The organism is Oerskovia merdavium (assembly GCF_014836755.1).
In the GTDB taxonomy this organism is placed as follows: Bacteria; Actinomycetota; Actinomycetes; order Actinomycetales; family Cellulomonadaceae; genus Oerskovia; species Oerskovia merdavium.
The window spans coordinates 51059-155584 of the sequence record NZ_JACSQF010000013.1; the positions used below are offsets into that span (position 1 = coordinate 51059).

A 104526-nucleotide genomic window follows, 5' to 3' on the forward strand; every position below is an offset into this window, starting at 1 on the left:
CCCCCCCCCCCCCCCCCACCGCCGGCCGGGCTCGTCCGCGCGGCCTGCACGGACACCGCGGTGGTACGCAATAGGCTGACGCGAGCAGAGGTCGGATCGAGGGGAGCGCCATGAGCCAGCAGACGGGTCGGCCGCGCCCGACGTCGCGGGACGCCTCCGGGCTGCGTGACAGCAGGCACGGTCGTGCGCCCTCGTCGGCCGTGTACGCCCGACGCCGCCTGGTCGCCCTGGTCGTGCTCCTCGCGCTGCTCGCGGGCGTGGTGGGCTTCGCGGCGCTCGTGTGGCCAGGGTTCGCCCGGGCGGGCGAGGCCGAGGTGCCCGCGGAGGTCACGGTCACCGAGGCGCCACCGACGCCCACGATCGAACCGGTCGAGCGGTCCGCCTCGACCGAGTTCGCCCAGGCGCTCCCGGACACCGTGCTCCAGTTCGCGCTCCGGTCGGAGGCGCCGACCGACGCGTACGGCGACGCAGGGGCGATCGAGGGGCACGAGCTGGCCTACGCGGACGGCGAGGGCGACGCGGCGAGCACCGTGGCCGTGCTCGCGGGACAATGGGGGAGCGACGACGAGGCAGAGGTGGCCTATTCCGAGCTGCTCGAGGCCGCGGTGGCCGCGGGGGGAGAACCCACGACCACGGGCGACGTCGAGGTCGACGGCAAGCCCGTGGGAACCTATGCCGTCACACCGGTCGCCGCGGCCGCCGGGACGGCGACCGTCACCTGGCGCAACGGCACGGCCGTGCTGCAGGCGACGGGACCCGTCGACCAGATCGAGAAGTTCTACACAGCGTTCCCGCTGTAGCCGCCGAGAGGCCGCCGCGCCGGACGGTCCGACCGACGGTCAGGCGCGGCGCGCGTCGCTCGCCGGGGCCGCAGCAGGGCAGGCCCGACGGGCCGGGACGCACGACGAGGAAGCAGGAACAACGATGTCCACGACGACCCACCAGGTCGACAGCCCCAGCAGCCACACCCGGCTCGCCGTCCTCGGGACCGGTGTGATGGGCGAGACCGTGCTCGCGGGGGCCCTCCGCGCGGGGTGGCTGCCCACCGACGCGGTCGCGACCGTGCGTCGCGCCGAGCGGGGGCGGGAGCTCGAGGAGCGCCACGGCGTCACCACGACGACGGACAACACCACCGCGGTGCGCGACGCGGGTCTGGTCGTGGTCGCCGTCAAGCCCAAGGACGTCGCGGGGCTGCTCGCGGAGGTGTCGCCCCACCTGGGTGAGGGGACCGTGGTGGTGAGCGTCGTCGTCGGGCTCTCGACGCGCTTCTACGAGGACCGCCTCCCGGCCGGGACGGCCGTGGTGCGCGTCATGCCGAACACGCCCTCGGTCATCGGCTCGGGTGTCAGCGCTGTCAGCGGCGGAGCCGCGGCGAGCGACGACGACGTGACCCTCGTCGAGCGACTCCTGAGCCGGACCGGGCTCGTGGTCCGGGTCGCGGAGAAGGACCAGAACGCGGTGGCCGCGCTCTCGGGCTCCGGGCCCGCCTACGTCTTCTACGTCGTCGACGCGCTCGCCGAGGCCGGGGTCCTGCTGGGCCTGACCCGCGCCGTGGCGCTCGAGCTCGCGACCGCTACCGTGCTGGGCTCGGCCCGCATGCTCGACGAGACGGGCGAGCACCCGGTCATCCTGCGCGAGAAGGTCTCCTCGCCCGGCGGCACCACGGTCGCGGCGCTGCGAGCGCTCGACGACGGCGGCGTCAGGGCAGCGTTCCTCACGGCGCTCGAGGCCGCACGTGACCGCTCGGAGGAGCTCGCCGCAGCCTTGGAGGCGCAGGCATGAGCGCCGACGTCGGGCGCACCCGACCTCCCGCGATGTCGGACGTCGCGGAGCTCGCGGGCGTCTCGCACCAGACCGTCTCGCGGGTCCTCAACGATCACCCGAGCGTGCGCCCGCAGACGCGGGAGCGGGTGCTCGACGCGATCGCGACGCTCGGGTACCGGCGCAACAGCGCGGCGCGCGCGCTCGTGACGGCGCGGTCGGGGACCATCGGCGTGGTCACGACGGGCTCGGCGCTGTACGGGCCGACGAGCACCCTCATCGCGGTCGAGGGGGCAGCACGCGAGGAGGGGTACTTCGTCTCGGTCGCGACGATCCGCCGCTACGACGCCGAGACCATGCACACGGTCCTCGAGCACTTCATGGCCCAGGCGGTCGAGGGCATCGTGGTCATCGCGCCCCAGACGGACGTCGCGGCCGCGGTCGACTCGTTCCGGGCGCCCGTCCCGATCATCCTCATCGCGGCCCGGGAGCCGGACGAGGTGCACGCGGGGGCGCCGGGGACGGGGGCCGCGAGCATCCTGCCCATCGCGGTCGACCAGCGGCTCGGCGCGCGCGTCGCGACCGAGCACCTGCTCGACCTGGGGCACCGCTCGGTGATCCACCTCGCGGGCCCGCTCGACTGGTTCGACGCGCGCGAGCGGGCCAAGGGCTGGAACGACGCGCTCGCCGCCAGGGGGGTGCCGGAGATCGACCGCGAGATGATCCGTTGCTCGTGGTCGTCCGACGCGGGCTACGAGGTCGGTCGTGACCTCGCACGCCGGGTGTCGGCGGGGAACGGGCCGACCGCGGTCTTCGCGGGCAACGACCACCTCGCGCTCGGCGTGCTCCAGGCGTTCTGGGAGGCCGGCGTCGTGGTCCCGCGCGACGTGTCCGTCGTCGGGTTCGACGACGTCGAGGGCTCGGCCCACTTCATCCCGCCGCTCACGACGGTCCGCCAGCCCTTCGCCGAGCTGGGTCGGCGGTGCATGGCGCTGCTGCTCGACGCGTTCGCCGGTTCAACGCGCGAGTCCACGCAGATCCCGCCGGACCTGGTGGTCCGGGCGAGCTCGGGACCGCCGAGCGCCTGAGGCAGGCGCGGGGCCCACCGGCAGGTGGTTCCGTCCTGCGCCGCCACGCGGACCCCGTCCGCCCCACGAGGTTGCACCGAGGGGTTGGCCACCACTCCGTGTGAGCGCTAACATTCAGAAGCAGGGCGTAGCCAGGCGCGACGACGCGACGAGGAGAAGACAGCAATGGTGCAGCAGGACAGGGTGGACGACCTCCGCGAGGCGGTCGCCACCGGGAACACCGCGCTCGGGATCGAGCTCGGCTCGACCCGGATCAAGGCGTGCCTCGTCGGCCCGGACGGGACGCCCCTCGCGAGCGGCAGCCACGAGTGGGAGAACGAGTACGTCGACCGCACGTGGACCTACTCGCTCGAGGCCGTGCGCGAGGGCATGCAGCACTGCTACGCCGAGCTGGTCGCCGACGTCGAGCGCCGCTACGGGGTGCGCCCCACGACGTTCGGAGCGATCGGCGTCTCGGCCATGATGCACGGCTACCTCGCGTTCGACGCGCAGGGCGAGCTGCTCGTCCCGTTCCGCACCTGGCGGAACACGACCACGGGCAAGGCGGCCACGGAGCTCTCCGAGCTCTTCGACCACAACATCCCGCTGCGCTGGTCGGTCGCCCACCTGTACCAGGCGATCCTCGACGACGAGCCGCACGTCGCGCAGGTGGCCTCGCTCACGACCCTCGCAGGCTACGTCCACCAGGTCCTGACCGGGCGCTCGGTGCTCGGCGTGGGCGACGCGTCGGGCATGTTCCCCGTCGACCCGACGACGCGGACCTACGACCGTCGCATGCTCGCACAGCTCGACGAGCTCGTCGGGGTGCGACGCCCCGGGCTCGTGGTCGAGTCCCTGCTGCCCGAGGTCCTCGTCGCGGGGCAGGACGCCGGGAGCCTGACGGCAGCGGGCGCGGCCTGGCTCGACCCCAGCGGCGCGCTGCTGCCGGGCGTGCCGCTGTGCCCGCCCGAGGGGGACGCCGGCACGGGCATGGTCGCGACGAGCTCGGTCGCGCCGCGCACCGGAAACGTCAGCGCCGGCACGAGCATCTTCGCGATGGTCGTGCTCGAGCATGCGCTCGCGAACCGCCACCACGAGCTCGACCTGGTCACGACCCCCGCGGGCGACCTCGTCGCGATGGTCCACTGCAACAACGGGGCCAGCGAGCTCGCGGCCTGGGCCGACCTCTTCGGCGAGCTCACGGCCGCGCTCGGGACGCCGGCCGCGGCCGACGACGTGTTCGGTGCGCTGTTCCGCGCAGCGCTCGACGGCGAGGCCGACGGCGGCGGGCTCCTCGCGTACAACTACCTCTCGGGCGAGCCCATCACGGGCCTCGAGGAGGGGCGGCCCCTGTTCGTCCGCACGCCCGGCAGCCGGCTGACCCTCGCCAACTTCATGCGGGCGCAGGTCTACAGCGCGTTCGGCACCCTCGCCCTGGGCATGCGCGTGCTCGCCGGCGAGGGGGTCGCGCTCGACGCCATGTTCGCGCACGGCGGGATCTTCCGGACCGAGGGCGTGGCCCAGCGTCTCCTCGCCGCGGCGATCGGCGCCCCCGTGACCGTGGGGCGGACCGCGGGGGAGGGCGGGGCCTGGGGCATCGCGCTGCTCGCGGCCTATGCCCGCGCCGTGGCCGACGGTGACGAGAAGGACCTCGACACCTACCTCCGCGAGCACGTGTTCGCCACGGCCGAGCTCGACACCGTCGCGCCCGACCCGGACGACACCGCGGGCTTCGCGGCCTACCTCGACCGCTACGACGCCGGGCTCGCGGTCGAGCGCGCAGCCGTCGACGCGCTCTGACCCCGACGAAGGAGAACCCCATGAGCACCCTTCCTGTGACGACCGAGACCGCCGCGACGACCGGTGGTCCCGGCCGCTCGGTCCCCGCCCACCTGCGCGCCGCGGTCGACGCCGCCAAGGAACGCGTCGCCGCGCTGCACGCCGAGCTCCCGCGCTGGGAGCTCGTGGTGTGGACCGCGGGCAACGTCTCCGAGCGCGTGCGCGCGGGCACCGAGAGCGCGGACGGCGCCGAGGACCTGCTCGTCATCAAGCCGTCCGGTCTGTCGTACGACGACATCACGCCCGAGTCGATGGTCGTGTGCGACCTCGACGGGAACCTCGTGGAGGGGGACCGGGCGCCGTCGTCGGACACCGCGGCCCACGCCTACGTCTACCGCCACATGCCCGAGGTCGGCGGGGTCGTGCACACGCACTCGACGTACGCCACGGCCTGGGCCGCGCGCGCCGAGCCCGTGCCGTGCGTCCTGACGATGATGGCCGACGAGTTCGGCGGCGACATCCCGGTCGGCCCGTTCGCGCTCATCGGGGACGACTCGATCGGGCGCGGCATCGTCGAGACGCTGCGCGACTCGCGCAGCCCCGCGGTGCTCATGCGCAACCACGGCCCGTTCACGATCGGCAAGGACGCCCGCGCGGCCGTCAAGGCGGCCGTCATGTGCGAGGAGGTCGCCCGGACCGTGCACGTCAGCCGACAGCTCGGCGAGCCGACCCGTATCGGCCAGCCCGACGTCGACTCGCTGTACGCGCGCTACCAGCACGTCTACGGGCAGCAGCCGGCGCACTGACGAGCACCGGCGCACCCTGCACGACCAGCAGCACGGCGGCTCCGCACCGACGCGGAGTCCGCTCCCACCGACACGAAAGATGTGGACCTATGAGCAAGCCCTACGCGGACCGCGAGATCTGGTTCCTGACCGGTAGCCAGGACCTGTACGGCGACGAGACCCTGCGTCAGGTCGCCGAGCAGTCGCAGGAGGTCGCGCGTGCCCTCGACGCGTCGTCCGACGTCCCCGCGAACGTCGTCTGGAAGCCCGTCCTCAAGGACTCGGCCTCGATCCGGCGCGCGATGCTCGACGCCAACGCGGACGACCGCGTGCTCGGCGTCGTGACGTGGATGCACACGTTCAGCCCCGCCAAGATGTGGATCGGCGGTCTCGACGCGCTGCGCAAGCCGCTGCTGCACCTGCACACGCAGGCGAACGTCGAGCTCCCCTGGGACTCGATCGACATGGACTTCATGAACCTCAACCAGGCCGCGCACGGCGACCGCGAGTACGCGTACATGGCGACGCGGCTCGGGGTGGCGCGCACGACCGTCGTGGGGCACGTCTCCAACCCGGCCGTCACGGCACGCGTGGGCTCCTGGGTGCGCGGCGCCGCGGGCTGGGCCGCGACGCACGAGCTGCGCCTGGTCCGTTTCGGCGACAACATGCGCAACGTCGCGGTGACCGAGGGGGACAAGACCGAGGCCGAGCTGCGCTTCGGTGTGAGCGTGAACACGTGGGGCGTCAACGACCTCGTCGAGGCCGTCGACGCGGTGTCCGACGCCGACGTCGACGCCGTCGTGGCCGAGTACGAGAACCTCTACGACGTGGCCCCCGAGCTGCGCAAGGACGGCGACCGGCACGAGTCGCTGCGCTACGCGGCCCGCCAGGAGATCGCGCTCGAGACGTTCCTCGAGTCGGTCGGTGCCAAGGCGTTCACGACCAACTTCGAGGACCTGGGCGACCTGCGCCAGCTCCCCGGCATCGCGGTCCAGCGGCTCATGTCGAAGGGCTACGGGTTCGGCGCCGAGGGCGACTGGAAGACGGCCGTGCTCGTCCGGGCCGCCAAGGTCATGGGCGAGGGGCTGCCCGGCGGGGCCTCGCTCATGGAGGACTACACGTACGACCTCACGCCCGGCAGCGAGAAGATCCTGGGCGCGCACATGCTCGAGGTCTGCCCCTCCCTGACGGCGTCGACCCCGCGCGTGGAGATCCACCCGCTCGGGATCGGCGGCAAGGAGGACCCGGTCCGCATGGTGTTCGACGCCGACCCCGGCGTGGGCGTCGTCGTCTCGCTCGCCGACATGCGCGACCGCTTCCGCCTCACGGCCAACGTGGTCGACGTCGTCCCGGCGAGCGAGCCGCTGCCGAACCTTCCCGTCGCGCGCGCCGTGTGGGAGCCGCGCCCCGACTTCGCGACGTCCGCCGAGGCGTGGCTCACCGCGGGCGGTGCGCACCACACGGTGCTCTCGACCGCAGCGGGCCTCGACGCGTTCGAGGTCTTCGCCGAGATCGCCCGCACCGAGCTGCTCGTGATCGACGAGAGCACGACGCGACGCGGCTTCCGCGACCAGGTGCGCTGGAACCAGGTCTACTTCCGGGTCGCCCAGGGGCTCTGAGCGCCCCCACGGCCCGGCCGTCGGGCCTGCGTGGCCCGACGGTCGCGAGGGGGCCCGGGGCGAGCGCGACGGCTCGCTCCGGGCCGCCGCCGCGAGCTCCGCGGCCGGCGTGCCGTCCTGCCCCTGGGGGGTGCGGGTCGGCGCGCCGGCCGACGGTGGGCCTCCGCGCGGACGGCTCTCCCGGCCGTCCACGCTCGCGCGCTCACGAGGACGCCGTCGGCACCCTGCGGCACCTGCGGGGGCTCCCGTGGTGCTGGGTGTCCGCGGCGCACGACGGCGGAGGGGATCAGACGGCGGAGCAAAGGTCCAGGTCTCGGCGCCCTTTCGAGACCGGCGTCACCTCTCGTGACTGAAACGTGACCCGCAGGGCTTCCAACTTCCGCGTGTGAGCGCTAACATCTCTTCCCAGGGGGTGTGAGCGATCACATCTGAACGTGAGCGGAGCAGCTCGACAACTCAAGACGCACGACCACGAACCAACAGCCCAACGACGGGCCGACGTGGTCCCGGCACGGCGCCGAGGACCGCATCTCAAGGAGGAGAACCATGTTCAACAAGTCCACGGCACGCGTCCGTCTCACGGGCATCCTGGCCGGTGCAGCAGTCCTCGCCCTCGCAGCGTGCAGCGGCGGCGGGACCGACTCGGCCGACAGCACGGACGGCGCAGGCGGCGGCAGCGAGAACATCCGTGTCGGGTTCTCCCAGCTCGGGGCCGAGAGCGGCTGGCGCACGGCCAACACCGAGTCGGTCAAGGCCAACCTGACGGCCGAGAACGGCATCGACCTCACGTTCGTCGACGCGCAGCAGAAGCAGGAGAACCAGATCAAGGCCCTGCGCGACTTCATCGACCAGGACGTCGACGTCATCGCGTTCTCGCCGGTCATCGAGACCGGCTGGGACGAGGTCCTCCAGGAGATCAAGGACGCCGAGATCCCCGTCGTCCTCGTCGACCGCACGGTCGACACCACGGTCGAGGACCCCTTCGTGACCTGGATCGGCGCGGACTTCACCGCCGAGGGCGTCACGGCCGGCGAGTGGGTCGCCGAGAACGCTCCCGACGCCAAGATCTTCGAGCTCCAGGGCACCATGGGCTCGGGCGCGCAGACGAACCGCCAGGAGGGCTTCCGCTCGGTCGTCGAGGACCAGATCGTCGGCCAGGCGACCGGTAACTTCACGCGCGCCGAGGGCAAGGCGGCCACCGAGGCAGCCCTGCAGGCCTACCCCGACCTGAACCTCATCTTCGCCCACAACGACGACATGGGTCTCGGTGCCATCGAGGCCATCGAGGCCGCGGGCAAGGTCCCGGGCAAGGACATCCAGATCGTCACGGTCGACGGCGTGCACGACGGCCTGACCGCTCTCCTCGAGGGCAAGTTCAACTTCGTGGTCGAGTGCAACCCGGCCTTCGGCGACCAGCTCCTCGAGCTCATCAAGCAGGTTGCAGCGGGTGAGGACGTCGAGAAGGAGACCATCGTGGTCGACCAGGCGTTCGACCAGACCATCACGCAGGAGATCATCGACGCCCGCTCGTTCTGACGAGCAGCACCTGACGGCCCGCCCGGTCGCCGCCCCCACGCGGCGCGGTGACCGGGCGGGCCGCACACACCGCGCGCGGGGACCTGCACCACGTCCCTGCCGGCCGGTGCCTGAGCTCCAGCACCTTCCCCAGGACGGAAGAACAACCATGTCAACGACGACCGCCGCCACCGCGGCGCCCGTGGTGGAGATGACCGGGATCACCATCGAGTTCCCAGGCGTCAAGGCCCTCGACGGCGTCGATCTCACCCTCCGCCCCGGTGAGGTCCATGCCCTGATGGGCGAGAACGGCGCCGGCAAGTCCACCCTCATCAAGGCCCTCACGGGGGTCTACCAGATCGACGCGGGTCGCATCGTGGTCTCCGGTGCCGAGCACCGGTTCACGCGGACCCGCGACTCCCAGGACGCGGGCATCAGCACCGTGTACCAGGAGGTCAACCTCTGCTCGAACCTGTCGGTCGCCGAGAACATCATGCTCGGGCACGAGATCCGGTTCGGCCCCTTCATCAACTGGCCCGCGACGCGCCGCAAGGCCCGCGAGTACCTCGCCCTCCTCAACCTGGACATCGACCCCTCGTCGGCCCTGTCCTCCCACTCGATCGCCGTGCAGCAGCTCTGCGCGATCGCCCGGGCCATGGTCGTCGACGCGAAGGTCCTGATCCTCGACGAGCCCACCTCGAGCCTCGACAAGGCCGAGGTCGCAGAGCTCTTCGACGTGATCCGCTCGCTGCGGGACAAGGGCGTCGCGATCCTCTTCGTGTCGCACTTCCTCGACCAGATCTACGAGATCACCGACCGCCTGACGATCCTGCGCAACGGCCGCCTCATCTCCGAGCACCTGACCAAGGAGCTCGGCCGGATGGAGCTCATCTCCGCGATGATCGGCCGGTCGAGCGAAGCCCTCGCCGACGTCGAGGCGCGTGCGCACCGCGTCGCGTCCGAGCACGACGAGGCCCCCCTGCTCCAGGCAGTGGGCCTGGGCCGCGACGGGTCGGTCGAGCCGTTCGACCTCGACGTGTACGCGGGCGAGATCGTCGGTGTGGCGGGCCTGCTCGGCTCGGGCCGCACCGAGGTCGCCCGCCTCCTCTACGGCGCCGACAAGGCGGGCAGCGGGAAGCTGACGTTCGACGGCACGACGCGCGGCGCGGCCCCCCTGACCTCGATCAAGCGAGGCGTCGCGTTCTCCTCGGAGGACCGCAAGAAGGAGGGCATCATCGGGGACCTCACGGTCCGCGAGAACATCGCCCTCGCGATGCAGGCGAGCCGCGGCCCGTGGCGTCCCATCCCGGCCAAGGAGCTGGACGCGGTCGTCGACCGCTACATGAAGGCGCTCAACGTCTACCCGGCGAACCCGAACATGCTCATCAAGAACCTGTCGGGCGGCAACCAGCAGAAGGTCCTCCTGGCCCGCTGGCTCGCGACCGCGCCGCGCCTGATCATCCTCGACGAGCCCACGCGCGGCATCGACGTGGGTGCCAAGGCCGAGATCCAGCGGCTCGTCGCCGAGCTGGCCTCGGACGGGATGGGCGTCGTCTTCATCTCGTCGGAGCTCGACGAGGTGCTGCGCCTGAGCCAGCGCGTCGTCGTGATGCGTGACCGCCAGAAGATCGGCGAGATCACCAACGGGCCCGACGTCACGTCCACCACGATCCTCGAGACGATCGCAGCGAGCGGGAGCGCATCATGAGCACGACCACCACGACTCCGACGACACCGCCGGCGACGCCGCCGGTGTCCGGCAGCCCCGCACCGCGGGGTGCCCAGGGCGTGCTGCGCCGCATCACGCACCACCACCTGTTCTGGCCCGTGGTCGCCCTCGTCGTCATGCTCCTCGCGTGCGGGCTGCGCAGCCCCGGCTTCCTCGACGTGACGATCATGGACGGCCACCTGTTCGGCCAGATCATCGACATCATGCGGGCGAGCGCGACCCCGCTCCTGCTCGGCATCGGCATGTGCCTCGTGATCGCGACGGGCGGGATCGACCTCTCGGTCGGTGCGGTCATGGCGATCTCGCTCGCGGTGTCGCTGACGTACATCGACGCGAGCGGCACGGGGGGCACGCTCAGCACGGCGCTCGCCGCGGTCGCGATCGGCCTCCTGGTCGCCGCGGTGATCGGAGCCTTCAACGGCTTCCTCGTCACGGTCCTGGGCATCCAGCCGTTCATCGCGACCATGATCCTCATGGTCGCGGGGCGCGGCATCGCGATGCTCATCACCAAGGGCCAGATCACCACGACCACGAGCCCGCCCTTCAAGTCGATCGGCTCGGGCTTCATCCTGGGCATCCCGACCCCCGTGGTCATCGCCGCGGTCGTGTTCGCCCTGGTCGCGCTGCTGGTGCGGCGCACCGCGCTCGGCATGCTGGTCGAGTCGATCGGCATCAACCGCGAGGCCAGCCGTCTCGCGGGCGTCCAGTCGCGCAACATCACGTGGTTCGTCTACCTGCTCTGCGGCCTGCTCGCCGGGCTCGCGGGCATCGTCTACGGAGCCCCGACCATGGCGGCCGACGCGAACAACATCGGCCTCATGAAGGAGCTCGACGCGATCATGGTCGTCGTCCTGGGCGGCACCAAGCTCGACGGCGGCAAGTTCAGCCTCGCGGGCGTCGTCGTCGGCGCCCTGCTGCTCTCGACGCTCGAGCGGGCCGTGGTCATCTTCCACATCAGCTCGCAGATCACGCCGCTGTTCAAGGCGCTCGTGCTGATCGTCGTGTGCATCGCGGCCTCCGAGCGCCTGCGCTCGCTCCTGGCGTCGCGACTACCGAGGAAGCGACCCACCCTGGGTGCGGGCACGGCAGCGACGAGCGCGAAGGGGGCAGCAGCGTGAGCACCGTCCAGACGACGCCCCGTGCGTCGAAGAGCTCGCAGCAGGGCAAGACGCCGCGCGGCGGTCACGACACGGGCTTCGTCGCGCGCCTCATGACCAACCCCGTGGTCCGCAAGCTCTCGGACCGCCGGCTCCTGCCGGTCACGGGCACGCTCGTGGCCCTCGCGGTCATCCTGATCGTGGGCCAGGCGCGCTACAGCACCGACCGCCGCGACTTCCTGAGCATGCGGCTGTTCTCCAACCTGCTGGTCGACAACTCGTACCTGATCGTCCTCGCGATCGGCATGACCTTCGTGATCATCACGGGCGGGATCGACCTGTCGGTCGGCGCCGTGGTGGCGCTCGTGGGCCTGGTCGTGGCCAAGCTCCTGATCGCCGGGGCACCGCTGCCGGTGGTCCTGATCCTGGGCGTGCTGATCGGCACGACGTTCGGCCTGCTGATCGGCGTGATGGTCCAGTACTTCGACATACAACCCTTCATCGCGTCGCTCGCCGCGATGTTCCTCGCGCGCGGCCTGGCCAACGTCGTGAGCGTCCAGTCGCTCGCGATCAAGGACGAGGGCTTCGCGGCCCTGGCCTCGTGGAAGATCAAGTTCGGCGAGGGCCGTGAGGCCTGGAGCATCAACCTCAGCATGGTCATCGCGTTCGTGGTCCTGCTGATCGCGATCTACCTGCTCCACTACACGCGCTTCGGCCGCACGGTCTACGGGCTGGGCACGGGCGACAACGGCGCGGCCGTGAACCTCATGGGCCTCAAGGGCAGCTCGACCAAGGTGTGGGTCTACGTGATCAGCGGCACGTGCGCCGGGATCGCGGGCATCCTGTTCGCCTTCTACACCAAGTCGGGCTTCAACCTCACGGGCATCGGCATGGAGCTCGACGCGATCGCGGCGGTCGTGATCGGCGGCGCGCTCCTGACCGGCGGCGGCGGGTTCGTCCTGGGCTCGGTCGCGGGCGTGCTCGTCTACGGCCTGATCCAGGTGCTCATCGCCCGCGAGGGCCTGGACTCCTGGTGGACCAAGGTCTTCATCGGCGTGGTCCTGCTCGCGTTCGTCCTGCTGCAGCGGGCCATGACGTTCCGCCAGGGGCGCGGAAGCGCCACCTAGCGCCCGTCCAGCACCACTGCCTCGCGCGGGTCGGCCCTGGAGCCGGTCCCGTGCGAGGCACCACAGCCCGGTCCGTCGAGGCAGACGGACCGAGAACGGCCCGGAGGTGGCACCCTCCCGGGTACCAGCCGGGACCGGCTCGACCGGGAGGGTGCACCCGCCGGGTTGACCCGTACAGCAATGGAACGCACGGGCTGCACCCGGCATCGCTCCTTTCCTCGTTGCAGCAAGGTTGGAGCACTGTGATCATCTCTGATTCCCCTGCCCGCGGTACATCCCGCGGCAGGACGGCACGACCGTGGGCGGCCTCCGTCGCGGTCCTCGCGCTGGCGGCGACGACCGCCCTCGCGGTCACCCCGGCGGCCTTCGCGGCCACCGAGCCGGTCCTTCCGGAGGGCGCCTGGGTCGACCAGTTCGACTCGGGCCGGCTCGGCTCCGCGTGGGACGTCGTCAACCCCGTCCCGTCGGCGTGGTCGCTCGCGACGACGCCCGGGTCGTTGACCCTGACGTCCCAGACGGGCGACACCTACCAGGAGGCGAACACCGCGAAGAACGTCTTCATGGTGGACGTCCCCGTGGGCGACTTCACGGTCGTGACCAAGGTGTCGGCCCCGGTCGGCAAGGTCTACCAGGGCGCGGGCCTCATCGCGTGGAAGGACATGGACAACTACGTCCGCGCCGGTCTGACGTACGTGGGCAGCCTGTCGCCCTCGGCGCGCGCGATCGAGCTCGACAACGAGACGGGCGGGAAGTTCACGGCCGCGTCGTTCACCGACCGTGCGGGCTCGACGGGCGAGACGCTGCGCATGCAGCGCACGGGTGACACGCTCGCTGTGTCCTACTGGGACGCGGCTGCGGGCGACTGGAAGCCCGCGGGCTCGACGACGGTCACGTTCGACGTCACGCAGGTCGGCCTGTACGCCCTCGCGGCCCAGGACGGCTCGACGCACACCGCGACGTTCGACTACGTCGCGGTCGACGCGGCCGAGGGCCAGGACTTCGTCCCGACGGGTACGTTCTCGCTCGTCGGCCCGGCGGAGAGCAAGCACCTGGTCCTGACGGACACGGGTCTGTCGTTCGTCGCGCAGCGTCCGGCGTCGCCGCTGGGCCTGGTGGCCACGGCGGTGGCAGGCGGGCCCGACGGCGCTGCGACCCTCGCGCAGGCGGGCACCGGTCTGCCGGTGGTCGTCGCGGGCGACGGTCGCCTCACGCTCGGAGCCGCGGACGCGACCCCGGCCCAGGTCCGGCTGACCGACGTGGGCGGCGGCAAGCTCGCGCTGCGCGTGCCGGGTGCCGCTGCTGGGGAGTTCGCGGGAGTGCGTGCCGCGGACGGAGCCCTGGTGCTCGGTGCCGAGGACGCAGCCGTCAAGCTCACGCTCACCGCGCTGTCGTCGGCCGAGCACACGCTCGCGATCGACGCGGCGGGCGAGACCGTCGAGATGAGCGACGACCTGTACGGGATCTTCTACGAGGACATCAACTACGCCGCGGACGGCGGGCTGTACGCCGAGCTCGTGCGCAACCGCTCGTTCGAGTTCAACTCGTCGGACAACTCCTCGTTCACGGGGCTCACGGCCTGGGAGCGGGTCAACCGCAACGGCGGTACCGCGACCACGACGGTCGTGACCGACGCGCAGCGCCTCAACGACAGCAACCGCTACTACCTCAAGCTCGACGCGACGGCGGCCGGCGCGGGTCTGCGCAACGCGGGCTTCAACACGGGTCTCTTCCTCGAGAAGGGCCAGAAGTACGACTTCTCGGTGTGGGCGCGCTCCGCCGTCGGGCAGGACCTGACCGTGCAGGTCGAGAACGCCGCGGCGGGCACCACCTACGCGACCGGGAAGGTGAGCGTCGCCGGCACCGACACCTGGAAGAAGTACTCGGTGACCCTCACCGCGACCGAGACGACCTCGGCCGGGCGCCTCGCCGTCCTCGCGGGCGCCGCGGGCACCGTGCGCCTCGACATGGTCTCGCTCATGCCGCAGGACACGTGGGTCGGGCCGGTCAACGGCAAGACCCACCTGCGCAAGGACCTCGCCGAGAAGATCGACGCCATGAACCCGCAGTTCCTGCGGTTCCCGGGCGGCTGCGTGACCAACGCGGGCACGTTCGACACCTACCTCGAGAGCAACGGCACCGACCGCCGGCGCACGTACCAGTGGAAGGAGACCATCGGGCCGGTCGAGGAGCGGGCCACGAACTGGAACTTCTGGGGCTACAACCAGTCGTACGGGATCGGGTACTACGAGTACTTCACGTTCGCCGAGGACCTCGGCGCGACGCCTCTGCCCGTCCTGTCCGTCGGGGCCAACGGCTGCGGCAGCACCATCCCCGAGATGAAGGACGACGTCCGGATCCAGCGCTGGGTCCAGGACACGCTCGACCTCATCGAGTTCGCCAACGGTGACGTCACGACCGAGTGGGGCGCGGTGCGCGCCGAGCTCGGCCACCCCGAGCCGTTCGGCCTGAAGTACCTGGGCCTCGGCAACGAGGAGAACACCAAGACGTTCGAGGCGAACTTCCCGAAGTTCAAGGATGCCGTGCGCGCCGCGTACCCGGACGTCCAGATCATCTCGAACTCGGGTCCGGACGACACGGGCCAGCGGTTCGACGAGCTCTGGGAGTTCAACCGTGCGCAGGAGGTCGACCTGGTCGACGAGCACTACTACAACGACCCGAGCTGGTTCCTCGAGAACGCCGACCGCTACGACGACTACGACCGCGAGGGCCCGCACGTCTTCCTCGGCGAGTACGCGTCGCGCGGCAACACGTTCTTCAACGCGCTGTCCGAGGCCGCCTTCATGACGGGCCTCGAGCGCAACTCCGACGTCGTCGAGCTCGCGTCCTACGCGCCGCTGCTCTCCAACGAGTCGTACGTGCAGTGGTCGCCCGACGCGATCTGGTTCGACAACGACGAGTCGTGGGGCACGCCCAACTACTACGTCCAGGAGCTGTTCGCGAACAACGTGGGCGACGAGGTCGTCCCGTCCGTGCACGGTGCCGACGCCTCCGCAGAGCCCGCGTTGGACGGAGGCGTCTTCCTGTCCACGTGGTCGACCAGCGCGTCGTACGACAACGTCAAGGTCACCGACAACGCGAGCGGCGACGTCCTGTTCCAGGACGGGTTCGACGACGCCACGCAGTGGTCGCCCGTGACCGGGACGTGGGCCGCGCAGGACGGCGTGTACACGCAGTCCTCGACGTCCGTGACCGACGCGCGCTCGATCGTCACGGGTGCGTACGCCAAGGACTGGAAGAACTACACGCTCGAGCTCGACGCCCGCAAGATCGCCGGGTCCGAGGGCTTCCTCGTGGGCTTCGCCGCGGGCGGACCGAACGACTACTACTGGTGGAACATCGGCGGCTGGAACAACACCCGCTCGGTCCTCCAGCGGGCCGACGGCGGCAGTGCCGCCGAGGTCGCCGCGGTCGAGAACAAGCGCGTCGAGACAGGCCAGGGCTACAAGGTCAAGGTCGTCGTCCAGGGCAGCACGATCCAGCTCTACCTGGACGGCCAGCTCCAGATCTCGTACGAGCAGCCCTCCGCGAAGTCGCTCTACCAGGTCGTCACGCGCGACGAGGAGTCGGGCGACCTCGTGGTCAAGGTCGTCAACCCGACCGCGACCGCGGCCGACACGGCCGTGACGGTCGCAGGCCAGGAGATCGCGGCCCAGGCCACGATCACCGAGATGGTCGGCGCGCCCACGGACACCAACACCAAGGCGAACCCGCGGGCGATCGTGCCCGTCGAGCGGACCTGGGACGGGGCGTCCAACGCGTTCGACTACACGTTCCCGGCCTACTCGGTCACGTTCCTGCGCCTGCAGACGGCCGGCGCCGAGGTCGAGCCCGTGGACCTCGCGGTCACGGCCAGGGCGCAGTGCGTCGCGGGCCGGGCGAACCTCACGGTGCGTGCGGTCAACGGTGAGGACGAGGCCGTGAGCGTGGCGCTCACGACGCCGTTCGGCACCAAGACGTTCGCGTCGGTGGCGCCGGGCAAGAGCGCGTCGCAGTCGTTCAACAGCCGTGCGGCTGCGGTCCCCGCGGGGACCGCGACGGTCGTGGGCACGATCGGCACGGGGGCCGGGGCCCGCTCGACGACGTTCGACGTCGAGTACCCGGCCACGACCTGCGGCTGACGACCGCACCAGCTCCGCCGGGGTCGCGAGGTCCTCTCGCGGCCCCGGCGTGAGCCCTCCGGTCCAGACGGGCCGGTGACAGGACCAGCACGACCAGTACGACCAGTACGACCAGCACGACCAGCACGACCAGCACCACAAGGACGCGGGGGACCGGCGGGCCGGCACGACCAGCCCGACGGTCCCCAGCAGGGGGCGCTCAACGACGAGACGGCGGAGGCCACGAACCACATGACCACCCGACACGACCCGGCGCAGACCGCGCCCACGGCCCGACGGAGGGCCCCACGCGGGGCTCGCGCCGCCCTCGGGGGAGCGCTGAGCGTCGCTCTGCTCGCCCCGATGGCGCTGGCGGGCCCGGCAGCGGCCCTGACCTCGGCGCCCGCACGCCCGACGGCGCTCGCCCCGGCGGCGTCGGCCGCCACGCAGACGACTGCCGCAGCGATCCCCACCCCCACGACCGACGGCCTGAAGCTCTGGTACAAGCTCGACGAGCTGAGCGGCACGGTCGCCCACGACGCCTCGGGCTCGGGCCACGACGGCACGCTCGTCGGCGGCGGCGACTGGACCGACGGGCAGGGCCTGACGTTCGGCGGCTCGAGCTACGTCGACCTGCCCGACGACCTCCTCGCGGGGTACTCGGCCGTGACGGTCAGCGCCGACGTGTGGGTCGACACGACCCTGAGCGGCAACTACTTCTTCTACAACCTGGGCAACACCGCGGTCGGCTCGCCCCAGAGCGGCAACGGCTACCTGTTCTCCTCGGGCAACGCGAGCTACCGGGCGTCGGTCTCGAACGCCGCGTGGAGCGCCGAGCAGAACACGGCCAAGTCGCCCTCCGCGGCCCTCGCGCGCGGTGTCTGGAAGACCGTGACGTACACGCAGGGTGCCGGCACCGGTCGCCTCTACGAGGACGGCGCGCAGGTCGGGGTCAACACGGCCGTGACCCACACGCCGGGCTCGATCGGCAACGGGAAGACGACCGCCAACTACCTCGGCAAGTCCGCCTACGCGGCCGACAACCTCTTCAAGGGGCGCATCAAGGACTTCCGGCTCTACGACCGTGCGCTCACGGCCGCCGAGGTCGCGGACGTCAGCACCGCGAACGCGGCGGCGTCGGTCTCCGCCGACGCCGGAGCCCTGTCGCTCGGCGACACGAGCGCCGTGGCCAAGAACCTCACGCTGCCCGGGAAGGGCACGGGCGGCTCGACCGTCACCTGGGCGACGTCGGACGCGAGCGTCGTGACGTCGTCGGGCGTCATCACCCAGCCCGTCGGCCAGGCGCGCACCGCGACCCTGACCGCGACGCTCTCGCTGCGCGGCCAGAGCGCGACCAAGACGTTCGACGTCACCGTGGTCCCCGGCACCGGCGACCAGGGCGTCGTGGACGCCGCTGCCGCCGCGCTCGAGGTCAAGAACCTCGACGACGTGCGCGGCAACCTCACGCTGCCGACCACGGGAGCTGAGGGCACCACGGTCACGTGGGCCACCACGGCACCCACGGTCGTCACGCCGTCGGGCGAGGTCACGCGACCCGCGCACGGCCAGGCCGACCAGACCGTCACGCTGACCGCGACCGTGAGCAAGGGGCAGTCCACGGCCACGCGCGCGTTCGACGCGAAGGTCCCCGCGCTCCCCGAGCAGCAGGACTACGCGGGCTACCTGTTCTCCTACTTCATCGGTGAGGGCTACGCGACCGGCGAGCAGGTCTACTTCGGCCTGAGCAAGGGCAACGACCCGCTCAGGTACCGGAACCTCAACGACAACCAGCCCGTGCTGACGTCGAGCCTGGGGGAGACGGGCCTGCGCGACCCGTTCGTCATCCGTTCTCCCGAGGGCGACAAGTTCTACCAGATCGCGACCGACCTCAAGATCCACGGCAACGGCAACTGGGATGCGTCCCAGCGCACGGGCTCCAAGTCGATCATGGTGTGGGAGTCGACCGACCTCGTGAACTGGACCGACCAGCGCCTCGTCCAGGTCTCCCCGGAGACCGCGGGCAACACCTGGGCACCCGAGGCCTACTACGACGCGACGATCGGTGCGTACGTCGTGTTCTGGGCCTCCAAGCTCTACGAGGAGGACGACCCGGGCCACACGGCCAACACGTACAACCGCATGATGTACACCACGACCCGCGACTTCTACACGTTCACCGAGCCGCAGGTGTGGGTCGACCCGGGCTACTCGGTCATCGACTCGACCGTGATCGAGCACGACGGCGAGTTCTACCGCTTCACCAAGGACGAGCGGAACAACACGTCCACGACGCCGTGCTCCAAGTTCGTTCTGGGCGAGAAGGCGAGCGAGCTGCGCTCGCTGAGCTACGACTTCATCACCGACTGCATCGGCAAGGCCAACTCGCTCGGCGGCGGCATCAACCAGGGCGAGGGCCCGACCATCTTCAAGTCGAACACCGAGGAGAAGTGGTACCTGTTCATCGACGAGTTCGGCGGCCGCGGCTACGTGCCCTTCGAGACGACCGACCTGAACGCCGACGAGTGGAAGATGTCGACGGGCTACGAGATGCCCTCGCGCCCGCGCCACGGCACGGTCCTGCCCGTGACGCAGACCGAGTACGACGCGCTGCTCAAGGGCTACCAGCCGGACGCGTTCGTCCAGTCGGCCGAGGACGTCACGGCCGTCGTGAGCGTCGGTGACGCACCGGTCCTGCCGGCCACGGTCGCCACGCGCACAGCAGCCGGCACGACCACGCAGACCGCGGTCACGTGGGACGCGATCGACCCCGCGAGCTACGCGCAGGCCGGGACCTTCGAGGTCACGGGCTCGCTCGGCGCCGGCGTGAGCGTGCGCGCCAAGGCCGTCGTGACCGTGGTCGAGGGCGACGTCCCCGTCACGGGCCTGGTGGTCTCGCCCACCTCGACGCAGGTCACCGTCGGATCGGCACGCTCGCTCACCGCGACCGTGACTCCCGCCAACGCCACGGCCCGCACCATCACCTGGACGAGCGCCGACCCGTCGGTCGCGACCGTCGTCTCCAACGGGCCCTCCGCAGGCACCGTGCGCGGCGTCGCGGCGGGCAGCACGACCGTGACCGCCACGACCGCGGACGGGTCGCGCACCGCGACCGTCGCGATCGACGTGACGAAGGAGATCCCGGGCCTGGTGGTCCAGTACCGCCTGGACGAGACGAGCGGCACGCAGGCCGTGAACTCGGCGCCGAGCAGCGCCGTCGGTCCCGCGACCGTCGTGGGCGGGGCCGCCCGCAACGGCACGGACGGCGTGCGCCTCGACGGGGTCGACGACCACGTCAAGCTGCCCGACGACGTGCTCAAGGGCCTGACGGAGATCACCGTCTCGCTCGACGTGCGCATCGACACCGCCCAGTCCACGCCCTACTTCATCTACGGCCTGGGCAACACGAGCGGGTCGAGCGGCAACGGCTACCTCTTCTCGACGGGGGACGCGTACCGCACGGCCATCGCCTCGGGGAACTACACGACCGAGCAGAACACGACCAAGGGCTCGAACCTCGCTCGCGGCGTGTGGAAGCACCTGACGTACACGCAGTCGGGCACCACCGGCACCCTCTACGAGGACGGGATCCAGGTCGCGCGGAACACCAACGTGACCACGACCCCCGGATCGATCGGTAAGGGCACCACGGTCGCGAACTACATCGGCCGGTCGCTCTACTCGGGCGACAAGTACCTCAAGGGCGACGTCCGCGACTTCCGCGTCTACGACCACGCCCTGAGCGCCGAGGAGGTCAAGGACCTCGGTCAGGACCACTCGGCCGTCACGGGGGCCGAGCTCGCCGAGCTCAAGGTCGCCGCGATCGTCGACGGCGGGTCCAGCACGGTCACGCTCCCGGTGGTGCCCGGCACGGACCGCTCCGCGCTCGCGCCTCGCCTGGTCGTGTCCGACCGTGCGACGGTGACGCCCGCCAACGGCTCGGTGCAGGACCTCACGCAGCCCGTGACCTACACCGTGACGGGCCCCGACGGGGTCGCGCGCACGTGGACCGTCCAGGCCAAGGAGATGCGCAGCCCGGTCCTGCCGGGCCTGTACGCGGACCCGAACATCGCGGTCTTCGACGGGGTCTACTACATCTACGCGACCACGGACGGCACCCTCGGCTGGGGCGGCAAGGACTTCTACGTGTGGAAGTCGACCGACCTGGCGAGCTGGGAGCGCTCGGCCGAGCCGTTCCTCACGCTCGACGGCGCAGCGGGCGACGTCCCGTGGGCCACGGGCAACGCGTGGGCGCCGACCATCATCGAGCGCGACGGGAAGTACTACTTCTACTTCTCGGGTCACAACCCGACCTACAACCGCAAGACGATCGGTGTCGCGGTCGCGGACAGCCCCGAGGGTCCCTTCATCGCGCAGCCGACGGCCATGATCACGAACGGGGAGGCCGTCACGACGGGACAGGCGATCGACCCGGCGGCGTTCGAGGACCCGCAGACCGGCAAGTTCTACCTGTTCTGGGGCAACGGCAGCAACGCGCCGCTGTACGCCGAGCTGAACGACGACATGGTCTCGGTCAAGCAGGACACCATCACCAGGTTCGGTGGCCTGACGAACTTCCGTGAGGGACTGTTCCTCAACTACCGCGAGGGGATCTACCACCTGACCTACTCGATCGACGACACGGGCTCGGAGAACTACCGGGTCGGGTACGCGACGTCGACGAGCATCGACGGGCCCTGGACCTACCGCGGCGTGATCCTCGAGAAGGACGTGTCCCAGGGCATCCTCGGGACCGGGCACAGCTCGATCGTCCAGGTCCCCGGGACCGACGAGTGGTACATCGCCTACCACCGCTTCGCGATCCCCGGCGGTGACGGGAACCACCGAGAGACGACCATCGACCGCCTCACGTTCGGCGAGGACGGGCTCATCCAGAAGGTCGTCCCGACCCTCGAGAGCGTCCCGGCGCTCGACGTGACCGAGCCCGCGCAGGTCGAGGTCGACGTCACGGTCGCGCCCAAGTGCGTGGCCGGCAAGGCCGCGCTCACGGTGCTCGTCAAGAACACCGAGGAGGTGCCCGTCGACGTGGTCGTGACCACGCCGCTCGGGACCAAGACCTTCCTCCAGGTCGCGCCGGGCAAGCTCGCGTCGCAGACGTTCTCGGCCCGCGCGGTGACGCTCGCGGCCGGGAAGGTCACTGTCACGGCTCAGGCCGTGCTCGACGGCGCACTGGTCACCACGGCCTACGACGTCACCTACGCAGCGACCAGCTGCGGCTGACCTGCTGGCCGCCGCCGGGAGCTGACCTGCTGGCCGCCACCGAGAAGTGAGTAGATGCCCCAGTTCTGGGCGCAGGAGGGGCATCTACTCACTTCTCGGCGAGGGCGCCGACGGCGACCGTCCTCCCCGCACCACCCCTGCACCACCCGCACCACGAACCGAAGGAGCACATCGTGAGAAGAACCAGGGGACGTCTCGTTGCAGCGAGCGTCGCCGTCGCCCTGAGCACCGGGCTGACGACCACCGCCGTGGCGGCCGCTGATCCGGTCCTGCCCGAGGCCGGGCTCGTCGCCTGGTACAAGCTCGACGAGGCGAGCGGCACGTCGGCCGCGAACTCGGCGCCGGGCTCGACGTTCGGGGCAGCCACGGTCAACGGGGCCGCGCGCAGCGCGAGCGGCATCACGCTCGACGGGACCGACGACTACGTCCGGCTCCCCGACAGCCTGCTCAAGAACCTGACCTCGGTCACGGTCGACCTCGACGTCCTGGTCGACACCGCCCAGGGCACGCCCTACTTCATCTGGGGCATGGGCAACACGAGCGGCTCGGCCGGCAACGGCTACCTGTTCACCACGGGCAACGCCTACCGGACCGGCATCGCGTCGGGCAACTGGTCGACCGAGCAGAACACGACCAAGGGCTCGAACCTCGCGCGCGGGGTGTGGAAGCACCTGACCTACACGCAGACCGGCACGACCGGGACCCTCTACGAGGACGGCGTTCAGGTCGCGCAGAACACCGCGGTCACCACGACGCCGGCCTCGATCGGCGCCGGGACGACGACCGCCAACTACATCGGTCGCTCGCTCTACTCGGGCGACAAGTACCTCAAGGGTCAGGTCCGCGACTTCCGCGTCTACGACCGGGCACTGCCCGCGAACGACGTCGCGACCCTCGCGCAGAAGACCTCGGCCGCGGCCGCAGGAGCCGACGCCGCAGCCCTCGACCTCGGCGACACGAGCGCCGTCACGAGCAACCTCACGCTCCCGGTCACCGGCGCGCAGGGCTCGACCATCACGTGGGCGACCTCGCACGCGGACGTCGTGACGTCGTCGGGCAGGGTCACCCAGCCCGCCGCCGGTCAGCCCGCCGCGACCGTCACGCTGACCGCGTCGGTCACGCGCGGCGCCGTGACGCTCCCGCGGACCTTCACCGTGGTCGTGCCCGCGGCGTTCGACGACGCCCAGGCCGCCGCGTGGGACGCGCAGCACGCCGCAGTGACCAACATCGCCGACGTCCGCGGCAACCTCACCCTCCCGACGAAGGGCGCGCAGGGCTCGACCCTGACCTGGACGTCCTCGGCGCCCGGGACCGTGAGCGACACGGGCGTGGTGCACCGCCCGGCGCACGGCACGGCCGACACGGAGGTGATCCTCACGGTGACCGCGACCAAGGGCACCGCGACCTCGACCCAGCCCCGCACCGCGACGGTCCGCCAGGCCCCCGAGGCCCAGGAGCCCGCGGCGTACTTCTTCCCCTACTTCAAGGGCGAGAGCACGGCCGACGGCGAGGAGATCTACTTCGCCGCGAGCCAGGGCAACGACCCGCTCAAGTGGCAGGAGCTCAACGACGACAAGACGGTCCTGCGCTCGGGCCTGGGAGAGAAGGGCCTGCGCGACCCGTTCGTCATCCGTTCTCCCGAGGGCGACAAGTTCTTCCTCGTCGCGACCGACCTCAAGATCTACGGCGGCAACAACTTCGGCAACGCGCAGGAGCGCGGCTCGCTGAGCCTCATGATCTGGGAGTCGACCGACCTCGTGAGCTGGTCCGACCAGCGCATGGTCAAGGTCTCGAGCGACTACGCGGGCAACACCTGGGCTCCCGAGGCGTTCTACGACGAGGCCGCGGGCGAGTACGTCGTGTACTGGGCGTCCGCGCTCTACCCGACGACCGACAGCAGCGACCGCAAGATCGCCACGAGCTACCAGCGCATGATGTACGCCACGACGCGTGACTTCGTGACGTTCAGCGAGCCGCGGATCTGGGTCGACAACAAGCGCGGCACGGGCCTCGGCATCATCGACGCGTCGGTGACCAAGGTCGGTGACACGTACTACCGCTTCATCAAGGACGAGAAGTACATGACCGTCCGGAGCGAGAAGTCCACGGACCTGCGCGCCACGAGCTGGGACCTCATCACCGAGAACATCGGTGTGGGCCAGCCCAACGGCTACGGCGGCACGTTCACGGCGGGCGAGGGACCGACGGTCTTCAAGTCCAACACCGAGGAGAAGTGGTACGTCTTCATGGACCAGCCCAGCTACCACGGTGGCAAGGGCTACGTCCCGTTCGAGTCGACCGACCTCGACTCGGGGGTCTGGACCAAGTCCGAGCCCGCGACCCTGCCCGTGAGCCCGCGCCACGGCACGGTGCTCCCGGTCACCCAGGCCGAGTACGACCGTCTCCTCGCGCACTACCAGGCCGACGCGTTCGTGGCCTCGGCCGCCCCCGTCACGGTCACGACGGCCGCGGGCACCGCGCCCGTGCTGCCCGCGACGGTCACCGCGACCTACGGCGACGGCGCGACCAAGGAGCTCGCGGTCACGTGGGACGCGGTCGACCCCGCCTCCTGGGCGCAGGCCGGGACCTTCACGGTCAGCGGGTCGTTCGGCCCGTCGATCACGACGCGGGCGACCGCCACGGTCACCGTGACCCCCGTCGACCCCGAGCCCGAGCCCGACCTCGTGGTCGAGGTGTCGGCGACGGCGAAGTGTGTCGCGGGCAAGGTCACGGTGTCGGTGCGTGCGGTGAACGGTGAGGACGTGCCGGTCGACGTGAAGGTCGCCTCGGTGTTCGGGTCCAAGTCGTTCACGGGGGTGGCGCCGGGCAAGTCGGCGTCGCAGTCGTTCGCGACGCGTGCGGGCTCGGTCGACGCCGGCGTCGTCATGATCACCGCGAGCACGGGCGGCGCCGACGGCACCACCGCCACGTTCGAGGCGCCGTACCCGGCCCTCGACTGCGGGTGATCGCCTGACCCCCTGACCGCCGCGGGGCGAGGCGGTGCTGTCTCGTCCCGCGGCTGCCCCGCGCCGTGCCGGTGCGCCGGGGCCCACGCCCGGCCTGCCGCGACGTCTCCTTGCGTCGCGGTGGGCCGGGCGTCGTCGTCCCTGCTGCCCGACGGCGCAGCGCACCCGTGAGCGCGGGACACCTGATGTGTACTGCTCACGCCCCGGCGTCGGGCTGCGGTATCCGCCACAGGTCGAGCGACGACCAACCTGCAGGTATCCCGAGCGAGGCGATCGTCAGGTCCGGTGACGAGGGGAAGGTGTCGATCAAGGTGACGAGACGGCGACTCCAACCTGCGTCCGTGTCGATCGATCTGAGGAGGTAGGCGATCACCGCCAGAGCGTTGTACACGGAGAAGGAGCCTTTGGACGTCTCGTCAGCGCGTAGATGGTCGAGGAGTGGAACGACCCCGACCTTCGGCCGACTCGGGGCGTGCTGCAGCTTTCGGTTGTAGAGGCGCGCGTGATGTGCCGCAACGTTGCGCACGTAGTTCACGCTTGCGAGCCAGCTCGCCATCAACCTCTTCGTCGGAACTCCGAACTCTCGGGCGATCTCCTCCGCGTCCTCGTCCCTGAGCCCCTGGTACAAGCGGGAAAGGTGGCCGAGCTCGAGGATCTCGGTGAGCGCCCAGATCGGCATCCGGCCGCCGTAGTTCTCCCGGAAGTGCGCGACGAAGGTCTCGTCCGACCGGTCGCGTCGATCGGCGACGCGCTGGAGCCACTCTGCGTGCTTGCCGGGTCGCGTCCTCCAACCGGTCGTCCGGTCCAGCTGATGCTCCACGAACGTCGGGAGGAACGTCTCCGGATCGAGGTGTGCGAATGCGGATCGGCGCCCGAGGACGTAGCCGATACGCATGCGGAACGCGACCTCGATCCGCTCGACACCGTCCATCACGAGCAGACGCAGCGAACGATCCAGGTCGATCACCTCGGCGATGTGGTCGATCGACGCGCCAGGCTTGTAGCCCTGCAGAACCCGAGTTCGAACCTTGCCATTCTCGTCGATGTACTGTTCCGAGCTGCGCAGCGGGTAGAGGTACCCCGTGATGCGGTAGTAGCCGATGGCGCAGAGGAGGGCCGCGGTGCGGTCACGCGGATCGACGTCGACCCCGCGCCCGTCGAGTTTTTCGATCTGCTGATCGAGCGACAGCCACGGCTTGGTGTACTCGTTGGTGTACTCGCCCATCGCGCCCCCCAGCGGCAAGAAAATCAGCCCGCCGCCATTCGGCGACGGGCTGATCGTGATGCTGCGAGACTACCTGCTGCTCGTGTCACCGTCCAGGAGGCGCGGAGCGCACCCGTGAGCGCCGGTGCGCTCCGTCGTCGGGCAGAATCGAGGCATGAGTGCTGGTGCGGTACGGCGGGGCCGACGGCCCGCGGGCGAGGACACCCGGGCGTCGATCGTGGCCGCGGCGCGCGAGGAGTTCGCCGCCAAGGGGTACGACGCCGTGAGCATGCGCGGCGTGGCGCGCGCGGCCGGGGTGGACCCCGGACTGATCCGGCACTACTTCGACGGCAAGGGCGAGCTCTTCGCGGCCTCGCTCGTCCCCGCGGGGGCAGACCCGCAGGCGCTCGCAGGCCGGTTCGCCGAGGGCGGTCTCGACGGCCTGGGGGAGCGCCTCGCGCGCACGGTGCTCGCGGTCTGGGACGCACCCGACGGGCAGGTCCAGCTCCGGCTCGTGCTGTCCGGGCTGCTGTCCGCCGACGGGCACGTGCAGGAGCTGCCGCGCTACCTCCAACGGACGGTGTTCGACCAGGTCGCCGCGCTCCTGCCGCGCGAGGTCGCGGGGAGGCGTGTGGGCCTGGTCGCGAGCCAGGTGCTCGGGGTGCTGGTCACGCGTCATCTGCTGCACCTCGAGCCGGTGGCGTCGATGTCGCCCGAGGAGCTCGTGCGATCGATCGCCCCGACGATCCAGCGCTATCTCGAGGGTGCGGACGAGGGTCTTGCGCCGGGCACCCACGAGGAGCACAATTCCTCACATGGGGAATATTGACCCGGTCATCAACGTCCGCAGCCTCCGCGTCGACCGCGGCGGGACCACCGTCCTGCACGGGCTCGACCTCACGGTGCCGGACCGCCAGGTCGTCGGGCTGCTCGGACCGAGCGGCAGCGGCAAGACCACGCTCATGCGTGCGCTCGTCGGGGTCCAGCAGATCACGGACGGGGAGGTCGAGGTCCTGGGCCGGGCGGCCGGAGACCCCGTGCTGCGGCGCCGCGTCGGGTACGTGACCCAGTCGCCCAGCGTCTACGCGGACCTCAGCGTGACCGAGAACCTGCGCTACTTCGCGACGATCCTGGGCGCGGGGCCGCGTGACGTCGCGCGCGTGACCGACGCCGTGGACCTCGCGCGGCACGCCCGGCGCCGGGTCGGCACGCTGTCGGGCGGCGAGCGGTCGCGCGTCTCGCTGGCCGCCGCGCTGCTGGGGGACCCGCAGCTGCTCGTGCTCGACGAGCCGACCGTCGGGCTCGACCCCGTCCTGCGCCGCGACCTGTGGGACCTGTTCGCGCGCCTGCGCGACGCCGGGACCTCGCTGCTCGTGTCCTCGCACGTCATGGACGAGGCGACGCGCTGCGACCGGCTCCTGCTCCTGCGTGACGGTCGCCTGCTCGCGGACGACACCCTGCCGGGCCTGCTCGAGCGCACGGGCGCCCACGACGTCGAGCACGCGTTCCTGCGGCTCGTGGAGGAGCCCGCCGGCCCCGACGGCGCAGCGGCCGTCAGGAGTCCACGTCACCTCGGAGGGGAGGCGTCATGAGCATGCACGACGCACGGGAGGCGAGCACGCTCGCGGCGGGAACCGCGGTCGACCACGAGCACGCGGCGGCGGCCAGCCGCGCACCACGCGCCCTGAGCCCCGGCCTGACCTTCGCGACCGCGGGCCGGGTCCTGCGGCAGATCCGCAACGACCCGCGCACCATCGCGCTGCTCGTCGTGCTGCCGTGCGTGCTGCTGGGACTCATCGCCTGGATGTTCGACGGGACGCCCGTCCTGGACCAGTTCGGCCCCATCCTCGTGGGGCTGTTCCCCATGATCATCATGTTCCTCGTCACGAGCGTCACGACGCTGCGCGAACGGCAGTCCGGGACGCTCGAACGGCTCATGACCATGCCGCTCGGCAAGGGCGACTTCGTGGGCGGCTACGCGCTCGCGTTCGCGCTCCTCGCGACCGTGCAGGCCCTGGTCGTGGTGGCGTTCGCGGTGTGGGTGTGCGGCATGGACGTTGCCGGGCCCGTGGGCCTCGTGGTGCTCGTCGCGGTGCTCGACGCGATCCTCGGGTCGTGCCTGGGGCTCGCGGCCTCGGCCCTGGCCCGCTCGGAGTTCCAGGCCGTGCAGCTCATGCCCGTGGTCCTGTTCCCGCAGCTCATCACGTGCGGCCTGCTCATGCCGCGCGACGAGATGCCCGCGGTGCTCGAGGCGATCAGCCGGGTGCTGCCCCTGACGTACGGCGTCTCGGCGCTCCAGGACGTGGCCGCGGGCGGTGGGTTCGCGGACGTCCGCGGTGCCGTCGCGGTCATCGTCGGGTTCATCCTGGGGGCGATCGTGCTGGGGACGCTCACCCTGCGGCGCCGGACGGCCTAGCGTCGCCCCACGTGCGGGGCGCCTCACGTCGAGCTCAGAACCGCCCGCCTCGTCTTCCGCGCTGGCCGAACTGTGTAGTCTCAGCCCACACACGGTCACGATGGGGGAGCGTTCATGCGAGGAAGCAAGGCGGCCGGGGCTTCGGCTCTGGTACTGGTGGCTCTGACGATGGCGGGCTGCAGCGGGGAGGGCAGTGCCGCCCTTCCCGAGCCCACGGGAGAGGTTGCTCAGGTCGACGCACCCGAGGACGGGGCGCAGGATGCTGCCGCGTGCGCGGCGGTCTCCGACGTGATGACGATCGTGGAGAACGCAGACATCGCTCTGAGCGAGGGCCGCATGGCCGCCCAGGAGCAGCAGGGCTGGTACGAGGTCGCGACCGATGTGCTGCACCGCATCCCCTCGGGCGGCGACAGTGCCGTGAGCCTGGGGGTCGCCGACCTGCAGGCCACCGTCCCTGCGGTCGAGACCTGGCCCAGGACCGAACCCACCGTCATCAGGTCGGACGCCTGGAACGATGCGCTCACCACGCTCGACGCGCCGTGCCTCGAGGTGGACTCCGAGCTGACCATCGGCGTCTTCACCGGCGGCTGAGGCTTGCTGTCCGCTCCGGGAGTCCTCGTCGACGGCCGGCTCCCTTCGAGGACCTGGGGCTGACACAGCCTGAGGTGTACCCGGCCAGGTGGTGGTCCACGTCGGGCTGTCGGCACGAGGACCTCCTGGGCCCGCCCGCGCCCTGAGAGCCCTCTGCCCCTGCCGTCTTCCACGGCTCGTCGACCGGGTACCACGGTTCACCGAATCTCACCCGCTGAGGCGCCCGCACGGGGCCCGAGACGTGGGAGGATGGGCGCGCTCGGGGGCGCGAGGCGACAAGGGAGTGCGCAAGTGCGGATCGTGAACCCGCGGGCTGGAGCCCGCACGTTCGCAGGGGCTGTGGCAGGACTCGTGATGGTCGGCGGGATCGTCCTCGGTGGGCTTCCCGCGGTCGCGGCCCCACCCGTCCCGGTCGGGGACCACGGACCGGAGGGCGTGAGCCTCCAGGTCGGCATCACGGGGATCACCCCGCTCTCGGTGGTCGACACGGTCGCGGAGAACCCCGTGCCGGGCGGGACGCTCGTCGTCCGCGGCCAGGGATTCGTGCCTTTCGTGACGTACGACGTGCACCTCCACTCGACGCCCACGTTCCTCGGGACCGTGACCGCGCGCGCGGACGGGACCATCGAGCTCGTCACGACCATCCCGCTCTCGACGCTCCCCGGCCCCCACTACGTCGTGGTCACCGACCCCCTGAGCGGTGCGTCGGTCCGGTCGGCGTCGTTCGACGTCCGCAGTGCTCCCGGCGGCGGCACCGACGGCAGCGGAGGCACGGGCGGCGGGACGACCACGGGCAACGGCACGACGGCCGAGGGGACCTCGCCCGGCAAGGTCCCAGGCCCGTTGGCCTCGACCGGCATCACGGTCGCCGGCACCCTGGCCGTCGCAGGAGCCCTCGTCGCGGGAGGCGCAGCGCTCAGACGTCGCCGGACGCGCGCGAGCTGAGCGGCGCCGTCGGGCGTCGTCCTGAACGGTGGACCGGGCGTGGCCCCGTGACTACGGCCGCGCCGCGAACCGCTCGAGCAGCTCGGCGTGCCCCGAGACGATGAGCAGGTCGTTCGCGGAGATGCGCGTGGTCGGCTCGGCGTACACGAAGTCCTGACCCGGCGACTTCACGCCGATGATGGTCACGCCGTAGCGGTCGCGGACCTTGGTCTGCTCGATCGTGAAGCCCTGCGTCTCCTTCGGGGGACGCATCTTGACGATCGTGAAGCCGTCCTCGACCTCGATGTAGTCGAGCAGCTTGCCCGAGACCAGGTGCGCGACGCGGCTGCCCGCGTCGGCCTCGGGGAACACCACGTGGTGCGCGCCGATGCGCTGCAGGATGCGGCCATGCTCGGCAGAGATGGCCTTGGCCCAGATCTGGGGGGTGCCCAGGTCCACCAGGTTGCCCGTGATGAGCACGCTCGCCTCGAGCGAGGTGCCCACGCCCACGACCGCGACCGGGAAGTCGCGCGCGCCGAGCTGTTCCAGGGCGGTCGGGTTGGAGGCGTCGGCCTCGACGAGCGGGATGCGGCCCGACCACTGCGCGATGAGCTCGGGCGACCGCTCGACCGCGAGCACGTCCTGGCCGAGCCGGTCGAGGGTCGCGGCGATCGCGGACCCGAACCGGCCGAGACCGATCACGAGCACGCCGGCATTCTTCTCGGGGGCCTTCTTGTCGGGCACCTGGGGGACCTTTCGTCAGGAGGCGCGGTCCGGCAGCGAGCCGGGACCGCACCAGGGAGCAGGGAGGCGGGGTCAGCCGATGATGGGGCGTTCCTCGGGGTAGCGGATGACGCGGCGCCGGTCGCGCAGCGCGAGCGCGGCCGCGAGCGTCATGGTCCCGGTGCGCCCGATGAACATGAGCACGACCAGGACGTACTTGCCGGCGGTCGGGAGGTCGGCCGTCACGCCCGTCGAGAGTCCCACGGTCGCGAACGCCGAGATGGTCTCGAAGAGGATCACGTCGAGCGTCCAGCCCGTGATCTCGAGCAGCAGCAGGCTCGCCACGAGCACGGCCGTCGCGCCGATGAACGACACGGCCACGGCCAGGCGCAGGGTCTCGCGCGGGATGCGCCGACCGAAGGCCTCGAGGTCGCGGTCGCCGCGCGCCTCGGACACGATCGCGAGCAGCATGACCGCGAGCGTCGTGACCTTGATGCCGCCCGCCGTCGAGGCGCTGCCGCCGCCGACGAACATGAGCGCGTCGGTGATGAGCCAGCTCGACTCGTGCATGCCGTTGATGTCGATCGTCGAGAAGCCCGCGGACCGGGGCATGACCCCGGCGAACAACGAGGCGAGGATCTTCTCGTTGAGGCTCAGCGGGCCCAACGTCTTGGCGTTGGTCCACTCGAAGGCCGCGAACAGGACCACGGCCACCACGACCAGGACCGCGCTCGTGGTGAGCGTCAGCTTGGTGTGCAGGTTCCACTTCGAGGCGCGGCGCCGGTTGCGCATGATGTTGAGGATCACGGGGAAGCCCAGCGAGCCGATGAACACGCCGATGATGATCGGCATGAGCAGCATCCAGTCGCCCACGTAGGGCGTCAGACCCTCGGCCGTGGGGATGAAGCCCGCGTTGTTGAACGCCGAGATCCCGTAGAACAGGCCGTGCCAGGCGGCCTCGCCGAACGTCTCCTCGAGCACGATGAAGCGCGGCAGGAGCAGCAGCGCGATGAGCAGCTCGATGCTGGTCGAGGTGATGATGACGACGCGCACGAGCGAACCGACCTCGCCGAGCCGGGTCGTCTTGGTCTCCGAGGCCGTGAGCAGCTTCTGCGTCAGGCCGATGCGCCGCGAGACGGCCATGCCGAGGATCGAGGCGAGCGTCATGACGCCCAGACCACCGATCTTGATGCCCACGAGGATCACGACCTGCCCGTACGTGGACCAGTAGGTTCCCGTCGGGACCACCACGAGGCCCGTGACGCACACGGCCGACGTCGCGGTGAACAGCGCGTCGATCAGGGGCGCGGACCTCCCGGACGTCGTGGCCCACGGCGCCATGAGGAGCAGCGTGAACAGCGAGATCACCGCGGCGAAGACCGTGACCGCGAGACGGGCCGGTGAGTGGCGGGCGAGGCGATCGACCAGCTCGCGCCCTGCGAAGAAGCGCCCGGAGACCCCCTGGGGCATCGGTCCTCCGTCTCGCTGTCCGTGCGTCCTCGTCCGGGTGGACGAGCGGCGGGGCGTGCCCTGCGGGCCGTCCGGTCGCCGTGCGTGCCGATGTGTCGCCCAACTCTGCCACAGGACGGGCCCTGCCCACCGGCTGAACCGCGTGGCGCCGTCGGGCCGCCCGGGCGATACCGTGTTTCCTGCCGGCTGCCGAACGCCTTCACGCGTCGCGGTACGGGCCGTGCGACGGAGCACCCGCCGTCCGGACGAGGACCACCGACCGAGGAGCGCACGTGACCGGAACCGACACCGTGCCGTTCGTCGCGCAGGTCGTGTGGAGCCCGGACCTGCTGGGCTACGACTTCGGGCACGGGCACCCCATGTCCCCGACGCGCCTGGACCTGACCATGCGCCTGGTGCGCGCGCTGGGCCTGCTCGACGCCCCGGGCGTCGAGGTCGTCGGGACGGCGCCCGCCACCGACGAGGTGCTCGACCTGGTGCACGACCCGGCATACGTCGCCGCGGTGCACGCGGCCTCGGAGCAAGGGGTGGAGAACGCCGCGCTGGGGCTGGGCACCGAGGACGACCCGGTCTTCGCCGGGATGCACGAGGCCGCGGCACGCATCCTGTCGGGCTCGTACGAGGCCGCGGGCGCGGTCTGGTCGGGGCACGCGCTGCACGCCGTGAACATCGCGGGCGGCATGCACCACGCCCAGCGCGGGGCCGCGTCGGGCTTCTGCATCTACAACGACGCCGCGGCCGCTGTCCGTCGTCTCCTCGACGACGGCGCCGAGCGTGTCGCGTACGTCGACCTCGACGCGCACCACGGCGACGGCGTCGAGTCGATCTTCTGGGACGACCCGCGCGTCCTGACGGTCTCGGTCCACCAGAGCGGCGCGACGCTGTTCCCCGGCACGGGGCACGCGACGGACACGGGTGGCGCCTCGGCGTCGGGCACCGCGGTCAACCTCGGCCTGCCCCGACGGACCGACGGCTCGCGCTGGCTGCGGGCTGTCGACGCGGTCGTCCCGCCCGTCCTGCGCGCGTTCCGGCCGCAGGTGATCGTGTCCCAGCACGGCTGCGACGCCCACGGACACGACCCTCTGAGCGACCTCGACGTGAGCATCGACGCCCAGCGTGCGGCCGTACGGTGGATCCACGAGCTGGCGCACGAGCTCGCCGAGGGGCGCTGGGTCGCCCTGGGCGGCGGGGGCTACTCGGTCACGTCGGTCGTCCCGTTCGCGTGGTCGAACGTCGTCGCGGAGGTCGTCCACGCGCCCGTGGCGCCGTCCACGCCCGTGCCGGCCGTCTGGCGCGACCACATCACCGCGGTCGCGCACCGCGAGACCGCCGAGCTCATGGGGGACGGCGAGGTCGCGTTCACGTCCTGGGGGCGCGGGTACGACCCCGAGGACGAGGTCGACCGCGCCGTCGTCGCGACGCGCAAGGCCGTGTTCCCCCTGCTGGGGCTCGACGCGCAGTTCGACTGAGACGGTTCGAGGACACCTCCCTGGCCGGCGCAGGGCGCGCGCCGAGCACGCGTCCGTCCGGGGGCCGCGGCACGTGCCCGACGACGTCACCCGCGCTCGATTTCTGGCGACCGGCAGGGAGCAGGTAGTCTAAGGGACGGACTTTTTCTCGTGTTGGTCGGTTCCCGATCAGCCGTGGACCACCATGATCGGGGCGATCCCGATCGCACACCGATCCAGCATTGTGAGGACCCATGGGCTCCGTCATCAAGAAGCGCCGCAAGCGTATGGCCAAGAAGAAGCACCGCAAGCTGCTTCGCAAGACGCGCCACCAGCGTCGTAACAAGAAGTAGCAGCGCGGCGCGGTCACGCGCCTGCTGCCGCAGGAGCCCGGAACCCTCAGGGGTGCCGGGCTCTTCGCATGTCCGGGTGTGGGCGTGCCCGACCAGGCTGCGGAGGTCCGGCGTCGCGGCCTGCTCCTGGACCGCGGGGGGTCAGAGGCCGGTGCGGCCCTTGAGCGAGCGCCGGATCGAGCGCATGACGAGCCCGAGGACCCAGGCCGCCCCCGCCCAGCTCGCGGTCTTGAGCCCGCGGTTCGCGACGCGTCGGCGCCTGCCGCGGAACTCGCGGATGGGCCATCCGACGTCCTTGGCGTGGCGGCGCAGGCGCGTGTCGGGGTTGATCGCGCACGGGTGGCCGACGGCCTGCATCATGGTCACGTCGTTGAGCGAGTCGCCGTAGGCGTAGGAGGCCGAGAGGTCGATCCCATGACGCTCGGCGAGCTCGCGGACGCCTGCCGCCTTGGCCCGGCCGTGCATCATGTCGCCCACGAGGCGGCCCGTGTAGAGGCCGTCCTCGTGCTCGGCGACCGTGCCGAGCGCCCCGGTCGCGCCGAGCCGCCGGGCGATGAGCTGACCGATCTCCAGAGGGGTCGCGGACACGAGCCACACCTGGTGGCCGGCCGCGATGTGCTCGTCGAGAAGCTTCTGGGTGCCGGGGAAGATCCGCAGCGAGAGGACCTGGTCGTAGACCTCCTCGCCGATCGCGACGACCTCGGCGACCGAGCGGCCCGCGATGAGGTCGAGGGCGCGCGAGCGGACCTGGTCGATCTGGCGCTTGTTCTCACCGAGCAGGAGGTAGCGGGCCTGGTGGAACGCGAACGTCACGAGGTCCGGGGTGGAGAAGAAGCCGCGCTGGTACAGCGCACGGGCAAGGTGGAACGAGCTGGCGCCCCGGATGATGGTGTTGTCGACGTCGAAGAAGGCCGCCGTCGGATGGGTGGACCCAGGTGCAGACGTCGGCATGCCGTCCACTCTATCGGCGCCCGCCGACGCCCGCCGACGACCTGTGCTCCTCAAGACGCCGACGACCGGGACGGCCCTTCTGTCCGGGATGCGTAGGCTGGGGGAGTGAGCACCGCAGAACCTGCCGCCGGACATGCCGCAGGACGAGACGCTCGACCCGACGCCGGGCCCGAGGGACTCGCCCCGGCCGAGACCTCTGGCGCCGCGCCACCGCGCGTCGTGCTCTACGGGCGCGAAGGGTGCCACCTGTGCGACGCGGCCCGCGAGACGGTCGAGGCCGTGTGCGCCGAGCAGCAGGTCGCGTGGGCCGAGGTCGACGTGGACGCGGACCCGACCGGCGCGCTCGCGTCCGAGTACGGCGACTACGTCCCGGTCGTGACGGTCGACGGGGTCCAGCAGGGGTTCTGGCAGGTGGACGGCGCACGGCTCGCCAGGGCGCTCGCGCGGCGGCGCGTCAGCGGCTGACGCTACGCGTTCGGGCCCAGAGCCTGAGATGATCCGAGACAGCAGCACAGCGAGGTCGTCAACGACGACGACATGACGAGGTATGGGTGGTACGAGTGGCAGAGACCCTGGGGGACACCGGTATTCCGGGCGCGACGGTGGCACGCCTGCCCGCCTATCTGCGGGCCTTGCGCGACCTGGAGGGGCGCGGCGTGGAGACCACGTCGTCGACCGAGCTCGCCGAGCTGGCGGGGGTCGGGTCCGCGCAGCTCCGCAAGGACCTGTCCTTCCTGGGGTCCTACGGGACGCGCGGTGTGGGGTACGTGGTCGACTCGCTCGCGACCTACATCACGTCGGCGCTGGGCGTGACCGACGAGCACCGGATCGCGATCATCGGTATCGGTAGCCTCGGTCATGCGCTCGCGAACTACTCGGGCTACGGGACCAGGGGCTTCGAGGTCGCGGCCCTGCTCGACGCGTCGCCGTCGGTCGTGGGCACCGAGGCGGCCGGCCTCGTGGTCGAGCACGTCGACGCGCTCGAGGAGGTCATCGTGCGCGAGAACGTCACGATCGTCGTCCTGGCCACGCCCGCGCACGTCGCGCAGGACGTCGCCGAGCGCGTGGTCGAGGCCGGGGTCCGCGAGATCCTCAACTTCGCGCCGCGCGCCCTCCAGCTGCCCGACGACGTGATCGTGCGCTCGGTCGACGTGGGCAGCGAGCTGCAGATCCTGGCCTTCCACGCGCAGGCCCGGGCGCTCGCGAACCGGCCTCCCGCCGAGGCGGGCCCGGATCTCGACGAGGACGAGGGCGCCGGAGCCTAGGGCGCGACCGCAGGTGGTGGGCCGCCCGTCGGGGGCGGGCCCCGCCGTCGGGCCCGCGAGCCCCCGGACAGCACAGGAGCCGGCGACTCGTCACGGGTCGCCGGCTCCTGGCGTACCGGGCCGCGTCAGGACGCGGGGGCCGGGCGGGGGAGAGAGGCTCAGGCCTGCTTGATCGCCGAGAGGTCGAGCGCGATCTTGATCTTGTCGCCGACGAGCACGCCACCGGCCTCGAGGGCCACGTTCCAGGTCAGGCCGAACTCCTTGCGGGAGACCTCGGTCTTGGCCTCGAACCCGGCGCGCGAGTTGCCGTAGGCGTCGACGGCCGTGCCCGTGAACTCGGTCTCGAGCTTGACCGGCTTGGTGACGCCGTTGATGGTCAGGTCGCCCTCGATGACGAAGTCGTCGTCGTCGGCCTCGACGGCGGTCGAGACGAAGTTCCAGGTCGGGTTCTTCTCGGCGTCCCAGAAGTCGGCCGACTGGAGGTGGCCGTCGCGGCCCGCGTCACCGGTGTTGACCGACTTGGCGTCGATCGCCGCGACCACGTTGGAGGACTCGACGTCGTCGCCGATCGTGATGTTGCCGTCGGCGATCGCGAGCGAGCCGCGGACCTTGGAGATGCCTGCGTGGCGGACCGTGAAGGTCGCCTGCGAGTGCGAGGGGTCGATCGCGTAGGTGCCCGCGGTGAGTCCGGTGGGGAGGTTCGTGGCCATGGGTGTCTCCTGAATGGTCGTGTTGCGTTGCGTCAGGCGCGCCGTCGACGTGCCATTAGTTGAAGATTCAACTTCATACGAACGCATCAACGCAAGCCCACCGCCCTCTATTCCACGAGGAGGGCACGAGTTCTCCCCGGAGCGGCCACCACCCCCGACGATGGGAGAATGGTGCCGTTGTCCACCCGGAGGGGCGTGACGGATGAAGGAAGAGATGACGGCTCAGCAGGACCAGCACGCCACGACGGTGCACGACGCCCCCTGGCTCGACGACGACCAGCAGCGCTACTGGCGCTCGTTCCTCGACGGCTCGGCGCGGTTCGTCGAGGCCCTCAGCAAGGAGCACGAGGAGCGCTCGAGCCTGACCCTCGGCGAGTACGAGCTCCTGGTCCGGCTGTCCGAGGCCGTCGACCACACCATGCGCATGTCGGCGCTGGCCGACGGTCTCGCCCGCTCCCGCAGCCGGGTCACGCACACGGTCCACCGCATGGAGCAGCGCGGGCTCGTGCGCCGCGCCGCGAGCGTGGGCGACGGCCGAGGTGTGAACTGCGTCATGACCGAGGCGGGCTACGCCGAGCTCGAGGCGTCGGCCCCGGGTCACGTGACCGCCGTCCGTCGCTACCTGGTGGACGTCCTGACCCCGGCACAGCTCCGCAACCTCGGCGAGGCCATGGACGCCATCGCCGAGGCGTGCCGGGTCGTGGAGCCGCGCGAGCAGTAGGCAGCGCCGGGAGACTCGCGCGTCGCGAGGTGTGGTCCGGAGCACCCCGGGCACGTGCACCGCGCGGGCCAGATCTTTGGGAGACTGGTCGGCATGGTTGCAACCACGGTCCACCTCATGCGTCACGGTGAAGTCTTCAACCCGGACGGCATCCTCTACGGGCGAATCCCCGGCTACCACCTCTCGGAGCTCGGGCACACCATGGCGCGCCGCGTCGCGGGGCACCTGTCGGGCAAGCCCGCGGAGGGCGCGCCCGCGCTGCCCGACGACGGCGCGCACGAGCCCTTCGACGTCGCCCTGGTCATCGCGTCCCCGCTCCAGCGCGCGCAGGAGACCGCGACGCCCGTCGCCGAGGCCTTCGGTCTGCCGCTCGGCACCGACGAGCGGCTCATCGAGGCGGGCAACCACTTCGAGGGCATGAAGTTCGGAGTGGGCGACGGCTCGCTGCGCCACCCCGGGCACTGGCCCTACCTGTGGAACCCGCTGCGCCCGTCGTGGGGCGAGCCCTACAAGGAGCAGGTCGCGCGCATGCACGCCGCGGTCCACGACGCGCGCGAGCAGGCCGAGGGCCGCGAGGTCGTGCTCGTGAGCCACCAGCTCCCCATCTGGATCTCGCGCCTGGCGTTCGAGGGCAAGCGCCTGTGGCACGACCCCCGCAACCGCCAGTGCTCGCTCGCGTCCCTCACGTCCCTGCGCTTCGACGGGGACCGCCTCGTCGGGATCCACTACACCGAGCCGGTCGCCGACCTGCTGCCGGGGGCCGCGAAGGTCTCCGGAGCGTGACCCACCAGGGGTTTCTCAGGTTGTGCCCAGGCAGGTGGGAGACAGTGCTGCCATGATCCACCCCTTCCGTGCCCGGCACGGTCGCGCGCCCGCACCCGGGCGTCGTGCCGCCGGTCGTCCTGCTCTCGTCCCCGTCGCCATCGTCTCGCTCGGTCTGGTCCTCACCGGCTGCGCCCAGGAGTCGGGGGCCACGAGCCCCGACGACGTCGTGGGTCAGGGCTTCGTCTCGGGCGACGGCTCGGTCAAGACGTGGGACGTGTCGGACCGTGACGACCCCGTCGTCCTGACCGGTACGGACTTCGAGGGCAACGCGATCGACACGAGCGCCTGGGTCGGCGACGTCGTCGTGCTCAACACCTGGTACGCCTCGTGCGCGCCGTGCCGGGCCGAGGCGCCGGACCTGGTCGCGCTCGCGACCGACCGCGCCGACGAGGGGGTGCGCCTGCTCGGGATCAACAGCACCGACGACGCGGGCGCCGCGCTCGCGTTCGAGCGGACGTTCGAGGTGCCCTACCCCTCGATCGAGGACACGCGCGGCGAGGCGATCGCGACGCTCGAGGGCTCGGTGCCCATCCAGGCGGTGCCCACGACGGTCGTCCTCGACCGCGAGGGCCGCGTCGCCGCACGCATCATCGGTCGGGCCGAGGGCTCGACCCTCACCGGGCTCGTCGACGACGTCCTCGCAGAGGACGCCTGACCGTGACCCCTCTCTCCTTCGCCGGTGACGTCGGCTCCACGTTCGCCATCACGGCGTTCAGCGGTTCCATGCTGCTGGCGGTGCCCGTCGCGCTCCTCGCGGGGCTCGTGTCCTTCGCGTCCCCCTGCGTGCTGCCCCTCGTCCCCGGCTACGTCGGGTACGTGAGCGGTCTCGCGGCGGCCAACGCCGGGGCCACGTCCCGGCAGGGCGGCAGCAGCGCCGGTGGCGGTACGGCCGTCCGGACAGTGAGCGCCCCCGGCCGGTGGCGCGTCGCGACCGGCGTGGGGCTCTTCGTGGCCGGCTTCACGCTCGTCTTCGTCCTGCTCATGGTCGCCGCCGGGGCCGTCGGCGTGCACGTCAAGCAGTGGGAGGACGTCATCACGCGGGTCATCGGGGTCTTCGTGATCCTCATGGGCTTCGCGTTCATGGGCGCGATGCCCTTCCTCCAGCGGGATCGTCGCCTGCACCTGAGCCCCACCGCGGGAATCTGGGGTGCACCGCTCCTGGGCATCGTGTTCGGCCTGGGCTGGGCGCCCTGCATCGGCCCGACGCTCACGGCGGTCATGGCTCTGTCCCTCGACGAGGCCACCGCAGGTCGCGGGGCGATCCTGGGCATCGCCTACAGCCTGGGCCTCGGCATCCCGTTCCTGCTCATCGGGATCGGTCTCGAGCGGTCCAAGAAGGCCGTGGCCTTCCTGCGTCGCCACCGTCTCGCGATCATGCGCATCGGGGGCGGCATGCTCATCCTCATCGGGCTGGCGCTCGTGACCGGGGTCTGGGGCACCTGGACCTCACGCCTCGGCGGGCTCATCACGGGCTTCGAGACGGTGATCTGATGAGCGACAAGGACCTCTACCGCCCCGAGGGCATCGACGACGCGTTCAGCCACCCCGAGCCCGAGGCGCGCACCGCCGAGGGCGAGGCGGCCGCCGAGACGCGAGCGACGCCGTCGGGCAGCTCGGAGCGCGCCCCGCGCGCGACCGGACCCGGCACCGCGACCCCGGACTCGCACAGCTCCCCGAGCGCAGGGGAGGCCGGCGCTCCGCAGCTGCCCTCGCTCGGGCTCAAGGGCACCCTGCGGTGGACCTGGCGCCAGGTCACGAGCATGCGCGTCGCGCTCATGCTCCTCATGCTGCTCGCGGTCGCGGCCGTCCCGGGCTCGGTGCTGCCGCAGCGCCCGCAGGACCCGGCCGCGGTCCTGACCTACCTCCAGGACAACCCGCGCACGGGCGAGTGGCTCGACCGGCTGGGCTTCTTCGACGTGTACGCGTCGGTGTGGTTCTCCGCGATCTACATCCTGCTGTTCGTCTCGCTCGTGGGCTGCATCCTCCCGCGCACCAAGGCGCACCTGCAGGCCGTGCGCAACCGCCCGCCTCGCACCCCGCGCCGCTTCGACCGCTTCCCGGCCAAGGCCGAGACCACGAGCACCGCGACGCCCGACGAGGTCGTCGAAGCGGCAGCAGCGCACCTGCGTGGCCGGTTCCGCTGGTTGCCCACGTTCCGCGTGGACGTCTCGACCGAACCCGCCGACGTGGCCCGCGGCCTGCCCGAGCGACGGACCGTCGCCGCCGAGCGCGGTTACCTGCGAGAGACCGGCAACCTGGTGTTCCACCTCTCGCTCCTGGGCCTGCTCGTCTCGGTCGCCACCGGACAGCTCCTGCACTTCCGCGGGCAGGCGATCATCACCGAGGGGCGCGGTTTCGCGAACGCGGTCGTCGACTACGACACGTTCGAGAGCGGCTCGCTGTTCAGCCCGAGCTCGCTCGTCCCGTTCTCGATGACGCTCGACTCGTTCGACGCCGAGTTCGCGATGGACCAGGTCGCGTTCGCGCAGTCGCGCGACTTCACGGCCAACGTCACGGTGCGCAACCCCGACGGGTCCTCGCAGGAGGAGCAGATCAAGGTCAACCACCCGATCGTCGCCGGCGGGGCCAAGATCTACCTCCAGGGCAACGGCTACGCCCCCGAGATCACCGTCCACGACGCCGAGGGACAGGTCGCGTTCGCAGGCCGCGTCCCGTTCCTGCCCGAGGACACCATGTACACCTCGCGCGGGGTCGTGAAGGTGCCGGACACGTCGCCGGGCCTCGATCAGATCGGCCTCGTCGGCTACTTCCTGCCCACCGCAGAGGTGACCGAGGACGGGGCGCGCTCGATCTTCCCGCAGCCGGCCAACCCGCTGCTCGTCCTCGAGGTCTACCGGGGAGACCTGGGCCTCGACGACGGGCTGCCGCAGAACGTCTACCGGCTCAACACCGACACGCTCACGGCGTCGGTCGACGAGGCGGGGGACCGCGTCCAGCTCCTCGTCGCCCCGGGCGAGACGGTCGATCTGCCGGACGGTCTGGGCACCCTCACGTTCGCCGACGGGCCCGTCGCACGCTACGTGGCGCTCGACATGCGGCACGACCCGGCGCTCGTCTGGATCCTCGTGTTCGCGCTCGGCGCGCTCGGCGGCCTGGCCGTCTCGCTCTTCACCCCGCGCCGCCGCGTGTGGCTGCGTGCGTGGAGCGAGGAAGGGCCCGACGGCGAGGCGTCCGCGCCGCGTACCGTCGTCACCCTGGCGGGACTCGCCCGCGGCGACGACGCTGGACTGCAGGGAGAGGTCGACCGCGTGGTCGAGTCGCTCCCCGGGACCGAGCAGGCCACCGACCTGCCTGCCCCACCCGAACGTCCCACCAGGACGCCTCGCGCGTCCGCTTCCCGTCCCACCGGGCCGGCTCGCGCCGACCGACCACGAAAGGCTGACCGATGACCGTTGCCGAGCTGAGCTCCGACCTGGTGTGGGCGGCGGCGACCGCGCTCACGGTCGCGTTCGTCGCCTTCGCGATCGACCTGTCCAGGCTGGGGGCCAAGGAGCCGGTCGCCGAACCGGTGGCCGCCAAGGGGGATGCCGACGCTCCGGTCGCGGTCGCGGTCGCGACCCCCGCCAAGCCCGTCTCGCGCAAGGCCGCGGGCATCGGCATCTCGACCGGATGGCTGGGCACCATCCTGCTGCTCGGGGCGATCGTGACCCGCGGTATCGCCGCGGGCCGTGCACCCTGGGCCAACATGTACGAGTTCACCCTCGTCGGTGCGTTCGTCGCGATGGCGGTGTTCCTCGGGGTGAGCCTCAAGCGGGACGTGCGCTTCATCGGCGCGTTCGTCACGGGACTCGCCGTGCTGTTCCTCGTCGTGGCCCAGAACTCGTTCTTCCTCGACGCCACGGGCGTCCAGCCCGCGCTGCAGTCCTACTGGCTCGTGATCCACGTGGGCGTCGCGATCATCGCCACGGGCATCTTCACGGTCGCGTTCGTCATGTCCGTGATCCAGCTCCTGCGCGACTCGCGCGAGAACGGCAACGGTTTCCTGGGGCACCCGGCATGGCGCTGGCTCGACACGACCCCCAGGCCCGCACAGCTCGAGGCACTGAGCTTCCGCCTCAACGCCGTCGCGTTCGTGCTGTGGACCTTCACGATCATCGGTGGTGCGATCTGGGCCGAGCACGCCTGGGGGCGCTACTGGGGCTGGGACCCCAAGGAGGTCTGGAGCTTCGTCGTGTGGGTCGTCTACGCGGCCTACCTGCACGCCCGCACCACGCGCGGCTGGTCCGGTCGGCGCGCGGCCTACTTCGTGATCGTGGGCTACGCGTGCGTGCTGTTCAACTTCACGGGCGTCAACCTGATCTTCAACGGCAAGCACTCGTACTCGGGCATCACGACCCAGGAGTAGTCGGCCGGCCCCGGATCCCGGGGCGAGGGCGAGGGCCGTCCCGCGGTGCGGGGCGGCCCTCGTCGTACTCTTCACGGGATCTCGACACGGCTCACGTGCCCCGCCCGGCACCCCCACAGGTAGCGTCGCTAGTGTCGGTGCTCGTGACCGAAGAACCCAGCAGGCGCAAGGCGCACGTGCCGTCGGGCGCCCGGGCGCGCAGCACGGACGGCGGAGGCCCGGACGGCGGAGGCCCGGACGGCGAGGCGCGCCCGGCCCCGCACCACGAGGCGGTCGCGACCGTGCGCCATGCGAGAGCTCGACGTGACCGGAGGGTGGTGCGGGTCGTCGGGCTCGTGATGACGGCAGTGCTCGCCCTCGGCGTGTCGGGTGCCGCGGCGCTCGTCGTGAAGTCGCTGTCGAACGTCGACCAGGTGGACAACCAGGCCCTCGTCGCCCCTGAGGCGTCACGGCCGGCCGCCGCGACCCCGGACCCCGCGGACCCCCTCGCGGGGCTCCCTGTGAACCTCGTCCTCATCGGCTCGGACGACCGGTCCGGGGTGAACGAGGCGATCGGTGGGGCCGAGGACGGCATGCGCTCGGACACGACCATGCTGCTGCACATCTCGGCCGACCGGACGCGCGTCGAGCTCGTCTCGATCCCGCGCGACCTGATGATCCCGGTTCCCGAGTGCACGGTCACGGGAGGCGGGACGACCAAGGCGTCGTCGAGCGCGATGTTCAACTCGGCGTTCTCGCGAGGCTGGGACGCGGGGCAGGACCTCGCGTCGGCAGCCACCTGCACGCAGATGACGGTCGAGCAGATCAGCGGGGTGCGCACCGACGGGTTCATGGTCGTCGACTTCGCGGGGTTCCAGACCATGGTCGACGCGCTCGACGGCGTCCCCATGTGCATCCCCGAGGACATGGACGACGAGGACGCGAACCTGCACCTCACGGCGGGCAACCATGTGTTGTCGGGCACCGAGGCCCTCGCGCTCGCCCGTGCCCGGCACGGGCTGAGCGACGGTTCGGACACCTACCGGATGGGGCGCCAGCAGGCGTTGCTCGCCGCGCTCACGCAGTCCGTGCTGAGCAAGAACATCCTCACGGACCTCCCGAGCCTGATCCGCTTCCTGGACGCCGCGACGAGCTCGCTGTCGATCAGCGGTGGCGTCGACCTCAAGGGGCTCGCGTTCTCGTTGCGCTCGGTGCGCCCGGAGGCGGTCACGTTCCTGACGATCCCGTCGGGGCCCATGCCGTCGAACCCCGCCCGTGTCGTGCTGGCGGACGAGGCCCAGGACGTGTGGGCGCGCCTGGCGGCCGACCAGCCCGTGGTCGAGGACGAGGCCACCGGGACGCCGACGACGCCGGCCACCCCGGACACTGCCACGATCCCGCCCGGCGACACGACGACGGGTGCGCCGACCGACACCGAGACCGTGGCCCCCGTCGACCCGCTCGCCGACCGTCTGCCGGGCGAGGCGATCACCTCGGCCGATGCGAAGGAGACCTGCTGAGGCGGGCCCGACGGGCCTCCTGGTGACGAGCCCGGTGCGGGCCCGGGCTCGCTAGCTCGGGTCGTTGTTGCCCGACGACGGAGCGTCCGGAGCGCTGTCCGTCTCGCCCTTCGAGCCCTTGCCCGGGGACCGCGGCCCCTGCTCGCGCTCGTCCTGGTGGTCCGGGGTCCCCGGGGTGTGACCGGGAGCCGCCCCTGATGCGGTCCCCGAACCGGGCGTGGAACCCTCGTCGCGCGCCTCACGACGTCGCTGCTGCTCGAGCTTCCAGAGGAAGTCCGGGTCGTCGTCGGGGGCGATCGGTCCGCTGCTGCGACGCCGCCCTCCTCCGCCCGACGGGCGGCGGGGCGTGCCAGCCCCGCCCGCTGCGGCGTGACGCGAGCGCTGCGTGCGGGACACCAGGATCCATGCGAGCGGCCCGACGAACGGCAGGAAGATGATCATCACGATCCACAGTCCCTTGGGGATCCCGCTCCGGTCGTTCTCGTCGCTCGTGGCGCAGTCGGAGAGGGCGTAGACCGCGAGGCCTACGGCGAGCAAGGTCAGCAGGACGCGGGACATGCCCCCAGCCTATGCGTCTCGGGTCAGGACGTGTCCAGCCTGCGACCTTCTGGGGGCGGGGGCCGGGGCGGTGCTCGTACATACCGGGGCGTGTCGCCCCCAGGTCTGCGGGGCGCCTACCCTGGAGGAGTGCCCATGGTCATCTATTCCGTCCTGCGCCTCGCGATCTTCGGGGTGCTCTTCGCCGTGCTCTACGCCCTCGACCTCGGCCACTGGGTCGTGTGCGCCGTCATCGCGGCCGTGCTCGCCCTGCTGGTCTCCTACCTGACGCTGCGAGGCCCGCGCGAGCGCGCGGCGCAGTACCTCGCGGACCGCGCTGCGCACCGCCGGGCGACGGGTGAGCAGTTCTCGCGGGCGGTCGAGGACGACGCCGCGTTCGAGGACGCCGCGGTCGACGCGGCCTCCGCCGACGAGTCGCCCGTGCGCCGCACCGACGGCTAGAGCGCGAGCCCCAGCCCCAGCAGCACGCCGTACCCGAGCTCGAACATGCCCGTCCCGGCGAGGACGGGGACCAGCAGGGGCCCGCGCGCCCCGGCGAGCACCGGGAGCGTCAGCAGCACCGCCGGCAGCAGCAGGAGCAGCACCAGCAGGGACCACGGGGCGGCGAACGCGCACACCACGGCCAGCAGGATCGGCACCCAGATCATCGCGACGTAGGCGCGTCTGGCCCGGAAGTCCCCGAGGCGCACGGCCACGGTCCGCTTGCCTGCGAGCACGTCGGTGGGGATGTCCCGCACGTTGTTGATCATGAGCAGCGCGCACGCGAGCAGGCCCACGGCCACGGCTCCCACGCCCGCGACCCAGGTGATGCGACCCGCCTGCGTGTACGTGGTGCCGAGGACCGCGACGAGCCCGAAGAACACGAAGACCCCGACCTCGCCGAGGCCGCGGTAGCCGTACGGGTTCTTGCCGCCCGTGTAGAACCAGGCCGCGACGATCGCGAGGGCCCCCACGGCCAGGAGCCACCAGTGCCCCGTGAGCGCCACGAGCCCGAGCCCGAGGACCGCGGCGACCCCGAAGCACGCGAAGGCCGCGTTGCGGACCTGCGAGGCGAGCGCGGCCCCCGACGCGGTCAGCCGCATGGGGCCTACGCGGTCGACGTCGGTGCCACGCACGCCGTCCGAGTAGTCGTTGGCGTAGTTCACGCCGACCTGCAGCGCGAGCGCGACCCCGAGCGCGAGCAGCGCGGGCCAGAGCGCGAACGCGTCGATCTGCGCCGCGGCTCCCGAGCCGACGAGGACGGGTGCGGCTGCCGCGGGGAGGGTGCGCAGGCGCGCGCCAGCGACCCATTCGGCAGAGGTGGCCATGGTGCTCCGATCAGTGGGTGGTGCGAGGTGCGGTGCGGGCGGCGAGCGCGGTCACGGCCGCCCGGTCGATCTTGCCTGGTCCTCGTCGCGGCAGGTCGTCCACGACGAGCAGGTACCGCGGTGCGGCGGGCGGTCCCAGCGTAGTCGCGACCGCGTGCCGGGCACGGGACAGCAGCCCGGCGTCGGGCTCGCCCTCGGGGGCGACGACCCTGGTGAGGGCGCCGCCGCGGGTCACGACCGCGACCACGGCCTGCCCCCACTCGGGGTCGGGGACGCCGACGACGCACACCTCGCCGATGCCGTCCTCGCCCGTGAGCGCGTCGGCCAGCACGGCCTCGACCGCGGCCGGGGCGACGTTGACGCCGCCCGTGACCACGACGTCGTCGGCCCGTCCGTGGACCGTCAGCGTGCCGTCCAGGGAGAGCGAGCCCAGGTCGTTGGTGCGCAGCCAGCGCGAGCCGTCCGGGTCGTGCCGCAACACCTCGGCCGTGAGCGCCTCGTCGCCGAGGTATCCCGTCGCGAGGACGGGTCCGCCGATCTCGACGACCCCCGCGTCCCCCGGGGGCAGGACATGTCCGGACGAGCGCTCGATGACCCGCACCCGCACGCCCGCGAGCGGGACGCCGTCGTACACGCAGCCTCCGCACGTCTCCGTCATCCCGTAGGTCGTCACGACCCTGGCCCCTGCCGCGCGCGCCGCGGCCAGCAGCGCGGGCGGGGCCGCGGCCCCGCCGAGCAGGATCGCGTCGAACGAGCGCAGCGCGGCGAGCGCGGCCTCGCCGTCCGCGGTGCCCTGGGCGTGCACGAGGCGGTGGAGCTGCGTCGGGACGAGCGAGACGTAGCGGCGGTCGCCGTCCATGCGCGCGGCGTCCGCGGCGAAGCCCGCGGGCGAGAACGGGGCGTCGAGGTCCGCGGTCACGAGACGGGTCCCGGCGACGACCGAGCGCAGGATCACCTGGAGCCCCGCGACGTGCGACGGCGGCAGCGCGAGCAGCCACTGCGCGTCCCCGCCGAGACGTTCGTGCGTGGCCCGTGCCGAGGCGACGAGCGCGCTCGCGCTCAGGGCGACCTCGCGAGGCAGGCCCGTCGAACCCGAGGTCTGCAGCACCAGGGCGGTGCCCTCGGGCAGCGGCCCGGAGAAGGCGAGCGGAGCCGGGGCGACCGCGGGGCCGCGGCCGGCGAGGGCGTCGGCGACCGCCGCACGCAGTGCGAGGGCGTCGGAGGGACCATCGGCGCGTGACATCCGTCCAGCGTAGATCGGGTCGTAGGGTGACGGGGAACCGTGGACCGCAGCAGGGCGAAGGGCAGGGAGACGTGACGGCAGCGACGCCAGGACACCTCGGACGAGACCTCTGGCGCGTCGGGGGGCTGGTCGCGGTCGCGCTCGTGCTCGCGGCATGCAGCGGGGGGCCGGCGGACGTCCCGACGAGCACGGTCCCGGCGACCGTCGAGTCGGACAAGGCAGGCCCCCCGGACCCCGCGATCCCGCTCGCCTGGCCGCTCACCGGTGTCCCGGTCGACGAGGTCGACGACCGCCCGGCGCTCGCGGTCAAGATCGAGAACCTGCCGCAGGCACGCCCCCAGACGGGTCTCGAGCAGGCCGACATGGTGTGGGAGGAGGTCGTCGAGGGCGGCATCACGCGGTTCGTCGCGGTCTACCACTCGCAGTCGCCGGAGACCGTCGGTCCCGTCCGCTCGGTGCGTCCGATGGACCCCGCCATCGTCGGGCCGACGCACGGTGTGCTCGCCTTCAGCGGTGGGCAGCCCCCGTTCGTCGAGGCGGTCCGCGCGGCCGGCATCCAGACGGTGGTCCACGACGAGGGCGACGACGGCTTCTTCCTCAAGAAGGGCAAGCGCGCCCCGCACAACCTCTACGGGACGCCGGCCGACTTCTGGGCCCAGGCCGACGACGACCGCACGGCGCCGCCGACCCAGCTCCGCCACGTCCGGATCCCGGGCCAGGGCACCGCGACCACGACGGGCGCACCCCTGAGCCTGCTCGACGTGAAGCTGACGTTCGCGAGCCGGGCGCAGTGGATCTGGGACGCCGAGCAGGCGGCCTTCCTCCGCAACGAGGGGACCACGCCGGCCGTGTCGTCCGACGGCACGAGGCTCTCGGCGCAGAACGTCGTGGTGCTGAGCGTCGAGGTCCGCGACACGCAGTTCAAGGACCCGGCGGGGACGCCCGTGCCGGAGACGCTGCTCGTGGGCTCCGGGGACGGGCTCGTGGCCAGCGGTGGGAAGCACGTGGCCGTGACGTGGTCGCAGGAGTCGGTCGACGAGCCGCTCGTCCTCACGGGGCCCGACGGCGAGCCCGTCCTGCTCGAGCAGGGCGTCACGTGGGTCGAGCTCGTCCCGCGCAAGGGCGGGAGCTGGACGGTCAGCTGATCCGGGGCCGGACGGTCGGCGGGTCCGTGAGCGTCCACCCGTCGAGCACCGACTCGAGCACCTCGAGCCGGTCGAAGCCCCCTCGTGCGAGGAAGTGCCCTGCGCCGTCGACCACGGTCAGGTCGGCGTCGAGGACCCGGGCGAGGTCCTCGGTCAGCCGCCGGGGGACCACCGGGTCGTCGTCGGCCGTGACGACGAGGCGACGTGCCGTGCGTGCGGCGATCCCCGCCGGGTCGGTGTCGTGCGCGACGAAGTGGTCGACCTCGGGGATGCCGGGGACCTGCTCCACGAAGCCGGCCACGAGCGCGAGACCGCCGAGCCGCCAGTCGTCGTCACGGGCGGCGAGGTGCTGGAGGATGCTGACGCAGCCGAGGCTGTGACCCACCAGGACGGTCCGCCCGTCGATCGCCCCGACCACCGCGGCGAGCGTCGAGAGCCAGGTGTCGAGGTCCGGGGCCTGCGAGTCCGGCAGGTCCGGGACCAGGACGTCGATCCCGCGCGGCGCGTACCGGTCCTGGAGCGCACCGAACCAGTGGCTGGCGGCGGTGGCGCCCAGGCCGTGCACCACCACGATCCTGGTCGCGGGGGGAGCGGGGGCCGGGCTCGGGGCCGGCTCCTGGACGGTCTGGTGCGCGACGACCGTGGCGTCGGTGCGAGAGGTCATGCCCTGAGCAACGCCGCAGGTCGGAGCAATGTTCCGGAGGGACCGGGAACGGCTGCGCGAGGCACGTCCTCCCCGAGGAGGAGGAGCCGCTCACCCCTGAGGTGGACCGGTGGGCGCGCAGGTCGAGCCGCTGGACCGATGTGCCGCCACCGGCGCCCGCGGGAACGTAGGGGCATGGCAACGATCAACCCCACCCAGAGCCCGTTCGAGCCCACGTCCACGGTCACGCCGTTCCCGCCCTCGATCACCCCCGCCCGGCCCGTCCTGCGCGCCGAGGAGGACGACGACGAGGACGGCGCCCGGCCGGCCGGGTCGATCGGCCCCGTCGTCGCGTCGATCGTGCTGCTGTTCGGCCTGGCCGTCACCGCGGCGTTCGCCGGCCGCGGGATCGTCGGGCTGCTCAGCGGCTTCATCACGGGCTGACGCGGCGCTCGCGGCGCCGCGTCGGCACCGGTACCCGTCGGAACGCCTGCGCCCGTCGGGAACGCCGATGCCCTTCAGAAGTAGTACGGGAAGGCGTCCCACTGCGGGTCGCGGCGCTCGAGGAACGCGTCGCGTCCCTCGACGGCCTCGTCGGTCATGTACGCCAGCCGCGTGGCCTCGCCGGCGAAGACCTGCTGGCCCGCCAGCCCGTCGTCGGCCAGGTTGAACGCGAACTTGAGCATGCGGATCGCCTGGGGCGACTTGGTCGCGATGATCCGCGCGTGCTCGAGCGCGAGCCTCTCGAGGTCGGCGTGGTCCGCGACCTCGTTCACGGCGCCCCACTCGTAGGCGTCCTGGGCCGAGTACTCACGGGCGAGGAAGAAGACCTCGCGGGCTCGCTTCTGCCCCACCTGCCGGGCGAAGAGCGCCGAGCCGTAGCCGGCGTCGAACGAGCCCACGTTGGCGTCGGTCTGCTTGAAGCGCGCGTGCTCGCGGCTCGCGATCGACAGGTCCGCGACCACGTGCAGCGAGTGCCCGCCGCCGGCGGCCCACCCGTTGACCACGGCGATGACGACCTTGGGCATGGTCCGGATGAGGCGCTGGACCTCGAGGATGTGGAGCCGCCCGGCCTTGGCGGGGTCGATCGCGTCGGCCGTCTGGGCGTCCTCGCTCGTCGTGTACCGGTAGCCGTCGCGTCCGCGGATGCGCTGGTCGCCGCCCGAGCAGAACGCCCAGCCGCCGTCCTTGGCCGACGGACCGTTGCCCGTGAGGAGGACCGTCCCGACGTCGGAGGTCATGCGCGCGTGGTCGAGCACCCGGTAGAGCTCGTCGACCGTGTGGGGACGGAACGCGTTGCGGACCTCGGGCCGGTCGAACGCGACGCGGACGACCGGGAGGTCGCGCTCGCGGGGCTCACCATCGACCAGGCCGCGCTCGACGCCACGGTGGTAGGTGATGTCGGTGAGTCCCTCGAACCCGGCGACCGTGCGCCAGGACTGGGGATCGAACGTCTCGGACACCTGTGCGGGGATGCTGCTCACGACGGCCACCCTAGCCGCCCGGGCGCCGTCCACCGTCGGTGTGGCCTACGGTGTGAGGGTGGGATCGGCGAGATCTTGACGGCGACGCTCTCGATCGTGTACTTCGGTGAGGCCACGTCTGTGCTCAAGATCCTGCCGTTGGTCCCCGCCGTGCGCGGGACCGACGGCCTCAACCTGTCCGGAGGAAGTCACTGATGGCTCCAGAGACCGACAAGCACGTCCCCCGCAGGCAGGCCCGCGGCACCCAGCGACGCGACCGCATCGTGACGGCCGCGGCCGAGCTCATCCTCCGCGACGGCCCCGGGGCCGTGACGCACCGTTCGGTCGCCGCCCAGGCCGACGTCCCGCTCGCCGCGACGACCTACTACTTCACGGGGCTCGACGACCTGCTGGGTGCGGCGGGCGAGCAGATCGTCCGCGGCTGGGCCGAGCGCGCCCAGGCGATCGGTCACTCGGTGACCGAGCTGGTCGCGGAGGGCGGCGTCGAGACCCTGAGCACGCGCTCGCGCGCCCTGCTGCTCGTCGACGCGGTCCTGCCCCCGGGGGACCACGGCGAGCTCCTCGGCTTCTACGAGCACGTCGTGAGCGCGGGCCGCAGCCCCGTCCTGGCCGCCGCGTTCGCGCAAGGTCGGGGGGAGCTCGACGTCGTGATCGACGCGCTGCTCGACCAGCTCGGTGCGCGGTTCTCCGCAGTCCTGCTGATCGCCGTGGTCGACGGCGCCGCGGTGACCGCGCTGTGCGAGGGGCGCGCCGTGCGCGACCTCGCGGTGGACTGCGTGACCGAGCTGCTCGGGGGCGCCTGAGCCGTCCGTGGCGCGCGAGCCGCGGGTCGTCGAGCCCCGGCGTCCGGGGCGGGCGGGCGCTCGGACCAGCGCCGGACCGCCCGGCCCGGCGTCCGGAGATAACCTGTGACCGTGCCCCCCACACCTCCCGTCCCGCCGCTCGTCGCCTGGTCCACGCCCCTGCGCACCCGTTTCCGGGGCCTGGACGTCCGGGACGGGCTGCTCGTGCACGGAGAGGCCGGGTGGGCCGAGTTCTCGCCCTTCTGGGAGTACGACGACGCCGAGTCGGCCGCGTGGTTGCGCGCGGCCCGGGAGGCCGCGCACCTCGGGTGGCCCGCACCCGTGCGTTCGAGCGTGCCCGTCAACGTCACGGTCCCGGCGACGGACCCGCAGCGCGCGCACGGCATCGTCCTGGCCTCCGACGGCTGCCGGACCGCCAAGGTCAAGGTCGCCCAGCGCGGGCCCGACGGGCGGGTCGAGCCCGTCGACCAGGAGATCGCGCGCCTCGAGGCCGTCCGGGACGCGCTCGGGCCGGGCGGGCGCATCCGCGTCGACGCCAACGGTGCCTGGTCGCTGGACGAGGCCCTGCACCGGATCCCGCTGCTCGACCGTGCGGCCGGTGGCCTCGAGTACGTCGAGCAGCCCTGCGCGAGCGTCCCCGAGCTCGCGGCCGTTCGGCGCGCGGTGTCCGTCCCGGTCGCGGCCGACGAGTCGATCCGCCGCGCAGAGGACCCGTTCGAGGTCCTGCGCGCCGACGCCGCGGACGTCGTGGTCCTCAAGGTCCAGCCGCTCGGAGGTGTCAGGGCCTGCCTCGACCTCGCCGAGCAGGTCGGGCTCCCCGTCGTGGTGTCCTCGGCCCTCGAGAGCTCGGTGGGCCTCGCGGCGGGCCTGGCGCTCGCGGCCGCCCTGCCGGACCTCCCGTACGCGTGCGGCCTCGCGACGTCCCAGCTCCTGGCTCACGACGTGGTCGACGAGCCGCTCCTGCCCGTGGGCGGTGAGATCACGGTGCGCCGCCCCGAGCCCTCGGCCCGGGCGCTCGCGCGTGCCGTCGCGGACCCGGCCACCGGTGCGCGCTGGACCGCCCGGTACGAGCGCGTCGGCGCCCTCCTCGACGGAGCGGCAGCATGACCGGCGACCAGCCCGTCCTCCCGCCCGCCCTGGTCGCGGCCCGGGAGATCGTGGAGAGCCTGGTCGCCGACGGGGTGACGGACGTCGTGCTGTCGCCCGGGTCGCGCAGCGCGGCGCTCGCATACGCGCTCGACGCGGCCGACGCGGCCGGCCGGCTGACCCTGCACGTGCGGATCGACGAGCGCACCGCGGCCTTCCTCGCGCTCGGCCTCTCGCGCGGGTCCGCCATCACCGAGGGCCGGGACCTGCGTCCGGTGGCCGTGGTCACGACCTCGGGCACGGCGGCCGCCAACCTGCACCCCGCGGTGCTCGAGGCCCACCACACCGGGGTGCCGCTCGTCCTGGTCACCGCCGACCGTCCGCACGAGCTGCGCGGCACGGGCGCCAACCAGACGACGGACCAGGTCGGCCTCTACGGGGGAGCAGTGCGCCACGCCGTCGACGTCCCGGCTCCCGACGGCCGCCCGGGCGAGACCCGCGACCTCCGCGCGGTCCTGGTGCGGGCGCTCGCGGCCGCGCGCGGGACACGGTCCCGGTACCCCGGCCCGGTCCACCTGAACGTCGCGTTCCGTGAGCCCCTCGCCCCCTCGGCGGCGCTCGCGGGCCTGCTGTCCGCAGGGCCGGGCGAGGCATCGGGCGAGACGCGCGCCGACGCACGCCGGACCGTCGTGGAGGCGGTGACCGACGACGTCGGGCCGTACCCGCTCGATCCCGGCCCCGCGACCGTGCTCGTCGCCGGCGACGGGGCGGGGGACGACGCGCGGCGCATCGCCGAGGCACGCGGCTGGCCCCTGCTCGCCGAGGCCTCGTCAGGAGCCGCGGCCGGGACGCACGCGGTCGCTGCGCACCGGATCGTCCTGGGAGCCCTCGGCAGCCGCGTCGAGCGCGTCGTGGTCATGGGCCGCCCGACGCTCTCGCGCCCCGTCCAGCAGCTCCTCGGGCGAGAGGACGTCGAGGTGCTCGTCGTCGCGCCCGGCGCGGCACCCTGGCCCGACGCGGCCCGGTCGGCGAGCGCCGTCCTGCCCGGCGTCCCGGCCGGGTGGTGGACCGAGCCGACGGGGGACCGGGCCTGGCTCGACGCGTGGCGGGGAGCGGGGGAGGCGGCGCGCAAGGTCGTCGCCGCCCACGCCTCGGCACCCGGCCCGACGACGGCGCTCGCCGTGGCGGCGGCCGTCGCCGACGCGAGCGGGCCGGGTGACGTGCTCGTGGTCGGCTCGAGCAACCCCGTGCGCGACCTGGACCTGGTCGCCGACTGGGACGTCGCACCGCTCGTGCTGGCCAACCGCGGCCTCGCGGGCATCGACGGGACGGTCTCGACCGCGACCGGCGTCGCCCACGTCGCTGCGCGCGCCGGGCGCCGCACGCGCGCGCTCGTCGGTGACCTCACCTTCCTGCACGACGCGGGCGGGCTCCTGCGCGGGCCCCTCGAGCCGTCCGTGGACCTCCAGGTCGTGGTCGTCAACGACGACGGCGGCTCGATCTTCGCGACCCTCGAGTACGGCGCGCTCGCCGAGCAGGAACCCTCGACGAGCCCCACGTTCGAGCGGGTCTTCGCGACCCCGCACGGGGCCGACCTCGCGGCGCTGTGCGCGGGCTACGGCGTGCGGCACCGGCTGGTGGCCGACGTCGAGGGGCTGCGCGAGGCGCTCGCGGGACGCCCCCAGGGCGTCGAGGTGCTCGAGGTCCGCGTCGCGCGCGGCTCGCGCCGGACCGACGGCACCCGCCTCGCGGACGAGGTGCGGGAAGCGGTCCTGCGGGCGGTGCCCACGGGGTTCGCACCGAGCGCCCCGGAGCGGCACGGGGTCGCCTGAGAAGGCTCCCAGCCGTCGTCGGGAACTCGCAGCAAACTCACAGGATCGTTCAAGCAGCGTTTCAGCGCCCGGGTGTGAAGTAGTCCTCAGAAAGAACCGAGGAGGGAACACCCCATGACCGAGAACACCCCGCAGTCGAACGTCCCCCAGCCCGAGGCTCCCCGCGACGGCGACACGCAGCGCATCGACGCGCAGGCCACGCAGCAGCTGCCCGTGACGCCCGAGGCGCCCGCCGCCCCGCAGACGCCCACCCCGCAGGCGCAGCCCACGCAGCAGTTCGCCGCGCCGCACCCGGCTCCCGTGCCCGCGCCGCCGGCGCCGCACGCCGCGCCCGCTCAGCAGGCACCGCACGCCGCACCCGCTCAGCACGGGGCCCAGCCCCCGTACGGTGCGCCCACGAGCACCGCGTACTCCGCAGCGGGCATGCCGCCCGCCCCGGTCGCGACCGAGGCAGCGCCCGCCGCTCCGAAGAAGAGCAAGACGTGGATCCCCGTGGTCGGCGCGGCCGCCGCGGCGGCCGTCCTCGCGAGCGCCGGGACCGCCGGCCTGCTCAGCGTGCTCGACGGATCGGGCACCGCGCCCAGCTCGCTGGCCTCGATCGGTGAGAACAAGGAGAACTCCACGGTCCCCGTGGCGAGCTCGACGTCGGAGAACCCGGACTGGCAGGCCGTGACGAGCGCCGTCGCGCCGTCCGTCGTCTCGATCCAGGTCACCACGGCTTCGGGCGGTGGCGAGGGCTCGGGTGTCGTGATCGACACCGACGGCCACGTCCTGACGAACAACCACGTCGTCGAGGGCGCGCAGGACGACACCGTCCAGGTGACCCTGAGCGACGGACGCCTCTACGAGGCCAAGATCGTCGGGCTCGACCCGACGACCGACCTCGCGGTCGTCAAGCTGGTCGACCCGCCGAGCAACCTCACCCCCGCGTCGTTCGGCGACTCCGACGACGTCACGGTCGGCGAGTCCGTCCTGGCCGTCGGGAACCCGCTGGGCCTCGCGAACACCGCCACGACGGGCATCGTCTCCGCGCTCGACCGCCCGGTCGCCGCGTCGGGCTCCGACGGTGGCAGCACCGTGGTCACCAACGCGATCCAGATCGACGCCGCGATCAACCCGGGCAACTCCGGTGGCCCGCTGTTCAACGCGCAGGGCGAGGTCATCGGCATCACCTCGTCGATCGCGACGACGTCGAGCCAGTCCGGCTCGATCGGCCTGGGCTTCGCCATCCCGGTGAACCTCGCGAAGAACATCAGCGCGCAGCTCATCGAGAGCGGCACGGCCGAGCACGCCTTCCTGGGCGTGAGCATGACCGACGCGACGGCCACGGCCGACGGCGTCACGCGCCGCGGCGCCGAGGTCAAGGAGGTCTCGGACGGCTCCCCGGCCGCCGAGGCCGGCATCAAGGCCGGTGACGTGATCGTCGCGATCGACGGTGACGCCGTGAGCGGTGCCGAGTCGCTGACCGGGTTCGTGCGCGAGCGCGCGACCGGCGACGTCGCGAAGCTCACGGTCGTCCGCGACGGCAAGGCGATCGACGTCGACGTGACGCTCGCCGCCAAGCCGACCGAGACGAGCACCGACTCGGGCTCGGGTTCCGAGCAGGGCTCTGGCGGTCAGGACGGTTCGGGTCAGGTCCCGGGCTCGGGTCAGGTCCCGGGCAACAGCCAGGACGGGTCCGACCAGACGAACCCGAACAACGTGCCCAACCCCTTCGACTGGTTCAACGGTCAGGGCTGAGCACACCACAGGCCGGACCCGGCGGTACCGGCTGCACCGGTGGGGACCTCCCCCTGTGCCCACCGACGTGAGCCGGTGCCGCTGCGGTCCTTCACGGTCCCGCCGGGACGCGTCCCCCGTGACCGGCGAGACCGAGCCGAGGCGAGGCCCTGTTCCCCTGCAGGTGCCCCTCGGCACCGACGCCCGGTTCGTGCGGTTCCCCGCACGGACCGGGCGTCGTCGTGCCTGGGGAAGGATCAGTCGCGGACCGGCAGGGCCTCGTCGGCGTCGCTCGCGGGCACGGCCGGGCCGTCCCAGGGCGAGGTGAGCACGGGGTCGGCGTCGAGCAGGTCGAGCGCCTTGGTGGAGCGGACCTCGGTCGTGACGAACCCGAGCTCCTCGGCGGTCTCGCGGGGAAGGACGTCGGCGAGCGTGACGCGCGTCGCGCGCTGCTCCTGGCCCCACGCCTGGACCGCGCCGATCAGCTCGGCCGCGACCAGGCCCTGGTCGGCCTCGGGGACGAGCGCGATCTCGTCGATCTCGACGACCGCGCCGTTCCCGCTGAAGGTCAGGCGCTGGCTCGCGAGCAGGTAGCCGACGACCCCCGTGGCGTCCTGGGCGACCAGCAGGAGGGTGTCGAGCGCGCGCAGCAGGGGGCCCACGACGCGGTCGTACGTCGCCCGGTCCGGCGCGTCGGGCTGCAGGCGGAGCACCAGGAGCCAGAGGTCCTCGCGGTCCGCGGTCGTGGCGCGGCGCACGGTGACGTCGCGCTGCGTGGGATCCAGAGTCATCGTCATCGTCGCATCGGGCACCGGGCGAATTTAACAGGCCGACCTGGGCGTTGTCCGGAGATGTCCGTCGAACGGGCTATACGTCGCGTAACTCACCAAAACCACCAGGAGAGTTGCAGAGATCGGGCTCTGCCAGGGGTGGCGTGCGTGCGGTCGATCGGCTCGTCTCAGTCCTCGAGCGCGTACCGCATGGGCTCGAGCTTGGCCTCGGACTCGGCGAGCTCGGCCCCCGGGTCGGAGGCGGCGACGATCCCGCAGCCGGCGAAGAGGCGCACCCGGTGCGGGTCCTGCGGCGACAGCTCCGCCGAGCGCAGCGCGATGCCCCACTCGCCGTCGCCGTCCGCGCCGAACCACCCGACAGGGGCCGCGTAGCGGGCGCGGTCCATGCCCTCGATCTCGCGGATGAGGTCGCGCGCCGCGAGCGTCGGGGTGCCGCACACGGCGGCCGACGGGTGCAGCGCGGCTGCGAGCGCGAGGCTCGTCGGCGCGGGGGACCCGCCCGTCCCGGCCGCGAGCACGCCCGTGACGTCGGAGGCCAGGTGCAGGACGTTGGGCAGGTGCAGCACGAACGGTGCGTCGGGCACGTTCATCGACGAGCAGAACGGGGCGAGCGCGTCGGCGACCGAGGCCACGGCGTACTCGTGCTCCTCGAGGTCCTTGGACGAGCGGGCGAGGTGCGCGGCACGCAGCAGCGAGTCGTCGTCGGCCTCGGCCCCGCCCGAGCGGCGGATGGTCCCCGCGAGCACGCGCGAGGTCACGAGCCCCTTCTCGCTGCGCACGAGCAGCTCGGGGGTCGCGCCGACCATGCCGTCCACCGAGAAGGTCCAGCACGCGTCGTAGGCGACCGCGAGGCGACGGAGCATCCAGCGGGGGTCCACGGGGTGCTCGGCCGTGGCCAGGACGTCGCGCGCGAGCACGACCTTCTCGAGGTCGCCGCGCCGGATGCGCTCGACGCCCTCGGCGACCACCGCGGTCCAGTCCTCGGCGCTCAGCGAGCCGTCCACGGTCGTGACCACGCCCGGCCCGGCCACGGGCTCGCGGCGAGCAGGGTCGAGGACGGACGCGACGTCGTCGGGCAGGGCGTCGCCCTGGGTGATGCTCGTGACCCAGGCCGTGCCCTCGGGCCCGCCCCGGCGCCCGACGACGACGCGGGGCACCACGATCGTCCCGCCCGGGCGGGCGTCCCCGGCCGTGCCGGACGCGTCGTCGAACGCGAACGAGCCGAACGCGACCAGGCCGGAGCCGGGCAGGTCCACCTCGTCGTGCACGACGGCGGCACCCAGCACCTCCTGCCAGGCCGCCTCGGCGTCGGCGAACCGCCCGGGACCCCACGCCTCGAGGCGCAGCGCCTCGCCCCACCCCACGATCCCGTCGCCGCGTCGCACCCAGGCCAGGGGGCGCGCGTCGGGCAGGAGGTCGAGCAGGGCCGTCAGGTCGCCCGGCAGCCCGTCGGGCAGGCGGGTCGTCCGCACGACCAGGCGGGGGGAGGCCAGGAAGTCGGCGGACCCGGGGCGAGGGGACTCCGTGTCGGGGGCGCCGAGGTCGTCGGCGTCCCTGCGGGGGTGAGCGTGCGCAGTCATCGCCTCCAGCGTAGGCGTGAAACGATGGGCTCATGTCGCGAGCAAGCCTGGACAAGAAGCCCACCGAGGTCGCCTCGATGTTCGACGGGATCGCCTCCCGCTACGACCTCACCAACGACGTCATCTCGCTGGGGCAGGACCGGAGGTGGCGCAAGCAGACGGTCGACGCCGTCGCTGCGCTGCCCGGAGAGCGGGTCCTGGACCTCGCGGCCGGCACCGGCACGTCGAGCGAGCCGTTCGCGGACGAGGGCGTCGAGGTCGTGCCGTGCGACTTCTCGGTCGGGATGCTCCAGGTGGGCAAGCGCCGGCGCCCGGACCTGCCGTTCGTCGCGGGGGACGCCACGGCGCTGCCCTTCGCCGACGCGTCGTTCGACGCCGTGACCATCTCGTTCGGCCTGCGCAACGTCGTGGACACCGACGCCGCGCTGCGCGAGATGCTGCGTGTGACACGCCCGGGCGGCCGGATCGTCATCTGCGAGTTCTCCCGCCCCACGTGGAAGCCCTTCCGCGCGCTCTACACGGGCGTCTTCATGAAGATGCTGCCCGTCATGGCGGGGCTCGTGACCAAGGAGAAGAGCTCGTACGAGTACCTCGTCGAGTCGATCCAGGACTGGCCCGCGCAGGCCGACCTGGCGCACCTCATGATCGACGCCGGGTGGGAGGGTGCCGCCTACCGGAACCTCAGCGGCGGCCTCGTCGCGCTGCACCGGGCCGTGCGCCCCGCCTGAGCGAGGTCTTCGCCCCGGCGGTCGCGCTCGGGTCCGTCGCGGCCCGTGGCCCGTGCCCCGCGGCGCACCGTGCGTGGTGCGCGCGGGCGGGGCGCGGCGCGTCGGGCGCCTGACCTGCCGGTTCGGCCGCGAGGGAAGGGTTGCCTTGCTACACATCCGCCCGCGTCTGTGACTAGAGTGGCGATGTCCATTGTGAGCGACTTCACAAGGGGCTTTCCGAGGTGTGTTCGAGCTTGCCGAGCGAGGTGAGAACGTGCGTAGCAGGAGTGATGACGCGGACGTCATCGTCATCGGCGCGGGCCCGGCAGGGGCCACGGCGGCGCACTACTGTGCCTCCGCGGGCCTCAACGTCCTCCTCCTCGAGAAGGCCTCGTTCCCGCGCGACAAGATCTGCGGCGACGGACTGACGCCGCGGGCGGTGGGCGAGCTCGTCCGCATGGGCGTCCCCACGCGCGCCGAGGACGGCTGGATCCGCAACAAGGGTCTGCGGGTCGTCGCGAGCGGACGCTCGTGGGAGCTGCCCTGGCCCGAGCTCAAGGCCTACCCGTCCTACGGCCTCGCCCGCTCACGCATGAACCTCGACCAGACGCTCGCCGAGCACGCGCAGCGCACGGGCGCCAAGCTGCTCGAGCGCACCAACGTGACCGGCCCGCTCCTCGACGAGCGCACGGGCCGCGTCGTGGGCGTCACGGCACGCCCGCTCGACGAGAACGGGCGCCGCGCCGGGGACGAGCACGAGCTGCGCGCCCCTGTCGTCATCGCCGCGGACGGCGTCTCGTCCCGCTTCGCGCTCGCCCTGGGGCTCGAGAAGCGCGAGGACCGGCCCATGGGCGTCGCGGTGCGGACCTACTTCAAGACCCCGCGCCACGACGACGCCTGGATGGAGTCCCACCTCGAGCTCTGGGACGGGCCGGCCGGGAAGTCGAACCTCCTACCCGGCTACGGGTGGATCTTCGCGCTCGGCGACGGCACCGCGAACGTGGGCCTCGGCTCGGTCAACTCGACCCCGGCACGGCAGTCGGCCGCGAACGTGGACTACAAGGACCTGTTCGCCCGGTGGATGGCCAACGCGCCCGCCGAGTGGGAGTTCACCCCGGAGAACCAGACCGGACCCGTGCGCGGGGCGGCCCTGCCCATGGGCTTCAACCGCAAGCCCCTCTACTCGCGCGGCGTGGTGCTGGTCGGAGACTCGGGCGGCATGGTCAGCCCGTTCAACGGCGAGGGCATCGCCTACGCCATGCAGGCCGCGCGCGTCGCGGCGGACGTCGTGGCGCAGTCGCGTGCCCGGAGCACCGACGCCGCCCGCGAGCGCACGCTCGCGACCTACCCCGAGATCATGCGCCGCGACCTGGGCGGGTACTACACGCTCGGCCGGTACTTCGTGCGCCTCATCGAGCACCCCGAGATCATGCGGCTGTGCACCCGGTACGGGCTGCCGCGGCCGCTCGTCATGCGCTTCGTCCTCAAGCTGTTGTCCGACTGTTACGAACCACGTGGTGGCGACGTCGTCGACCGGGTCATCGCGGGACTGACGAGGGTGGTGCCATCGGCATGAGAAACCTTGGTGAGGCGGCAAAGAGGCCGTCACCGCTGTTCACGCAGTCACCACCCCTACCCCCGTCAGACCCGGGTGCCCGCAGCTTCGCGCGGACGCCCGGCGGCAGCACTCCCGACATGCCCCAGCGCGCCCCCCGGAGAGCAGACCGATGACCAACCCCTACGTGCCCGTGCTCGTCCTGATGGGCATCGGAGCCGTGCTCGCCCTCGGCGGAGTCGCCGCGAGCGCCGTGATCGGCCCCAAGAGATACAACCGCGCCAAGCTCGACGCGTACGAGTGCGGCATCGAGCCCACCCCGCACGCGATCGGCGGAGGGCGCTTCCCGATCAAGTACTACCTCGTCGCGATGACCTTCATCATCTTCGACATCGAGGTGGTCTTCCTCTACCCGTGGGCGGTGGACTTCACGGTCCTGGCCACCTTCGGGCTCGTCGCCATGCTGAGCTTCCTCGCCCTGATCACCGTGCCGTTCGTCTACGAATGGCGCCGTGGCGGGTTCGAGTGGGACTAGCCGGAACCAGATAGGGAGAACGCAGATGGGGATCGAAGAGGCTCCCTCGGGCTTCTTGCTCACGAGCGTGGAGAACCTCGCGGGGTACTTCCGCAAGGCGTCGCTGTGGCCGGTGACGTTCGGCCTGGCGTGCTGCGCCATCGAGATGATGGCGGCCGGCGCGTCGCGCTTCGACCTGTCCCGCTTCGGCATGGAGGTCTTCCGGGCCTCGCCGCGGCAGGCCGACCTGATGATCGTCGCGGGTCGCGTGAGCCAGAAGATGGCGCCCGTGGTGCGCCAGGTCTACGACCAGATGTCCGAGCCCAAGTGGGTGCTGTCGATGGGCGTGTGCGCGTCGAGCGGCGGGATGTTCAACAACTACGCGATCGTCCAGGGGGTCGACCACATCGTGCCGGTCGACATCTACCTGCCGGGCTGCCCGCCGCGCCCCGAGATGCTCATCAACGCGATCCTCGCGCTGCACGAGCAGATCCAGGCCGAGCCGCTGGGCGTGAACCGGCGGGAGGCGGCCAAGGCCGCCGAGGCCGCGGCGCTCGAGGCGACCCCGACGTTCCAGATGAAGGGGCTGCTGCGGTGACGAGCACCAACGACGGGACGACGGGCCGCCCGGCGGACGCCGTCCAGCGGGACGAGGTCGCCCAGGGCGACGTGCCCGGCGAGGAGCTCGTGGCGGGACCGGGCCCGGGTGGGCGCGAGCCGCTCGAGGTCGTCGAGGTCCGCACGGGCATGTTCGGGGCCCACGGCTCGGGAGACACCTCGGGCTACGGGGGGCTGGTGCGCCCCGTGGTGCTGCCCGGGCCGAGCGCGCGCCCGTACGGCGGGTGGTTCGACGAGGCCGTGGACGTCCTGGCGGAGGTGCTCGCCGAGGCGGGCGTGCGCTTCGAGGACGCCGTCGAGCAGGTCGTCGTCGACCCGCCGGGGCCGCACGCCGAGCTCACGCTGCACGTCCGGCCCCCGCACGTCGTCACGGTCGCCCGCGCGCTGCGCGACGAGCAGGACCTGCGGTTCGAGCTGAGCATGGGCGTGAGCGGGGTGCACTACCCCCACGACGTGGGCCGCGAGCTGCACGCCGTCTACCACCTGACGTCGATCACGCACGGCCGGAGCCTGCGCCTCGAGGTCGCGGTCCCGGACGCGCACCCGCACATCCCCTCGACCACGTCGGTGTACCCGTCCAACGACTGGCACGAGCGCGAGACGTGGGACTTCTTCGGGATCGTCTTCGACGACCACCCGGCCCTGGCCCGCATCGAGATGCCGGACGACTGGCCGGGTCACCCGCAGCGCAAGGACTACCCGCTCGGCGGCATCCCGGTCGAGTACAAGGGCGCCACGGTGCCCCCGCCGGACCAGAGGAGGTCGTACTCGTGAGCCCCACCACCCCGCACGCGACACCCCACGCCACGAAGGCGCCGTACGGCGACTTCGACGCGTCGATCCCCAGCTACGAGGCGTCGGGCGGCGACTGGGCCGACATCGCGGCCGAGGCGACCCAGCTGGGCGAGGAACGCATCGTCGTCAACATGGGCCCCCAGCACCCCTCGACCCACGGTGTGCTGCGGCTCATGCTCGAGATCGACGGCGAGACCGTCACGGAGGCCCGCTGCGGCGTGGGCTACCTCCACACGGGCATCGAGAAGAACATGGAGTTCCGGACGTGGACCCAGGGGGTCACGTTCTGCACCCGCATGGACTACCTCGCGCCCCTGTTCCAGGAGACGGCCTACTGCCTCGCGGTCGAGAAGCTCCTCGGCATCACGGACGACGTCCCCGAGCGCGCGAGCATCATCCGCGTCCTCATGATGGAGCTCAACCGGATCGCGTCCCACCTGGTGTGCCTCGGCACGGGCGGCAACGAGATGGGCGCGACCACGGTCATGACCATCTCGTTCACGGCCCGCGAGGAGATCCTGCGGATCTTCGAGGCCGTCACGGGGCTGCGCATGAACCACGCGTACGTGCGCCCGGGGGGCGTGGTGCAGGACGTCCCGCCGGACGTCGTGGCCCAGATCCGCAAGGCCGACCCGCTGATCCGCGGCTACCTCGGCCAGCTCGGCGACCTCATGCTCGCCAACCCGATCTTCAAGTCCCGCCTGGTCGGAGTGGGGCACCTCAACCTCTCGGGCTGCATGGCGCTCGCGATCACGGGGCCCGTGCTGCGCTCGACCGGGCTCCCCTACGACGTGCGCAAGGCCGCTCCCTACTGCGGCTACGAGACGTACGACTTCGACGTGCCCACCTCGGACGACGCCGACTGCTACTCGCGCGTCGTGCTGCGGCTCGAGGAGTGCTACCAGTCGCTGCGGATCGTCGAGCAGTGCCTCGAGCGGCTCGAGGCCACGGCGGGCCAGCCCGTCATGGTCGGCGACAAGAAGATCGCGTGGCCCGCCCAGCTCGCGATCGGCAGCGACGGCATGGGCAACTCGCTCGACCACATCAGGGAGATCATGGGCACCTCGATGGAGGCCCTGATCCACCACTTCAAGCTCGTCACGGAGGGCTTCCGGGTCCCCGTGGGCCAGGTCTTCCAGTCGGTCGAGCACCCGCGAGGCGAGCTCGGCGTGCACCTGGTGTCCGACGGCGGCACGCGCCCCTACCGGGCGCACTTCCGTGATCCTTCGTTCAACAACCTGCAGGCGGTCGCCGTGATGTGCGAGGGCGGCCAGGTCGCCGACGTCGTCGTCGCGGTCGCCTCGCTCGACCCGGTGCTGGGAGGGGTGGACCGATGACGCTCGAGGCTCACAGGTCCGGATACGACGAGGCGACGTACGCGCGCCTCGCGCAGGACACCGCGGCGATCGTCGCCCGGTACCCGCAGAAGCGCTCGGCGCTGCTGCCCATGCTGCACCTGGTGCAGTCGGAGGACGGGTACGTCTCGCGCGACGGCATCGCGTTCTGCGCCGAGCAGCTCGGCATCACGGCGGCCGAGGTGTCGGCCGTCGCGACCTTCTACACGCAGTACAAGCGCCACCCCAACGGCACCTACACCGTGGGGGTGTGCACCAACACGCTGTGCGCGGTCATGGGGGGCGACGAGATCTTCGACGAGCTCTCCGAGCACCTGGGGGTCGGGCACGACGAGACGACCGAGGACGGGGCCATCACGCTCGAGCGTGTCGAGTGCAACGCGGCGTGCGACTACGCGCCCGTCGTGATGGTCAACTGGGAGTTCTTCGACAACCAGACCCCGGCGGGCGCCACGCAGCTCGCGGACCGCCTGCGGGCCGGCGAGCAGGTCGCCCCCACGCGCGGCGCCGCCTCGGTGTGCAGCTTCAAGCAGATGAGCCGCGTGCTCGCCGGGTTCTCCGACGGGCGCGCCGACGAGGGTGTCGGGGCAGGGGAGCCCACGCTCGCCGGGCTGCGGCTCGCGCGCGAGCACGACTGGACCGCGCCGGGCGGAGCGGCTCCGGACCAGGTCGACGGGTCGGCCACGGACACGGGCGAGGCGGCCGCTCAGGGTGCCTCCGCCGTCGGGCACGAGCAGTCCTCGGCCGAGCGCAAGCCCACCACGCCCGCCGACGCCACGGGCGCCACGCCCGACGCCTCGAAGGGGAAGCAGCCGTGAGCGAGCAGACGATCGACCCCCTGACCCCGGTCCTCAGCGAGACCTGGGACGCCCGGCGCTCCTGGACGCTCGACGCCTACGTCGCGCAGGGGGGCTGGAAGGGCCTCGCGAAGGCCCTCGCACAGCCGCCCGCGGACGTCGTGCAGGTCGTCAAGGACTCGGGCCTGCGCGGCCGCGGCGGCGCCGGGTTCCCCACGGGCATGAAGTGGGGCTTCCTGCCCGCGCCCGACGGCGGGCCCCGCTACCTCGTCGTCAACGCCGACGAGTCCGAGCCCGGCACGTGCAAGGACATCCCGCTCATGCTCGCGAGCCCGCAGCTCCTGATCGAGGGCGTGGCCATCACGTCCTACGCGATCGGCTGCGACCACGCGTTCATCTACGTGCGCGGCGAGGTGCTGCACGTGTACCGCCGCCTGCTGCGCGCGGTCGAGGAGGCGTACGCGGCGGGGTACCTGGGCAAGAACATCCAGGGCTCGGGCTTCGACCTCGACGTCACGGTCCACGCGGGCGCCGGCGCCTACATCTGCGGCGAGGAGACCGCGCTGCTCGACTCGCTCGAGGGGCTGCGCGGCCAGCCGCGTCTCAAGCCTCCGTTCCCCGCGGTCGCGGGCCTGTACGCACGGCCCACCGTGGTCAACAACGTCGAGTCGATCGCGAGCGTCCCGGCGATCGTCAACGAGGGTTCGGACTGGTTCAGGTCCATGGGGACCGAGCGGTCGTCGGGCCACGGGCTGTTCTCGCTGTCGGGGCACGTCGTGCGCCCGGGCCAGTACGAGGCGCCGCTCGGCATCACGCTGCGCGAGCTGCTCGACATGGCCGGCGGGATCCGTGGCGGCAACCGGCTGAAGTTCTGGACGCCCGGCGGGTCCTCGACGCCCCTGTTCACCGACGCCCACCTCGACACTCCGCTCGACTACGAGTCGGTCGCCGCTGCGGGCTCGATGCTCGGCACGCGTGCCCTGCAGATCTTCGACGAGACCACGTGCGTGGTGCGGGCCGTGAGCCGGTGGATGGACTTCTACGCCCACGAGTCGTGCGGCAAGTGCACGCCGTGCCGCGAGGGGACGTACTGGCTCAAGCAGATCCTGCGCCGCATCGAGCACGGCGAGGGCACCGAGAGCGACCTCGACGTCCTGCTCGACACGTGCGACAACATCCTCGGCCGCGCGTTCTGCGCGCTCGGCGACGGCGCGACGTCGCCCGTCACGAGCAGCATCGCGCTGTTCCGCGAGGAGTTCGAGGCGCACATCACCGGCCGCGGCTGCCCGTTCGACCCCTCGGCCGCCGCACTGTTCGACTACACGCCCCGGCGTGCCCCGCAGGCCCTGACGGCAGGAGCGCACTGATGACGACCACGACGTCCGCCGGCACGTCGCCCGCCGCGGCGGCAGGGGGCGCACAGCCCCCCGCGCGCCGCGACGAGGTGACGTTCACGATCGACGGCATCGAGATGGCCGTGCCCAAGGGCACGCTGGTGATCCGGGCCGCCGAGCAGGTCGGCATCCAGATCCCGCGGTTCTGCGACCACCCGCTGCTCGCCCCCGCCGGTGCGTGCCGCCAGTGCCTCGTCGAGGTCGCGACGCCCGACCGCGAGGGCAACGTCCGCCCCATGCCCAAGCCGCAGGCCTCCTGCACGCTCGAGGCCACGCCCGGCATGGTCGTCAAGACCCAGCACACGTCGGCCGTCGCGGACAAGGCGCAGCACGGGGTCATGGAGCTCCTGCTCATCAACCACCCGCTCGACTGCCCGGTCTGCGACAAGGGCGGCGAGTGCCCCCTGCAGAACCAGGCCATGAGCAACGGGCGCGCGACGAGCCGGTTCGTCGACGTCAAGCGCACGTTCCCCAAGCCCATCGCGATCTCGACCGAGATCCTGCTCGACCGCGAGCGCTGCGTGCTGTGCCAGCGCTGCACCCGGTTCTCCGCGGAGATCGCGGGCGACGCGTTCATCGACCTGCAGAAGCGTGGGGCGCAGCAGCAGATCGGCCGGTTCGACGCGGGCGTCCTGGGCTTCGCCGACGGCGAGTCCGAGCCCGCAGCGCCCGCAGGCTCGCTGCCGTACGGCGCGCAGGCCGGGTTCGAGGCCCCCGTGGGGGCCGCGCTCGAGGACGAGTCGGGACGCCCGTTCGCCTCGTACTTCAGCGGCAACACCGTGCAGATCTGCCCCGTCGGAGCCCTGACGGGTGCCGCCTACCGGTTCCGGTCGAGGCCGTTCGACCTCGTCTCGACCCCGAGCGTGGGCGAGCACGACGCGTGCGGGTCCGCGATCCGGATCGACCACCGCCGCGGTGTGGTGCTGCGTCGCCTGTCGGGCGAGGACCCCCAGGTCAACGAGGAGTGGATCACCGACAAGGACCGCTTCGCGTTCGCGTGGCAGGACGCACCGGACCGCCTGACGCACCCGCTCGTGCGCGACCGCGAGGTCGACGCCGAGGGTCGGGTCACGCGCGGCGAGCTGCGCCCCGCGAGCTGGGCCGAGGCCCTCGAGGTCGCGGCGACGGGCCTCGCGCAGGCCCGTGCCGCGGGCGGCGTCGGGGTGCTCCCCGGAGGCCGCCTCACGGTCGAGGACGCGTACGCGTACGGCAAGTTCGCCCGCGTCGTCCTCGGGACCAACGACGTGGACCACCGCGCCCGCGCGCACTCGACCGAGGAGGCGGACTTCCTCGCCCACGCGGTCGCCGGCACCGGGTTGGGCGTGACGTTCGACGAGCTCGAGCACGCGCCCGCGGTGCTCCTCGTGGCCCTCGAGGCCGAGGAGGAGGCCGGCGTGACGTTCCTGCGCCTGCGCAAGGGGGTCCAGAAGCGCGGCCTGCGGGTCTTCTCGCTCGCACCGTTCGCGAGCCGGGGCGTGCAGCGCCTCGACGGCACGCTCCTGCGGGCGGCCCCGGGCACCGAGGCCGAGTGGCTCGACGTGCTCGCCACGGGCACCCAGACGCTGTTCGGGCACGACGGGGCCGTGGGCCCCGACGCCCCCGAGTCGGTCGAGGAACCGGCCGAGGTCTCGGCACTGCGCGACGCGCTCGCCGAGCCCGGGGCCGTGGTTCTGGTCGGCGAACGGCTCGCCGGGGTCCCCGGCGGGTACTCGGCGCTCGTGCGCCTCGTCGCGAGCACGGGAGCACGCCTCGCGTGGATCCCGCGCCGGGCGGGGGAGCGCGGGGCGGTCGAGGCCGGCACGCTGCCGGCCCTCCTCCCCGGCGGACGCCCGGTGACCGACGCCGCAGCCCGGGTCGACGTGGCCGTCGCCTGGGGCGTCGAGCACCTCCCGGGGACGCCGGGCCGGAGCACGGGAGAGATCCTCGACGCGCTGTCCGTGGGTCAGCTCGGCGGCGTGCTCGTGGGCGGCCTGCACTCCGACGACCTGCCCGACCCCGCGCACAGTCTCCGGGCGCTCGAGGCCGCAGGGTTCGTCGTCTCGCTCGAGGTACGCGCCTCGGACGTCACGGCGCTCGCGGACGTGGTGCTGCCCGTCGCGCCGCCGGTCGAGAAGGCCGGCGCGTTCGTGAGCTGGGAGGGCCGCGTGCGGACCTTCGAGGCCGCGCTCGCCACGACCGCGATGCCCGACCACCGCGTGCTCGACGCGCTCGCCGACGCGGCGGGCTTCGTGCTCGGGGCCCGCACGACGGACGAGGTCCGGGCGGAGATCGACCAGCTCGGCACCTGGGACGGGACCCGCCCGCCGGCCCCCGAGGTCGCAGCGGCCGAACCACCCGCGGTCGCCCCGGGCACCGCGGTGCTCGCGGGATGGCGCCTGCTGCTGGACAGCGGCCGCGGCCAGGACGGCGAGCGGTTCCTCGCCGGCACGGCCAAGCGGCCCGTGGCCCGGCTGTCGGCGACGACCGCGGCGGCCGCGGACCTGTTCGAGGGGGACGCGGTCCGGGTGTCGACCGACCGCGGCTCGATCGAGCTGCCCGTGGTGATCACCGACATGGTCGAGCACGTCGTCTGGCTCCCGCTCGGTTCCGAGGGCTCGCGGGTCCATCGTGAGCTCGGCGTGGCTCAGGGAGCGCTCGTACGGATCGAGCCCGCTCCCGGAGCCTCGCGGCCCGGCCAGAGCGTCCAGCCCACCGACGGGGGAGCATCATGAGCGGCCTGCTGAACCTCGCCCTGGGCACTGCCTCGGTCACCGAGACCCCGGGCGTGCCCGGGATCACGGCCGACTTCTCCCAGGACAACGGCTGGACCTACCTGGTCAAGGCCGTGCTGATCATCGTCTTCCTGCTCACGAGCGTGCTCATCGCGATCTGGTTCGAGCGCAAGGTCGTGGCCCGGATGCAGGTCCGTCCCGGACCCAACGTGCACGGGCCGTTCGGTCTGCTCCAGTCGCTCGCGGACGCCATGAAGCTGCTCCTCAAGGAGGACCTCACGGTCTCGGCGGCGGACAAGTTCGTCTACATCCTCGCGCCCATGATCGCGGTGTTCTGCTCGCTCCTGACGTTCGCGGTCATCCCGTTCGGGCCGAACGTCACGATCCCGTTCACCGACTACTCGACGCCCGCACAGCTCACCGACTTCCCCGTCGCGGTGCTCTACATCCTGGCGTGCGCCTCGGTGGGCGTGTACGGGATCGTGCTCGGCGGCTGGTCGTCGGGCTCGACCTACCCGCTGCTCGGCGCGGTCCGCTCGACGGCCCAGGTCATCAGCTACGAGCTCGCGATGGGCCTGGCTCTCGTGAGCGTCTTCATCATGGCGGGCTCCATGTCGACCTCGCAGATCGTCGACTCGCAGACCCAGGTCTGGTGGGCGCTCATCCTCATCCCGAGCTTCGTGATCTACATCATCGCGATGATCGGCGAGACCAACCGCCTGCCGTTCGACCTCCCCGAGGCCGAGGGCGAGCTGGTCTCGGGCTACATGACCGAGTACTCGTCCATGAAGTTCGCGTGGTTCTTCCTCGCCGAGTACATCAACATGATCAACGTCTCGGCGGTCGCGACCACGCTCTTCCTGGGGGGCTGGCGTGCGCCGTGGCCCCTGTCGGCGATCAACGACGGCATGTTCAACGAGGGCTGGTGGCCCATCCTCTGGTTCCTCGTCAAGGTCTGGGCCTTCATGTTCGTGTTCGTGTGGGTCCGCGGCACGCTCCTGCGCCTGCGCTACGACCAGTTCATGAAGTTCGGGTGGAAGGTCCTCATCCCGGCCGCGCTCGCCTGGATCGTCGTGCTCTCGGTCGTCCAGGGCATGATCCGCTTCGGTGACGTCGACAACCGCGCGATCCTCGTGGCGGCCGTCGTCCTGGGGGTGGTCGCGATCGCCGCGATCTTCCTGTGGCCGCAGAAGAAGCAGCCCGACGCCGACGCGGGCGGGCGAGCGGCGCCGTCGGGCACCTCGCCCTACCGCAAGGGCGCCACCGCGGCCCCCGAGCCCTTCGACGCCTTCGCGGGCGGCTTCCCCGTCCCGCCGCTGCCAGGACAGACCCTGCCCAGCGCACCGCGCAGGGCGCGGCGCCTGGTCCCCGAGGGCAGCCCGCCCGCGGGAGACGGTCCCGCAGCACCCGACGCCCAGGACGAGGAGGTCCCCCGTGGCTGACTACGAGTCGTTGATCCCGCAGAGGAAGGGGCTCGGCGGGCTGCTCGCGCCCGTCGCCGGGTTCGGGGTGACGTTCTCCTCGATGTTCAAGCCGACCGTGACCGAGCAGTACCCGTTCGAGAAGGTGCCGACCAAGCCCCGCTACCACGGGCGTCACCAGCTCAACCGGTACGAGGACGGGCTCGAGAAGTGCATCGGGTGCGAGCTGTGCGCCTGGGCGTGCCCCGCGGACGCGATCTACGTCGAGGGCGCGGACAACTCGGCGCTCCCCGACGGTGCGCACCGCTCGCCCGGCGAGCGCTACGGCAGCGTCTACCAGATCAACTACCTGCGCTGCATCTTCTGCGGGCTGTGCATCGAGGCGTGCCCCACCCGGGCGCTCACCATGACCAACGAGTACGAGCTCACCGGACCTACCCGTGAAGGGCTGATCTGGGAGAAGGAAGACCTCCTCGCGCCGCTGCGCGAGGGCATGCTGGCCGCGCCGCACCCCATGGTGCCCGGCACGACCGACACCGACTACTACCGGGGAGAGGTGACCGGGCCCGTGCCCGAGCAGATCGACTGGGTGCGCGAGCACCGGCCCGACGACCCGACCCTGCCGCCCGTCGTGGACCCCGCCGCCGCGCGGCGCCCCGAGGTCCGCAAGGTGGTCCGGTGACCGTCAGCGGGGGAGAGGTCGTCCTGTTCTGGGTCCTCGCCCCCCTCATGGTCCTGGCCGCGCTCGGCCTGCTGTTCGCCCGCAAGGCCGTGCACGCCGCGATCTGCGTCGTGTTCGTCATGATCAGCCTCGCGATCCTCTACATCGCGCAGGAGGCCGCCTTCCTGGGCGTCGTGCAGATCGTGGTCTACACGGGCGCCGTGATGATGCTCTTCCTGTTCGTGCTCATGCTCGTGGGCGTCGACGCCTCGGACTCGCTCGTCGAGACCATCCGCGGTCAGCGCTTCATCGGGATCCTGCTGGGCCTGGGGCTCGGCTCGGTCCTGGTCGGGGTGATCGCGCAGGCGACGTTCCCGCCGTCGGTCGGGCTCACGGCCGCGAACGCCGAGACCAACCCCGTGGCGCTCGCCCGCATCCTCTTCGCGGACTACGTGTTCGCCCTCGAGGTCGTCGGGATCCTGCTCGTGACCGCGGCCATCGCCGCCCTGGTCCTGACCCACCGCCGCCGGCTCGTGCCGCGCGTCGGGCAGCGGCAGGTCTCGGACGCCAAGGTCGCGGCCCTCGCCGAGGGCGGGCTCCTCACGCCGCTGCCCGCCCCGGGCGTCTACGCGCAGAACAACGCCATGGACACCCCGGCGCTCGACCCGCAGGGTCGCCCCATCGAGCACTCGGTCTCGCGGATCCTGCGCATCCGCGGCCAGGAGAGGTCGGCCGACCGCATCCTCGCGGCCGAGCGCGACGTGCTGGTCGAGCACGAGCCGGAGCTCACGGGCCGCAGGTTCCCCGAGCTGGCCGCGGGCACCGACGAGGACGAGGAACGCTGACATGGAGCTGACCAACTACCTGATCCTCGCCGCGATACTGTTCGCGATCGGCGCGACCACGGTGCTGCTGCGCCGCAACGCGATCATCGTGTTCATGGGCATCGAGCTCATGCTCAACGCGACCAACCTCACCTTCGTGACGTTCTCGCGCATGCACGGAGACCTCCACGGGCAGGTCATCGCGTTCTTCGTGATGGTCGTGGCCGCGGCCGAGGTCGTCGTGGGGCTCGCGATCATCGTGGCCATCTTCCGTACCCGCCGCTCGGCCTCGGTCGACGACGTCAACCTGCTGAAGAACTGAGAGGGCAGGCATGCCAACGGTGACTCTGCTTTCAGCCCTCCCGCGCGTCGGCGAGCTCGGCGCGCTGCTCCCGGCCGCCCTCCCGACGCAGGAGATCGTGCCCGTCTCGACGATCGTGCCCGGCCCGTTCCTGCTGGCCCCGCTGCTGATCCTGCTGCCCCTCCTGGGGGCCGCGATCCTGCTGCTCGCGGGGCGCCGCAGCGACCGCTGGGGCGCGTGGTTCGGGGTGCTGATGTCGGGCGGCGCGTTCGTCGTCGCCCTCGTCGTCTTCTTCTCGATGCTCGGCCTGCCGGCCGACGAGCGGGTGGTCGACCACCGGCTCTTCGACTGGATCGCCGCGGGCGGCCTGGACGTGGGCGTGGGCCTGCGGATCGACCCGCTGTCCATGACGTTCGTGCTGCTCGTGACGTTCGTCGGCACGCTCATCCACGTCTACGCGGTCGCGTACATGGAGCACGACCCGGACAAGCGCCGGTTCTTCGCCTACCTGAACCTGTTCGTCGCAGCCATGCTGATCCTGGTCCTCGCGGACTCCTACCTGCTGCTGTTCGTCGGGTGGGAGGGCGTGGGCCTGGCCTCGTACCTGCTCATCGGGTTCTGGAACCACGAGCGGGCCAACGCGGTCGCGGCCAAGAAGGCGTTCATCATGAACCGCGTGGGCGACCTGGGCCTGATCGTCGCGCTCATGCTCATGTTCGCGGGCTTCGGCGCGGTGGACTTCGCGACGGTCTTCGCCGACGCCCCCGCGGCGGGCACCGCGCTGCTGACGGCGATCGGCCTCGCGCTCCTGGTCGCCGCGTGCGGCAAGTCGGCGCAGTTCCCGCTCCAGGCCTGGCTCGGGGACGCCATGGCGGGCCCCACGCCGGTCTCGGCCCTCATCCACGCGGCGACCATGGTCACCGCGGGCGTCTACCTGGTGGTCCGCTCGGCCCCGGTGTTCGAGGGGGCCCCGACGGCGCAGCTCGTGGTGGTCATCGTCGGTGCGGTCACGCTCCTGTTCGGGGCGATCATCGGCTGTGCCAAGGACGACATCAAGAAGGCCCTGGCGGCCTCGACCATGTCGCAGATCGGCTACATGATCCTCGCGGCGGGCCTGGGACCCATCGGGTACGCGTTCGCGATCTTCCACCTCGTGACGCACGGCTTCTTCAAGGCCGGGATGTTCCTGGGTGCCGGCTCGGTCATGCACGGCATGAACGACGGGGTGGACATGCGCCGCTTCGGCGCGCTGTCGAGGTACATGAAGGTCACGTGGGTCACGTTCGGTCTGGGCTGGCTCGCGATCCTGGGCATCCCGCCGTTCTCCGGGTTCTGGTCCAAGGACAAGATCATCGAGGCCGCGTTCGTCCCGATCGACGGCCAGGAGTGGCGTGCATGGGTCTTCGGCGGCGTGGCGCTGCTGGGTGCGGGGATCACCGCGTTCTACATGTCGCGCCTGTTCTTCATGACGTTCCACGGGCACAAGCGCTGGAACGACGGGTCGGGCAGCCCCACGGGGCCGCTCTCGACAGACGGCCCCGTGCAGCACCCGCACGAGTCCCCGGCGCTCATGACGATCCCCATGGTGGTCCTCGCGGTCGGGTCCGTCGCGCTCGGCGGGCTCCTCGCGATCGGCAACGGGTTCGTCGACTGGCTCTCGCCCGTCACGGGCCACGCCGAGCACGCGGAGCCGGTCCTGCCGGTCTGGGCGCTCATCACGCTGACCCTCCTGCTGGTCCTGGTGGGCGTGCTGCTCGCCTGGCGCCAGTACGCGGTGTCCCGCGTGCCGATCGTGCCTCCGCACGGGTCGGCGCTCACGCGGGCCGCGCGCCGGGACCTGTATCAGGACGACGTCAACGAGGCCGTCTTCATGCGGCCCGGGCAGTACCTCACACGATCCCTGGTCTACGGGGACCGGCAGATGGTCGACGGCGGCTGGATGGGCCTCGCCGGCCTCGTCGGAGCGACAGGGGAGAAGTTGCGCGGCATGCAGAACGGATTCGTCAGGTCCTACGCGGCGACGATGCTCGCTGGCCTGATCGTGATCGTCGCGGTGGTCCTCGCCGTGACCACCGGAACAGGGAGCTGAGGGACCGATGACCACCGAGATTCCCTGGCTGACACTCCTGATCGTCCTGCCGCTCGTCGGCGCGGCGGCGGTCTGGGGGCTGGGCGCGACCTCCGCGCGCAAGCACCTGCGGACCGTCGCGGTCGTCTTCGCGCTCGCCGAGCTCGTGCTGCTCGGCCTCGCGATCAGCGCGTTCGACACCGCGGACGCAGGCACCTTCCAGCTCACCGAGACGCACGCGTGGATCCCGCAGCTCGGTGTGAGCTACGCGGTCGGCGCAGACGGCGTCGCGCTCCTGCTGGTCGGGCTCGCGGTGCTGCTGGTCCCGCTCGTGGTGCTCGCCGCGTGGCGCGAGCAGGACGGCGACCTCTCCAAGCTCCGCCACTACCTGGGCCTGGTGCTGCTCCTCGAGGCGTTCATGGTCGCGGTCTTCGTGGCGCGCGACGTGTTCTTCTTCTACGTCCTGTTCGAGGCCATGCTGATCCCGGTCTACTTCATGATCGGCGGTTTCGGGGGCGGGGCGCAGCGGCGGTACGCGGCCGTGAAGTTCCTGCTCTTCTCGCTCGCGGGCGGGCTCGTCATGCTCGTCGGGGTCATCGCGCTCTACCTCAACGGGCCGGGCGGCGAGCAGGGCTTCCTGACCCAGACCCTGGTCGACGACCTGGCGGCGAACCCGCTGCCCGTGAGCACCGAGCGGCTGCTGTTCCTCGCGTTCTTCCTCGCCTTCGCGATCAAGGCGCCGCTCTTCCCGGTCCACACCTGGTTGCCCGACGCCGCCGAGCACGCCCCCGCGGGCACCTCGACGCTGCTCGTGGGCGTCCTGGACAAGGTCGGCACGTTCGGCATGCTGACGCTGTGCCTGCCGCTGTTCCCGAACGCGAGCCGGTGGGCGGCCCCCGTGATCGTGGTGCTGGCCGTGGTCTCGATCCTCTACGGCGCGCTCATGGCGATCGGCCAGACCGACGTCATGCGGCTCATCGCCTACACGTCGGTGTCCCACTTCGGGTTCATCGTGCTGGGGATCTTCTCGTTCACGTCGCTCAGCATCTCCGGGGCGTCGTTCTACATGTTCAACCACGGCATCTCGACCGGGGCGCTCTTCCTCCTGGCGGGCTTCCTGATCGCGCGGCACCCGACGCGCTCGCAGCGCCTGACCGACTACGGCGGCCTGCAGCGGGTGACACCGATCCTCGCGGGCACGTTCCTCGTGGCGGGTCTCTCGGCGCTCTCGCTGCCCGGCCTGTCGACGTTCGTCTCCGAGATCATGGTCCTCGTCGGGACGTTCTCGCGCAGCCACCCGGCGGCGCTCGTGGCGGTCCTGGGCGTGGTCCTCGCGGCGCTGTACGTGCTGCTGACCTACCAGAAGGTCTTCACGGGCAGGACGCCGGACGCCCTGACGGGGACCGCGGACCTGGGAGCTCGCGAGAAGTGGGTCGTCGCGCCCCTGATCGTGGCCCTGCTGGTCCTCGGCTTCTACCCGGCGCCCGCGCTCGACCTGGTGCGCGAGCCCGCGCAGGCGACCATGACGGCCGTCGGTCTCGAGGACCCTGCCCCGAACCCCGAACTCCTCAGCGTTGAAGGGAGCGACTCGTGAGCACCGCAGCCGCCTTCGTGGCCCCCACGATCGACTGGGCCTACCTCGTCCCCGTGATCGTCGTCCTGGGCGCCGGTGTCCTGGGCGTCCTGGTCGAAGCCTTCGTGCCGGACCGGCACCGCCGGGCGGTCCAGGTCGTCCTGGCCCTGGGCGCGCTCGTCGGGGCCCTCACGACGATCGTCCTGCTCTGGGGCGACGTGCAGGAGCTCAACGGCATCCAGGTGCTGGGCGGGTCGCTCGTGATCGACCCGTTCGGCCTGGCACTCCAGGGGATCGTCGTGGTCCTCGCGCTGCTGGCCACGCTCGTGATCGCCGACCGCACCTCGACCGGGCAGGACGCGTTCGCGCCCACGGCTGCGGCCGTGCCCGGCTCGGCCTACGAGGACCTCGCGCGCCGCCGTGGTCTCGAGCAGACCGAGGTCTTCCCGCTCGTGCTGTTCGCGGTGGGCGGCATGATGATCTTCCCCGCCACGGGCGACCTGCTGACGATGTTCGTCGCGCTCGAGGTGCTCTCCCTGCCGCTGTACGTGCTCACGGCGCTCGCGCGCCGTCGTCGGCTCCTGTCGCAGGAGGCCTCGTTCAAGTACTTCCTGCTGGGGGCCTTCGCGTCGGCGATCTTCATCTTCGGCGTGGCGCTCGTGTACGGCTTCGCGGGCTCGGTGCGGATCGCCGAGGTGCGCGCGGCCCTGCTGGACGGCGGCGGGCTCGACGGGATGACGGGCCTGGTGCTCCTGGGCCTGGTCATGGTGCTCGCGGGCCTGCTCTTCAAGGTCGGCGCGGCCCCGTTCCACTCGTGGACCCCCGACGTCTACCAGGGGGCTCCCACGCCCGTCACGGGCTTCATGGCGGCCTGCACCAAGGCGGCGGCGTTCGGCGCACTGGTGCGTGTGCTCTACCTGATCGGCTCGGCGCTCCCGCCGGACCTTCAGGAGAAACTCGTGGTCGCGCTGTGGGTCGTCGCGATCCTCACCATGGTCGTCGGGTCGGTCATCGGTGTGATCCAGACGGACATGAAGCGTCTTCTCGCGTACTCGTCGATCGCGCACGCGGGCTTCCTCCTGGTGGCGCTGGTCGGCTTCGGCGAGCTCAGCGGCTTCGGCGTCCGGGCCGTGGTGTTCTACCTGCTCGCCTACGGTCTGGCGACCGTGGGGGCCTTCGCGGTCGTGACGCTCGTGCGCGAGCGGTCGCCGCAGCCTCAGGCCGCCGTGGAGAGCCCCGTGCTCGCGGCGGTGGGCTCGGGTGGCGCGCCGGGCTCGGCGGGGGCCTCAGGGCCCGCTGGTGGGGGAGCGGGGGAGGTGCCCGCGCCCGACGGCGGAGCGATCCTCGGCGAGGCCACGCACCTGACGGAGTGGGCCGGGCTGGGCAGGCGCAGCCCGTGGCTCGCCGGGTCGTTCGCGCTGTTCCTGCTCTCGATGGCCGGCATCCCGCTGACCGCGGGGTTCATCGCGAAGTTCACGGCGTTCGGTGCCGCCGTCGCGGTGGGCGCCTGGCCGCTCGCCCTGATCGGTGTCCTGGCATCGGCGGTCTCGGTGTTCTTCTACGTGCGGATCATCGTGCTCATGTTCTTCACGCCGTCGCCCTCGAGCGGCTCCGGCGGGGCCGCCCAGGGGAGCCAGGGGGACGAGGCCGGGGGACCCGTGGGGACCTCCGCCGCGGCCGCGCTCGCAGCCAGGGTGACGGTCGTCCGGTCCGAAGGATTCACCACGGTCGCGATCGTGATCTGCGTGACAGGCGTCATCCTTCTCGGCGTTTTGCCCTCCTCGGTTCTCGATCTGGCCCTCGAGGCGGCTAAGTTCAGACCGTGACCACAGTGCCACCCGTCTCAACGACGGCGATCCCCCTGACCGATCCGGAGCTCTCGGCGACGCTCACCGCGCGTCTCGCGACCGTCGAGGCGCGCCTGGGCGACGCCGTCGCGCACTCCGACGGGCTCGCGGACACCGCGTCCCGCCACCTCGTGAACGCCGGCGGAAAGCGCCTGCGCCCGCTCCTCGCACTGCTGTGCGCGGAGCTGGGCGACGGCGCCCGGCCGGAGGTGGTGGAGGCGGCCGTCGTCGTCGAGCTCACCCACCTGGCCTCGCTCTATCACGACGACGTCATGGACTCCGCGCCCGTGCGGCGCGGGGCTCCCTCGGCGCACGCCGTGTGGGGCAACTCCGTCGCGATCCTCATCGGCGACCTGCTCTTCGCCCGTGCGGCGTCGACGGTCGCCGCCCTGGGACCCGATGCCGTGCTCATCCAGGCGCGGACGTTCGAACGGCTCTGCCTCGGCCAGCTGCACGAGACGACGGGCCCCTCGGAGAGCGACGACCCCGTCGAGCACTACCTCGAGGTCCTCGCGGACAAGACCGCGTCGCTGCTGTCGACCTCGGCCCGCCTGGGCGCGATGTTCGGTGGCTGCGACCCGTCGGTCGTCGAGGTCGTCGCTGAGTACGGCGAGAAGCTGGGCGTCGCGTTCCAGCTCGCCGACGACGTGCTCGACCTCGCGTCCTCGGGCGAGCAGTCCGGGAAGACGCCGGGGACGGACCTTCGGGAGAAGGTCCCGACCATGCCTGCGCTGCTGCTGCGCGCCCGCGTGAGCAGCGGCAAGGGGACCGCCGCGGACGCCGCGATCGTCGACCTGCTCGACTCGGACCTGTCCGGCGACGAGGAGCTCGCGTCGGCGGTCTCCGCGCTCCGTGCTCACGAGGTCCTGGCCGAGACCCGGGCGCTCGCCGTCGGCTGGGCCCGGGCAGCGATCACCGAGCTCGACCCCCTGCCGGCGGGCCCCGTCAAGGACGCGCTCGTCTCGTTCGCCCAGGCGCTCGCCGACCGCGCGGCCTGATCCCTCGGAGGGCGGCACCCGAGTCCTCGAGGTCTCGGGTGCCGCCCTTCGTCGTGCGAGGTGAATCCTGCCTGCGGGAAGACGTCCGCACCCCGGCAGGACAGCGTCCGTGGCCTGCGAGGACGTACCGTCGAACGTTACTGGCAGTAGCGCCAAGGGGGAGTTCTCCCCATCCAGTGGATGTCATCGTCGTGACCTCTTGTGGTTATCCTTCTACCCGCGACGGGTAGGGGCACCTGGCAGGAGGGGCTCTGGGGACACCTGGTTGCAGCACTCAGCATCCTCGGAGGATCTGTGACCTTCCTATCCCGTCTGTACGACAGGCGTCGCTCTGTGGCGTCCGTGAGCACGGTGTCCATCTTCTCGACCGCGCTGGTCGCCTTCGCGATCACGTACGACGGTCAAGCCACGGCAGACGTGGAGCTCAACGACTCCGGCGTGTGGGTGACCCGCACGTCGGGTGGCGCGCTGGGGCGGTTCAACTTCGAGTCCCAGGCACTGGACGGGTCGCTGCTGGCCTCGTCGGCCTCGTTCGACGTCCTGCAGAACGCGGGCAAGGTGCTGCTCGTCGACGACGGCGCAGGTTCCGTGAGCCCCGTCGACGTGGCGCGGCTCAAGCTCGACGGGACGGTCCGTCCGCCGACGGGCGCTGAGGTCGCCCTGGGAGGTTCCACGGTGGCCGTCCTCGACGACGAGGAGGGCCTGCTGTGGGTGGTCCCGTTCGCGGGGGTCGCGTCGTTCGACGCGGAGAACCTCGAGCCGACCGCCGAGGTCGGCGGTGAGGGCGTCGTCCAGGTCGCCCAGGACGGCACGGTGTTCGTCGTCGTCCCGGCCACGGGTGAGCTGACCAAGGTCACGACGACGGCGACCGGGACGGTCGAGGAGGTCACCACGTCCACGGTGCCGGTCGGCAAGGGCGACGAGGTCGAGCTCACGACCGTGGGGTCGGAGCCGGTCGTGCTCAACCGCACGCAGTCTCAGCTGGTTCTTCCGGGGGGCGAGACGCTGGCGCTCGAAGGGGCGTCGGACGGACGCCTGCAGCAGCCGGGGTCCAAGACGCCGGACGTCGCGGTCGCGACGAGCACAGGCCTGGTCCTGGCGCCCCTCGACGGTGGCGACGCGGTGACGCGCGCGGCGTCGGGCCTGCCGGCGGCGCCCGTGCAGCTGGGTGGATGCACGTACGGCGCGTGGTCGCAGTCGGGTCAGGTCATCCGTGACTGTGCGGGGACCGACCTGGACATCGACAAGCGGCTCGACGGGGTGGATCCCCAGAACCGCCTGGAGTACCGGGTCAACCGCAAGGCGATCGTGCTCAACGACCTGTCGGCGGGCACGCTCTGGATGGCGGCCGACGAGTACGAGAAGGTCGACGACTGGGAGCTCGTCCTCCCGGAGCAGGCCGAGGGCGAGGAGTCCGAGGCGGACCTGAGCACCCCGGAGCAGGTCGACCAGTTCGTGCTCGACCGTTCTCAGCCCAACCAGCCGCCGCTGCCGGTCGACGACACGTTCGGCGTACGACCCGGGCGCACGACCCTGCTGCCGGTGCTGGGCAACGACGTCGACCCCGACGGGGACGTCATGACGGCTTCGCTCGTGGGCGAGGGGCCGCGCGACGCGCAGGTGCAGACGGTGCTGGGAGGCGCCGCGCTCCAGGCCGTCGTCCCGGAGGACGTCGAGGCGGGGACGTCCTCGTTCCGCTACTCGGTGTCCGACGGTCGTGGCGGGGTCGCCGAGGCCGGGGTCGAGCTGAGGGTCTCGCCCTGGGGCGAGAACGCCGCGCCCGAGCAGACGGGCGAGCCGGTGCTGGTCGTCGAGTCCGGCAAGACCGCCGAGATCAAGGTCCTGCCGTTCTTCCGTGACCCCGACGGTGACGACCTGTACCTCGCGGCTGCGTCGGTGACGTCGGCCGGCGACGAGGTGCGCTCACGCCCGGACGGCTCGGTCGAGTTCCGTGACGGCGGTGGGTCGACCGGCCGGAAGATCGTCAAGATCATGGTGGCCGACGGCCAGGGCGAGGTCTTCGAGGGGGTCCTGAACGTCGACGTGTCGGGGGCCGGGCAGCTCGCGCCGGTCGCCGTCGCGGACCATATGGTCGTGCCCGCGGGCCAGCCCGTGACGGTCGAGCCGTTGCTGAACGACTACGACGCGAACGGGGACGAGCTGCGCCTGGTCGACGTGACGCAGTCCGCGCCCGCGCAGATCACGCCCAACTTCGACGCGGGGACGTTCCAGTTCTTCTCGAACGAGCCGCGGTCGTACGACCTGACGTACCAGGTCTCGGACGGTCCCAACGCGACGACGGGGCTCGTGCGCGTCGACGTCCTGCCGGCCTCGGCGGCCGAGGGGCCGCCCATCGTGGTCTCCGACACCGCGCTGCTCCCCTCGGGGGGCAAGACGCTGGTCGACGTGCTCGCGAACGACACCGACCCTGCGGGTGGGGTGCTCGTGGTGCAGTCGGTGAGCGTCCCCGACGAGGCGGGGATCTCTGTCGCGGTGCTGGCCCACCAGATGCTGCGGATCACCGAGGTGCGCCGGCTGGACGCGCCGGTCACGATCGAGTACACGGTCTCCAACGGCACGCAGACCACGACCGGTCAGGTGCGGGTCATCCCGGTCCCGGCACCGGTCAAGCTGCAGCCGCCGAACGCGGCCGCCGACGAGGCGACCGTGCGGGTCGGTGACGTGGTCACGATCCCCGTGCTCAAGAACGACACGCACCCCGACGGTCTGGAGCTGTTCCTGCAGGACGAGCTCGAGCAGGGGGTGGCCCCCGAGCAGGGCGAGATCTTCGCGTCAGAGGGGCAGCTGCGGTTCAAGGCCGGCCCCGAGGCGGGCACCGCGTATGCGATCTACCGCGTGCGGGACAAGAACGGCCAGGAGGACTCGGCCCAGGTCACGATCCACATCCGTGACGGCGAGGAGAACTCCCCGCCGCAGCCGCTACCCGTGCAGATGCGCGTGCTGTCCGGCGCGAGCGTCCGGGTCGCGGTGCCGCTGGACGGGATCGACCCCGACGGCGACTCCGTCCAGCTGACGGGCATCGCGTCCGCGCCGAGCAAGGGCACCGCGAAGGTCGAGGACGGGTTCCTGGTCTACGAGGCGTCGAAGGACGCTACCGGGTCGGACACGTTCACGTACTCGGTCCAGGACGCGCGCGGCGAGATCGCGGTGGGCACCGTGCAGGTCGGGATCTCCCGTCCGCCGGCCGCGAACCAGCCGCCGGTCGCGATCGACGACGTGGTGACCGTCCGTCCGGACCGCACGGTCTCGGTGGCCGCGCTGGCCAACGACACCGATCCCGACGGCGACCAGATCGCGCTGCGTCCTGCGGGCCTGGAGGCACCGAAGGAGCTCGACGCGCAGGTCGTGCAGGACCGGGTGGTCCTGACCAGCCCCGCCGAGGCGGGCGCTACGTCGTTCTACTACGGGATCGAGGACGCGTTCGGCGCGCGGGCCGCGGCCTCGATCACGGTGAACGTCGACCAGGACGCCCCGTTGCTCGCGCCGATCGCACGGGACGACACGGTCCCGATGGACTCGATCCTCGGCAAGACCAGCGTCAAGGTCGCGGTCCTGGACAACGACGACGACCCCGACGGGGCCGCGTCCGAGCTCACGGTCACGACCCAGACGCTCGGCGTCACGGTGTCCGCGGACGGCGTCCTGACCGTGCCGCTGACCGAGGAGCGGCAGGTCCTGACCTACACGGTCACCGACGTCGACGGGTTGACGTCCCGGGCGTTCGTCAAGGTCCCAGGCCTGACCGAGCAGATCCCTCAGCTGCGGCCGGGGATCGCGCCGCTCGAGGTCCACGCGGGCGAGTCCCTGCCCGTGGACATCACCGACTACGTCCTGGTCCTGGAAGGACGCACCCCTCGCCTGACCGAGGAGTCGAAGGTCTCGGCGCTCGAGGGAACGGTCGCCGTCACCGATGCCACGAACGTGGTCTACACCCCCCGGGTGGACTACGCGGGGCCGTCCACGCTGTCGTTCGAGGTCACGGACGGCACGGGACCGGACGACCCCGAGGGGCACAAGGCACTGCTCGCGCTGCCGATCCTGGTCCTTGCGCCCAAGAACCTTCCCCCGGTCCTGTCGGCGTCGAACGTCGACGTCGCCGCCGGGGACGAGGGCAGCGTCGACCTGGCCCGGTTCGTCGAGGACCCGGACGGGGACCCCGTGACGTTCACCGCGGGCGCGACCCCCACCGGGATCTCGGTCGCGATCAGCGGGACGACGGCAACCGTCAGGGCCGCCCCCGAGATCACCAAGGGCACCGTGCTGAACGTCCCGATCACCGTGACCGACGGCGAGCACCCGCCCGTCGAGGGAACCCTCGCGGTCAAGGTCGTGGCATCGACCCGGCCGTTGGCCAAGGCGAACGAGGACACGGTCGACAAGGCCCACCAGGGCAAGGACGTCCCGGTCAGGGTCCTCGCCAACGACTCCAACCCCTTCCCCGAGACCCCGCTCAAGCTCGTCGACGCCCTGGTCGAGACCGGCAACGGATCGGCGACGGTCTCCGGCGACCAGGTCGTGGTCACCCCGGACAAGACGTTCGTCGGGGTCATGGTCGTGCGCTACCGCGTCCAGGACGCCACGAACGACCCCGACCGCCAGGTCGAGGGGCGCATCCAGGTCACCGTCCAGGGGCGCCCGGAGACTCCTGCCAAGCCCACGGTCGAGGAGGTCCGCTCCAAGACCGTGGTCCTGACGTGGGACCCGCCCGTCAACAACGGTGCCGAGATCACGGGCTACACCGTCAGGTCGACCAACGGGTACACCAAGGCGTGCGCGACCACGACCTGCACCCTGGACGGCCTGACCAACAACGTCGTCTACAACTTCACCGTCGTCGCGACCAACGAGGTCGGTGACTCCGACCCGTCCGCGCCCTCCGAGGACGCGCGTCCCGACGAGAAGCCCAACCGCCCGGCGCCACCGACGCTCGCGTTCGGCGACACCTCGATCAAGCTCACCTGGGTCAACGAGACGTACACCGACCGGTCCCCGATCAGCTGCGTCAACATCCGCATCTCGGGACCTGGCGGAGGGACCGACCGCACGTGCGTGACCGGTACCTCGTACGAGTGGACCGGGCTGCAGAACGGCGGCTCCTACACCTTCGAGATCCAGGCGGTGAACGCTGCACCGGACCCGTCCGAGTGGTCCGGAGCCTCGGCGCCCGAGATCCCGGCGGGCAAGCCCGCGGCTCCGGCGAAGCCGGGTGCGACGCGCACGTCGCTCGGGTCCTCGTCCCAGATGAAGATCGTGTGGGCGGCACCGGCCGACAACGGCGGACCGATCACCGGTTACACGGTCGAGGCGCTGCGTGGAGGTGCAGTGGTGTCGTCGACCAAGGTCGCCGCGACCACCGCCACCATGGGTGTGCCGGCGGACAGCACCGACTACACGTTCAGGGTCAAGGCGCACAACAAGGCCACGGACAAGTTCGGCGAGGCGGCCTTCAGCCCGGAGTCCAACCCGCAGCGTGCGTTCGCGGCGCCTGGCGCGGTAGCGGGTCTGACGGCCACGGCGACCGGCGCCAACGGGACCGTCCAGCTCGCGTTCGCCAACGTGACGGCCGCCGGGGCGCGTGACGGCGAGATCAGCTACGAGTGGAGCCAGAACGGCAGCTCGGGCTGGGCCGCTCTGGGAGCGAACAAGGTCGTCAGCGGCCTGAACAACGGGACGGGCTACGACTTCTACGTCCGTGCGGTGGTCAAGGCCGACGGCGGACGGGGGGACGGTCCGGCCTCGAACAAGGCCACCGCGAACCCGTACGGTCCCATCCCGGCGCCCAGCGTGAACGCCTCGGGAGGGAACCAGACCGTCGGCTTCAGCTGGAGCACCTCGGGCAACGGGCGCAACTACACGACCACGGTCACGGGGGCCGTCTCGAGCGGAGCCGCGAGCGGGAGCGTCAACGTCGCGGCGGGCTACTCCGACCGCAAGGAGATCTGTGTCACGGTCACGGACGCCGAGGGGCAGACCGCCTCGAAGTGCGCGGCTGCGACCTCGGACGCCAAGCCGGCCCGCGACATCTGGACCGAACGGGGCAGCCGGGTGAGCAACAACGACTGCAACGACCCCGCGTGCGCCTACCTCGTGCTCCGCATCCGCAACGCGGAGCCCAACACGCCGTTCAGCACGCAGTGCTGGTCGAGCTACGGCGGGAACCACTGGTTCAGCCCCTCGAGCGGCGGGTTCTCCAGCACCGCGCTCAACGGCGCGTCGCAGCGGACCGACGCGAACGGCAACTGGGACGGCACCATGTGGTGCTTCCACGGGCACGCCGGGACGACGATCTGGGTCAAGACGAACGTCTGGGGCGACTCCAGAGCAGCGATCTGGTGACGCCCCGCAGGACCCGCGCGCCCCTACCTTCAGCACGACCGAGACCACGAGGAACCTCCCGATGACCACCATGACCCCCGAGCAGGCCGCCTGGTTCGCTCAGACCTTCGACCGTCTGGTCACCAACGTGGGCCAGGCCGTGCTGGGCAAGTCGCACGTCGTGCGCCTGGTCCTCACGTGCATGCTCTCCGAGGGCCACATCCTCCTCGAGGACGCGCCCGGCACGGGCAAGACCTCGCTGGCCCGAGCGTTGGCCGCGAGCGTCCAGGGCACGCAGAACCGGATCCAGTTCACGCCGGACCTGCTCCCCTCCGACGTCACGGGCGTGACGATCTACGACCAGAAGACCGCGAAGTTCGAGTTCCACCAGGGGCCGATCTTCGCGTCGATCGTCCTCGCGGACGAGATCAACCGTGCCTCGCCCAAGACGCAGTCCGCGCTCCTGGAGGTCATGGAGGAGGGGCAGATCACGGTCGACGGCGTGACTCACTCGGTGGGCCGGCCGTTCATGGTCATCGCGACCCAGAACCCGATCGAGCAGGCCGGCACCTACCGTCTGCCCGAGGCGCAGCTCGACCGATTCCTCATGAAGACGTCGCTCGGGTACCCGGACCACGCGGCCACGGTCGAGATCCTGCAGGGGGCCTCGGTGCGTGACCGCAGCGCGACCCTCCAGGCCCTCATCACGACGCAGGCCGTCGCGGAGATGGCCGACCTCGCCGCGGGTGTCCACGTCGACGGCGCCGTGCTCGAGTACATCTCCCGTCTCGCCGAGGAGACCCGCAACGCGGCCGAGTGCCGGGTCGGGGTCTCGGTGCGTGGGGCGCTCGCGCTCGTCCGGTGCGCCAAGGTGTGGGCTGCGGCGCACGGCCGCAACTACGTCCTGCCGGACGACATCAAGGAGCTCGCACAGCCCGCCTGGGCGCACCGGCTCGTGCTCGACCCCGAGGCAGAGTTCGCGGGGGCCACCAACGAGGGCGTGCTCGCGCGCCTCCTGGCCGACGTCGCGGCGCCGCAGGAACGCCGGTCGGCCTGACCTGATGACCACGACCGAGACCTCCGTCGCCGCAGGCGGTACTCCAGACCCCGCTCCCGGACGGACGCCCCAGGGCGTCCCGAGCACCCAGGGCCCGAGCACCCAGGGTGCTCGGAGCACCACGGGTGCGCCCGGCGCCCCCGAGGCCCTTGGGGCCCCGGACGCAGCGTCGCGACGCGCCCGGACTCCGTGGAGCCGTCCGGCCCGCCCGACCACGAGCGGCGCCGCACCCGCACGCCCGGGGCGCGCGACGCCGTCGGGCAGCGGGGGCAGCCGGGCCACGCGCCTGCGCGGGCTCCTCACCCCTGTGACGACACCCGTCGCGGAGGCGCTCGCCCCCGTGGTCTCGGTCGTGAGCCCGTTCGGGTGGGCGGTCCTGGTCGGGACGGTCGCGGCGTGGTGGGCCGGCCTGCTGTTCTCGTGGGTCGAGCTGATCGTGGTCGCGGTCGTCCTGACGGTCGCGCTCCTCGCAGCCGTCGCGTTCGTGCGCGGGACGTTCAAGTACACGGTCGACCTGGACCTCGGGCAGCAGCGCGTCACGGTCGGTGACCGCGCGGTCGGCCGGCTCGAGGTGAGCAACCAGTCGTCGCGCCCACTCCTGCCCGCCGTGATGGAGCTGCCCGTGGGTGCGGGCGTGGCCTCGTTCCCGGTCCCGCGTCTGCGCACCGGGGCGAGCCACGAGGAGATCTTCACGATCCCGACGCACCGCCGCTCGGTCATCCCCGTGGGCCCCGTGCGCTCGGTCCGCGCCGACCCGCTGGGGCTGCTGCGCCGCGAGGTCGTCTGGACCGACCCCGAGGAGCTGTTCGTCCACCCGCGCACCAAGAACCTGTCGGGCTCCTCGACGGGCTTCCTGCGCGACCTCGAGGGCCGCGTGACCCAGGACATCTCCAACTCCGACGTGTCGTTCCACGCGCTGCGCGACTACGTCCCGGGCGACGACCGTCGTCACATCCACTGGAAGACGACGGCCCGCACGGGCCAGCTCATGGTCCGCCAGTTCGAGGAGACGCGGCGCTCGCACCTCGCGGTGATCCTGTCCACGCGCACCGAGGACTACGGCCACCCCGACGAGTTCGAGCTCGCGGTCAGCTCGTGCGGCTCGCTCGGGCTCCAGGCCATCAAGGAGGACCGTGGCCTCACGGTCCTCGTCAACGACGGCAGCCTGCGCGGGGACAACCGTGTGCGGCTCCTCGACGACCTCGCGCGCGTCGAGACCCGCGAGCTGCGCACGAGCCTCGTCGACGTCGCGCGCGTCGCGACCGCGAGCGTCACGGACGCCTCGGTCGTCGCGCTCGTGGTCGGCAGCTCGGTCACACCCACGGAGCTGCGCGCAGCCTCGGCCCGCCTGCCGAAGGACGTCCGGGTCATGGCGATCCAGTGCGTCCCGGGCGCCAAGGTCAGCCGCCACCGGATCGCCGAGCTCGTCGTGCTCACCATCGGGGAGCTGGGCGACCTTCCCCTCGCGCTGCGGAGGCTGAACGACTGATGTCCCAGAACGACACCCGGGGGCGGGTTGCCGGTGGTCCCGCCTGGCAGGGCCGGCCCGCGGGTCACACCACAGGCTCGACAGCGACGGGTACCCGCTCGAACGGGACGACGTCCCGAGCCCCGCGTGGCACGCGGGCTCCGCGGGCCCTCACGGGCTCGGGCGCCCTCGACGCGATCGCGCTCGTCGTGATGCTCGGCGCGGCGATCGTGGGGTTCGGTCCGGCGTGGGGCTCGACCGCGTACCTGCTCCCCGCCGTCGGCGGCATGGTCCTGGGCCTCGGCGTCGCATGGCTCGGCGCCTGGCGCCGCTGGGGCACGCTCAGCGTCACCGCGGCCGCGGTCCTCGTCTACGTGCTTCTCGGCGGTCCCTTCGCGCTGCCCGGCACCACGGTCGCCGGGGTCCTGCCGACCCTCGACACGTTCCGTGGCCTGCTGCTCGGTGCGGTGACGGGCTGGAAGGAGATCGTCACCTCGGTCCCGCCGCTCCAGTCGTTCCCGGAGCTGGGTGGAGTCCCGTTCCTCCTGCTCTTCATCGCGTCCATCGTCGCGGGCACGCTCGCGTGGCGGGTCCGCGACGCCCAGTGGGCGCTCGTCCCCGTCGCGCTGACGTTCGTCGCGGTGATCCTCGTGGGCACGGTCGAGCCCGCGCTGCCCGTGGTCCAGGGCCTCGTCCTGGTCGTCGTGGGTCTGCTGTGGGGCGCGTGGCGAGCGACCGAGGCGCGGCTCGGGGAGCACCAGGTCACGACCGAGGCGAGCCTCGCGGCGACCCGGCGCCTGCGCTGGCACCGCGCCCGGGGCGGCGCCGCGATGCTCGCGCTCGGCGGGGTCGCCGCGGTCCTGCTCGTCCCCGTGCTCACCCCTGACACCGAGCGCACGGTCCTGCGGGAGAACGTCGTCCCGCCGCTCGAGCTGCACGAGTACGTCAGCCCGCTCGCGTCGTTCCGCAAGTACGCCAAGGAGATGACCGAGGACGAGCTGTTCACGGTCGAGGGCCTGCCTGCGGGTGCCCGCGTCCGCCTCGCGACGCTCGACGCGTACAACGGCGTCGTCTACGACGTCTCGAGCGGTGGGGCCGGGTCCGGGTCGGGGGTCTTCACCCGTGCCGGCGACCAGATCGCCACGGTCGCCAAGGGCACGCCGACCGAGGTCACGGTCACGATCGGCGCCTACCGGGGCGTGTGGGTGCCCGACGTCGGGTCGCTCGCCGGGATCGTCTACCAGGGCGAGCGGGCCGAGGCCCTGGGCTCGACCACCTACTACAACTCGACCACGGCGACCGGGGTCACGACGGCGGGGCTGCGCCCGGGCGACTCGTTCCGCCTCGACGCGCTCGTGGCGCCCGCCCCGTCGGCCGAGGACCTGCAGTCCTCGCGGGTCCTCGACGAGAAGCTCCCGCGCTCGATCAACGTCCCCGACTCGGTCGCAGGCAAGGCCGCGCAGTTCATGGCCGAGGAGACGGACCCCGTCGTCCAGCTCGAGAACCTCAAGACCGGTCTCGTCGCGAGCGGCATCTTCTCGAGCGGTCTCGAGACACAGCTCCCCTCGCGCCCCGGGCACTCGGCCGAGCGCATCGACACGCTGCTCGCCGACGACGAGATGGTCGGTGACGACGAGCAGTTCGCGGTCGCGCTCGCCCTCATGGCGCAGTCCGCGGGGATCCCGGCGCGCGTCGTCATGGGCTTCTACCCGCCCGAGACCTGGGAGGAGGGCACGCCGTTCGTCGCCACGGGCGCCGACGTCCACGCCTGGGTCGAGGTGCCGTTCGAGGGCTACGGGTGGGTGCCGGTCGACGCCATCCCGGAGGAGGACAACAAGATCGAGCCCGAGCCCAAGAGCGACCAGGTGCCCAAGCCCCCGGTCCTCGAGGACCCGGAGCCGCCCGAGGAGCCCGCGGACGCCGAGGCCGGCACGGTCGACGACGAGGAGAAGAAGGACGATGCCGAGTCGTCCGGCTTCGACTGGGGTCAGGCCGCGCTCGTCGCGGTCGCGGTCACGGTGCCGCTGATCCTGCTCGCGCTCCCCCTGCTCCTGATCGTGGCCTTCAAGTCGCGGCGGCGGAAGCGGCGGCGCGAGGCCGAGCGGCCCGTCGACCGGATCAGCGGTGGCTGGCGTGAGGTGCTCGACGCCGCGACGGACCTGGGTGCGCCCGTCGCGGGAGGTGCGACGCGCCGGGAGGGCGCGGGCGCACTGTCCGAGTCGTTCCCCGCAGCCGCGGCACCGACGGTCACGCTCGCTCGGACGGCCGACGCCCAGGTGTTCGGGACCGGCGACCCGAGCCCGCAGGAGATCGAGTCGTTCTGGACCGAGGTCGACGCGGTGCTGACCGGGATGCGGTCCACCCTGCCGCGCGGGCAGCGACTTCGCGCCGCGGTGTCGCTACGATCCCTGCGGGGCGCGCGGAGGTCCTGGCTCCCGGCCAGGTTCCGTCCCTCTCGACAGCCCGTCCGGTGGGCGCGTACGCCGGCGCCGGGTCCCGTCACGAAGCCAGGAGACAAGTGATGTCCGAGACGACGACCTGCAGCGCCTGCGGCACGACGCAGGCCGCAGGGTCCGCGTTCTGCGCGGTCTGCGGGACGAGGTTCCCGCGCACCGGCAGCCCGTACGGGGCGGGTCCCGCGCAGGCGCCCGGGCCGGACCCCGTGTCGGAGCCCGCCCTCGGGGTCACGACCGAGCGCGAGGTCGCGGCCATGACCCAGCGCGCGCACGGCTTCCCCGTAGGTCCCTCGCAGCCCGGCGTGCCGGGCCTGTCTTCCGGAGCCGGAGCTCCCGGGGCGCTCGGCGTGCCCGGGTCGCTCGGCCTGCCCGCCATGTCCTCGTCGGCCGGAGGGCGCACGGCCCCCGTGGCCGGTGTCGGCCGCCGCTTCGTCGCGTTCCTCGTCGACTGTGCCGTGATCGGGCTCGTCGCCGGGGGAGTCGTGCTCGGTGGGCTGGCCGCCCTCGGCGTGCCGCTCACGGGTGGCATGACCGTCGCGACGCAGGCCCAGGCGGAGGAGCTGCTCGGGAGCGTGACGATCCTGTGGGCCGTGACCGGCGCGCTGGGGCTCGTCTACTGGCTCGGGATCTGGTTCTGGGAGGGGCGCACCGGCCGGACGATCGGCAACCTCCTGCTGGGGCTGCGCACGGTCCGGGCCGAGGACCGCTCGCCCCTGGGCTTCGGCCGCGCCGCACTGCGGTGGATCGTGATCGGTCTCGGGGCGATCGCGTGCGGCGTCGGAGAATTCCTCGTGGCGCTCTCCCCGGCCTTCGACAAGTCCGGCCGTGGGCAGGGCTGGCACGACAAGGCGGCCAAGGCCGTGGTCCTCGACGTCCGGGGGGCGGTGCTGTCCGCGCCCACGGGGCCGCACGCACCCGCAGAGCAGTTCGCAGCGATGCCCCCGACGGGTGCCTTCGCGACCCCCGCCGCCGGGTACGCGGCTCCGGCTGCCACGCCGGGCCAGTACTCGCCGACCCCGCCCGCGGGCTACGTGGCGCCGGTCGCGCCCGGATATCCCGGCGCGCAGCGGGCCCCGGTCGCGCCCGACCCGTGGGCGTTCGGAGCTGCTCCGGCGCCCCAGGCGGGCGTCCAGGGTGGCCTGATCACGGGAGTCCCGGGGGCCCCCGGGGGACCCGCTGCCCAGGTGGCGCCCTCCGCTCCCGCGGACGCTCCGTCGTCGGGCGGGGGACTTCCCGGCCCGACGGCGCAGCCTCCCGTGTCCTACGCCGCACCTTCCGCTCCGCCCCAGCAGGCGCCCGCCGCACCTGCCGCCCCCGTGGCGAGCGCCGCGGCGGCCGACGAGGATCCCGACTGGGACAGCACCCGGTTCAGCGTGAGCGACGTCCGGCGGGACACCCCGGACGGGTTCGTGCTCGAGCTCGAGTCGGGCCGTCGGGTCACCGTGACGGGCTCGGCGCTGATCGGCCGCAACCCGCAGGCGACCGGGGAGGGCTCCGTGGTCCTGGTCGCCGTCGAGGACCCGACCCGCTCGGTCTCCAAGACGCATGCCGAGATGGGCGTCGACGCGGACGGGCTCTGGCTCGTCGACCGCGGTTCGACGAACGGGACCATCCTGACCCGCCCCGGTGGCGCCCCTCAGGTGCTCGAGGCCGGCGTCCGGGCCGTCGTGACCGTGGGGTCCGTGGTGCAGGTCGGCGACCGCCGACTCACGGTCCACCCGGGTGGTGCCGCGTGAGCGCGAGCACGACCGGGGTGCACCTGGCCTGGGGGGCGAGCTCTCACCGCGGGGCCCGCCGGCTCCTCAACGAGGACCGCTTCCTCGCGGACCGGTCGGTCTTCTTCGTGGCCGACGGCATGGGCGGGCACGACGCGGGCGAGGTCGCGAGCGCCGCGGCGATCGACGCGCTGCGCCCGCTCGGGGCGCTCGGCAAGGTCGGCCCGGAGGACGTCCGTGAACGGTTGGGCGTCGCCCAGGACGACGTGCGGGCGATCAGTACCGAACCGGGCCGGGGGGCCGGGACGACCGTGACGGGTGTCGTGGTGGCCGAGCAGGAGGGCGTGCCGTACTGGCTCGTGGTGAACATCGGCGACTCGCGGACGTACCAGATGTCGCACGGTGTCCTCGAGCAGCTCAGCGTCGACCACTCGGAGGTCCAGGAGATGGTGGACGCCGGCCTGCTCACCCCGACCCAGGCGCTCACGCACCCGCGACGTCACGTCGTGACGCGAGCCGTCGGGGCCGCGCTCCCGCCCGAACCGGACTTCTGCTGGATCCCCATCGAGGCGAGGGACCGCATGCTCGTGTGCTCCGACGGCCTGACGGGCGAGCTGTCGGACGAACGGATCGCCGAGATCCTCCTGGCACAGCCCGACCCCCAGTGCGCGGCCGACCTGCTGGTCAACGAGGCCATCGTCGCTGGTGGTCGCGATAACATCACCGTGGTCGTCGTCGACGCGACCGGGGCGTGGCAGGACACCAGCGACGGGTCCACGACCCCCCGGGACGCCCTGGGCTACACCGATGAGGACACCTTGCCGCGCGAGATCCACTTGCAGATGGGGGACAGGTCGTGAGACTGCGCTACGACACGGGGAGCGCGTTCGGGTTCGTCCGAGGCGGGGCGATCGTCGTCCTGCCCGACGGCGCGACGAGCGAGCTCGTGCGGGCCCTGTGGGATCGGCTCGACGCGTCGGGCGACGCGGAGACCGAGGTCATCGAGGTCATCCAGCTGCTGACCGTCGTCCTGGGCGCCACGCTGCGCACCATGCCGTCGTTCGCGGTCGCCGTGGTCTCCGGGCGGCGCGTCCAGGTCGCGGTGCGCGGCGACGTCTCTGTCACCCTGCGCACCCCGACCGGGAGCATCCACGTGGACGGCGACGACGTCTCGACGTGGTCCGAGCGCACCGTGGAGAGCGTCGAGGCGGTCGCAGTACAGCTCGGCGTCGACCCCGTGACGGACCTCGAGGCCACGGCGGGCCAGGTCGCCCTGGTCGGGCTGCCCCTGCGGGAGGGCGTCGTGCTGGCGTCCAGGATCGTGCAGGACCTCGTGGAGGTTCCCTCGGCTCCGGTCGCCGAGCCTTCGACGGCGCAGCTCCCCGAGGTCGCCGACGCTCCGGCGCGCGTCCCTGCGCCCCTGTCGCTCGACGCGCTCGCCTGGGGGCCGCCGCCTGCCGCTCCTGCGGTCGAGCCGTCGTCGGCGGACGCAGTGGTCGCGAGCCCGGCGGGTCTGGCCGGTACTCCCCTCGCGGGTGACGGGCCGGGCGACGAGGTTCTCGGGGCGGAGGATGCACTGCGGGACGCTCTGGTCGCGCACGCTCCCGTGGACCCGGTGGGGCACAGCCCGGGAGCGGCGGTCGACCGTGACCAGGTCGACGCGTCCGAGGAGACCATCGCCCCCGAGGCCACGATCGCTCCCGAGGCCACGATCGCTCCCGACCTCGAGCGACCGGCCCCAGCGGTCGAGAGCCCTGCCCTGCTGGACGGCGCCTCGCCCGGCGTCGGCCCCGTGCCTGCCCCTCCGGCCGAGGCAGAGACGGGGTACGGCCACCTCTGGGAGTGGCGGGGGCCGGGCGGGCGGCGGGTCGAGGACGCTGCGATCCGGGTCGACGAGGACGGTCAGGACGAGGACGCGAGCGGCCCTGCGCCCTCCGTGCCGCCCGTCGCCCCCGGTACGCCAGAAGGCTCCGCGCCGTCGTCCGACGACGAGCCCGAGGACGAGGCCGGCATGATCGCCGGCGTCCCGCGCGAGTGGACCGGGGCGACACCGGCCGCCGCGGCCCGCGCCTTCGACGTCGCGCACGAGCCGAGCGCGATCGCACCGGCCCCGAATCTCGCTGCGGAGGCCGACGACCACGACGGGCACACGGTCTTCTCGTCGGTCATCGCGGACCTCCGGGCCCAGGTCGGCGGTGCGGGGGTACCTCCGCTCCCCGCCCCGACCCCGGCTCCGGAGGCGCCCCCCGCGCCGCCGGCCGGGGCAGGGCCCATCTTCTCGCCGCCACCCGCTCCCGGGTCGCAGCAGATCCTCGCGCGCGTGTGCCGCGAGGAGCATGCCAATCCTGCGTCGCGCGACACGTGCGGCCGCTGTGGCGCCCCGCTCGACGGCGACGCCCACCTGGTCACGCGCCCGTCGCTCGGCCGCTTCACGTTGTCCAACGGTCAGGTCGTCGAGCTCGACCGTCCCGTGGTCCTGGGGCGCAGACCCCGGACCACGCGCGCGCAGAGCAACGACCTGCCCCGGCTCGTGGCCGTCCCCAGCCCTGAGCAGGACATCTCGCGCTCGCACGTCGAGATCCAGCTCGAGGGCTGGCACGTCCTGGTGTGCGACCTCAACACGACCAACGGCACCACGGTCCTGCGCCCCGGCCAGCCGCCACGCCGCCTGCACCCCGGTGAGCCCATGATGGTCGCGTCCCACGACGTCGTCGACGTCGGCGACGGCGTGACGTTCGTCTTCGAAGGACTGCTATGAGCTCCAAGCGCGCCCCGTCGCCGCCGCCCCTGATCGACGGGTACGAGTACGTCTCGGTCGTCGGCTCCGGCGGCTTCTCCGACGTCTTCCTGTACCAGCAGCAGCGTCCGCGGCGGCGCGTCGCGATCAAGGTCCTGCTGCACGAGTGGTCGAGCGAGTCCCAGCGCGCGGCGTTCGACGTCGAGGCCGACCTCATGGCGACGCTGTCGACCCACCCGTCGATCGTGACGATGTACGAGGCGAGCGTCGCGTCCGACGGCCGGCCCTACCTCGCGATGGAGTACTGCTCGCGGCCCAACCTCGGCGCGCGCTACCGGACCGAGCGGCTCAGCGTGGCCGAGGTCCTGCGGATCGCCGTCCAGATCGCCGGCGCGGTCGAGACCGCGCACCGGGCCGGGATCCTGCACCGCGACATCAAGCCTGCGAACATCCTGGTCACCGAGTACGGACACCCGGCGCTCACAGACTTCGGTATCTCCTCGACGCTCGACGACGCGTCCCGGGCCGAGGGCATGTCCATCCCGTGGTCGCCCCCCGAGTCGTTCGCCGAGAACCCGTGGGCGGGCAAGGAGACCGACGTCTGGGCGCTGGCCGCCACGACCTACACCCTGCTGGCCGGGCGCGCGCCGTTCGAGCTCCCCGGCGGGTCCAACTCGAGCGCGAGCCTCATCACCCGCATCGAGTCGACGCCGCTGCTGCCGACGGGACGCACCGACGTCCCGGCCTCGCTCGAGCGGGTGCTCGGCACGGCGATGGCCAAGAACCCCGCGTCGCGCTACCCGAGCATGCTCGCGTTCGCGCGTGCGCTCCAGCAGGTCCAGAACGAGCTGTCGTACGCCGTCACCCCGATCGACGTCCTCGACGACTCGGGCCTCACGCAGGAGGACGAGCCCGACGACGACGGCGGCACGCGGCTGCGCGCGATCGTCTCGATCGACCCTCGGGGAGTCCCGGGCGGAACGTCCGGCTCGCACCCGTCGGGCGGCCGGACCACGACGAACGGGACGACCCCCGTCTACCGGCAGGACCCGTCGCAGCTTCCGTACGCCCCCGTGACCTCGAGCGGGCGTGCGCAGCTCGCGACCGGGACACAGTCCGCGGGCCAGTACGGCACCCCGGTGGGTTCGGTCGCGGCGCCGCAGGCGCCGGCGCAGCCCACCCCCTACCAGCAGGCGCCCGTGCTGCCGACCCATGTGCCGCCGTCGGGGGGCGGGTTCGTCCCGCAGCGGCCCGCGCCGGGTGGCGCCCCGCAGCACACGGGGGCCTGGGGTCCACCGGTCGACGACACCGTGCACCGTGTCGGCGTCGAGGCGCCCCTGGACCCCGGGCCGTCCGCGGCCCCCGCGCCCAGGCGGCAGGTCTGGCCGCTCCTGGTCGCCGCAGGTGTCCTGGTGCTCGTGGTGGTCGGGATCTTCGTGCTCCTCAACCCGCCCGGTGGGGGTCAGGCAGAAGCGGACACCGACGACCGGCCGAGTGCCGAGAACTCCGAGGCGGCCGATGCGGGCGACCTCCCGAACGACAACCTGGGCGACATCGTGCACCCCGTCACGACCGTGACGTCCGGGTACGTGGACGACCTGGGGCAGGTGGCCTTCAAGATCGAGTACCCCGAGGGCTGGCAGGAGGGCGACATGTTCTCGATCCGTCGGGTCGAGGACCCGACGGCCGACGAGAAGCCCGAGGAGGTGTCCTTCAACGTGGTGAGGTACGAGGCGGCGAAGGGCGAGAAGGTCTGCATCGAGATCACGGTCAAGCGCGACGGAAGACCGTCCAAGCCCTTCACGAAGTGCGAGCCGGAATGAGCGACCTCGCGATCGAGTTCTGCGGCGAGTGGTTCCGCCCCGTGCCCGGGGAGGAGTTCGACATCGGGCGCGACGGCGACCTCGAGATCGAGGACAACCCCTACCTGCACCGACGCTTCCTGCGGATCACGCACGAGAACGGGATCTGGTGGCTCGCGAACGTGGGCTCGCTCATCTCCGCGACCATCTGCGACGCGGGCGGGGGAGTGCAGTCCTGGCTGTCGCCGGGCAACAGGCTCCCGCTCGTCTTCGCCTCGACCTCGATCGTCTTCACCGCGGGCCCCACGACCTACGAGGTCATGGTCCAGCTCGCGGGCGCCCCGTACCAGGAGATCCGCTCGGAGGAGCCTGCCGACGGCGCGACCACGATCGGCATGACGAGCTTCACGGTCAGCCAGAAGCAGCTCATGGTCGCGCTCGCCGAGCCCATGCTCCGTCGGGACGGGACAGGACTCTCGGAGATCCCGACCTCGGCGGACGCCGCGCGTCGGCTCGGATGGGCCACGACGCGGTTCAACCGCAAGCTCGACAACGTGTGCGACAAGCTCGACCGGATCGGCGTCAAGGGCCTGCGTGGAGGTCCGGGCGCGCTCGCCACGAACCGGCGCGCTCGCCTCGTCGAGTACGCGGTCGCGTCGCGGCTCGTGACCTCCGACGACCTCTCCCTGCTCGACCTGCCGAGCGACTGACCACCGGGACACGTTCCCCCCGACCGTCCCGGCGCTCGCGCCGGTCTGACCGAGGACCTCTCCTGTGCGCATCAAGCTGACCCTGCACCGCCCGGACTCGACCCTGACCAACGTCGCGGTCACGGCCGACGCCACGGCGACCGTGCGCGACATCGCCGAGGCGCTCTACTCGGGCGACCCCGTGCGCGCCGGTGCGGTCGCCCCGGACCGGCTCACGCTCCAGGTCGACGACGCGTCGAGCGCGTCCCAGGGCCGGGTCCTGTCCCCGACGAGCGACCTGATCGAGGCGGGGCTGCGGTCCGGGGCGACGGTCTCGATCGTCCGCGTCTCGGAGCAGTTCGAGGCCCCCGGTCAGGACCGGGGTCCGGCCGCCGCCGTGCTGCGCGTGCTCTCGGGCCCGGACGCGGGCAGGGAGTTCCCGCTGCCCGTGGGCACGAGCTATCTCGGTCGCGACCGTGACATGGACGTCCGGCTCGACGACCCGCTCGTGTCCAAGCGGCACGCGCGGCTGACGGTCGGGGAGTCCATCGAGATCGTCGACACCAACTCGGCCAACGGCCTGGTCATGGGCGGCGAGCGCATGGCGCGTGCGACCCTCACCTCGGCCGACACGGTGGACGTCGGCGGCTCGGTCGTCGCGGTCGTGGCGCTGCAGCGCAGCGGCAGCCTCGCCCCGACGAGCCCGATCGTCGAGTTCAACCGGTCCCCGCGCGTCGTGGCCCGCTTCCCCGAGCGGACGCTCAAGGCCCCCAAGCCGCCACAGCCCCTCCAGCCTGCGCGCTTCCCGTGGCTGGCCATGGCTGCTCCGCTGGTCATGGGTGTCGTGCTCTGGATGGTCCGCAAGGACTTCATGTCGGTCGTCTTCATCGCGCTGAGCCCCATCCTGATGATCGGCAACTACGTCGACCAGAAGGTCCAGGCCAAGCGACGGTTCAAGGCGCAGGTCGAGCAGTTCACGGCCTCGGTCGCGGCCATGCGCGAGACCATCGAGCGGACCCATGCGGTCGAGCGTGCCGTGCGGCTCGCCGAGACGCCGTCGGTCGCCGACACGGTGGACGCCGTACGACGTCTCGGCGCCCTGCTCTGGACCCACAGGCCCGAGCACCAGGCCTTCCTGAGCGTGCGGATCGGGCTCGGACGAGGGGTCTCTCGCGTCCAGCTCGACGACCTGGGCAACAACGACACGCTGCCGGTCTACTGGCAGGAGCTCGAGAAGCTGCAGGCCGAGTGCTCCTACATCGACGGCGTGCCCGTGGTCGCGCACCTGCGGTCGAGCGGTGGCCTGGGCATCACGGGGCCCGCCGGGACGGTCGACGGCGTGGGGCGCGGGATCCTGGTCCAGCTCGTCGTGCTCCACTCTCCCGCCGAGCTCGTCGTCGCCGCGCTCACGTCGCCCCGGTCGCGGGTCGACTGGGAGTGGCTCGAGTGGCTGCCCCACACGGGCTCGCCGCACAGCCCCCTCGCCGGTGACCACCTCGCGGACAACCCCGGCGCAGGCGCGTCGCTCCTGTCGCGGCTCGAGGACCTGGTCGAGTCGCGCGGCGCGGACCTGGGCGAGCGCGCCCGGGACCGTGGCGGCGTCGACCCTGCCAAGGAGCTCGACGACCTCGAGGCGCCGGTGCTGCCGACCGTCGTCGTGCTCGTCGAGGACGATGCCCCCGTGGACCGGTCCCGCACGACCCGTCTCGCAGAGCGAGGCGCGGACGTGGGGGTGCACGTCGTGTGGATCGCCCCGACCGTGGAGCAGCTGCCCGCCGCGTGCCGCACGTTCGTCCTGACGGGCGACGGGGGAGCGACGTCGGGCGAGGTCCGCGTCGGACGCCTCACCTTCCCCGTGACGTGCGAGCAGGTGGACCTCGCGACCGCGCACGAGCTGGCGCGCGCTCTGGCCCCCGTGGTCGACGTCGGTGCACCGATCGACGACGACTCGGACCTCCCGCGCTCGGTGTCGTTCGTGTCGCTCGCGGGCCAGGCGCTGCTGAGCGACCCGGACGCCCTGGTCGAGCGCTGGCGCGAGAACCACTCGTTGACCGTGCGCGACGGGTCGGCGCCCGTGCGCCGCAAGTCCGACGCGACCCTGCACGCGCTCGTCGGGCACTCGGGCACCGAGCCGCTCCACCTCGACCTGCGCACCCAGGGCCCGCACGCGCTCGTCGGCGGGACGACCGGCGCCGGCAAGTCCGAGTTCCTCCAGTCGTGGGTGCTGGGCATGGCCGCCGCGCACAGCCCCGACCGGGTCACGTTCCTGTTCGTCGACTACAAGGGCGGGGCGGCGTTCGCGGACTGCGTGAACCTGCCGCACACCGTGGGCCTCGTGACCGACCTCTCGCCCCACCTGGTGCGTCGGGCGCTCACGTCGCTGCGCGCCGAGCTGCGGTACCGGGAGCACCTGCTCAACCGGAAGAAGGCCAAGGACCTCGTCTCGCTCGAGCGCACGGGCGATCCCGAGGCGCCGCCGAGCCTGCTGATCGTCGTCGACGAGTTCGCGGCCCTCGTCAACGAGGTCCCGGAGTTCGTCGACGGCGTCGTCGACGTCGCCCAGCGCGGACGCTCGCTCGGGCTGCACCTCATCCTCGCGACCCAGCGACCAGCGGGGGTCATCAAGGACAACCTGCGGGCCAACACGAACCTCCGCGTCGCGCTGCGCATGGCCGACGAGGCCGACTCGACCGACATCCTGGGCATCCCGCTCGCTGCGCACTTCGACCCGTCGATCCCGGGCCGAGGCGCGGTCAAGACCGGGCCCGGGCGGATCACCCCGTTCCAGACGGGGTACGCGGGCGGATGGACGACCGACCGGCCCCAGCGTCCTCGGCTCGACGTCGAGGAGATGTCCTTCGGGACGGGCACCTCGTGGGAGATCCCGGCCCCCGACGTCGAGGAGGTCACCGACCCCGGCCCGAACGACATCGCCCGGGCCGTGGCGACGATCGCGCGCGCGGCCCAGGGCGCGGCCGTCCCGGCCCCTCGCAAGCCGTGGCTCGACGAGCTCGCCCGGACCTACGACCTGGCGCTCTTGCCCAACCCGCGCACCGACGAGCTGCTCCTCCTGGGAGTCGTCGACGACCCGGCGTCGCAGAAGCAGCCGACCGTCTTCTACGAGCCCGACCGCGACGGGAACATGGCGATCTTCGGCACCGGCGGCTCTGGCAAGAGCGCCACCCTGCGGTCGATAGCGGTCTCGGCCGCGATCACGGCCCGTGGCGGCCCGGTCCAGGTCTACGCGATCGACTGCGGGGCCAGCGGCCTGCGGATGCTCGAGGACCTGCCGCACGTCGGCGCTGTCATCGCGGGCGACGACGCCGAGCGTGTGACCCGCGTCCTGCGGATGCTGCGCGGCATCGTGGACGACCGCTCGGTGCGGTACGCGGCCGTGCGCGCCGGCACCATCGGGGAGTACCGGTCCCTGGCCGGTGCCCCGCAGGAACCCCGCATCCTGCTCCTCGTCGACGGGATCGGCGCGTTCCGCGACGAGTACGACCTCAAGGCCACGCCGTGGTTCCCCGTGTGGGCCGCCTTCTCCCAGCTCGCGACCGACGGGCGTCAGGTGGGCGTGCACGTGATCATCACCGGGGACCGGCCGAGCGCCGTGCCCACCTCGCTGGGCAGCACGATCCAGCGCCGGCTCGTGCTGCGCCTCGCGAACCCCGACGACTACCTGATGGTCGGGGTGCCTCGCGACGTCCTGACCCCGGCCTCGCCGCCCGGTCGGGGCGTCCTCGCGGGCAACGAGGTCCAGGTCGCCGTCCTGGGTGGGGACGCCAACGTCTCGATCCAGTCGCGCGAGATCAGCAGGCTGCGCGACGCGATGGTGCGCAACGGGGTCCCGCAGGCTCCGTCGATCGAGAAGCTCCCCGACTCGATCCCGCTCTCCTCGCTGCCCGCGTCGGTGGGCGGCGCGCCGGTCATCGGTCTCGACGACCTCGACATCGCCCCGGTCACGTTGCCCGAGCGCGGCACGTTCCTGCTGGGCGGCCCGCCCGTCGGCGGCCGGACGACCGCGCTCGTGACGATCGCCCAGGCGGTCCGGCGCGCGCGTCCCGGGACACGGATCGTGTACTTCTCGCCCCGCCCGACGCCCATCTCGGCGCTGCCCGTGTGGGACACCGCCGCGACGAGCCCCGAGGAGATCGTCCCCGTCGTCGAGTCGATCAAGGCGCAGGCCGAGGGAGGACAGCTCGGCCGTGGTGACCTCGTCCTGGTGGTCGAGAACCTCACCGAGCTCACGGGCACGCCCGCGGAGTCCGTCCTCGACAAGCTCGTCCAGGTCCTCGTCCGGACCGACCAGCTCGTGGTCGGCGAGTCCGAGAGCTCGACGTGGAGCCAGGCGTGGACCTTGGCGAAGCCGTTCAAGGCGGGCCGGAGCGGGCTGATCCTGACTCCCGGGGACACCGACGGAGACATCCTCCTCGGCACGTCGCTGGGGCGGATCCGTCGCGCGGAGTTCCCGGCCGGACGAGGATTCCTCGTCGTGTCCGGGCGCTCGCGGAAGGTGCAGATCGCCCTTCCTGAGTAGCCCTTCACCCATGGGGAGCTGTCCCCATGTACGAGGGAAGAACGACATGGTTGAGTACTCCGTGTCGAGAACATGACGAGGTCGCCCGCAGGGGGTGGCCCTGAAAGAAGGAGCAGCACATGAGCAACTACTGGGGCCTCAACGTCGAGCAGGTCAAGCAGCTCTCGACCGAGCTCATCCAGGCCGCCTCGGACGTCGACGCCATCAAGTCGAAGCTCACGGGCAAGCTGGACTCCGTCGAGTGGAACGGTCCGGACGCCACCGCGTTCCGCTCGGACTGGTCGGGTCAGCACGTGACGGCACTCCAGACCGTCATCACGGCGCTCAACGAGGCCGGCGCCAAGGCGCAGGCGAACGCGCTCGCGCAGGAGGCCACCTCCAACGCTTCCTGATCCTCGAGGACGCGCGACGAAGGGGCAGACGAGAGGGCGCAGGATCTTCGGGTCCTGTGCCTCTCGTCTGCCCCTTCGGCACGTCGCCCACCTTCCCCCGGGGCTGATGCCCGACGACGCGAGATGAGAACCTGTGACTTTCTACGGTGCCGACGTCACGGCGCTCCGGACGCTCGGCAAGAGCTTCGACGAGGCGTCCGGGGACCTCGACGCGTTGCAGACGAAGATCTCGCAGCGGCTGGGCGTCGTGGACTGGAAGGGGCCCGACGCCGAGCAGTTCCGTGACCTGTGGTCCTCGCGGTGCGCCGCGGTGCTCACCACGACGCGCGACGCGCTGCGTGAGGCGGGCACCGCGCTCGTGCGCAACGCCGACGACCAGGAGGCCACGAGCGAGGACGTCGGGTCCGGCGGGACGGCCTGGGGAGGTGGCACGCCGGGCGCGGGCGGCTCTGGCGGGGGGCCGGTGATCGGTCCCGCGGGCCCGACCGTGCCAGGGTCCCCGTGGTGGTTGCACGGCTCGACGGGAGGTGCGGCCGGAGAGAAGGTCGACAACAGCGGGGTGTTCGACCCGCACCGGACGTATCAACCCACGTACGAGCTGTCCACGCTCGACGGTGAACGGGTGGACGGCCCTCTGCTCGACGACAGGCGCCCTGTCGATGCCAAGGCACACCTCGCCAGCGCGAACGTGTCCGGAGTGCTTGGCGTCCAGGGAGAGATGGACGGGTCGTTCGGCGAGTCGAGCGGCTTCCACGGTGACGGGTCGTTGGCCGGCTGGGCCGGAGCCCGGGCCGATACCGGGGCGGGCGGGTACGTCGGCGCCGACGGCCTGGCGGTCGAGGGGCAGGCCGGGGTAGCCGTCGGGGCGGGCGGCAAGGCCGAGGGAGCCCTGGGCTACGGCATCTTCGCGGGGAACGCCGGCGCAGAGGCCTTTGCGGGCGCGCGCGCCGGCGTCGACGCCGCGGCGTCGGTCGGGCCCGACGGCCTGGGGGTCGCCGTCGGTGCCGAGGCGTTCGCCGGTGCCGAGGCCAAGGTCGAGGCGTCTGGGGGGATCGAGGGTGCCCAGGTCGGCGCCGAGGCGACCGGCTACGCGGGGATCGGCGTGCGGGCCAACGTGGACGTCAGGGCGGGATGGGAGCACACGGAGATCGACATCGACCTCGGTGTCGCGCTCGGCCTCGGCGGCGGCGTCGGGCTGAAGGTCGACCTCGAACCCAAGAAGCTCGTCGAGGGTCTGACCGACCTCCTGCCCTGGTGACCTGCTCGCCTCGCGGGCGACGGGAGCGGCCGGAGCCTCGGAGGGAGGCCTGAGCCACCGAGGGCCTGACAGACTGACACCCCGTCCTGCCGTCGAGCACGACGGCGACAACCGACACGAAGGATGGTTCATGAGCACCGTGCTCTCCTACCCCAGCGCCGACTTCCCTGCTCCCGTCCGGGTCAGCATCGACTGCCCCGAGGGCTGGGCTCCGCTTCCCGAGGTCGCGCTCCCGCTCGCCCTGGCCAAGGTCGTGGCTCCCGGTGAGTTCCGGCCCAACGTCATCGTGGTCGTGTCGCGCACGCGCAAGCAGCTCACGCTCGAGAACGCCGTGAGCGAGGTCGTGACCAAGCTGACCGGGCTCGCCGGGTACGCCGAGCTGGGGCGCGAGGAGCGGGAGATCGCCGGACACCCGGGCTTCCGGATCGAGGGCGCTTTCACGGACGCAGAGGGAGGGACCCTGGTCCAGGCCGTCCGCACGACGATCGTCGACCGGGGCCCCGTCGTGGACCTGGTGCAGGTCACGGGCTCGTGCTCGGGAGCGCAGGCCGAGCAGCTGCTGGTCGAGATCCGGGCGATCCAGGAGAGCCTGAGGATCGAGGAGTGAGCACCCCTGTGCCGGCAGTCGGTCCTGCCGGGGTAGAGGACGTGGTCGCGGCGCTCCTGTCGCTCAACGCGGAGGACGTGCCCTACGAGGTCACGGCAGAACCGACCGACAAAGGTGCTGTCGTCACCGCGACCTGGAAGGGCTGGGACGTACGCTGGCAGTCCTTCTTCGGAGCCGGAGCGGTCACCAAGACCTTCCGGCTCGTGGTCACGCTCGACGGCCGTCGTGGGACCTATGCGTTCACCGAGCTGCACGGCTCGACCCGCAGGGCCGTAGGTGTCTCGGCCGGCGCCGTGCACGCCGAGGCGCGCAAGGACGGGTTCCGAGGGAAGACCTTCGGGGCACGGTCGCTGAAGGTCGTCGTCGCACCGCGGGTCACGGTGTCGGGCGAGCGAGGCTACGAGGTGTCGAACGTCGCGACCCTGTCGTTCACACCGTCGACCATCAAGGTGCCGGTCTTCTCGACGTTGCGCTCGCTCGGGTGGCGTCCACGGTTCGACAACGGGTTCATGCGGCGGTTCGAGGGCTGACCCGGCGGTGCACGTCGCGTGGTGGGTCCGACCGCGGAACCACGTAACGATTGCTCAGATCGCAAGACGGGGTTCCATCAGGCGAGATCGCCTGTCAGTGTTGAGGTTCACCTCAGTCGTACAATCGAGTGGTTCTCCCGTTGGCGGCCGCGGACCTCACCCGGACAGCCCGCGTGACGGTCCGCCCATCTCCTGCGGTCCGTCCTCTCCCTCCTCGATCGGAAGGCGTTCTTTCCTGTGAGCAGCTCCCGTCCTTTGCGCGTCGCTATCGTCGGCGCTGGTCCTGCTGGTATCTATGCGGCGGACATTCTGTCGAAGACGGATGTCGAGGTGAGTATCGATCTG

General features: G+C 72.1%; 80 protein-coding genes. 68 read left to right on the top strand and 12 right to left on the bottom strand.

Annotation, left to right across the window (positions count from 1 at the left end; genetic code table 11):
* Positions 1–110 precede the first annotated feature (110 nt).
* The 13 genes from H9641_RS13175 (at position 111) to H9641_RS13235 (ending at position 24801) form a co-directional block, all read left to right on the top strand.
* A complete protein-coding gene (locus H9641_RS13175; protein ID WP_191804493.1) occupies positions 111–800 on the top strand; it encodes a hypothetical protein in 690 nt (229 codons plus the stop codon).
* Between the two features lie 124 nt (positions 801–924).
* Positions 925–1782 (top strand): pyrroline-5-carboxylate reductase, encoded by an 858-nt coding sequence (gene proC, locus H9641_RS13180; RefSeq protein ID WP_191804495.1) that lies wholly within the window; start codon positions 925–927, stop codon positions 1780–1782.
* Positions 1779–2849, top strand: a complete 1071-nt coding sequence (locus tag H9641_RS13185; RefSeq protein ID WP_225220446.1) for a LacI family DNA-binding transcriptional regulator — start codon at positions 1779–1781, stop codon at positions 2847–2849. Before proC ends, H9641_RS13185 begins: the two co-directional genes overlap by 4 nt.
* A gap of 165 nt (positions 2850–3014) precedes the next feature.
* Positions 3015–4628, top strand: a complete 1614-nt coding sequence (locus H9641_RS13190; protein ID WP_191804497.1) for a xylulokinase — start codon at positions 3015–3017, stop codon at positions 4626–4628.
* Between the two features lie 20 nt (positions 4629–4648).
* Positions 4649–5413 (top strand): L-ribulose-5-phosphate 4-epimerase, encoded by a 765-nt coding sequence (locus H9641_RS13195; RefSeq protein WP_191804499.1) that lies wholly within the window; start codon positions 4649–4651, stop codon positions 5411–5413.
* Positions 5414–5502: 89 nt separating this feature from the next.
* Positions 5503–7011 (top strand): L-arabinose isomerase, encoded by a 1509-nt coding sequence (araA, locus tag H9641_RS13200; RefSeq protein WP_191804501.1) that lies wholly within the window; start codon positions 5503–5505, stop codon positions 7009–7011.
* 546 nt (positions 7012–7557) lie between these two features.
* Complete coding sequence (locus tag H9641_RS13205) at positions 7558–8547, top strand: ABC transporter substrate-binding protein (RefSeq protein ID WP_191804503.1); 990 nt, start codon at positions 7558–7560, stop codon at positions 8545–8547.
* A gap of 148 nt (positions 8548–8695) precedes the next feature.
* Positions 8696–10234 carry a sugar ABC transporter ATP-binding protein gene (locus H9641_RS13210; protein WP_191804505.1) on the top strand — a complete coding sequence of 513 codons (1539 nt, stop codon included), beginning with the start codon at positions 8696–8698 and terminating at the stop codon, positions 10232–10234.
* Positions 10231–11373, top strand: coding sequence for an ABC transporter permease (locus H9641_RS13215; protein WP_191804507.1), 1143 nt, complete (start codon positions 10231–10233; stop codon positions 11371–11373). Before H9641_RS13210 ends, H9641_RS13215 begins: the two co-directional genes overlap by 4 nt.
* Positions 11370–12479, top strand: coding sequence for an ABC transporter permease subunit (locus H9641_RS13220; RefSeq protein WP_318244568.1), 1110 nt, complete (start codon positions 11370–11372; stop codon positions 12477–12479). Before H9641_RS13215 ends, H9641_RS13220 begins: the two co-directional genes overlap by 4 nt.
* Positions 12480–12721: 242 nt before the next feature.
* Positions 12722–16618: an alpha-L-arabinofuranosidase C-terminal domain-containing protein gene (locus tag H9641_RS13225; RefSeq protein ID WP_191804509.1), complete on the top strand. Its 3897-nt coding sequence runs from the start codon at positions 12722–12724 to the stop codon at positions 16616–16618.
* A 231-nt stretch (positions 16619–16849) separates the two neighbouring features.
* Positions 16850–21835, top strand: a complete 4986-nt coding sequence (locus H9641_RS13230; RefSeq protein ID WP_191804511.1) for a family 43 glycosylhydrolase — start codon at positions 16850–16852, stop codon at positions 21833–21835.
* A gap of 173 nt (positions 21836–22008) precedes the next feature.
* Positions 22009–24801 carry an immunoglobulin-like domain-containing protein gene (locus H9641_RS13235; protein ID WP_191804513.1) on the top strand — a complete coding sequence of 931 codons (2793 nt, stop codon included), beginning with the start codon at positions 22009–22011 and terminating at the stop codon, positions 24799–24801.
* Between the two features lie 196 nt (positions 24802–24997).
* Here the strand turns inward: H9641_RS13235 and H9641_RS13240 are convergent, their stop codons facing one another.
* Positions 24998–26026, bottom strand: coding sequence for an Abi family protein (locus H9641_RS13240; RefSeq protein WP_191804515.1), 1029 nt, complete (start codon positions 26024–26026; stop codon positions 24998–25000).
* 154 nt (positions 26027–26180) lie between these two features.
* Here H9641_RS13240 and H9641_RS13245 point away from each other — a divergent pair, with 154 nt between their 5' ends.
* The 5 genes from H9641_RS13245 to H9641_RS13265 all read left to right on the top strand — a co-directional run bounded on the left by H9641_RS13245 (position 26181) and on the right by H9641_RS13265 (position 29957).
* Positions 26181–26834 (top strand): TetR/AcrR family transcriptional regulator, encoded by a 654-nt coding sequence (locus H9641_RS13245; RefSeq protein WP_191804517.1) that lies wholly within the window; start codon positions 26181–26183, stop codon positions 26832–26834.
* Positions 26821–27597 carry an ABC transporter ATP-binding protein gene (locus tag H9641_RS13250; protein WP_191804519.1) on the top strand — a complete coding sequence of 259 codons (777 nt, stop codon included), beginning with the start codon at positions 26821–26823 and terminating at the stop codon, positions 27595–27597. The genes H9641_RS13245 and H9641_RS13250 overlap by 14 nt, the downstream gene beginning before the upstream one ends.
* A gap of 92 nt (positions 27598–27689) precedes the next feature.
* Positions 27690–28421 carry an ABC transporter permease gene (locus H9641_RS13255; RefSeq protein WP_225220457.1) on the top strand — a complete coding sequence of 244 codons (732 nt, stop codon included), beginning with the start codon at positions 27690–27692 and terminating at the stop codon, positions 28419–28421.
* 156 nt (positions 28422–28577) lie between these two features.
* Positions 28578–29012, top strand: coding sequence for a hypothetical protein (locus tag H9641_RS13260; RefSeq protein WP_191804521.1), 435 nt, complete (start codon positions 28578–28580; stop codon positions 29010–29012).
* Between the two features lie 339 nt (positions 29013–29351).
* Positions 29352–29957 (top strand): hypothetical protein, encoded by a 606-nt coding sequence (locus H9641_RS13265; RefSeq protein WP_191804523.1) that lies wholly within the window; start codon positions 29352–29354, stop codon positions 29955–29957.
* Positions 29958–30008: 51 nt separating this feature from the next.
* On the opposite strand, the gene H9641_RS13270 is transcribed toward H9641_RS13265, so the two are convergent.
* Together H9641_RS13270 and H9641_RS13275 are read right to left on the bottom strand one after the other, a co-directional pair.
* A complete protein-coding gene (locus H9641_RS13270; protein WP_056649726.1) occupies positions 30009–30680 on the bottom strand; it encodes a potassium channel family protein in 672 nt (223 codons plus the stop codon).
* 72 nt (positions 30681–30752) lie between these two features.
* A complete protein-coding gene (locus tag H9641_RS13275) occupies positions 30753–32129 on the bottom strand; it encodes a TrkH family potassium uptake protein (protein ID WP_191804525.1) in 1377 nt (458 codons plus the stop codon).
* 272 nt (positions 32130–32401) lie between these two features.
* On the opposite strand from H9641_RS13275, the gene H9641_RS13280 reads away from it, so the two are divergent.
* Positions 32402–33598, top strand: coding sequence for an acetoin utilization protein AcuC (locus tag H9641_RS13280; RefSeq protein WP_318244569.1), 1197 nt, complete (start codon positions 32402–32404; stop codon positions 33596–33598).
* A gap of 233 nt (positions 33599–33831) precedes the next feature.
* On the top strand, positions 33832–33930 hold the full coding sequence (locus H9641_RS13285) for a 30S ribosomal protein bS22 (RefSeq protein ID WP_003792170.1): 99 nt from the start codon (positions 33832–33834) through the stop codon (positions 33928–33930).
* A gap of 141 nt (positions 33931–34071) precedes the next feature.
* Here the strand turns inward: H9641_RS13285 and H9641_RS13290 are convergent, their stop codons facing one another.
* Positions 34072–34881, bottom strand: coding sequence for an HAD family hydrolase (locus H9641_RS13290; protein ID WP_056649733.1), 810 nt, complete (start codon positions 34879–34881; stop codon positions 34072–34074).
* Between the two features lie 105 nt (positions 34882–34986).
* On the opposite strand from H9641_RS13290, the gene H9641_RS13295 reads away from it, so the two are divergent.
* Positions 34987–35346 carry a glutaredoxin family protein gene (locus tag H9641_RS13295; protein WP_318244570.1) on the top strand — a complete coding sequence of 120 codons (360 nt, stop codon included), beginning with the start codon at positions 34987–34989 and terminating at the stop codon, positions 35344–35346.
* A gap of 95 nt (positions 35347–35441) precedes the next feature.
* Positions 35442–36146 (top strand): redox-sensing transcriptional repressor Rex, encoded by a 705-nt coding sequence (locus tag H9641_RS13300; protein WP_191804527.1) that lies wholly within the window; start codon positions 35442–35444, stop codon positions 36144–36146.
* 158 nt (positions 36147–36304) lie between these two features.
* On the opposite strand, the gene H9641_RS13305 is transcribed toward H9641_RS13300, so the two are convergent.
* Entirely contained in the window at positions 36305–36856 is a 552-nt protein-coding gene (locus tag H9641_RS13305) for a YceI family protein (protein WP_191804529.1), read from the bottom strand.
* A 202-nt stretch (positions 36857–37058) separates the two neighbouring features.
* Between H9641_RS13305 and H9641_RS13310 the strand changes: the two genes are divergently transcribed.
* The 7 genes from H9641_RS13310 to H9641_RS13340 all read left to right on the top strand — a co-directional run bounded on the left by H9641_RS13310 (position 37059) and on the right by H9641_RS13340 (position 44267).
* Positions 37059–37577: a MarR family winged helix-turn-helix transcriptional regulator gene (locus H9641_RS13310; RefSeq protein WP_225220448.1), complete on the top strand. Its 519-nt coding sequence runs from the start codon at positions 37059–37061 to the stop codon at positions 37575–37577.
* A gap of 93 nt (positions 37578–37670) precedes the next feature.
* The gene (locus H9641_RS13315; protein WP_191804531.1) at positions 37671–38360 is read left to right on the top strand and encodes a histidine phosphatase family protein; all 690 of its coding nucleotides are present in this window, start codon (positions 37671–37673) and stop codon (positions 38358–38360) included.
* 52 nt (positions 38361–38412) lie between these two features.
* Positions 38413–39057, top strand: a complete 645-nt coding sequence (locus H9641_RS13320) for a TlpA family protein disulfide reductase (RefSeq protein WP_191804533.1) — start codon at positions 38413–38415, stop codon at positions 39055–39057.
* Between the two features lie 68 nt (positions 39058–39125).
* Positions 39126–39893, top strand: coding sequence for a cytochrome c biogenesis CcdA family protein (locus H9641_RS13325; protein WP_191804637.1), 768 nt, complete (start codon positions 39126–39128; stop codon positions 39891–39893).
* Entirely contained in the window at positions 39893–41812 is a 1920-nt protein-coding gene (gene resB / locus H9641_RS13330) for a cytochrome c biogenesis protein ResB (protein WP_191804535.1), read from the top strand. Before H9641_RS13325 ends, resB begins: the two co-directional genes overlap by 1 nt.
* Positions 41809–42768 carry a c-type cytochrome biogenesis protein CcsB gene (gene ccsB / locus H9641_RS13335; RefSeq protein ID WP_191804537.1) on the top strand — a complete coding sequence of 320 codons (960 nt, stop codon included), beginning with the start codon at positions 41809–41811 and terminating at the stop codon, positions 42766–42768. The genes resB and ccsB overlap by 4 nt, the downstream gene beginning before the upstream one ends.
* Before the next feature lie 143 nt (positions 42769–42911).
* Positions 42912–44267 carry an LCP family protein gene (locus H9641_RS13340; protein WP_318244571.1) on the top strand — a complete coding sequence of 452 codons (1356 nt, stop codon included), beginning with the start codon at positions 42912–42914 and terminating at the stop codon, positions 44265–44267.
* Positions 44268–44318: 51 nt separating this feature from the next.
* On the opposite strand, the gene H9641_RS13345 is transcribed toward H9641_RS13340, so the two are convergent.
* Positions 44319–44825 (bottom strand): PLD nuclease N-terminal domain-containing protein, encoded by a 507-nt coding sequence (locus H9641_RS13345; RefSeq protein WP_191804539.1) that lies wholly within the window; start codon positions 44823–44825, stop codon positions 44319–44321.
* A 135-nt stretch (positions 44826–44960) separates the two neighbouring features.
* Between H9641_RS13345 and H9641_RS13350 the strand changes: the two genes are divergently transcribed.
* Positions 44961–45266, top strand: a complete 306-nt coding sequence (locus H9641_RS13350; protein WP_225220449.1) for a DUF4229 domain-containing protein — start codon at positions 44961–44963, stop codon at positions 45264–45266.
* Here H9641_RS13350 and H9641_RS13355 read toward each other — a convergent pair.
* Together H9641_RS13355 and H9641_RS13360 are read right to left on the bottom strand one after the other, a co-directional pair.
* A complete protein-coding gene (locus tag H9641_RS13355) occupies positions 45263–46132 on the bottom strand; it encodes a 1,4-dihydroxy-2-naphthoate polyprenyltransferase (protein WP_191804543.1) in 870 nt (289 codons plus the stop codon). The two genes, H9641_RS13350 and H9641_RS13355, sit on opposite strands and share 4 nt — an antisense overlap.
* A 10-nt stretch (positions 46133–46142) precedes the next feature.
* Positions 46143–47375: an AMP-binding protein gene (locus H9641_RS13360; protein ID WP_225220450.1), complete on the bottom strand. Its 1233-nt coding sequence runs from the start codon at positions 47373–47375 to the stop codon at positions 46143–46145.
* A gap of 71 nt (positions 47376–47446) precedes the next feature.
* Here H9641_RS13360 and H9641_RS13365 point away from each other — a divergent pair, with 71 nt between their 5' ends.
* A complete protein-coding gene (locus H9641_RS13365) occupies positions 47447–48520 on the top strand; it encodes a DUF3048 domain-containing protein (protein ID WP_318244572.1) in 1074 nt (357 codons plus the stop codon).
* Here H9641_RS13365 and H9641_RS13370 read toward each other — a convergent pair.
* Positions 48513–49184, bottom strand: coding sequence for an RBBP9/YdeN family alpha/beta hydrolase (locus H9641_RS13370; RefSeq protein ID WP_191804547.1), 672 nt, complete (start codon positions 49182–49184; stop codon positions 48513–48515). The two genes, H9641_RS13365 and H9641_RS13370, sit on opposite strands and share 8 nt — an antisense overlap.
* A 174-nt stretch (positions 49185–49358) precedes the next feature.
* Between H9641_RS13370 and H9641_RS13375 the strand changes: the two genes are divergently transcribed.
* Positions 49359–49607: a hypothetical protein gene (locus H9641_RS13375; RefSeq protein ID WP_191804549.1), complete on the top strand. Its 249-nt coding sequence runs from the start codon at positions 49359–49361 to the stop codon at positions 49605–49607.
* A 74-nt stretch (positions 49608–49681) separates the two neighbouring features.
* Here H9641_RS13375 and H9641_RS13380 read toward each other — a convergent pair whose 3' ends face one another.
* Positions 49682–50647 (bottom strand): 1,4-dihydroxy-2-naphthoyl-CoA synthase, encoded by a 966-nt coding sequence (locus tag H9641_RS13380; RefSeq protein WP_191804551.1) that lies wholly within the window; start codon positions 50645–50647, stop codon positions 49682–49684.
* Between the two features lie 194 nt (positions 50648–50841).
* Between H9641_RS13380 and H9641_RS13385 the strand changes: the two genes are divergently transcribed.
* The 4 genes from H9641_RS13385 to H9641_RS13400 all read left to right on the top strand — a co-directional run bounded on the left by H9641_RS13385 (position 50842) and on the right by H9641_RS13400 (position 56108).
* The gene (locus H9641_RS13385) at positions 50842–51450 is read left to right on the top strand and encodes a TetR/AcrR family transcriptional regulator (protein WP_191804553.1); all 609 of its coding nucleotides are present in this window, start codon (positions 50842–50844) and stop codon (positions 51448–51450) included.
* A 111-nt stretch (positions 51451–51561) separates the two neighbouring features.
* On the top strand, positions 51562–52557 hold the full coding sequence (locus H9641_RS13390) for an o-succinylbenzoate synthase (protein WP_191804555.1): 996 nt from the start codon (positions 51562–51564) through the stop codon (positions 52555–52557).
* Positions 52554–54368, top strand: a complete 1815-nt coding sequence (gene menD, locus H9641_RS13395; protein WP_191804557.1) for a 2-succinyl-5-enolpyruvyl-6-hydroxy-3-cyclohexene-1-carboxylic-acid synthase — start codon at positions 52554–52556, stop codon at positions 54366–54368. Before H9641_RS13390 ends, menD begins: the two co-directional genes overlap by 4 nt.
* Positions 54369–54482: 114 nt before the next feature.
* The gene (locus H9641_RS13400; protein ID WP_191804559.1) at positions 54483–56108 is read left to right on the top strand and encodes a S1C family serine protease; all 1626 of its coding nucleotides are present in this window, start codon (positions 54483–54485) and stop codon (positions 56106–56108) included.
* Between the two features lie 236 nt (positions 56109–56344).
* Here H9641_RS13400 and H9641_RS13405 read toward each other — a convergent pair whose 3' ends face one another.
* Both H9641_RS13405 and H9641_RS13410 read right to left on the bottom strand, forming a co-directional pair.
* Entirely contained in the window at positions 56345–56878 is a 534-nt protein-coding gene (locus H9641_RS13405) for a hypothetical protein (RefSeq protein ID WP_191804561.1), read from the bottom strand.
* Between the two features lie 167 nt (positions 56879–57045).
* A complete protein-coding gene (locus H9641_RS13410) occupies positions 57046–58458 on the bottom strand; it encodes an isochorismate synthase (RefSeq protein ID WP_191804563.1) in 1413 nt (470 codons plus the stop codon).
* A 32-nt stretch (positions 58459–58490) separates the two neighbouring features.
* On the opposite strand from H9641_RS13410, the gene H9641_RS13415 reads away from it, so the two are divergent.
* From H9641_RS13415 to H9641_RS20230, 32 genes are all read left to right on the top strand, one after another.
* Positions 58491–59186 carry a demethylmenaquinone methyltransferase gene (locus H9641_RS13415; RefSeq protein WP_191804565.1) on the top strand — a complete coding sequence of 232 codons (696 nt, stop codon included), beginning with the start codon at positions 58491–58493 and terminating at the stop codon, positions 59184–59186.
* Between the two features lie 253 nt (positions 59187–59439).
* Positions 59440–60741 (top strand): geranylgeranyl reductase family protein, encoded by a 1302-nt coding sequence (locus tag H9641_RS13420; RefSeq protein WP_191804566.1) that lies wholly within the window; start codon positions 59440–59442, stop codon positions 60739–60741.
* A gap of 151 nt (positions 60742–60892) precedes the next feature.
* Positions 60893–61255, top strand: coding sequence for an NADH-quinone oxidoreductase subunit A (locus tag H9641_RS13425; RefSeq protein ID WP_056649801.1), 363 nt, complete (start codon positions 60893–60895; stop codon positions 61253–61255).
* Positions 61256–61280: 25 nt separating this feature from the next.
* Positions 61281–61832, top strand: a complete 552-nt coding sequence (locus H9641_RS13430) for a NuoB/complex I 20 kDa subunit family protein (RefSeq protein ID WP_056649804.1) — start codon at positions 61281–61283, stop codon at positions 61830–61832.
* A 71-nt stretch (positions 61833–61903) separates the two neighbouring features.
* Entirely contained in the window at positions 61904–62626 is a 723-nt protein-coding gene (locus tag H9641_RS13435; RefSeq protein WP_377616318.1) for an NADH-quinone oxidoreductase subunit C, read from the top strand.
* Entirely contained in the window at positions 62623–63984 is a 1362-nt protein-coding gene (locus H9641_RS13440) for an NADH-quinone oxidoreductase subunit D (protein WP_191804570.1), read from the top strand. The genes H9641_RS13435 and H9641_RS13440 overlap by 4 nt, the downstream gene beginning before the upstream one ends.
* Positions 63981–64820, top strand: a complete 840-nt coding sequence (gene nuoE / locus H9641_RS13445) for an NADH-quinone oxidoreductase subunit NuoE (RefSeq protein ID WP_191804572.1) — start codon at positions 63981–63983, stop codon at positions 64818–64820. The genes H9641_RS13440 and nuoE overlap by 4 nt, the downstream gene beginning before the upstream one ends.
* 11 nt (positions 64821–64831) lie before the next feature.
* Positions 64832–66166 (top strand): NADH-quinone oxidoreductase subunit NuoF, encoded by a 1335-nt coding sequence (gene nuoF / locus H9641_RS13450; protein ID WP_191804642.1) that lies wholly within the window; start codon positions 64832–64834, stop codon positions 66164–66166.
* Positions 66166–68904: an NADH-quinone oxidoreductase subunit G gene (locus H9641_RS13455; protein ID WP_191804574.1), complete on the top strand. Its 2739-nt coding sequence runs from the start codon at positions 66166–66168 to the stop codon at positions 68902–68904. The genes nuoF and H9641_RS13455 overlap by 1 nt, the downstream gene beginning before the upstream one ends.
* Positions 68901–70346 carry an NADH-quinone oxidoreductase subunit NuoH gene (gene nuoH / locus H9641_RS13460; RefSeq protein ID WP_191804577.1) on the top strand — a complete coding sequence of 482 codons (1446 nt, stop codon included), beginning with the start codon at positions 68901–68903 and terminating at the stop codon, positions 70344–70346. The genes H9641_RS13455 and nuoH overlap by 4 nt, the downstream gene beginning before the upstream one ends.
* Positions 70339–71007, top strand: a complete 669-nt coding sequence (nuoI, locus tag H9641_RS13465; protein WP_056649822.1) for an NADH-quinone oxidoreductase subunit NuoI — start codon at positions 70339–70341, stop codon at positions 71005–71007. Before nuoH ends, nuoI begins: the two co-directional genes overlap by 8 nt.
* Positions 71004–71831 (top strand): NADH-quinone oxidoreductase subunit J, encoded by an 828-nt coding sequence (locus H9641_RS13470; RefSeq protein WP_056649825.1) that lies wholly within the window; start codon positions 71004–71006, stop codon positions 71829–71831. Before nuoI ends, H9641_RS13470 begins: the two co-directional genes overlap by 4 nt.
* 1 nt (position 71832) lies before the next feature.
* Positions 71833–72132 (top strand): NADH-quinone oxidoreductase subunit NuoK, encoded by a 300-nt coding sequence (gene nuoK, locus H9641_RS13475; RefSeq protein WP_056649827.1) that lies wholly within the window; start codon positions 71833–71835, stop codon positions 72130–72132.
* Positions 72133–72142: 10 nt separating this feature from the next.
* Positions 72143–74200 carry an NADH-quinone oxidoreductase subunit L gene (nuoL, locus tag H9641_RS13480; RefSeq protein WP_191804579.1) on the top strand — a complete coding sequence of 686 codons (2058 nt, stop codon included), beginning with the start codon at positions 72143–72145 and terminating at the stop codon, positions 74198–74200.
* 7 nt (positions 74201–74207) lie between these two features.
* A complete protein-coding gene (locus H9641_RS13485) occupies positions 74208–75773 on the top strand; it encodes an NADH-quinone oxidoreductase subunit M (protein ID WP_191804581.1) in 1566 nt (521 codons plus the stop codon).
* Positions 75770–77578 carry an NADH-quinone oxidoreductase subunit NuoN gene (gene nuoN, locus H9641_RS13490; protein WP_191804583.1) on the top strand — a complete coding sequence of 603 codons (1809 nt, stop codon included), beginning with the start codon at positions 75770–75772 and terminating at the stop codon, positions 77576–77578. Before H9641_RS13485 ends, nuoN begins: the two co-directional genes overlap by 4 nt.
* Positions 77575–78597 (top strand): polyprenyl synthetase family protein, encoded by a 1023-nt coding sequence (locus H9641_RS13495; protein WP_318244574.1) that lies wholly within the window; start codon positions 77575–77577, stop codon positions 78595–78597. The genes nuoN and H9641_RS13495 overlap by 4 nt, the downstream gene beginning before the upstream one ends.
* Before the next feature lie 342 nt (positions 78598–78939).
* Positions 78940–84954: an Ig-like domain-containing protein gene (locus H9641_RS13500; protein WP_318244575.1), complete on the top strand. Its 6015-nt coding sequence runs from the start codon at positions 78940–78942 to the stop codon at positions 84952–84954.
* Between the two features lie 61 nt (positions 84955–85015).
* Positions 85016–85990: an AAA family ATPase gene (locus H9641_RS13505; protein WP_191804585.1), complete on the top strand. Its 975-nt coding sequence runs from the start codon at positions 85016–85018 to the stop codon at positions 85988–85990.
* Positions 85991–85994: 4 nt separating this feature from the next.
* Complete coding sequence (locus H9641_RS13510; RefSeq protein WP_191804587.1) at positions 85995–87479, top strand: DUF58 domain-containing protein; 1485 nt, start codon at positions 85995–85997, stop codon at positions 87477–87479.
* Positions 87479–89980, top strand: coding sequence for a transglutaminase family protein (locus H9641_RS13515; protein ID WP_191804589.1), 2502 nt, complete (start codon positions 87479–87481; stop codon positions 89978–89980). Before H9641_RS13510 ends, H9641_RS13515 begins: the two co-directional genes overlap by 1 nt.
* Entirely contained in the window at positions 89980–91650 is a 1671-nt protein-coding gene (locus H9641_RS13520; RefSeq protein ID WP_191804590.1) for an RDD family protein, read from the top strand. Before H9641_RS13515 ends, H9641_RS13520 begins: the two co-directional genes overlap by 1 nt.
* Complete coding sequence (locus H9641_RS13525; RefSeq protein WP_191804592.1) at positions 91647–92489, top strand: PP2C family protein-serine/threonine phosphatase; 843 nt, start codon at positions 91647–91649, stop codon at positions 92487–92489. The genes H9641_RS13520 and H9641_RS13525 overlap by 4 nt, the downstream gene beginning before the upstream one ends.
* Entirely contained in the window at positions 92486–94387 is a 1902-nt protein-coding gene (locus H9641_RS20225; RefSeq protein WP_318244576.1) for an FHA domain-containing protein, read from the top strand. The genes H9641_RS13525 and H9641_RS20225 overlap by 4 nt, the downstream gene beginning before the upstream one ends.
* Entirely contained in the window at positions 94384–96189 is a 1806-nt protein-coding gene (locus H9641_RS13535; RefSeq protein ID WP_191804594.1) for a serine/threonine-protein kinase, read from the top strand. The genes H9641_RS20225 and H9641_RS13535 overlap by 4 nt, the downstream gene beginning before the upstream one ends.
* The gene (locus H9641_RS13540; RefSeq protein WP_191804597.1) at positions 96186–96878 is read left to right on the top strand and encodes an FHA domain-containing protein; all 693 of its coding nucleotides are present in this window, start codon (positions 96186–96188) and stop codon (positions 96876–96878) included. The genes H9641_RS13535 and H9641_RS13540 overlap by 4 nt, the downstream gene beginning before the upstream one ends.
* Positions 96879–96942: 64 nt before the next feature.
* Entirely contained in the window at positions 96943–101394 is a 4452-nt protein-coding gene (locus H9641_RS13545) for an FtsK/SpoIIIE domain-containing protein (RefSeq protein WP_191804599.1), read from the top strand.
* Positions 101395–101513: 119 nt separating this feature from the next.
* Positions 101514–101786, top strand: a complete 273-nt coding sequence (locus H9641_RS13550; protein ID WP_191804601.1) for a WXG100 family type VII secretion target — start codon at positions 101514–101516, stop codon at positions 101784–101786.
* A gap of 133 nt (positions 101787–101919) precedes the next feature.
* Entirely contained in the window at positions 101920–103044 is a 1125-nt protein-coding gene (locus H9641_RS13555) for a WXG100 family type VII secretion target (RefSeq protein WP_191804603.1), read from the top strand.
* A gap of 130 nt (positions 103045–103174) precedes the next feature.
* Positions 103175–103651 (top strand): LpqN/LpqT family lipoprotein, encoded by a 477-nt coding sequence (locus tag H9641_RS13560; RefSeq protein WP_191804605.1) that lies wholly within the window; start codon positions 103175–103177, stop codon positions 103649–103651.
* Positions 103648–104181, top strand: a complete 534-nt coding sequence (locus H9641_RS13565; RefSeq protein ID WP_191804607.1) for a hypothetical protein — start codon at positions 103648–103650, stop codon at positions 104179–104181. The genes H9641_RS13560 and H9641_RS13565 overlap by 4 nt, the downstream gene beginning before the upstream one ends.
* A 237-nt stretch (positions 104182–104418) precedes the next feature.
* On the top strand, positions 104419–104526 hold a 108-nt coding region (locus H9641_RS20230), incomplete at its 3' end, for an FAD-dependent monooxygenase (protein WP_318244579.1).

Coding starts and splice junctions, on each gene's coding strand:
- H9641_RS13175 (WP_191804493.1), top strand. CDS start 111: ATGAGCCAGCAGACGGGTCGGCCGCGCCCGACGTCGCGGGACGCCTCC.
- proC (WP_191804495.1), top strand. CDS start 925: ATGTCCACGACGACCCACCAGGTCGACAGCCCCAGCAGCCACACCCGG.
- H9641_RS13185 (WP_225220446.1), top strand. CDS start 1,779: ATGAGCGCCGACGTCGGGCGCACCCGACCTCCCGCGATGTCGGACGTC.
- H9641_RS13190 (WP_191804497.1), top strand. CDS start 3,015: ATGGTGCAGCAGGACAGGGTGGACGACCTCCGCGAGGCGGTCGCCACC.
- H9641_RS13195 (WP_191804499.1), top strand. CDS start 4,649: ATGAGCACCCTTCCTGTGACGACCGAGACCGCCGCGACGACCGGTGGT.
- araA (WP_191804501.1), top strand. CDS start 5,503: ATGAGCAAGCCCTACGCGGACCGCGAGATCTGGTTCCTGACCGGTAGC.
- H9641_RS13205 (WP_191804503.1), top strand. CDS start 7,558: ATGTTCAACAAGTCCACGGCACGCGTCCGTCTCACGGGCATCCTGGCC.
- H9641_RS13210 (WP_191804505.1), top strand. CDS start 8,696: ATGTCAACGACGACCGCCGCCACCGCGGCGCCCGTGGTGGAGATGACC.
- H9641_RS13215 (WP_191804507.1), top strand. CDS start 10,231: ATGAGCACGACCACCACGACTCCGACGACACCGCCGGCGACGCCGCCG.
- H9641_RS13230 (WP_191804511.1), top strand. CDS start 16,850: ATGACCACCCGACACGACCCGGCGCAGACCGCGCCCACGGCCCGACGG.
- H9641_RS13240 (WP_191804515.1), bottom strand. CDS start 26,026: ATGGGCGAGTACACCAACGAGTACACCAAGCCGTGGCTGTCGCTCGAT.
- H9641_RS13245 (WP_191804517.1), top strand. CDS start 26,181: ATGAGTGCTGGTGCGGTACGGCGGGGCCGACGGCCCGCGGGCGAGGAC.
- H9641_RS13250 (WP_191804519.1), top strand. CDS start 26,821: ATGGGGAATATTGACCCGGTCATCAACGTCCGCAGCCTCCGCGTCGAC.
- H9641_RS13275 (WP_191804525.1), bottom strand. CDS start 32,129: ATGCCCCAGGGGGTCTCCGGGCGCTTCTTCGCAGGGCGCGAGCTGGTC.
- H9641_RS13285 (WP_003792170.1), top strand. CDS start 33,832: ATGGGCTCCGTCATCAAGAAGCGCCGCAAGCGTATGGCCAAGAAGAAG.
- H9641_RS13290 (WP_056649733.1), bottom strand. CDS start 34,881: ATGCCGACGTCTGCACCTGGGTCCACCCATCCGACGGCGGCCTTCTTC.
- H9641_RS13305 (WP_191804529.1), bottom strand. CDS start 36,856: ATGGCCACGAACCTCCCCACCGGACTCACCGCGGGCACCTACGCGATC.
- H9641_RS13310 (WP_225220448.1), top strand. CDS start 37,059: ATGAAGGAAGAGATGACGGCTCAGCAGGACCAGCACGCCACGACGGTG.
- H9641_RS13315 (WP_191804531.1), top strand. CDS start 37,671: ATGGTTGCAACCACGGTCCACCTCATGCGTCACGGTGAAGTCTTCAAC.
- H9641_RS13320 (WP_191804533.1), top strand. CDS start 38,413: ATGATCCACCCCTTCCGTGCCCGGCACGGTCGCGCGCCCGCACCCGGG.
- H9641_RS13325 (WP_191804637.1), top strand. CDS start 39,126: ATGCTGCTGGCGGTGCCCGTCGCGCTCCTCGCGGGGCTCGTGTCCTTC.
- resB (WP_191804535.1), top strand. CDS start 39,893: ATGAGCGACAAGGACCTCTACCGCCCCGAGGGCATCGACGACGCGTTC.
- ccsB (WP_191804537.1), top strand. CDS start 41,809: ATGACCGTTGCCGAGCTGAGCTCCGACCTGGTGTGGGCGGCGGCGACC.
- H9641_RS13345 (WP_191804539.1), bottom strand. CDS start 44,825: ATGTCCCGCGTCCTGCTGACCTTGCTCGCCGTAGGCCTCGCGGTCTAC.
- H9641_RS13350 (WP_225220449.1), top strand. CDS start 44,961: ATGGTCATCTATTCCGTCCTGCGCCTCGCGATCTTCGGGGTGCTCTTC.
- H9641_RS13355 (WP_191804543.1), bottom strand. CDS start 46,132: ATGGCCACCTCTGCCGAATGGGTCGCTGGCGCGCGCCTGCGCACCCTC.
- H9641_RS13360 (WP_225220450.1), bottom strand. CDS start 47,375: ATGTCACGCGCCGATGGTCCCTCCGACGCCCTCGCACTGCGTGCGGCG.
- H9641_RS13370 (WP_191804547.1), bottom strand. CDS start 49,184: ATGACCTCTCGCACCGACGCCACGGTCGTCGCGCACCAGACCGTCCAG.
- H9641_RS13375 (WP_191804549.1), top strand. CDS start 49,359: ATGGCAACGATCAACCCCACCCAGAGCCCGTTCGAGCCCACGTCCACG.
- H9641_RS13385 (WP_191804553.1), top strand. CDS start 50,842: ATGGCTCCAGAGACCGACAAGCACGTCCCCCGCAGGCAGGCCCGCGGC.
- menD (WP_191804557.1), top strand. CDS start 52,554: ATGACCGGCGACCAGCCCGTCCTCCCGCCCGCCCTGGTCGCGGCCCGG.
- H9641_RS13400 (WP_191804559.1), top strand. CDS start 54,483: ATGACCGAGAACACCCCGCAGTCGAACGTCCCCCAGCCCGAGGCTCCC.
- H9641_RS13405 (WP_191804561.1), bottom strand. CDS start 56,878: ATGACTCTGGATCCCACGCAGCGCGACGTCACCGTGCGCCGCGCCACG.
- H9641_RS13410 (WP_191804563.1), bottom strand. CDS start 58,458: ATGACTGCGCACGCTCACCCCCGCAGGGACGCCGACGACCTCGGCGCC.
- H9641_RS13415 (WP_191804565.1), top strand. CDS start 58,491: ATGTCGCGAGCAAGCCTGGACAAGAAGCCCACCGAGGTCGCCTCGATG.
- H9641_RS13425 (WP_056649801.1), top strand. CDS start 60,893: ATGACCAACCCCTACGTGCCCGTGCTCGTCCTGATGGGCATCGGAGCC.
- H9641_RS13430 (WP_056649804.1), top strand. CDS start 61,281: ATGGGGATCGAAGAGGCTCCCTCGGGCTTCTTGCTCACGAGCGTGGAG.
- nuoE (WP_191804572.1), top strand. CDS start 63,981: ATGACGCTCGAGGCTCACAGGTCCGGATACGACGAGGCGACGTACGCG.
- H9641_RS13455 (WP_191804574.1), top strand. CDS start 66,166: ATGACGACCACGACGTCCGCCGGCACGTCGCCCGCCGCGGCGGCAGGG.
- nuoH (WP_191804577.1), top strand. CDS start 68,901: ATGAGCGGCCTGCTGAACCTCGCCCTGGGCACTGCCTCGGTCACCGAG.
- nuoK (WP_056649827.1), top strand. CDS start 71,833: ATGGAGCTGACCAACTACCTGATCCTCGCCGCGATACTGTTCGCGATC.
- nuoL (WP_191804579.1), top strand. CDS start 72,143: ATGCCAACGGTGACTCTGCTTTCAGCCCTCCCGCGCGTCGGCGAGCTC.
- H9641_RS13485 (WP_191804581.1), top strand. CDS start 74,208: ATGACCACCGAGATTCCCTGGCTGACACTCCTGATCGTCCTGCCGCTC.
- H9641_RS13505 (WP_191804585.1), top strand. CDS start 85,016: ATGACCACCATGACCCCCGAGCAGGCCGCCTGGTTCGCTCAGACCTTC.
- H9641_RS13510 (WP_191804587.1), top strand. CDS start 85,995: ATGACCACGACCGAGACCTCCGTCGCCGCAGGCGGTACTCCAGACCCC.
- H9641_RS13515 (WP_191804589.1), top strand. CDS start 87,479: ATGTCCCAGAACGACACCCGGGGGCGGGTTGCCGGTGGTCCCGCCTGG.
- H9641_RS13520 (WP_191804590.1), top strand. CDS start 89,980: ATGTCCGAGACGACGACCTGCAGCGCCTGCGGCACGACGCAGGCCGCA.
- H9641_RS13535 (WP_191804594.1), top strand. CDS start 94,384: ATGAGCTCCAAGCGCGCCCCGTCGCCGCCGCCCCTGATCGACGGGTAC.
- H9641_RS13540 (WP_191804597.1), top strand. CDS start 96,186: ATGAGCGACCTCGCGATCGAGTTCTGCGGCGAGTGGTTCCGCCCCGTG.
- H9641_RS13550 (WP_191804601.1), top strand. CDS start 101,514: ATGAGCAACTACTGGGGCCTCAACGTCGAGCAGGTCAAGCAGCTCTCG.
- H9641_RS13560 (WP_191804605.1), top strand. CDS start 103,175: ATGAGCACCGTGCTCTCCTACCCCAGCGCCGACTTCCCTGCTCCCGTC.